Raw genomic sequence first — 115,343 nt, 5'->3', positions numbered from 1 at the left:
CGGAGCTGCTATGGTAACATGGTGGATGGCGTTTAACGGAATTAATATTATGCTGCCAGCGATTGGTGGTGCCGTTGTTGGACTTATTTTAGTTGTAATTTCTGCATTTAAACCACATCTTTCTCCTTATCTGGCTCCCGGATATGCCTTGTTTGAGGGACTATTTATTGGTGGTATATCTGCTATTTTTGAAGCAATGTATCCTGGAATTGTGATTAACGCTGTTGGTGCAACTTTGGTTACTTTTTTAGTTTGCTTAGGTTTATATAAATTTAGAATCGTAAAAGTAACAGAACAATTCAAGTCAGTAGTGGTTGCCGCTACATTAGCAATAGCAACTTATTATTTAATTTCATGGCTGGTATCTATGTTTACAAGCTTTACTCCTGTACATCATGGAAATTCTATGATGAGTATTGGAATTAGTGTTTTTGTTATTATTATTGCTGCTTTGAACTTATTTTTAGACTTTGATCAAATTGAAAAAGGAGTACAGCAAAGAATGCCAAAATTTATGGAATGGTACGGTGCAATGGGTTTAATGGTAACATTAGTTTGGTTATACATTGAATTTTTAAGATTATTATCAAAATTATCCAGTAAAGACTAATCTCTTTTTTAATCATAAAATCTAAGGCCTTTTTGAAAATTCAAAAAGGCCTTTTTTATTGCAAAATATTAGTTCTCCACATCTTTTTTTAATTGAAATTATGTTGTGAATTAACTTTTCACAATACTATTATCAATAAAGTTTTTAACGCCAAAAAGCAAAACTCCATTCTTGTTTATCAAAATTTAAGTCAAAATTGAGACAAAAAACTCATTGCAGTTATACTATTTAAAACAAATTAACAGTCTTTTTCTTTACTTTATTCCTTTTCTTTTATTACTCTAAAATCTCCTATTTATAATTAAAATAATTTGATTATAAAATTTAACCCGTACTTAAAAGTGTAGTAAAAATAATACTTAAGCAATATTTTTCATATTATGTAATAAATTACAATTAATGCAATTTATTACATAATACATAATTTAACATAATATTTTTTATTATATATGTTTTTTTATGATAAAAATATTTTGAATATCGAAATTTTATTTATTTTTGTGTAATCGATTACAATAAAACCACTTTTTGTAATTAGTAAATAACCACAAATTATTCTTTACTAACCTTAAACCAACTATTATGAAAAAAAACTTACTAATTTTGATTTTTTTGCTATCTATGCAATCATGGGCGCAACAAATTACCGAATCTACAGGATGGCTCGAATCTGTATTTGTAAAATGGCAACCTGTAAGCAATTCTCAATCGTATAATGTATACTATACAGGCGAAGGAATTACTGATCGAAAAATTGACAATCAGCTTATTCGCAGTTATGGATCTTATTTCCGTGCGGACATTCCCGGATTAAAAGCAGGTTCTTACACCGTAAAAATAAAACCTGTAATTTCTGGAGCAGAAGGAACTGGCACAATAACAGGCTCTCTTACAGTGAAAGCACAGGATAGAACCGGCTTCGCTTTTTCAAACGGACGTGTTCCAGGTGGTTACAATGCTGATGGTACGATAAAGAGTAATGCTGTAATCCTATACATTACAGAACAAACAAAAAACACTGTATCACTAAATGTTACGGGAGCAACAACAAATCCCTGCGTAGGTTTACAAACTATTTTGGATGGATACAAGAAAGGCCAAGATTTACGCCCACTAATTGTTCGTTTGGTTGGACAAATTACAGATCTATCGTATATGCAAAGTGGCGATATAGCGATAGAAAATAATAAAAACGCATCAAGTTATATTACTCTTGAAGGTATTGGAAACGATGCAGTAGCTGACGGATGGGGAATAAGAATTAAAAACGCTTCTAATATCGAAGTTAGAAATATTGGAACTATGAACTGTAATAGCAGCGAAGGTGACAATATCGGATTACAGCAAAACAACGATTATGTTTGGGTACACAACTGCGATTTATTCTATGGAGATGCAGGAAGTGATGCTGATCAGGTAAAAGGAGACGGAGCAATGGATTGCAAAAAGTCAACTTATGTTACGTTTTCATATAATCACTTTTGGGATTCGGGAAAATCAAATCTATTAGGATTAAGCGAAGGAACAACTGCGGGATTATACATCACGTATCATCACAATTGGTACGACCATTCTGATTCTCGTCATCCTCGTGTGCGCTATTATTCAGCTCACGTTTACAACAATTATTATGACGGAAATTCAAAATACGGCGTAGGATCAACATTAGGTTCATCTGTTTTTGTTGAAAATAACTTTTTCCGTAATTGCAAATATCCAATGCTAACTTCGATGCAGGGAACTGATGTATATAACGGGGCTGAAGGAACTTTTTCAAGTGAAAATGGCGGAACAATAAAAGCATTCAACAACACGATTAGCGGGCACACACGTTTTGTAGGTTATGACGCAAGCACAAATCCGGTTGAATTTGATGCTTATATTGCTTCAACAAGAAACGAAACTATCAGCAGCAGTATAAAATCTAAACAGGGCGCTAATACTTACAACAATTTTGATACTAATTCGAGTGTTATGTATTCTTACACTCCTGATAGCCCTGAAACTGCAAAAACAAATGTAATGCAATATGCAGGGCGCGTTTCTGGCGGAGATTTAAAATGGACTTTCAATAATGCTGTAGATGATACTGCAGATGCTGTTAATACAGCTCTTAAAGCTGCCCTTGTAAATTATCAGACAACTTTAGTATTTGTTCAGGATGGCACGAATAATCCTCCTGTAAGTTCTCAAACTTTAACTTCAACTTCAAACAATAACCAAACCGTTACAAGTGGCACAGCAATAGGCTCTATTGTATTTACATGGGGAGGAGACGCAACTGATGCAACTGTAACCGGTTTACCTGCATCAGGAATAAGCTTTGTGAAAAACACAACAGCAAAAACAATCACAATTACAGGAACACCAACTGCAACTGTAACCTATTCTATTGCTACAACAGGAACAGGAACACCAGCAACGGGATCTGGAACTATAACTGTTACAGCAGCATCGACACAAACTTTAACTTCAACTGCCAATAATAATCAAACAGTTGCGAGCGGAACTGCAATAGGTTCAATCGTATTTACATGGGGAGGTAGCGCAACAGATGCAACAGTAACAGGATTACCGGCATCGGGAATTAGTTTTGTGAAAAATACAACAGCAAAAACAATCACAATTACCGGAACACCAACTGCAACATTATCTTATTCAATCGCTACAACCGGATCATCCGGCTCAGCTGCAACAGGATCTGGCACAATAACGGTAACAACAAATAATCCAGGTGGAAATGAAATACACAATTTTACAACTTCAGGAAAAACGAGTTCTTTCTACAATATAACAGGAAATCTATCTACAACAAAAGGAACAGTAACATACAACGGCTTGACATTGACACAATGCCTTAAAATTGAGTCATCTACAAGTATAACTTTCACAACAACTCAGTCAAGCACTTTGACTTTGGTATTTGTTGAAGCGGCAGCAACAATTAAAGTGGACAACGTAGATAAAACTGCTTCAGGAGGAATTGTGACTGTGACACTTGCTACAGGAAACCATACAATAACAAAAAAAGACACCTCAAATTTATTCTACATTAGTACACAATATAGCGGAAGTACTTTACGTATTGCACAAACACCAACTGCAGAAACAGAAACTGCAAAAGTTGTTTTATATCCTAATCCTGTTACTAATGTATTGTATCTTTCTAATTCAGACCAAACAGTAGAAAAAATCGAGATTTATAATATTTCGGGAACATTGGTCAATTCATCAGGGAAAAATACCGAAAGTATCGATATAAGCAAACTTATTCACGGAACTTATCTTGCAAAAATTTATACATCCAATGGTACAATTAATCAAACCATTCTAAAGAAATAATAACTAACTAAATTTTAAAAGAAAGGCTTCCAAATATGGAAGCCTTTCTTATTACTTATCATCTAATTTAATTACAAATCAAACTTTATACCTTGTGCCAATGGCAAACTTGTCGTGTAATTAATGGTATTGGTTTGACGGCGCATATAAATTTTCCAGGCATCAGAACCTGATTCACGTCCGCCTCCTGTTTCTTTTTCTCCACCAAAAGCTCCACCAATTTCAGCTCCTGAAGTTCCGATATTTACATTTGCAATACCACAATCAGAACCAACTACCGATAAAAATCTCTCAGCTTCACGCAAATTATTTGTCATAATAGCCGAAGACAATCCCTGACCTACTCCATTTTGAATTTCGATAGCATTATCTACATCACCCGAATATTTAATTAAATATAAAACCGGAGCAAATGTCTCATGCTGTACAATTGCAAATGAATTTTGAGCCTCGGCAATTGCAGGTTTTACGTAACATCCACTTTCATAACCTTCTCCTGAAAGAACTCCACCTTCAACCAGAATTTTTCCTCCTTCGGCAACAACTTTATTTAATGCAATTGCATACATTTCAACTGCATGAGTATCGATTAACGGTCCAACGTGATTGTTTTCGTCAAGCGGATTTCCTATACGTAATTGCTCATAGGCTGCAACCAAAGCATCTTTTACTTTATCATAAATACTTTCGTGAATAATCAAACGACGCGTCGATGTACAACGTTGTCCTGCCGTTCCTACAGCACCAAAAACAGCACCAATTACGGTCATTTTAATATCTGCATCCGGAGTTACAATTATAGCATTATTTCCTCCTAATTCTAAAAGCGATTTCCCTAAACGTCCGGCAACTGCCTGAGCAACAATTTTCCCCATTCGGGTTGAACCTGTAGCTGAGATTAACGGAATTCGTGTATCAGCCGTCATTAATTCTCCTATTTTGTAATCGCCATTAATTAAACATGAAATACCTTCTGGTAAATTGTTTTCCTTGATAACCTGAGCAATAATATTTTGACAAGCGATTCCGCATAAAGGTGTTTTTTCAGAAGGTTTCCAAACGCAAACATCACCCGAAATCCAAGCCAAAGCTGTATTCCAGGCCCAAACTGCAACCGGAAAATTAAATGCCGAAATAATCCCTACAACCCCCAATGAATGATATTGCTCATACATACGGTGTCCTGGTCTTTCAGAATGCATCGTTAATCCGTGTAATTGTCTTGATAAACCAACGGCAAAATCACAGATATCAATCATTTCCTGAACTTCACCGTAGCCTTCCTGCAATGATTTACCCATTTCATAAGAAACCAATTTACCAAGATCTTCTTTATTCTGACGCAATTTTTCTCCAAACTGGCGTACAATTTCTCCACGTTGTGGTGCAGGAATCAAACGAAATGTCTTGAAAGCTGCTGTTGCAGCCTGCATTACTTTTTCGTAATCTTCCTGAGTTGACATTTTTACCGAAGCAATCAATTTTCCGTCAACAGGTGAAAAACTATCTAGAACTTCTCCTGATGAAAAATTATTGATCCCTGTTGATGTTCCTTCATTTATCAATTTGATGCCCAATTTATCCAGAGCCTCATTCATTCCAAATTGCGATGCTATTGTTGTCATTGTAACTTTTTTAGTTAAAATTGTTATATTTTTATGTAAAGATATTGTTTTCGAATTGAAATACAATTTAAATGATATTTTAAAATAAACGTAAATTTAGCGTTATTTCATATGAATTTCAGGAATAAGCCTCTATTTATTCACTTTAATTAATGAAATTTGTATCCTAAAAAAATCCGGATATGACCATTTTCAACAGGCTTTTACTTTGTTTCCTTTTAATCTCATTTAATGCATTTTCTCAAAAAGAACAAAAAGCTTCTTTTCAAGTTGTTCCATTGGGAATAAAAGGCGGAATCGACGAAAAAAATCTTTCTGCATATTTATTGGCTCCAATAAATACAAAGGATTATATCTGCCTTGACGCCGGAACTGTAAATGCGGGAATCGAAAAAGCAATTGAAAACAAGGTTTTTAAAGTTTCCACAAGTGACGTTTTACGAAAATATATAAAAGGATATTTGATTTCGCATGCACATTTAGATCACGTTTCAGGTTTAATCATTAATTCTCCGGCCGATTCTTCAAAAACAGTTTACGCAACTGACAAATGCATGCAAATGATGGAAAACCATTATTTTAACGATCAAACCTGGGCAAATTTTGGAGATGCCGGCGTTGGTTTTCCTTTGAAAAAATACCATTTCCAAACTTTAAATATTGACGAAGAAACTCCTTTAACGAACACAAAAATGACGGTAAAAGCTTTTCCGTTAAGTCATGTCAATCCGTTTGAGAGCACTGCTTTTTTAATTAAAAATGGAGAAGATTATGCATTATACCTTGGTGACACAGGACCAGACGCTGTTGAAAAAAGCAATGATTTACGCGATTTATGGACTGCAATTGCGCCACTAGTAAAAAGCAAACAATTGAAGGGAATTTTTATTGAAGTTTCGTTCCCGAATGAACAGCCAGATAAATTTTTGTTCGGACATTTAACTCCCAATTATTTAATGCAGGAAATGCATGTTTTGGAAGAACTTGCAGGAAAAGATACTTTGAAAGGTTTTAAAATTATCATTACACATTTAAAACCTCCAACAAAAAACATCATTAAAATTAAAGAGCAAATCAAAAATCAAAACGATTTAGGATTGAAAATTATTTATCCTGAACAAGGGAAAAGATTTGAGTTATAAATTTGTAAGTTAATTTTTATAATTTAGCCAATAATTAAAATTTGAATGGAAATTATTTGGTCTAAAAAAGCAAAATATAACTTTGATAGTATTCAGAATTATCTTGAACACTATTGGACTCCTTTGATTGCTAAAAAGTTTATAAAAAATGTTATGCATATTACTAAAATACTGGAAAACAACCCTCAATTAGGAAAATACAGGCCCGATTTGGAATGTCGAGAAATATTGATTTCAAAACAAATTACCCTATATTACGAAGTAGAAGAAAACTTTATTACGTTAATTGCTTTTTGGAATAATCGTCAACAACCAATAGACATGTTTAATTTGTAAAATTTATATCAGTTTTTTTCTTTTCAATTCCTCTAATACTTCCCCATGGGTTATAAAATTCCCATTCTTTAGATCAAGTTTACCTTGTTCGATTTCTGCTTTTAGTTCTAATCGGAAATTTTCTACTGGAGAAAGTATTTTTGCTATAGAAAGCATCTCATCCGGAGTGAAGGTTTGGGTTTTTAGCTTTCTATAAAAAGTAGGACTTGGTATACCTGCTTTTTCAATAATATAAGCTTTTTTAAATGGAGACTTATCAATTAAATCCTCAATACTATTAACTATATTTTTATATGTGATAATTTCTTGTATCATTTATGGTTTAATTTTATTTCATTTATGATACAAATATAATATTATTCTTTCTTAAATAAAAATATTACTATAATGAATTAGCCCAGATAGAAGTGGAAATCCTTTTGTGTTAGTTGCGACGGACACAAAAGATTGGAACGAATAGCTAGATTAGCTCCTAAAAAACTATTTCTTCGCAACAAATCTAGGATCACTTTCCATTACAGTTCCGCAATTATCGCAGGTTCTTAAATCTTCAGAGTTATAGAAATGTTCAAAATGTGGCAGGAAATCTTTCTCTATATTATGCAATTCAAAAAACACTTCATATAGTTTATGATTGCAATTATCACAATGCCAAAGCAATCCATCAGTATATTCTTTTCCGGCACGTTTGCGCTCGATTACCAAACCTATTGAACCTTCGGAACGAACAGGAGAATGTGGGATTTTTGCAGGATGAAGATACATATCACCCGCATGTAATTCCATTTCTTTGCGTTCACCATCTTCCTGAATAACCACTTTTATACTTCCTTCAAGCTGATAAAAAAGCTCTTCGGTTTCGTTATAATGATAATCTTTTCGGGCATTTGGACCTGCAACAATCATTACAATATAATCACCGGAATCTACATAAAGATTTTTGTTTCCAACAGGCGGTTTAAGTAAATGACGGTTTTCGTCGATCCATTTGGTAAGGTTAAAAGGTTTTGCTATTGACATTTTCTTTTAGAATTTTATGAAAAGCTAAGATAGTGAATTTGTAGAGACGCACCGCAGTGCGTCTTATCGGTTTTTATTATAGGAACGTAGACGCACTGCGGTGCGTCTCTACAATCTCATCTCTTTTATCAAATAAATATAAACCGGAAAGTGATCGCTAAAACCAACTTCTGTCAATGTATGCCGCAACGGATATCCTTTATATTTTCCGGAAGTCTGGATAAGATAAGATCTGTTGAAAATACCGGCTTTCCAAAATTTAAAAGAATCAAAATCAGGATCAATCAATGATTTTGATATTATAATCTGATCAAAAATATCCCAGGAATCCCGAAAAGCCAACGTTCCCATTCCTTTATAAAACATTTCTTCAAAAGGATTATAAATGCCAAATTCAGGAACATCTGCCTTTTTTGCTTTTGCACCCAAAGCTTCTTTTACACTTTTATTATAAGGTCCATCATTTAAATCTCCCATCGTAATTACCTTCGCATTTGGATTTATACGCTGTAGCGAATCGATAATTTTTCTGTTTAATTTGCCCGCTTCTTCCCGAAATTTACTCGAAGTTTTTTCTCCGCCAGAGCGCGACGGCCAGTGATTGACTATAATGCTTATTTCTTCACCTTCTAAATAGCCGGTCACTAAAAGCTGATCTCTTGTAAAAACCCTATTGTTTTGATGTTTTATTTTTACTTCCTCGTTTTCAGTTTCTTCCTTTTCATCTTCTTTGATAGCCTCTTTATTTTTGAAAATATATAAAGGTATGTTTGAATAGGATGTTGGCTTAAAATATTTTTTCTGATACAATAACGCCACATCAATTCCTCGTTTATCCGGAGAATCAAAATGAATGATTCCGTAATCGAATTTAAGCAATTTGGGTTCTTTGATTAAATCTTCTAAAACACCTCTGTTTTCAATTTCAGAACCACCAATTATTGTTGGTGCGTTTGGGTTCTCCGGACTTCCAATATCTGACAAAACGATTGAAAGGTTTTTTAATTTTTGCTGATATTTTTCTTTTGTCCAATTTTGAATTCCGGTTGGCGTCCATTCGTCATCATGTGTAGTTGGATCATTTATAGTGTCAAATAGATTTTCGAAATTATAAAAAGCTACGGTGTGAATTGTGTACTTTTTAGATTGTGCAAACAAACAAGAAATTGAAAAAAAGAATACGAATAAGAACTTTACTTTAAGCTTATGTGTCATTGGTGTTGAATAAAAATCTAAAGTAAACATTTAATTATTTGTAAGAAAATTATATTTATTTTAATTTTGGTTTTGTGTTTTTTTATTGCAATTTGTCTTGTAACTTGCTGACTCAATTCCTTTATTAAAAAATGAAAAAAAATCTTTTTGCTGCTGTTTTATTTATTATTTTCAACCTTTCTCATAGTCAGCAAAAAAGTTCATTTGCAGATAGCATCAGAATAAAATATCATATTCCCGAATTGGCTTATGCCGTTGTTTCATCTGATTCAATTATAGAAATCGAAGCTTTGGGATATCAACGAATTAACACCAATTTTAAAGCAAATCTGGATGATAAATTTCGTTTAGGATCGCTTACAAAAACTATTACAAGTTATATTGCTGCTGTTTTGGTTAAAGAAGGAAAAATAAAATGGGATACAAAATTCTTTGATTTATATCCGGAACTAAAGGCAAAAAGCAATCCTGCAACTTACGATTTTACTTTACAGGATTTTATCACTTTTAGAGCCCACATCCCGACATGGTCTTACGGAAATGAAACGCCAACCCAAAAAGAAGTTACGGGAAACGATCAACAACAGCGTTATAAATTTATCGCCTGGTTTTTCAAACAAAATCCTGCTATTTCAGAAAAACAAGATGTTTATTGGTCAAACCCAAGTTATGTTGCTGCGGGATTGATGCTCGAAAAAGCAACAGGCAAAACTTACGAAACTCTGGTAAAAGAATTAGGCAAAAGTTTACATATCGATTTTGATTTTGGTCAGCCAAATTTAAAAGACATCAAACAGCCCTGGGGACATAATGAAGATTTAAAGCCCGAAGCTCCGGCATTAAATTATAAACTCAACTGGCTTTCATCGGCAGGAAATGTAAATGTTAGTTTGCCTGATTATTGTAAATTTACGCAAATGCAATTGCAGGGTTTATTGGGAAAATCAAAACATTTTACCGCAAAAGAATTTAATTATATGCATTTTGGTTTATTCGAATTTTCGTTTGGATGGGAATCTGAAATTAAAAAGAATAATGAGTTACAATATTCTTTTCACAATGGAAATCCGGGAACTTTTTTAACCAAAGTGTATATTTGCCCTGCAATAAACAAAGCTTTTATTCTGTTTGCAAATGTACAGTCTGAGGAAGCCGACAAAGGATTAATGCTGCTTTTAGAAAAATTGCAAAACCAATATGGCGGTTAATTATTTAACCAAAATCTGATTTAAAAAATAATTTATAATTTTAAGCAAAAGAAAAAACATGAAAACGAATAATTTCCGTCACTTAAAGAAACACTTTGCTTGCTGTAAATTCGTATTTCTTATTTTTGCCTTACAATCATTCACCTGTCAATCTCAACAAAACATGATCACACCACCTTATTTACAAAAAGGAGATACAGTAGCCATTTTAGCAACTGCCAGAAAGAATATAGATGACAACTTAAAGCCTACAATCGATTTATTGCATAGCTGGGGTCTGGAAGCTGTTGTCGGAACTACAATTGGACTTGATTATAATCAACTTGCAGGAACTGATGAACAGCGTGCCGCTGATTTTCAAAAACAATTAGACAATCCAAATATCAAAGCAATTTGGTGTGTTCGTGGTGGTTATGGAACGGTAAGAATGATTGATTTACTTGATTTTACCAAATTTAAACAACATCCAAAATGGATTATTGGTTTTAGCGACGTTACTGTTTTACACAACCATTTAAACACGATGGGTTATAAATCAATTCATGGTGTAATGCCCGTAACGATCCCGCGTGCGACTCCTGCTGCTATTAGCTCAATGAAATCGAGTTTGTTTGGCGAACCTCTTTCCTATTCTGTTGGGCCGGATAAAATGAACCGTTTTGGAACTGCAACCGGCGAATTAGTGGGTGGAAATCTGTCTATTTTATACAGTTTATTAGGTTCACAATCGGCAATAGACTGTAAGGATAAAATTTTATTTATTGAAGATTTAGACGAATATCTATATCATATTGATCGTATGATGATGAATTTACGCAGAAATGGCTGTATCGAAAACCTAAAAGGAATTGTAGTTGGCGCCATGACCAAAATGAAAGATAACGAAGTACCATGGGGGAAAAATGCAGTTGAAATTGTTGATGACGTTACTAAAAAATACAATATTCCGGTAATTTTTAATTTCCCGGCAGGTCATATTCAGGATAACAGAGCTTTAATTATGGGAAGCACAGTGACAATTGATGTAAACGCATCCGGAAGCACACTTAGTTTTAAGAAATAATATAACTCAAAATAGCCACGAAGTCGCAAAGACGCAAAGAAATTAACTTTGTGTCTTTGCGACTTCGTGGCTAAAAAGCAAAAATGGCAGAACACAACGAACTCGGAAAAAAAGGAGAAGAACTTGCGGTAGAATATCTTCGCGAAAATGGCTATAAAATACTCGATAGAAACTGGCTTTTTCAAAAGGCAGAAATAGATATAATCGCACAAAAAGATAATTTTTTAGCTGTAATAGAAGTCAAAACAAGATCAAGTACAGATTTTGGGTTGCCACAAGATTTTGTCAAGCAAAAAAAAATTCAATTACTGGTAAAAGCAATAAATGCCTACATAAACTATAGGGAAAAGGATTTTGAAGAAGATTTAGAAATTCGTTTTGACATAATTGCCGTACAAAAAAAGGATGAAACATTTGCAATTGAACATCTTACAGATGCTTTTTACCATTTTTAACATAATTTTTTATTGTTATATTTGTAACAAATTGTTTTTTTATTTATATTTGCAAGGTTTTATAACAACCCTATTAAACTAAACCAACCCAATTAAGTTACAAAAAAAAAAAAAGAATTATGAAAACCGTTTCATCAATTGTAGAAAATTACATCAAAACAAAGCCATTTTTACTAAATGCATTGTCGCTTGGAATTATCAACTTAACTTCTCTGTCCAGGAACATTATGACAGAACTTGAAAGTGAATTTGGTAAAGAAGTGAAACAAGGCGCCGTTGTAATGTCGCTAAAACGGCTCACAGAAGAATTAGATTTTAAATTGAACCATAAAATTAATAAGGTAATTAAGAATATTGGTGAGATTACAGTTCGTTCTGAATTAACAGATTATACCTTTGCAGCTTCAGAAACTGTATTGAACAAACAAGCAGATTTAATTTCTGATATTAATGTTTTATCTGATATTTTTTATACCTCATCCCGTGGTGTAAATGAAACTAACATCGTGGTTAGCAGCAGCGTAAATCATTTAGTTGAAAAACATTTTATGCGCGAAAAACTAATTCAGAAATTAGATAATCTGGCTTCAATAACAGTAAAATTACCAAAAGAAAACATCGTAGTTCCTGGTATTTATTATTTCATTTTCCAGCGTTTGGCTTGGGAAGGAATTATTATAAATGAGGTAATTTCAACTTCAAATGAATTCACCATTTTAGTTGGTGAAGATCAGGTTGATGTTGCTTTTAAAGTAATTAAAGATTTGAAAAACTAATTAAAATAAAAAAATAGAATCCTACAATTCTGCACTTATAAAATCCTTTTGTCTTTTAGATAAAAGGATTTTATCTTTTTAATCATATTGTAAATCGAGTTGTGTTTAAAGTTCAGCATAAGAATATTCCTTGTAAATATCAGCAATTACAGCTTTTTAACAAATTCCATCAAAAATTTTATAAACCCGTAAAATCAATTCCTATGCACCGTTGCTAGGGATTCGTTAAAATTTTATTAAAAAAACTTTAATTAAGTTTTTTTATATGCTATTTGTTGCGAATTATATTTTTATATATTTGCTAACCTGTCAACAAATAAGACCACTCATTTTGATAGTATCCTAATATAATTAGAATTAAATAAAGACTAATTAAATTAATGTTAGAAGCGAACAACAATAGCGAAAAATTATTGGTTAGTGAACTCAAAAATGGCAACGAAAAAGCATTTCGTCAACTTTTTGATTTATACTATCAGGAAATCTATGGTTATAGCATTAGCATTTTAAAATCAAAAGAAGCTGCTGAAGAAAATGTTCAGGATGTTTTTATGAAAGTCTGGCAAAATCGGGAAAACTTAAATCTGGAACAATCTTTTAAGGCCTATATTTTTACAATTGCCCGAAATCAGGCTTTTAATTTCTTAAACAAAGCAGCAAACGAAGTACTTCTTAAAGAAGAGATTTTCTATGAAAGCCAAAAATCTCATGAATATGGCGATTACTCGATTCGCGAAGAAGATTGCAAAAAACTTCGAAAAGAAGCTATGAATCAATTACCTCCTAAACGGAAACAAATTTTTAAAATGTCACGAAAGAAAGGCATGAGTTACGAAGAAATAAGTCAGGAACTCGGCATCTCTATAAATACAGTCAGGAATCAAATGAGCAAAGCATTAGAATCGATGCGAGTCTTTTTTCAGGTTCATGATGAAATTATCTAAACCAAAATACCCTTTAACCATCAAAATCACCCTTTCCGGGTGATTTTTTTTGTTTTAACCACAAAGGACGCCAGGGTTTATGCCATATTTTTGTCATTTCGAGCGAAGGGAGAAATCACACAAGAAACTCCGCAAACAAAATCACCAATCTTTGTCGATCTACTAGTGTGATCCTTCCTTCGTCAGGATGACAAAAATGGTTCGTTTCTTCAAAAACCTGAAAAAATTTTAAAAATATTTTTCATTAAAAACCTCAACAAAATCAATATTTCACAGGTTTTTTCCTTTCTTCAATATGTTAAAATTAAAAAAATTACAACGTTTGAGTAGTACTTAACTTCCTTTCAACTGTATTATATAAAACCCGAACTAAAATCAATTCGTAATGAATTCAAATTCTGAAATAAAAGACCTATTACAAAAGTTTGTTTTAAACCAATGTACGCCCGAAGAAACAAACGAGGTAATTGCATATTACAAAAAAAATAAACTTACGGATGATTTTCCTTCTGTAGAAGATATTCAAAATCTTTTGGGAGAAATGCCGAAAATGAGTCCGCAAAAGGCCGATGATATTTTCATGAACATTTTGACTTCATCAAAAGAAAATGAAACTACTATTGATATTGCTCCTAAAAAATCTCACTTCAAAAAATACATTGCAATCGCAGCTTCGGTTGTGGTTTTATTGGGAATTGGATTTTTCTACAAACAAAATATTCAGAATAAAACCATTCAGCCAAAATTCGACTTTAAAAGCACGGATATTGTTTTACAATTAGAAAATGGAAAAGTGCAGATTATTCATGAAGATAATTCTGTTCAGGTTTTAGATTCAAAAGGAAATGTTGTTGGAAATCAGTCTGGAAATAAACTGGTTTACGAAAACAATTCAGATTTGGAGAAAGTTTCTTATAACACAATTAAAATTCCGTACGGTAAAAAATTCCAGTTGCAATTGTCAGACAGAACGCTTGTTCATCTGAATTCAGGAACAACTTTAAAATATCCGGTAAAATTTATTGCGGGCGAAAACAGACAGGTTTTTCTTGACGGAGAAGCATTTTTTGATGTTGCAAAAGATAAAAAACACCCTTTCATAGTAAATGCTGACAACTTAAATGTGCGTGTTTTAGGAACCCATTTTAATGTTTCTAATTATCCCGAAGATGCTGCAACAGATGTTGTTTTGGTAGAAGGATCTGTGGGAATGTACAATAGTAATGAAGATTTTAATGCTGATAAAAATACGATTTTGAAGCCGGGTTACAAAGGAAGTTTCAATAAAGAAAACGCCTCAATTATGACCAAACCAGTAATCACAGACATTTACACTTCATGGATTAATGGCGGATTGACTTTCAGGAATATGACTTTCAAAAATATCATAACAAAATTGGAAAGACGCTATAATGTTACGATCATCAATAAAAACGAAAAACTGGCTAACGAAAAATTCAACGCAAGTTTTAAAGAAGAATCTATAGAAAATGTGATGAGTTATTTTAATGATATTCATGGCATTAATTACACCATAAAAAACAATCAGATACTAATTAAATAACCAATAACCAATGAAAAAACATGAAGAACTAAAAGTACAGGAATAAAAAAATCGGAAAGAGCTGCGAACAATTTCCGATTTACTAAGTGATTGAATATAACGAATTAACTACAATCAATTAACAAAATTATGAAAAAAAAATCTAAGAATATTGGGTTCCTATACTCTATATTCCAAAATGACCTAAAATTGAAACTAACTACACTACTTATTTTGGTCGCCATGTTTAATATTCGAGGAAATACTTATGCCCAAAAAACAAAAGTAACCCTTGAATTAAACAATTCAACAATCGAAAAGGTTATTGAGACCATAGAACAAAAAACAGATTTCAGGTTTATTTACAAATTAAATGACATTGATCTTGATCGTGTGATTTCGATTTCGGTAAAAAACCAGCCCATTGATATTGTTTTAAATAAACTTTTTAGAGGAACTTCAACCGAATTTAAAGTTCGCGACACACAAATTATACTGAAAAAACCGGAACTGAGAACCGAAACTATTCGCGATGAAAAAGAAACAGTTTCAGGAATAATTACCGATGAAAATGGTCTGCCATTGCCGGGTGCTTCTGTTATCGAAGAAGGAACTAAAAACGGAATGGTAACTGATTTTGACGGAAAATATAAACTTACCGTTGAAAGCTCTGCCTCTGTAATTGTGGTAACTTTTATTGGTTACAAAGAGAAAAAAGTTACGGCAAGCCAAAGCAATATCAACATTCAATTATTTCCGGATGCTACAAACTTACAGGAAATTGTTGTGGTTGGTTATGGAACTACAGCCAGAAAAGATGTTACTGGGGCAGTTTCTTCAATAGCTGCAAAAGACATGAATCAGGGTGCAATTGTAAATCCGTTATCGTTGATTTCAGGAAAAGCTGCGGGTGTAAATATTACGCAAATTGGTAATGAGCCGGGTTCAGGACCAAGCGTTCGTATTCGTGGTATTTCTTCTTTAATTGGAGGAAATGATCCGCTTGTTGTTGTTGACGGAATTCAGGGAAACATGGATTTACTAAATCAGGTTCCGCCAAGTGAAATTGAAAGTATCGATGTTCTAAAAGATGCTTCGGCTACAGCAGTTTACGGTTCCAGAGGTGCGCCTGGAGTTATCATTGTAACGACTAAAAAAAATAAAGCAGGAAAAACAACTATGGAATATATTGGATATACTTCTATCGATTTTATTCCGAAAAAACTAGAAATGCTGAACGCAAACCAATGGTGGGAAACTGCTCAAAGCGTTGGTGTTCCTGCATCTGCAAATCACGGTTCTGATACAGATTGGTACGGTCTTTTGACTCAAACCGGAATCACACAAACGCACACGCTTTCGTTTGGCGGAGGAACTGATAAATTCAATTACAGAGCTTCAATAACAGCAATTATGCAGGATGGCGTTGTAATTAATTCTAGTAATCAAAAATATATTGGCCGCGTTCAGGCAACGCAATTGGCACTTGATGACAAATTAAAACTGACTTTTAATTTAAATACAGGCGTAAATAATGTTACAGGAAGTATTGCTAAAATTGGTGCGGTTTCTTATCAGTCAAACTTAATTACAAATTCATTATTGGCCAGACCAACAGATCCGGTTTATAATACTGATGGATCTTATTTTACTGATTCAACCGTATTTCAATACTTAAACCCTTATGCAGCTGCACAATCGGTAAAAAATGAAAGACAGGAAGATAATTTATTTGGAAGTTTAAAAGCAGATTTAGATTTAGGCAAAGGATTCTCTGCGAACTGGTTTGGAAGCTGGAGAAAAACAAATTCAACACAGGGATATTTTTTGCCTTTATCATCTACAGAAGCTTTTGCTGTTGAACAAAAAGGTTATGCTAATATTGAAAATAAGAGACAAAATGAAAAACTAACCAATTTAAGTCTTACTTATAAAAAAACTTTCGGGGTTCATAGTTTTAACGCGTTGGCTTTATACGAATGGCAAAGCCAGACTTATCAGGGAAATTTTGCTCAGGCAAGAGGATTTATAAGCGATGAGGCGACTTACAATGCGCTTCAGTTTGGTGATTTGTCTAAAGTAAGACCATCAGATATTAGATCATATAAAAACGACAGATCTTTAGTTTCTTATTTAGGAAGATTAAATTACGCTTTATTAGACCGTTATTTACTTACAGCAAGTATCAGACGAGACGGTTCATCTGTATTTGGCACAAACAACAAATGGGGAAATTTCCCTTCAGCATCTGTGGCGTGGCAAATCAACAAAGAGTCATTTATGCTGAATCAAACTTTATTTAATGAATTAAAATTACGTGTAGGATATGGAGAAACCGGTAATCAGCAAGGTCTTTATCCGCAAACTTCATTGCCATTAGTAGATAGTGCAGGAAACACTTATTTTGGTGGAGCGCTTATTACCAATTTTGGAATTTCTCAAAACGCAAATGCCGATTTGAAATGGGAAACCAAAAAACAAACTAATATCGGACTTGATTTTTCTCTTTTAGACGGCAGATTAAGAGGTAGCGTAGATGTTTACGATTCCAGAACAGATAATTTACTATTCAATTATACGGTACCTCAGCCTCCTTTTCCATTCAAAGAAATTAAAGCAAACGTAGGAAGTATTTCAAACAAAGGTTTGGAGATTGCCCTTGGCTACGATGTGATCAGAACTGAAAACAGCACACTGACATTAGCCGGAAACGTTTCTTTCATGAAAAATGAAGTACTTAATTTAAGCGGAAGTATTAACGGTATTCCTTTAAATACTGATTATGTGGGCTGGGGAGCGGCAAACTCTTACCTAGTTCAGGGAAAACCTGTTGGCGCGTTTTATATTTTAGAGCATACCGGCGTAAACGACAATGGTGTTGAAACAGTTTCAGATCGTGACGGAAACGGTTTAATCGATCAGGGAGTAAAAAGTCCGGATCGTTATTATGCAGGTTCGGCATTGCCAACGTACACTTTTGCATTTAATCCATCTTACCGTTACAAAAACTTCGATGCTTCAATGTTAGTTAGAGGTTCCGGAGGAAATAAAATTTACAACGCGCTTAATCAAAACTTAAGTATGCTGGAAAATACAGGTAAGTCAAACATTTTAGAAAGTGCTGTCGACAAAGGAATTCATTCTTCTCCATACGGATCTGATGTATGGTTAGAAGACGGTTCATTTGTACGTTTAGAAAATCTTACGGCAGGCTATACTTTCCGCTTTACTGATAAATATATAGACAATGTTCGACTTTCTCTTACAGGAAACAATTTACTGCTAATTACAGATTATACAGGCGTTGACCCTGAATTGAACATCAGCGGAAGTGGTGATCCTAATGATAATTTTGGTGGAGACCGCGGAATTTATCCGCGTACCAGAAGTGTTGCATTTGGTTTGACTGTAAAATTTAAATAGTAAAAGAAATGAAAATTAAAAATATACTAATAGCAGGAAGCGCATGTTTCCTAACTCTTTTTAGCTGTACAGATATCAACGAAAACATATACGACAAATATCAGCCAGACAGCTTTTACGGAACTCCGGAAGGGGCAGATATTGCTCTTGCCAGCGTTTATGCAGAAATTCCGGGTGACTTTCAGCGTAATAATGTACCGGGTGTTGGTTACGCCGGAGCAGATAACGGCTGGTACGACATGAACTGTATGTCATCAGACGAGCAGGTAATTCCGCATAGAAATACCGGTGACTGGCAACAGGATTTTGCCCGTTTACACAAACACGAATGGCTGCCAACAGATTTCATTATTAACAATACGTGGAACTGGTTGTACAAATCTATTTTTAACGCCAATTTAGCCATTCAATTATTAGAAAAATCAGATGCCGAAGCTTCAAAAATTGCCGAAGCAAAAGTATTGCGTGCCTTCTTTTATTATTTATTGATTGATGATTTCGGAAATGTTCCTTTTTATACGGATAATAATATTACAGTTGATAAAATTCCGCAATCAAGCCGTAAGGAAGTTTATGATTTTATTGTAAAAGAAATTACTGAGAACGTAGACTTGCTTTCTATTACAAAAGGAGGAAATTATTACGGAAGATTTAATAGATGGGCGGGTTATACTTTATTGGCAAAAGTCTATCTGAATGCAGAAGTTTATACCGGAGAATCAAAATGGAACGAATGTTTAGCCGCTTGTAATAAAGTTAGCGAAGGCGGGTATAGTCTTCACTCTGGTGCAGCAAACGACGCTAGTCCGCTAGGAAATAAATATTACGAATTGTTTGGAGATGTACTTCCGGATGATGAAACCATTCTGCCAATTTACGCAACGCTTGATGTCGTTTCCCGTAATATTTATGCAACTCGTAGTTTGTACGGTCCACATGGTAAAAGTTTATTTGGATATGATGGCTGGAACGGGACTATTGTGCCTAAAGAATTCTTCCTGAAATATGATGCAAACGATATTCGAATCAAACAATTTTTAGTAGGAGAACAACCGGGCGGATTTAATTACACGCTTGATGTTGCTTCTTTAGACAATCCCGGAGCTGCGCCTCAGGCAGGTGTTCGTAATATTAAATTTTATCCTGCAGCACCAAGATCCGGTGGAGGAGCTTCAAATGACTTCCCAATTTTTAGATATGCCGATGTAATTTTAATGAAAGCCGAGTGCCATGTTCGTTTAGGAAACGCCGGTGCCGCAAAACCTTTTATTGACGAAATCAGACTTCGTGCAGGTTTAAACGAATTAGCCGCAAACCCAACTTTGGACGATGTTTATAACGAAAGAGGATTTGAGTTAAACTGGGAAGGTCACAGAAGACAAGACATGATTCGTTTTGATAAATTTTTATTGGCAAGCGAGTTCAGACCAGCCTCTCCGGCTTATAGAAAATTGTTCCCAATTCCAACATCTGCTTTAGATGCCAACAGAGGATTAAAACAAAACCCTGGTTACTAAAAACAAAACTATCATGAAAAAATATATAAATAAATTACTCCTGTTGGGCGGCTTGCTGTTTTTAGGCACTTCCTGCGAAACCGATGGTCAATTAACAACTTTAAAAGCGACAAGTTTTCCTTCTTCATTTGAAGTTTCATCAAGCGAAATTGTACTTACTGAAGAGACTGCAGACGATCAGGCTTTGCTTGTTTCGTGGCCGGCAGTTACTTTTCCAATTGCTGCACCCGTTACTTACGCCATACAATTTGATTTAGTAAATGATATCAGCGGAAGTCAGGCATGGCAAAAAGCAAAACGAATTGTTGTGGGCGAAGATGTTTTGAGCAAATCATTCCTTGACAGAGATTTAAACAAAATCGCAACAGATTTAGGACTTCCTATAAATGTTCCGGGACAATTAGCGGTTCGTATAGAAGCTACAATGGATCGCAAAATCTATTCAAATACGACTACAATAACGGTGACACCTTATGAAAAAAGTGTTGTTTTTGGCGAAATTTATATGCCGGGTGCTTATCAGGGTGACTGGAATGTAGACACGGCATTGGCTTTGCCGGAAATTTCAAAAGGCATTTATCAGGGATATGTAACCGTTTTACCGGATTATGGTCCTGTATTTAAATTAAATACAGGCAGAAACTGGGAACAATTTTACGGTGCAGGTGCTACAAATAATGACCTGAAAAACATGAGTACTACTGATTTTGCACTTCCGGGAGAAGGTTCTTATCAGGTAAAAGTAAATTTAAATACTTTAAAATGGAGCTCAATTGTATATTCATGGGGAGTTGTTGGTGACGGAACACCGGGAGGCTGGGGAACCAGTACACCAATGAACTACGATTACCAGACAAAAACATGGAAAATAACAGTCGATTTAATACTCGGAAACGTAAAATTCAGGCTAAATAATGACTGGACAATTAACTACGGTTCTAAAAACAATACAGATTTTGTTGCTTATCTTGATAACTCAGGAGCGCATTATATTGCTGAAGCCGGCAGTTATGAAATTACATTTAAGATAAACGATGTTGATCCGCTTGGTCTTGGATATCCTGCAGAAGCAAATTATACAATCACAAAAAAATAACAAAAAGTTAGTTTGGTTTGAGTTGTACCTGTCTTTCCTTTTGAAAGGCAGGTTACTTTAAATCATTTTTAATGCTTAAAATTCAGAAAATATGAAATTTAATATAAAAATCATCCATACACTACTGCTTACACTTGCGTTTGTTTCTTGTAGTTCATCAGATGATAACAATACAAATACAGAACCTGCCTATCCGCAATTTGGGGCTTCATTTGAAAAAATGCCAAAGAAAGAAGACGCCATCATTTATCAGGTAAATATTCGTGCTTTTAGCGAAGCCGGAACTTTAAAAGGAGTTCAGGACAGATTGACCCAAATTCAGGAATTGGGGGCAAATGTTATTTATTTAATGCCTATTTATCCTGTTGGAAAAGAAAGAGCTTCAGGAGAATTAGGTTCGCCTTATGCCGTAAAAGATTATAAAGCTGTAAATCCGGATTTTGGAACTTTGCAGGATCTTCAGACTTTGGTTGAAGAAGCGCACAAAAAAAACATGGCTGTAGTGCTGGACTGGGTGGCCAATCATACTGCATGGGATAACGCCTGGATTACACAACATCCGGACTGGTATCAAAAAAATGAAAAAGGCGAAATTATAATGCCGCCGGGAACAAATTATGCTGATGTAGCACAATTGGATTTCAATAATACCGAAATGAAAAACGCAATGATCGACGCAATGTCGTATTGGGTTTACACGGCAAATGTAGACGGTTTTAGATGCGATTATGCCGATTTTGTTCCGCAAGGTTTTTGGACAGATGCCATTACAAAACTAAGAAGCATCAAACCAAATCAAACTATTTTAATGTTGGCCGAAGGTTCTAAGGTAAGCCATTTCGTTTCTGGTTTTGACTATACATTTGGTTTCAATTTCTTTAGCACATTAGAAAAAGTTTTTAAAGAAAATAAATCTGCTACTACAATGCAGGATTCTAATGCTACAGAATATGCCAATAATTACAATTCATCAAACAGAGTTGTACGTTACACAACCAATCATGACGTAAATCTTTCAGATGGAACACCACTAGAGCTTTTTGGAGGTAAAAAAGGATCTGTGGCAGCATTTGTTGTGGCAGCATATTTAAAATCTGTTCCGATGATCTACAACGGTCAGGAAATTGGGTATGCGCAAAGACTGAATTATTTCGCGCGCACCCCTATCAATTGGTCTGTTGCAGATACAGAAATGCTTGCTGAATACAAAAAGATAATCGCCTTTAGAAATACAAGCAATGCTATTAAAAAAGGAACTTTTACAGGATATAGCAGCGATGCCGTAAGTGCTTTTACAATGGTAAACGATACTGAAAAAGTGCTGGTACTTTCTAATTTAACCAATAATGCTGTAAAATATTTGGTTCCGTCTGCTTTAAAAGCAACATGGAAAGATGCTTTCACAGGAACAACTGTAACCGTTAGTGCAGAAATAACATTAGAACCTTTTCAATATTTAGTATTGAAAAACTAAGATAAAAGCACTTTAATAAATTAGATTTGCAAAAAACTAAATAAAACATGAATTTTCAATCCCACAAATCATTGCTTCAAATTCGTTTAGGCAAAAAAATCGCGTTGTGTTTTATTGTCTGTGCCAATTCCTTATGGATTCACGCGCAGGAAATAACTTCGCCAAACAAAAATATTTCCTTAAAATTTGAATTAAAAGAAGGCGGAGTTCCGTCTTACCAATTATCATACAAACAAAAAGCAGTTATAAAGCCAAGTTCTTTGGGTTTAGAACTTCAAAATTTGCCTTCGTTTATGGATGGTTTTACCATCACAAATACAGCACAATCCTCTGTTGATGATTCTTGGAATCCTGTTTTAGGTGAAGAAAAAACAATACGCAATAACTATAACGAATTGGTTGTGACTTTGGCTCAGGCTAAAAACAATAACAGATATATTAGAATTCGTTTCCGTTTATTCAACGACGGATTAGGTTTTAGATATGAATTTCCAAAGCAAAATGATTTGAGTTATTTTGTTATAAAAGAAGAACGTTCTGAATTTAATCTGGCTGGAAATCATAAAATTTTCTGGATCCCGGGAGATTATGATACCAATGAATATGCGTATACAACTTCGAAAATTTCTGAAGTTCCTTCGTTGATGAAAAAAGCGACGATCGAAATCAATTCGCAATGGCCGATAAAAGAATTATCAGTGCAAACGCCAACTATGATGAAATCTGACGACGGTTTATATATCAATATTCACGAAGCAGGATTAATCAATTATCCGGCAATGTATCTTGAAGTTGATGCTGTAAACAACAAAATGAAAAGTCATTTGGCGCCAGATGCTGTTGGAGCAAAAGGATATATGCAAACCGATGCGCAATCGCCTTGGAGAACCATTGTGGTAAGCGATAAAGCAACTGAGATTTTAGCATCCAAATTAATTCTGAACCTCAACGAACCAACAAGCTACAAAGATGTTTCGTGGATAAAACCGGTAAAATACATCGGGATTTGGTGGGAATATTTCGTTGCCGGAAAAAGTACATGGGCTTTCGGAAAAGAAAACAACGTAAAATTAACCGATGATTTCACGAAGCTTACGCCGAATGGAAAACATGGAGCCACAACAGAACGCGCAAAAGAATACATTGATTTTGCTTCTAAAAATGGTTTTGATGCAATCCTTATTGAAGGATGGAACATTGGTTGGGAAGACTGGATTGGAAACTGGAAAGAAGAAGTTTTTGATTACGTAACCGCTTATCCTGATTTTGATGTAAAAGCTGTTCACGCCTACGCTGCTTCAAAAGGAGTGAAAATTATCATGCACCACGAAACTTCAGGATCTGCAACCAATTACGAGCGTCGTTTAGATCGTGCTTTTCAATTTATGAATGACAACGGTTATGATGCTGTAAAAACAGGTTATGTAGGGAAAATTATTCCGCGTGGCGAACACCATGACGGACAATGGATGGTCAATCATTACATTAACGTAGCCAAACGTGCCGCCGATTATAAAATTATGATTGACAGTCACGAAGCGGTTCGACCAACGGGTTTACACCGAACTTTTCCTAACTGGGTTGCTCAGGAATCTGCGCGCGGAACGGAGTTTGAATCTATGGGAGGTTTAGCACCGGATCACACTACTATTTTACCATTTACCCGTTTAATGGGTGGACCAATGGATTATACTCCGGGAATTTTCCAAACTGATTTATCTTATTACGGAACAGGAAGTTCACAGCGTGTGAATACGACTTTGGTAAAACAATTGGCGTATTATGTTACGATGTATAGTCCGTTGCAAATGGCGGCAGATATTCCGGGGAATTACGAGCGTTTTCCAGATGCATTCCAGTTCATTAAAGATGTTGCTGTAGATTGGGATAACAGTTATGTTTTGGAAGCAGAACCTGGAGATTACATCACAATTGCCCGTAAAGCCAAAGGAAAAGATGCCTGGTTTCTTGGTGGAATTACAGATGAAAATGCCAGAACTGCCAACATTACTTTTGATTATTTACCTGCCGGAAAAAAATTCATAGCCACAATTTATGCCGATGCCAAAGAAGCGAATTGGGATAAAAATCCACAAAAATATACGGTGACTAAAGTTGTTGTAACCTCAAAAACAATTTTAAAACAGTATTTAGCTCCGGGCGGAGGTGTTGCCATCAGCATCAAAGAAGGAAATGCATCAGAATTAAAGGGATTGAAAAAGTTATAAATTACTAAGTTTTTTTGCCACGAATTCACGAATTTTTCAAAATTAAGATTTTAAATAAATGCTTAATTCGTGAATTCGTGGCTAAAAATCTATGCTCTTTTATGGGCGAAAATTAAGAATTATACTACTTGAAAACTATTAACCACAAAATGTTTGTCGAATTAAAAAAACAATGCGAGTGAGAATGAATTTTAGTTAAGATGCCGACAAGCATGCAAAAACCGAAATTATGGAAACTACAATTACCACCAGATTTTTTCATTTCACGAAAACACTAATCTGTTTTCTATTATTATTTGCAAGTTCACTTTACGCTCAGGATCCTCCTCAGTACGGAACACCATTTGCAGGCGTTCCGGATACTCGTGACGTAAACATGTATCAGGTGCATATACGTCCGTTTAGTGCCAACGGAAACTTAGCCGGAGTAACCGCCCGATTAGATAATATAAAAGCACTTGGTACCAATGTTATTTATTTAATGCCCATTTACCCACACGGAACCGATTCCAAAAGTTCGCCTTCACCTTATTGTATCAAAGATTTTAAAGCCGTAGGATCAGAATATGGTTCACTTGCAGATTTAAGGACTTTGGTTGATGGCGCTCACAGCCGAGGAATGGCCGTTATTTTAGATATTGCCATCAACGGAACTTCCTGGGATAATGCATGGACCGTTTCGCATCCTGAGTATTATCTGCGAAGCGGAACAACCATCCAGCAATTAGGAAACTTTTCAGATATAGCCGCTCTGGATCTTAATAGTTCCGCTACAAGAAATGCCATAAAAGATGCCATGCGTTATTGGATTCTGGCAGCAAACGTCGACGGATACCGTTGTGATTATGCTAATAATCCTCCGCTTGATTTCTGGTCAGAAGTTATCGGAAACATCCGTGGAATTTCGTCTCATAAACTATTAATGTTAGCCGAAGGAGACAGACAAGCCAATTTTACGGCAGGTTTTGATATGAATTTTGGCGACAGATGGTTTTGGAATGCCTTAAAAGATGTTGCTGCCGGAGGTCCGGTTTCGCAGCGTTTTCAAACAATAAATGATTACGAATATGCAAATGCAACGGGTTCAAATCAAGCCGTTCGTTATACTGGAAATCATGATACATATACGAATGATAATGGTGTACAAAGGCCTTTTGTAATCTTCAACAATCATAACGGAATTGTGGCAAACTTTTTAGTTTCTGCTTATATGAAAGGCGTTCCGTTTTTAATGAGCGGTCAGGAAATTGATTACGAACCCAAAACAGATTGGCCATGGCAGGGATTCAAATTCAACTGGTCGCAAAACCCAACTGCGGCAGCCGATTTTGCTAAAATTCTAAACTTTAGAACCGCAAGCGCAGCGATCAGACGTGGAGATTTAACGATGTATGCAAACGATGATATCAGTATTTTTACTAAAACATTAGGTACTGAAAAAGTAATCGTAATGTCGAATTTAAGAAATGCTTCAAAATCGTATGTAATTCCGGCTGCATTGGCGGGAACTTATGTAAATCCGTATAACAATAATGCTTCAGTAACTTTAACTGCTGGCGCAACAAGATCGTTTGCCGCTTACGAATATTTGGTTTTAACGAATACAAATGCACCTGTTGTTGCAGTTACAGGAGTTTCTGTAAATCCAACTTCAGCAACGGTTGGTTTAGGATCTACACAACAATTAAATCCAACTATTGCTCCGGCAAATGCAACAAATCAAAACTTAACCTGGACATCGAGCAATACTGCAGTTGCCACAGTAAATGCATCCGGATTGGTTACAGCGGTTTCTGCAGGAACAACAACAATTACAGTAAAAACGGTTGATGGAAATAAAACTGCGACTTCAGCAATAACTGTTGCGGCAATTCCGGTTGCTTCTGTAAGTGTTTCGCCAACAACGGCAAGTTTATATGCCGGAAATACACAACAGCTTTCTGCTACAATTGCTCCGGCAAACGCAACAAACAAAACGTTAACGTGGAGTTCTAGTAATACAGCAATTGCAACTGTAAATTCGTCTGGATTGGTAACTGCAGTTTCTGCGGGAACAGCAACAATTACAACAACAACTCAAGACGGAAATAAAACCGCAACGGCAACTATTACCATAAATCCGAATACTAATTTTACGGTGTATTTCTATAAACCATCAAATTGGGGAACCGCAATTAAAATCTATTATTGGAGTGCTTTACCAACAGGTATTTTGGCAGATGCTTCATGGCCGGGCGTAAACATGACCAATGCCGGAAATGGCTGGTACAGCTACACATTCACGAATGTAACTTCAACTAATTTAATTTTTAATGACGGAACAAGTCAATCTGCAGATTTAAGTCGAAACAAAACAGGTTGGTACATGAATACAACCTGGTATGATTCTAATCCGGGAACAGGTGTCGCGGTAACCAGTGTAAGTTTGAGTCCAACTTCGGTATCTTTAAATGTTGGTGCAACGCAACAATTAACACCCACTGTTTTGCCATCTAATGCCACTAATAAAGCTGTAACTTATAGTTCAAGTAATACAGCTGTGGCAACTGTAAACAGTTCTGGTTTAATTACCGCTGTAGCGAATGGAACAGCAACAATCACCGTTACAACAGTTGATGGAAGTAAAACAAGTACTTGTGCTGTTACGGTTTCAACAACTCCAACAGGAGGAACTTATTACACAATAAAAAACAGGTGGACAGGTGCTTATTTATCTGATTCAGGCGCCAATGTTGGTTACGGAACAACAGTTTCTGGCAACAGTTACAAATGGCAAAAAATTGCAATAGACGCCACTTATTTTGTATTGAAGAATGTAGCAACAGGCGAACTAATTAATATTGAAGGTCAAACTGGAAGTGTTCAGTGTAATATAACGGATACAACATTTTGGAGTGCACAATGGTCAAGCGATTATATCGACGGAACATGGACAAGATTAAGAAATAGATGGCAGTCCGGAAACATTATTCATGTTGAAAACCAAACCGGATCTGCGCAATACGGAAACTCGCAAGATGGCTGGTTTAGCGCACAATGGCAACTAGAACCAACAACTGTTGGAACAGGGAAATCTGCTTTAAAAATTGATGCCGTTTCTGAATCTGAAAAAGTAGTTGCTATTTATCCAAATCCTTCTACAGATAATTTTCAGGTTTTATTACCTGAATTAGAAGCTGGAGATTCGGCTTTAATTACGGTTTCTGACATGAATGGAAGAATTGTTTTAAAAGAAAGACTTTCGGCTTCTGGGCAAATTAATCATCATTTGGCTTCTGGAATTTATATTGTAAATATTAACTCTAAAGATTTGAATGTGAATAAAAAACTGATTGTTAAGTAGGTTTTTTTATACGAATTTCTCGAAATAATATTTGCTTAAAAAGTAAGCCCGAATGAAAATTTCATTCGGGCTTACTTTTTTGTTTGCAATGAATTTCTCTAATTAGCACTAATTTTTTTATGTGTAAACTAAATTTAATTCGTGGGGATTTGTGACCCGAGCGATAGCGAACAGGCGAAGCAAATGCGTGGTAACCTTTTTTTAAAACGAATAATTTAAAGCTACTCCAAAATCATCTTTTGATGTTAATGTATTCCTATTAATAGCAGGTTTAAAAGCTAATTTTTCACTTACATTAAATTGGGATAAAGCAGCGTCAATATTAGCGTCGATTATATTTAAAATATAAAACCCAACAACAAACAAAGCCGATAAATCTCTGTTTCTCTGAAATTGCTTTTGAGCAGTTATTAATTGACTTTCACTTAATCTGGACAAATATTCAGAATCACTTGTGTTTCCTGCAAGTCTGTTTTTGTATTCGTCTCTGTAAATATTATAGTTTTTCTGACTGTCAAAATAAAAATAAGCGCTTGTTCCAATAGCGCCATAAACTAAAGGAAGTTTCCAGTACTTTTTATTATAAATCTGCCCTAAACCCGGAAAAATAGCAGAATAAAATGCTGCTTTGGCTGGACGAAGCGGATCAATGGTTTCAGATTTTAAAGTGTCAACAGCTATAATTTGTGGTTTTTCCTGGGCAAAAATTGAAGTTAATCCAAAAAATAAAAACAAAAGAATAAAGTGGTATTGCATATAAAGTTGGTTTGGAAATTTCATCCAAAGAAACCTTATTACTTCTAAGTTTTTTCTTAAGTAAAAGATAAATAAAACTTAATATTTAGAATTTAGAATATGTTTAGATTAGTTTTTTTCGCCACGAATTCACGAATCAATTTTGAAATAATTCGTGAATTCGTGGCTATCATTTTAGATACGTTTATTCCTCAAACAATTCCATCAATTCTAGAGCTCGTTTTATTGATTTTACATTCTCAAAAGTTAAGAGCAAACGTAGTCCGTTTACGGTTTGTTTTTCTTTCATTTTGCAGAGAGAACTATGCTTTTGAATAAATTGTAAAACGTTTCTGAACTTAGACGATTGATAATAATCTGATTGCTGATCTGAAACAAAATAACCAATCATTTTGCCTTGTTTCAAGACTAATTTTTCAATTCCCACTTTCGTAGCAATCCATTTTATACGGATGCTATTTAGTAGTGCTGTTGCTTGTTTTGGCAATGGGCCAAAACGATCAATTAATTTTCTTTCATATTCCTGTAATCCGGCTTCATCTTTTATGGCACCCAATTCGTTATATAAAACCAAACGTTCTGACACATTATTAATGTATTCATCTGGAAATAAAAGCTCAAAATCGGCATCGATTTGAATGTCTTTTACGTATTCTTTGGTGTCGATATTATTTTCTTCCGGATATAAATCTTTGAATTCGTTTTCTTTTAATTCTTCGATAGCTTCGTTCATGATTTTTTGGTACGTATCAAAGCCAATTTCATTGATGAAACCACTTTGTTCGCCACCTAATAAATCTCCCGCACCACGAATTTCAAGATCTTTCATGGCAATGTTGAAACCGCTTCCCAATTCACTAAATTGTTCCAAAGCCTGAATACGTTTTCTCGCATCTTCGGTCATAGAAGAATATGGCGGACAGATAAAATAGCAGAATGCTTTTTTGTTGCTTCGTCCTACTCGACCACGCATTTGATGCAAATCTGAAAGTCCAAAATTATTGGCATTATTGATAAAAATCGTGTTGGCGTTTGGTACATCCAAACCACTTTCGATAATTGTTGTTGCTACCAAAACATCAAAATCTCCGTTCATGAAAGCCAACATTAATTCCTCTAGTTTGGCTCCATCCATTTGTCCGTGACCAATTCCAACTCTGGCATTTGGTACCAAACGCTGAATCATTCCTGCCACTTCTTTAATGTTTTCGATGCGGTTATTGATGAAAAAAACTTGTCCGTTTCTTTGAATTTCATACGAAATCGCGTCACGAATAATCTCTTCATTAAAACCAACAACATTAGTTTCTATCGGATATCGATTTGGCGGAGGCGTTGTAATTACTGATAAATCGCGCGCAGCCATTAACGAAAACTGAAGTGTTCTCGGAATTGGTGTTGCTGTTAATGTCAGCGTGTCAACATTCGCAGCAATCGTTTTTAATTTGTCTTTTACGTTAACTCCAAATTTTTGTTCCTCATCGACAATCAATAAACCTAAGTCTTTAAAAACAACATTTTTGTTAACCAATTGGTGTGTTCCGATGACAATATCGAGTTTTCCTTCGGCTAAATCTTTTAAGGTTTGCGTTTTTTGTTTTGCTGTTCTAAATCGGTTTAAGTAACCAACAGAAACTGGCATGTCTTTTAATCTTTCTGTGAAAGTTCTGTAATGCTGATACGCCAAAATAGTTGTGGGAACCAAAACAGCAACTTGTTTACTGTTATCAACCGCTTTAAAAGCAGCACGAATCGCAACCTCTGTTTTACCAAAACCAACATCACCACAAACCAAACGATCCATCGGGCGATCGCTTTCCATATCGGCTTTTACTTCCTGCGTAGATTTGGTTTGATCCGGCGTATCTTCATAAATAAACGAACTTTCTAATTCGTTCTGCAAATAACTGTCTGGTGCAAATTGAAACCCTTTTTCCAATCGGCGTTTGGCATACAACTGAATCAAGTTAAATGCAATATGTTTGACGCGCGCTTTGGTTTTTTGTTTTAAAATTTTCCAGGCGTTCGATCCTAGTTTATAAATTTTTGGTGGCGTTCCGTCTTTTCCGTTGTATTTGGAGATTTTATGAAGCGAGTGAATGCTCACATACACAATATCATTATCGGCATAAACCAATTTTATGGCTTCCTGCGTTTTGCCTTCCACCTGAATTTTCTGCAGTCCGCCAAACTTTCCAATTCCGTGATCAATGTGCGTTACATAATCGCCAACCGAAAGTGCGGTTAATTCCTTCAGCGTAATATTTTGCTTTTTAGAATAGCCGTTTTTGATGTTGAATTTATGATAACGTTCAAAAATCTGGTGATCTGTATAAGCCGTTATTTGATTTTCTTCGTCAATAAAACCCTGGTAAAGAGGTAGTACAATAGTATTATACTGTTTTCTGATGTTTTCAGAATTAGCTTCATCAAGCGATTCAAAAATATCATGAAAACGTTTTGCCTGCGTTTCATTCGAACAGAACAAATAATTTTTATATCCGTTAAAATGATTTTCGCTCAAATTATTCAGCAATAAATCAAATTGTTTATTGAAGGATGGCTGAGGCTGAAAATGAAATTCGAATTTTTTTGTCGTTTTAAAAATGGGTTTTGAAGCCAATTCTACAATCGAAAAATCCAAAGCTCGTTTAATAAACGAACTCTGATTTAAAAATAATTGTTCGGGCGTTGCATGTTTTATTTCTCCTGAAAGTTTTTCAAAAGCTTCTTCTGCCCTTGCAAATTGTTTGTCTAACTGACTAAAAAGTCCGTCGGTATTTTGAATGAAAATAACTGTTTTCTCGGCAATATAATCTAAAAAGCTTTCACGGTTTTCCTGAAATATCTTGTTTTCAACATTCGGGATAATCGTAATTTTTTTATGTGTTTCGACAGACAATTGTGTTTCGACATCAAAGCTTCGGATACTGTCTACTTCGTTACCAAAAAACTCAATTCGGTACGGATGATCGTTTGAAAAAGAAAAGACGTCGACAATTCCTCCACGAACCGAAAATTCTCCTGGTTCTGTAATAAAATCAACTCTTTTAAATTCGTATTCAAATAAAACTTCGTTGATAAAATCAATCGAAATTTTATCGTTTAAAGCCACTTTCAAAGTGTTTTTATCTAATTGCTGACGCGTAACTACTTTCTCAAAAAGAGCTTCAGGATACGTAACAATGATGGCTGGTTTTTTTCTGGAATTTATTCTGTTTAAAACCTCAGCACGAAGCAAAACATTGGCATTATCTGTTTCGTCAACCTGATACGGACGACGAAATGAAGCGGGATAAAACAATACATCCTGCTCGCCAATCATTTGTTCTAAATCATTTAAATAATAAGCCGCTTCTTCTTTATTGTCTAAAACAACTAAAAAAGGCAATTCGGTTTTTTTGAAAACTCCGCGGATTATAAACGAAACAGCCGATCCTAACAATCCGCTAAGATGCATTTTTACCTGATTCTGTTCCAGTAATTGTGTGGCAATCTGCTGTGTTTTAGGCAAATTGTCATACGTAGTATATAAGGCGTTTTTACTCAACTTTTGGTGAATTTTGATCTATATTTCGTGGCGGCGGCATTATGGGTGCTGCTGTTGTGTTCGGAATGGCACGTGTTGTATCTAACATTCTCAGGAAATCCTCTTCTCCTTGTTCTTTCGGAATCTTACTTTTCTCTACAATTTTGTCAAATTGTCTTTCTAAAGAAACCATTTCCTTATTTATTTCTCCAATTAAAAAAGTAACCTTTTCATCCGGAATTTGATTTAAATGAATAAATAAATCCATCATTTTGACTTTGGTAATCAAAATAGAAATTCGGCTTTTTATTTGTGGCTGATTAAATTGCGCTGGAATATTGTTGTTTAAAGCCATCGCTTTTTTTGAAATTGCTGCTGATTTTTTTTGAAACGCACCAATTGTCTTTCTCGGTTTCTCTCCAATTTCTTTTAAAAAATCACGCCATTCAGTCCATTCTCTTTCATTTTTTTCGGAAACTTCATTGATCGGTTCATCAATAAAAACCCAAGCTTTATTAATATTATCGAAGATTTTTTCTTTCTTTTTTGCTTCTTTTTTGTTCTCAGCAAGACGTTTTTCGTTTTCATCCTGACAAGAATTCAACACAAAAATTAAAAGTAAAAAAAGAGATATTTTATATTTCATTTGGCAAAACATTAAGCTACAAAGTTACAAAGTAAATTTACAATTACGAATTCTGATTTTCATCACAAATACTAAACTTTAACTACTATTTAATAGCCACGAATTCACGAATTTTATTCATTTATTAATCAACCAAGAAAAAGAAAATTCGTGAATTCGTGGCAAATGCGCTTTAACAGGTTCAGCGAATAATCTAAAAAACAAACTTCATTATTGTTAATTTTATAATTTAATGGTATAAAAAATAAAATTATTTGCGAAAACGTTATATTTGCAAGACTAAATCTTCATAAATGAATCCAAAAATATTGATCATTGGCGCTTGCGGTCAGATTGGGACAGAGTTGACTCAAAAGCTGCGTAAGTTATACGGAACAGAAAATGTAATTGCTTCTGATATTCGAAAATTAAATACCGACGTTGTAAATTCAGGGCCTTTTGAAGTGGTCAATGCTTTAGATTTTAATCAAATTGAGCATCTTGTTGAAATACATCAAATTACTGATATCTATTTGATGGCAGCTCTTTTATCGGCTACAGCTGAAAAAAATCCGGCTTTTGCATGGGATTTAAATATGAATTCTCTTTTTCATGTTTTGAATCTGGCGAAAGCAAAAAAAATAAAAAAGATTTTCTGGCCATCAAGTATTGCCGTTTTTGGTCCTACAACTCCAAAAGAAAATACACCTCAATACACCATAATGGAACCTTCAACGGTTTACGGAATCAGCAAACAAGCGGGTGAAAGATGGTGTGAATATTACCATAATATTTATGGTGTTGATGTTCGCAGTATTCGTTATCCTGGTTTAATTAGCTGGTCTACTCCTCCGGGCGGTGGAACTACAGATTATGCGGTTGATATTTTTTATAAGGCTATCGCAGATAAAAAATACGAATGCTTTTTATCTTCCGAAACCAAAATGCCAATGATGTATATGGATGATGCGATTGAAGCGACCATCAATATCATGAAAGCTCCTGCTGAAGATATCAAAATACATTCGTCATACAATTTGGCTGCAATGAGTTTTACTCCAACTGAAATTGCTGCTGAAATTAAAAAACATATTCCTGAATTTGAGATTACTTATGAACCGGATTTCCGCCAGAAAATTGCGGACAGCTGGCCGGCAAGTATTGATGACCGTTCTGCAAGAGAAGACTGGAACTGGAAACATACCTTTGATCTTGAATCTATGACAAAAGATATGATTGAACATTTGAGTTAAGCTCCAATATTCATCAACCCTTTAAGGCGTGATAATCTGAAAGTAATTCTTTAGATTATCACGCTTTTTTTATGAAAGATATTTTAAAGATAATTATTCGATTGCATAATTTCTTATTTTTGGCTGTATCAGAATAAATTCAAATTTATCTAAAATCATCAATCAAATCACAACAAAAACGTTAATCAAATGACAAATTCTTATCATCCTATCGAACAAGGCAAAAGAACTGCTATTGTCGATATTCTTCGTGGCTGGGCTATATTAGGTGTAGTTATTGGCAATTATTGCGGTCTTCCGCACATTAGTGTGCCAAATGAAACCAATAGTGTTTTATCTGAAATATTATCTAAGTTTGATCAGTTTTTTTTCGCAGGAAAATCATGGACTTTATTAACCATTTTATTTGGCTATGGCTTTGCTATTTTAATTAATAATGTCACCGAAAAGGGTAAAAACCCTGTTACTTTTTTTAGCTGGCGAATGTTTTTGCTTTTTATACTGGCTTTTATTCATTCTGCTTTTTGGTTTGGGGACATATTAAAAGATTATGCTTTTTTAGGACTTGTACTATTGCTTTTTTATAAATGTTCGGCAAAAACATTAGGTATTATTTCTGCTGTCCTTATTCTTATTATTCCTTTTGTAATGGCTTACATCAAAAGCTTTAATTTTGAAAGAATAGACATTATTTCAAATCCTGAATATTTAAAATTGTATTATTCCGGAAACTGGCTGGAGTTTTTTAAATTTAATTTATTGGCTTCTTTTTACCAACAAATCATTGCTCCAGGCTATGCCATTACCGCCCATGTTGTAATGCTCGGCTGTATGCTTTTTGGGGTTATGCTTCAAAAATTAAACTTTTTTGACAGGTTAAACGAAATGAAAAAACTTTTGAAATATGTACTTATAAGCAGTTTAGTTATTGCCGTTATAATTGGTGTTGTTTTCTTCGTCGCTATTGAATACAAAGCGGGTTTTCTTAAATTTTTCCACCCGTATTTCTGGCTAATTTTAAGTACAATGGTTTTTATTGCAACCGGAATTACGCTGTTATTCGTTAATGGAAAACTCAAAACGATTTTCAGTTATTTTAGTGCTGGCGGCAAAATGACTTTGACCAATTATATTGCTCAAAATATTCTGGCGGCTCTTATTTTTTCCGGAATTGGTTTGGGAATCAAAGCTACAATGCCCTATTGGTTTTTCTTTGCACTGGCTATTTTTGTCTTTATTCTTCAATTATTTATAAGTAAATGGTGGTTGTCTAAATACAATTACGGACCAATTGAATGGCTTTGGAGATGTGCCAGTTATCGAAAATTATTTCCGTTTAAGAAGAAAAAACAATCGGAAATTATTTCGGAAGTAAGAACAGTCTAAAACAAGAAATGCTGAATTTATTTCGAGATTTTTTTATCTCATATTTTGATTTCACATAATGTTATAAAAATTGATTTTCTGATTATTTTCTTACATTTGAATACATTAAACCAAAAGCATTTTATACCAAAAAACCATTTTAATTTATGACAAATTCATTTCAGCCCGTTCAGGAAGATAAAAGAACCGCTATTGTTGATATTTTAAGAGGCTGGGCTTTATTGGGAGTTGCAATAGGAAATTATGTTGATTTCCGCTACATTGGATTAGAACGGTTTATCATGAAAAAAGGCATTTTTTCTGAGATTATCAGTTATTTCAATCTTTATTTTTTTTCTGCTAAATCCTGGACTTTGTTAAGCATTTTATTTGGCTACGGATTTGCAGTTCTTATTAATAATGTTGCAGAAAAAGGTAAAAATCCTGTTTCCTTTTTTTGCTGGAGAATGTTTATTTTATTTCTTTTTGCTTTTATAAATTCTGCTTTTTGGCTGGGCGATATCTTAAAAGATTATGCTTTTTTAGGGTTGTTACTTTTGTTCTTTTACAGAAGTTCTCCAAAAACAATTTTAATAACTTGCGGAATACTTCTTTTATCTGTTCCGTTTCTTAGCGCTTATATTAATTCGATAAAACAAACATTACCCGATGTACAGTCTACGGCTAAATATTTAAAACTATTTTATTCTGATAATTGGCTGGATGTATTTCAATTTAACTTACTGGGAACTTATTATCAGGAAATGATTAGTCTTCGTTATGCTGTTACGGTTCATGTTGTGATGTTTGCTCTTATGCTTTTAGGTTTTTATGCCCAAAAAATTAACTTTTTTAATCGTTTACCTGAATTTAAAAAACTATTAAAAAGAACTTTTTTAATTACGTTAATTCTGGCCATAATTGCAGGTGCTCTTTTTGAAATTGCAATTAAGCAGAAAATAATTTTCACGGTTTTTCATCCCGTTTTGTGGATCATAATAAATACGATGCTTTGTATTTCGTCTGGAATTTGTTTGTTGTATACCAACGGAAAACTGAAAACAATTTTTAGTTATTTTAGAGTAAGCGGTAAAATGACGCTGACCAATTATCTGATGCAAAATATTATTGCGTGTTTTCTTTTCTCAGGAATTGGTTTCAAAATTTACAATACACTGCCTTATTGGTTTTACTTTTTCTTGGCTGTTTTTGTTTTTACAATTCAGTTGTTTATAAGCAAATGGTGGCTTTCAAAATTCAATTATGGCCCGGTTGAATGGCTATGGAGAGTATTAAGTTACAGAAAAATGTTTCCTTTAAAAAAGAATAGACAAAATGATATTGTAACTGATATAAAACCTGTTTTATAGATTCATTACTGAATAGAAAAGCCCTTAAAAAATTAATTTTAAGGGCTTTTGTTATTTTATCAAGTAAATTATTTCACTTCAAAAACATTATTGGGAGCTTTTATATCAGCCATTAATCCGCTTGGATCAATTGTGATTTTTTTGATTGCTTCTTTGTTTTTATCGATTGCAAAACTATAGTTTGACTGTGCCCAAGCCCAATCTTCTAAAACGGTTCTTTTTTCGTTTGGATTTGGATTCGGTTTGATGAAATTCATCATTCTTAACGGAATGTAGAAGTTTTCAGAAGTTCCGTCTGTATATTCTACTTTTAAATCTATTGGCATTGGCATTCTTCCAATTCTTTCCAGAGTAACCGTTGTTTTTCCTGCATTATCAGCAACATCTTTTATGCCGTAATCAATTGTATTGGCTGTTTGAGCCCAGTCGATTAAATACCAATCTAACTCAGCTCCTGAAACTCTTTCTGCCGATCTTTTGATATCATTTGGAGTTGGGTGTTTGAATTTGAAATCATTAAAATATCTTTTTAAAGTAGCGTCAAGATTTTCTTTTCCAATTACATATTCTAATTGCGATAAAAAGATACTTCCTTTTATATAAGATGAAATACTATAAGGTCTGTTTTCATCGTAACGATCACCATGTGTTGTTTGTGGCTGCTCTTTTCCTGATTGAACCAATTGATAATAAGCAGCATAATTTCCTTTAAACGGATTTACTTCTTTTTTATCTCCTTTTAATTCATTCAAAGCGCTATCTTCAATATAGGTTGTAAAACCTTCATCCATCCATGGGTGTTTAGATTCGTTTGAAGCTAAAATATGCTGAAACCAGGAATGTCCTAATTCATGTGTTGCAGTTCCCAGAATTCCTTCCAGCGTTCCGTTTCCTAACATTAGCGTACACATTGCATATTCCATTCCGCCATCTCCACCTTGAATAAATGAATATTGTTTGTATGGATATTGTCCAACTCTGTGATTGTAATACTCCATAACTTTCACCATTAGAGGTTCTAATTGTTTCCAGTTTGCGGTTGTTTTTGGATTGTTTTTGTAGAAGAAATGCAAATCGACATCATTTGGTCCTTTTACAATATCGTGCGTATATTCTTTATCAGCCGCCCAGGTAAAATCATGAACATTTGGCGCTATAAAATGCCACGTTAATGTTTTTGCCTTTTTAGGATATGTAACCGTTACACCGGCATCTTCGTAACCGTGACCAATTTCGTTTTTATCCTGCAAATATCCTGAACCTCCAATAGTATACTCTTTATCGATTGTAATTTTTACATCAAAATTACCCCAAACACCGTGAAATTCTCTGGCAATGTATGGATCTGCGTGCCAGCCTTCGAAATCAAATTCGGCTAATTTTGGATACCATTGCGACATTGACAATTCAACTCCTTCAGAATTATTACGTCCTGAACGACGAACTTGTACGGGAACTTGTCCGTCAAAATCTAATGTAAAAGTTGATTTAGAATTTGGTAAAATTGGTTTCGCCAAAGTTACTTCCAGAATTGTTCCTGAAACTCTTGTTTGGGCCGAAACACCATCTTGTTTAAGATTGTTAATTTTTAAAAAACCGATTTCATTTGGTTTTAAAGTTTCAATTCTGCTTTGTTTTACATCTTTTCCATCAGCACCTTTTATTTTATTGACCATTCTTCCGTCCGGATCTTTTATAAAATGAAGGCGGGCATCCATTTCACTTCCTGGCTGAAATGCATTTGGAAATAAATGATAGAACACCTTTCTTAAAGTATCAGGAGAATTATTGGTATAAACCAATTCTTGTTTTCCTTTGTACTGATAGTTTTTTACATCCATCGAAACCTCCATTTTATAATCGGCATGTTGTTGCCAATACGGAGCGCTTTGTGCAAAAGCTGAGTTTAAACCAAAACTCAAAAAAGAAAGTAGAATAATTTTATGCATGATTTTTATAATAAAAAATGGAAGAGTTCGCACTCTTCCACTGGATTAGTATATTTATGGTATTATTTTTTAGACATTTTTTCAGCCATTAATAATGCATTGTAAGCATTTACCATTTTAGCTGTTTTTGATGACTCTGCTGCTGGTTTTATTTCGCTATTTTCTCCCAAAGCAACTGTTCCAGGAAGTGCAACTCCTGAATCCATTAAAATTTGTTTTACTTGTGAAGCTTTTAATTTTGGATAATATGATCTAATTAAAGCAGCAACTCCGGCAGCATTTGGTGATGCCATCGATGTTCCTTGCAAGTATTTGTATTTATTGTTTGGAACGGTTGCATAAATTTCTTCACCCGGAGCAAAAACATCTACATTTATTTTTCCGAAGTTAGAAAAATTAGCAATTACGCTTTCTCCATAAGATTTATTAATGGCTCCAATAGTAATTACATTATCTGAAAATTCTTTGATGTTATCTTCTGAATCATTTGGATAGTTAATGTTTTTTGTTTCGTCGATATTATAACCGTCATTACCAGCAGCGTGAACAATTAAAACATCTTTTTTCTTAGCATATTTTATGGCATCGTAAACCCATTGTTTGTGCGGAGAAAAGCTTTTTCCGAAACTTCCGTTGATTACTTTTGCTCCGTTATCCACCGCATAGCGAATGGCCAATGCGATATCTTTATCGTACTCATCCCCATCAGGAACGGCTCTTACGGTTAAGATTTCAACATTTGAAGCAACTCCGTCTCCGCCTAAATTATTACCGCGAATTTGCGCAATAATTCCTGCAACGTGTGTTCCGTGAAGTGCTTTTTCTTTGTCCGGACCAAAAACAATATTATTACCATAATGATTGTCTTTAATGTCTTCAGGATTATCTCCTACAACTTTTCTCCCGTCAAATTCTTTATTTAAGTTGTAATTTAACTGATCGTAAACTTGTTCTCTGTATTCTTCAAAATCAGCTTCAGGATCAAAAGTTGGCCCTGCATTTGTAAAAACCTGAGTCATGATCATTTTACTTCTTGTCACTTTTGGGTCTGTAGAAGTAATAGCGCTTAGATCTTCAACTTTGTAAGTTGTTTTATTTAACTCTTTTTTAATCGTTGCGTGAACATCTAATAAAAAATCTACCTGTTCTTTATCTTTTAATGCTTTCTCGTATTTTTCAGTATACTGAGCTAATGCATTTTTGTATTCAGCAGATCCGTCATCTTTCTTTTTGATGATACGGGTCATTTCAAGATTTTCAGCGACAGCATTTCCAAGGAAATTCCATCCGTGAACATCATCTATAAATCCGTTTTTATCATCATCGATTCCGTTACCAGCAATTTCTTTAGGATTTGTCCAGATCATTCCTTTCAAATCTTCGTGCTCAATATCAACACCAGAATCAACGATACCTACAATTACTTTTTTACCTGTTTTTCCTTGTAATAATTCGGCATAAGCCTTATCAACACTCATTCCCGGAATAGAATCTTTGATTAAATCAAGATGACTCCATCTTTTTAATTCATTTTCGGTAACCGGAGTTTTTTTAACAACCGCTAAAGGAGCTGTAATAAATTCTTTAGAAGTTGAAACTTGCGCTTGCATAGTAGCGCTGCAACCTGCTAAAACAAGTAATGCAAAAGCAGATAATTTGAGAGGTTTTATATGACTCATGTATCTATATTATAAATGTAAAGTTAAAAGATGGGTCTAAATTATACTTTTTTGTTACAAAAAACTAACTGTTAACACTGTGTTATGATTTATTTGTAGCAATTTAGATGCTTTTTTAATGTAAAAGAAAGCTTTTATTTACATTATCTCTTTTTGTTGGAATTTAAAACAAGCCATACAGCTTGTAAACTTAAATTCAATTAATCTTTTCAATTCGTTTTTACCTAATAAAACTTCAATTCTTATTTGTATACTTGTACTGCCTAAAATCAAATGCAATTTGGTAGTATAAAACTACTTATGCTGCTTTTATTTTTAAAGCAAGATCAACAATTCCGGCTTTGTCAAATTTGCAGAAAAAAATATATTTAAATCAAAAAACGATACTTTCTAATAACCCAGAACTATATGAGAAAAACTTTACTCTTAATTTTATTTCTATTCTTATCAAATTTTTCAATTTATGCGCAATATACGCTGATCCCGGATATTAATTTTGAGAAAAAATTAATCTCTTCAGGAATTGATTCTGGTGTTACTGACGGACAAGTACTTACGTCTAAAATTTCAAAATTAACAGTTTTAGATGTACATAATAGTTCTATTACTGATTTAACAGGTATTCAGGACTTTGTTAGTTTAGTAACCCTTAGCTGTGCTGAAAATAACGTTACAACATTAGATATTACGAAATTAACAGCTTTGACCTCTTTGTCAGCTTCCTCTAATAAGTTAACTACAATTGATCTTTCAAAGAATATTAACCTGAATTGGTTAGATCTTCAAAAAAATGAGTTAGTTAGTTTAGATGTCACTAGCAATACTGCCTTAAAAACCTTTTATTTTGGTACTAATAAAATTACAAGTATAGATATTTCTAAAAATGTATTGTTGACCGATGTTTACAGTTCATTTAGTCCAATAACAAGTTTAGATGTTACTAGTAATACAGCATTGAAAAGTCTAATCTGCTCGAATCCAACATTAACGGCATTAGATCTTTCTAAAAATAAGGAGTTAATTACTTTTGATTGTTCAGGTTCACGAATCAAAAGCATCGATATTTCTAATTGTCCAAAATTAACTTCATTCAAATGTAATGATGTGTCTTCTCTGACTTCTTTAAACTTAAAAAACGGCAATAATGTCAATTTTACTATTTTTGATATAAGACGAGATTATGGACTTTCATGTGTTCAGGTAGATGATCCAATATATTCTAATCGTTATTGGCTAAGTTTAAAAGAAGCTACATCTGTTTTTAGTACGAATTGTTATGGTTATACAGCAATTCCTGACTCAAAATTTGAGGATAAATTAATTGCTCAGGGAATTGATAAAGATGGAAAAAACGGAAAAGTACTGACATTTAATATTTCAAGAGTTGGATCGCTTGATATAGCATCGAGTTCTATTGCAGACTTAACGGGAATCGAAGATTTTGCTGATTTACAAGTTTTGTATTGTCCATCTAATCAACTAACAAATTTAAATCTTTCTCAAAATCTAAAATTGTTTAATATCGATGCGTCTTCAAATAAGCTAACTAATCTGGATATTAAAAATAATATTGCTTTGACGGATCTAAAAGTGGATTCGAACGAATTGACTGGACTTGATATGTCAAAAAATTTAGCATTGGTTAATTTTTCGAGTGCTTCTAATCAAATAACGCAATTAGATTTTAGCTTAAATTCTTCTTTAAAAAGTTTAAACTGTTCCAATAATAAATTGACAGATTTGAATTTAAAGAATAACAACAATACTATTTTAAAAACGATTGATTTAAGAACAAATCCATCTTTAAGCTGTATTCTGGTAGATAACAAAGCATATTCTGATGCAAATTGGGGAGCCAAGAAAGATGCTTCGGCAAATTTTAATCATTCTACTTGCGATCTTTATACTTTAATTCCAGATGTTAAATTTGAAACTAAATTAATTGCTCTTGGTATTGATTCGGGCAGTATCGACGGGAAGGTGCTTACTGCAAGTATTAATACAATAACAACTCTGGACGTATCTTCGAGTTCAATTAGTGATTTAAAGGGAATTGAAAATTTTACCTCTTTGAAAAAGTTAATCTGTTTTGAAAACAGTATAAGTATTTTAGATCTTTCTCAAAATTATGATCTGACTTATTTAGACTGTGATAAAAATGATCTGATTTTTTTAAATCTTTCTAAAAACACTTTATTAACAGATTTAATCTGCAGCAATAATAATTTAACTTCTATTGATGTTTCTCAGAATGTGAATCTTATTAATTTCGATTGTGCAAGCAATCAGTTTTTGAATATTAATGTATCTAAAAACACAAAACTGCTTAGTTTTAATTTTAATGGGAATCAATTAAAATCATTAGATATTTCTAAGAATACTGTTTTAACAACTTTAGACTGTGGAGGCAATCAATTTGCGGTATTGGATTTTTCAAAAAACACCACTCTGATCAATTTAAATTGTAACAGAAATAAACTTGAATACCTGAATTTGAAAAACGGAAAAAACAATCTTCTGATTGAACCTGATTTCAAAAACAATCCAAAACTGGCTTGTATTTTAGTAGACAATGCTTCTTATTCTGACACAAATTGGGCAGATTCAAAAGAGAGTATTGCAAGCTATAATGAAGTTACTTGCTCTGTTTTAATTCCGGATTCTTATTTTGAAGATAAATTAATTCAACTGGGCATTGATAAAGATGGTAAAAATGGTCAGATTGCCATATCAAGCGTTTTGGGTGTAACTTCTTTAAATGTGGCAAGCAGCTTAATATCTGATCTTACAGGAATTCAAAGTTTTAAAGATTTGAATATTTTAAATTGCGGCGGTAATATCTTGACAACGATCGATTTGTCAAAAAATACCAATTTAACAGAACTGAGCATTCCATCGAACAAACTGACAAATCTGGATCTTTCTAAAAACACTGCTTTAACAAAATTAACCTGTTATTCTAATTCTTTTACAAATCTTGATTTTTCGTCAAATACTGCTTTAACGACTTTATCTTGCGACAGAAATAAACTAACAAGTTTAAATGTGTCAAAAAATAAGATGCTGACTTATTTAGATTGTTCTCAAAATCAATTAGCGGCTTTAGATGTTACTCAGAATACGGCTTTAGTTAATTTAAATTGTTCTACAAATCAATTAACAAATCTCAATATTTCGAAAAACACGACATTAACATGGTTTCTTTGTAATTTGAACAAAATAGAAACTTTAGATGTTTCGGGTAATCTTGAGCTAAAACAATTATCCTGCACTGATAATAAATTAAAAAACCTGGATGCTTCTAAAAATATTGCTTTGACTATTTTTGAATGCAGTACTAACAATCTTGAATCTATAAATGTAAAAAACGGAAACAATAATAAAATAATAAGAGCTTCATTTGGATACAATCCTACCCTGAATTGTATTTTGGTTGATAATGCAGCCGTGGCTACTGCTAATTATGTTACATGGAAAAAAGATAAAGAAGCAACTTATTCTGATACTTTTTGTGATACTGCTTTTACATTGATTCCTGATTCTAATTTTGAAGATAAACTTATCGAATATGAAATTGATACTGATGGGAAAAATGGAAAAGTACTGACCAAAAGTATTGCATCAATTACTCAGTTATTTATTATTTCAAGTTCTATTTCAGATTTAACCGGTATACAAGACTTTAAAAGTCTGGAACTTTTAAACTGTGAAGATAATAAACTAACAAGTCTGGATGTGTCTAAAAACGTGTTATTAACTTCTCTTTACTGTGGAAAAAATAAATTGACAACTCTGGATGTTTCAAAAAACATTTTATTAAACGAACTAATTTGTGGAAATAATCAATTAACAAATCTGGATCTTTCTAGCAATCCGGATATGAACGCTTTGCGTTGCGATAATAATCAATTAAAAAATCTTGATTTTACTAAAAACACAAAACTTGGTACTTTATATTGTAATTCCAATCAGCTTGAAAGTCTGAATTTAAAAAATGGAAATAACATCGATTTATATGATACTAATTTTACGTCAAACCCAAAGTTAACTTGTATTCTTGTTGATAACGCCGTGTATTCGAATTATAACTGGAAAACAAGTAAAGATAATATTGCCGTTTACAGCACAACTCCTTGTCAGGCAGCTTACACATTAGTTCCTGATGTTAATTTCGAGAAAAAACTAATTGATTTAGGAATTGATACAGATGGAATAAATGGAAAAGTACTTACTTCGAGTATAAATACGGTGACAACCTTAAATGTTTCTTCTGCTTTTATTTCTGATTTAACCGGTATTCAGAGTTTTACAAATTTAGAATCTTTGAATTGCTCGTCAAATAAATTCAGTACTGTTGATCTTTCTAAAAATACAAAATTGACGTCGCTGATAATTAACAATAATTATGGTTTAAATCAATTAGATCTGACAGCAAATACCGCTTTAATTTCATTAGACTGTAATTCAAGTTACATATCTTATTTAGATCTTTCTAAAAATAAAGCATTAACCTTTATCGATTGCAGCAATAATAATTTGGTTAGTTTGAATTTAAAAAATGGTAACAATAAAAATTTAAATCTGAATTCTATATTTGTAAAGAATTCTAATTTAACTTGTATTATTGTTGATGATGAAACTTATGCTAATCAAAAGTGGTTAGACCTTAAAGACGGTACGGCCAATTATAGCTTAGACTGCATTAATTATACCTTAATTCCTGATAGTAATTTTGAACAAAAATTAATTTCATTAGGAATTGATACAGACGGACTAAACGGAAAAATTGCAACTTCAAATATTAGCAAAGTTACTTATCTTGATTTGTCTAACAGCAATATTAAAGACTTAACAGGAATTGAAAAATTTACTGCCTTAACTTATTTAGACTGTAATTTTAATCAAATAAGCAATATTAATGTCAGTCAAAATAAATTACTGACTAAGTTGTCACTACATGATAATCAATTAACAAGTTTAGACGTTAGTTCGAATAAAGACTTATATAATCTAACTTTTAGTTTAAATCAGATTAAAACTATCGATTTATCTCAAAATAAAAACCTGCACATTGTAGCTGCAGACAGAAATTTACTTAACAATATTGATGTTTCGGCAAATCCTGCTATTGAAATACTTTTTTGCGGAAGTAATAACTTAACAACAATTAATATTTCAAACCTTCCAAATTTAATAGCTTTGGAATGTTCTTTAAATAATATATCTGAACTAAATGTTTCTAAAAACAGCAAATTAGAAGATCTTTATTGCTATAATAATCAAATAAAAGCGCTGGATTTAAGAAATAATCCGGAATTGATACATTTAAGCGCTTCATCAAATCAATTGACGACATTGGATTTGTCTAATAACAAAAAACTTACACTGGCGCATGTTATTTTTAATCCGTTAATATCGTTAAATATTCAAAACGGAAATAATAAAAACTTTGCTTTACCATCAAATACTGGAAAAAAATCTGATTCCGGTTTATATACTACCTTTTTAGGTCTTACAACTCTTAGTTGTATTCAGGTTGATGATGCAGCTTATTCAAATGCAAATTGGTCGAATATTAAAGAATCAACTACAACTTATGCAAATACTTGTAAAACATTAGGCGTTGATGATACTGTTTTTACCAAAGCCACAATTTATCCAAATCCAACAAATGGAGAAGTAAATATTAGCAATATCATTTTAGAGAAAGCGAATGTTTTTAATGAATTAGGGCAATTAGTAAAAACATTTTCTTTAGATCCAAATAACACAAATAATACAATCAATTTATCTGGATTGCCAAAAGGTGTTTATTATATATACCTGATCAATGGTGATGTAGCATCTGCTAAAAAAATCATAGTAGAATAATTGAATTCTTTAAGCTAAAAAGTCCCATTTTCATTTACTTGAAAATGGGACTTTTTTTACTTTAATATCTTCTAAGCTAACATTTCTCATCTATATTTTACAGTTGATTTATCTTTAAATCAACACGTTAAGCACAATCAAAAAGATAAAAAATTATTTATTTTTTAATACGGGATCCCGTAATAAAACCCCAATTGTAATTCGTATTCTTGTATTTCCAAAACCATAAATGTAATCTATGAAAACAAAACTACTCTTGTTGCTATTATTAGCAAATTTTTCTTTTTATGCGCAGACCAATTTAGTCCCAAATGGAAACTTTGAAATTTGGTCTTCATCCTCGCAGCCAGACAATTGGTATCGTTATTTTAGTGGATTTGTTTCTCAGAGCACAACAGCTCAAAATGGTTCATCAAGTGTCAATGTAAGTATTGTTACCGGAACTTTCAATTACATTAACAGCGAATATTTTCCTGTTACGGCAAACAAAACCTATCGTGTAACTTTATACCATAAGATTTTAAGAGGAGCTTTGTCTTCTGTTGATTTGAGTTTATACCATAAACCAAGTACTTTCAAAGAAGAAATAATTAAAAAATCTGATGTTACTTTTTCTTCTACAGAGTGGAGAAAAATTGAATTTGATTATACCCCGACTGTTTCAGAAAACATTGAAGTAGATATCTACGCTAACGGCTCTGCAAATTCTGAAGTTTTAATTGACAATGTTTCTGTTGTAGATGTTGCGGATATTCCTTTGCAATATACTTTGATTCCAGATATTGAATTCGAAAAAAAATTAATCTCTTTAGGTATTGACAGCGGTGCAACAGATGGAAAAGTATTAACATCGAAAATTCAAACCGTTAAATCATTAACAGTCGATACCAGAGTAGTTTCTGATTTAACAGGAATTCAGGATTTTACAGCTCTGGAAACATTGTCTGCAACTGGAGGTAATTATTATTATCCCACTGCAGAAGCTGATGGTTTATTAAAAACATTAGATGTCTCTAAAAACACTAACCTAATATCTTTAAATTGTTCCATAAATAAATTGACCAGTTTAGATGTTTCTAATAATAAAAAACTAACAACATTAGATTGCGGAGAAAATAAAATAGCTGTAATTAACATAACTAACAACCCTAATCTGCAAAAATTATCCTTAGATAACACTTTAATCGATACAATTGATATTTCAAAACATCAGGCTTTAACAACATTCACTTGTTCAGGTACAAAAGTAACTTCTTTTGATGTTAGTAAAAATACAGGATTAAGTCTTTTAAACGTAAGCAATAACAAATTAACTACTTTAGATGTCTCTAAAAATACAAATCTATACGCCTTATATTGTGACTCTAATTCATTAACGTCAATTGATGTCTCAAAAAACCTGAATTTACTTCAGCTTAACTGTTTTATAAATCCATTGACAACTCTTGATTTGTCTAATAATATTTTATTAGATCGTGTTGATTTTTCTGATACAGAAATAGCAAATATAGATGTTACAAAAAACATCAATTTAACATCAATTTCTTGTGGAACAAAAAAGCTAACAAGCATTGATGTGTCTAAAAATTTAAAATTAAATTATTTTAATTGCAACTGGGGTCAGATTAAAACATTGGATTTATCTAAAAACACTAATTTAAATACAGTGATTTGTCAATACACTACCACATTAAGTGAAATAAACTTAAAAAACGGTAACAATACTAAAATTACAACTATAAATTTAATAGGAAACCCAAATTTGTATTGCGTACAAGTTGACGATGTAAATTATTCAACACAAAACTGGACAAAAAAAGATCTATACTTTAATTATACCTCAACAGCGTGTTCTGCGCCATCATATACACTTATTCCTGATAAAGAGTTTGAAAAAAGATTGATTGAGTTAGGTATCGATTCCGGTGAACCTGATGGAAAAGTGTTAACTCCAAGAATTGCTGCTGTAAAATCATTAAAAGTTGAGCCAACACTAGTTGCTGATTTAACTGGTATAGAAGATTTTACTGCATTAGAGGTATTAGAATGCAGAAACGGCTGTATTACAAGCAATGGCGGCGGTTGTGGAAAAATCACTAAACTGGACGTTTCTAAAAATACTGCATTAACACAATTATACTGTGAAGGTAATCAACTGACTAATTTAGATCTTAGCAAAAATACAAAGTTGAATAACTTGAACTGTTCTTCAAACAAGTTAACATCTTTAGACATTTCAAATAATACAGATTTGTATTATATAGATGTTTCTCGCAATGCCCTAACAGAATTGAATATATCTAACAATAAAAAGTTAGATCAAATTAGCTGTAAAAGTAATAAATTAAAAAATCTGGATGTTACAAACAACAAATTAGCTTTATTAGCTTGCAGCAACAATGAATTGACCAGTCTTAATCTTACTAATCAAAACAACTTAGTGCAGTTATATGTTGAAAATAATAAATTAACCGAATTAGACACAACTAATAAACCAAGTTTAGTTTACTTTAACTGCAGTGGTAATTTATTAACTAATATAAACATAACTGCATCAACAAACTTAATAGATCTAAATTGTTCAAATAATAAATTAACTAGTTTGGATGTTACAAAAAATATCAATCTGGTAATCCTTTCTTGTGGTACAAATACAATATCTGGCTTTGACATTTCTAAAAATTTAAAACTTAAGGAATTAGAATGCACATCGCTTCAATTAAATGAATTGGATGTTACGTTTTTACCTGAATTAAAAAAATTATCTGCTGGTGATAATAATTTATCTACTATTGATTTATCTAAAAATTTAAAATTAACTGAGGTTAATTTATTTCAAAATCAACTTACTGAAATAGATGTAACAAAAAATCTTTTATTATCTAATTTACTGGTTCCAAAAAATAAGCTTACAGTTTTAAACACTGTAAATAATTTAGCGTTAGAATATGTTGATTTTTACAATAATCAGTTAACTACTTTTGATATATCAAAAAACAAAAAGGTACGTTACGTAAATTGTAACAATAACAAGCTTACCAGTTTAAATTTACAAAATGGCATAAAAGAACTTTACATCAATATTGATGTTCCTAATTACAAAAACAATCCAGATTTAAAATGTATTCAGGTTACTGACGCTAAATATGCCAAAACAAACTGGTCTTATTATGCAGATCCTAACGTTAGATTTTCTGAAGATTGTGCCGGACCTCTTACTCTTCCTGCAAATAATTTTACTGTAGAGGCAAAAGGAGAAACTTGTCTTGGTGAAAATAATGGCCAAATAAATATCACTGCCAAAGAAACTTATGCTTATGAGGCAAAAATTAACGGAAAAACATTAGCGTTTACCAATAACGCTTTGAATTATTCCAATTTAACTCCAGGAAACTACACTATTGCAATTACTATTCCTAACGAATTTTTTGAACAAAACTTTAATGTAACAATTAATAAAGCTGCTTCTGCTGCAGGAAAATCAACCGTAACTTCTAAAAATGTACAAGTTGAAATTATTGAAGGAACTGCTCCTTTTACAGTATATGTTGATGGTTCAGAACAGTTTCAGACAACTGATACAAACTTTAATGTAAACTTAGAAAAAGGCGGATTAATAGAGGTTGCAACAGCAAAAGCCTGCGAAGGTACTTTTTCTAAAAAAGTAAGTGTTTTGGAAGTTGGAGGTATTTTATCAGCATATCCAAACCCAACATCCGGAAAGTTTGAAGTTGAAATTCCAACGAGCAAAAATGAAGTTAAAATAGAGTTATACAATTTTGGAGGTCAATTAGTTTCGACTAAAGTTTACAATATCGAAAACGGAAAAGCACAATTAAATCTTGAAAATCAGCCTTCAGGAATTTATGCCGCCAAAATCTATTTCGAAACTCCAGAATACATTAAAATTATAAAAAAATAAAAATGAAGAATTTTATATACTTATCAATCATTAGTTTGCTTGTTTCAGCTTGTGGTGGCGGAAGCGATGACCCTGAAACCCCTAAAAATGAAGCGCCAACTGTACCCACTTTAGTTGCTCCAACAGATAATAAATTATGTGTAGACAATACCGTTAGCTTTCAATGGAATGCTTCTTCAGATGCTAATAACGACGCTATAACGTATCGCGTTGAGGTTGCAAAAGATAATTCATTCTCACAAATTGTAAAAACAGTTGAAGTTGCAACAAATAATACATCTATTACATTAGACAAAAATACTGCTCATTATTGGAGAATAAAAGCAACTGACAGTAAAGGCTTGTCAAGCATTTTTTCATCCACTTTTAAACTTTATACTTCTGGCGAAGCTGTAGTTAATCATTTGCCTTTTGCCCCTGAATTGGTTGAACCATCAATAAATCTAGTATTAACTACAGCAACTGCCACTTTACAGTGGAAAGCTACGGATGTTGACGCTACAGATGTTCTATCTTATGATGTGTATTTTGGAACAACAAATCCTCCTACAGCAAAAGTAAGCGAGAATACAAGTTCAACCTCATACGCTGTTACGCTTGAAGCCACAAAAGAATACTTCTGGAAAGTTGTTGTAAAAGATAATAAAGGAGGAGAAACTATTGGTCAGGTTTGGAAGTTTAAAACCAACTAACCATTTACAATTATAAACTAAAAAATCCCATTTCATGAATTTGAAAATGGGATTTTTTTTATGTTTTAAATTTCTTTACAAAATATCCTCGCAAGTAAAAACTTCTTTTAATCGAACACCTTTTTCGGTATGTTCTACCGTTATGATCTGATTGTGTGCATCGTGTTCCAGAAATAAATAGTAATTATGATCTGCAGCTGCGTTCAGGAACTTCGATTTTTCGGGCATTGTCAACAAAGGTCTTGTGTCATAACCCATTACATACGGTAACGGAATATGGCCGGCTGTTGCCAATAAATCGGCACAAAAAACTATTGTTGTGTCTTTGTATTTTATATGTGGAATCATTTGCTTTTCGGTGTGACCGTCAACGTAAAATATGTCAAATCCTAATTCCTTTGAATGTCCAAAATCAGTATTTGGTCTTTCAATAAAATTCAATTGTCCACTTTCCTGCATTGGTAAAATATTCTCTGATAAAAAAGAAGCTTTTTCACGAGCATTCGGTTTTGTTGCCCATTCCCAATGGTTTTCGTTGCTCCAGTATTTGGCATTTTTAAACGCTGACTTATATCCCGTTCTGTCCGAATTCCACTGAACACTTCCTCCACAATGGTCAAAATGCAAATGTGTCATAAAAACATCCGTAATATCATCTCGGTGAAAACCATATTTTGCCAACGATTTATCTATAGAATGTGAACCCCAAAGTGAATAATAACCAAAAAACTTTTCAGATTGTTTGTCTCCCATTCCGGTATCAATCAAAATCAGGCGATTTTCGTCTTCAATAAGCAAGCATCTCGCTGCAATATCAATTAAGTTATTGGCATCGGCAGGATTCGTTTTGTTCCAAATTGTTTTTGGTACAACACCAAACATAGCACCACCATCTAATTTAAAATTTCCGGATTCTATCGGGTAAAGTTTCATAAGAGTATTTTTCTAATTGAAAAACAAAACTAGGAAATCCAATCTCCTTATGCTAAGCATTCAATCATAATATTCTCAGGCATATATAAAATTATCCACAGATTTTTACGGGTTCTGCTGATTTTCACTGTGTTTTTTTATTCTCAGAAAGGCTTATAAAGCTTAGTTAATTAAAAAGAATCTGTGTAAATCAGTAAAATATGTTTAATCTGTGGCCCAAAATCAGTTATTCAAGCGTAATCGAAGAACTTCCCATAATTTCTTGTTTATCGAAGAAGTTGACAAAATAAGTTCCTTTTTGAAAATCATAATCATAAGAATTTAAAACTCCATAAACATTTGCAGGTTTTCCCTGAAAATCTACCGCTACAATAAAACTGTAAACAAGTGCTTTATCATTGTCAAATTCAACCAATTTATTTTCGCCCAGAACTTTGTTTTTCTGATCTAAAACCTGAACATAAAAAACCCTTTTTCCTGTTTTGGCAGCAGAATTTCCGTTAACAGAAAAACTTACTTTAAGTTTATCAGTATTTTTAGCTTTGTCTGTTTCAAGCTCTTTTCCAGATTTTTTTTCACGAAGAGCTACCACCTTAAATCCATTTAGAGATAACTTTGAAGCATCTTTTAAAATTGATTCTAACTTTCTTTGTTTAGAAATTAAAGTATCATTTTCAGCTTTTTGCTTGTACATTACAACATTCTGACTCTCAATTTCAGTTAATAAATTTTTATTCTGAGATTTTAGATTTGAAATTTCTACAATCTTAGATTCTAATGAATTTTTTAAATCTGATAATTGCTTACGATAAACCTCTATTTGTAAAGTAGATGGATTTCTGGAAATTTTTAGAATTTCGATTAAGTTTTCTACCTTTATTTTTTCCAGCTCCAATTCCTGAGATAAAGCTGTTTTTTCGAGAATCGCTACATCGTAAGCTAGTTTTAAAGTATTTAAAGAATCTAAAATATTCTTTTGCGCAAGTGCCTCAAGGCTCAATCTTAAGGCTTCATCACTTCTTCTTTTTATAGGTTTCTCTACAATTTCATATGATTCTTTACTTAAAATAAAAAGCGTAGACCCTAGCCCAAAAACTAAGAAGATTGCCAAAAGAACTTTAAACCAATTGTTTTTATTCTGTTTTTTCATAATTACTCACAATTTTCTGCAAAAATATCCTATAATTAACAACCTGCAATGCGTATAAATACCCATTTTTAACATTTTATCAGAATAATTGATAAGTAAATCTTACAAAAACATCATTTTTTCTTTTTTTCACAATTTTTAAAAAACAAATGAAAATATACCTTGAGAACAAATTGATTTCACAAAATAACTATTATCTATTTTAACATTTGTTATAATAATGTGAAGCGTTATGGAAAAAGGTTTTTAAGTCGTATCTTTGCAGATAATTTAATTTCAACATTGAAATACAGCACTTTAAAATGTAATAAATTCATTACCATTTTTAAATGCAAATTAAAATGAAGGAAAAACAAATACCATAAACAATGATAAAAGTTTCTGATACAGCCAAAAAGAAAATCATCGACTTGATGAGTGATGATGGTTTTGATGCCGCTCACGATTACGTACGCGTAGGTGTGAAAAGCGGTGGATGCTCTGGTTTGTCATATGATTTAAAATTTGATAAAACGAAAGGCGACGACGATAAAATATTTGTAGACAACGACATAACAATTGCAGTTGAAAAAAAATCATTTCTATATTTAGCCGGAACAATTCTGGAATTTTCAGGAGGGTTAAACGGAAAAGGATTTGTATTTAATAACCCAAATGCAAGCAGAACTTGTGGTTGCGGTGAATCTTTTTCACTATAAATTAAAAGAATCTAAGCACAAATTTAAACGATTTGAATTTCTTTTTAAAGCGTTTTAAAAAACTAAAAAATGTCAAAATATACTGAAGACGATTTAAAAATCGAACTCGAAACCAAAGAATACGAATACGGATTTTATACCAATATTGAGTCTGAGACTTTTCCTATTGGTTTAAACGAAGATATCGTAAGAGCAATTTCTCTTAAAAAAGAAGAGCCACAATGGATGACCGACTGGCGCATCGAGGCTTTTCGTGCCTGGAAAGAAATGATCGAACCGGAATGGGCAAATGTTCATTATGAAAAACCTGACTTTCAGGCAATTTCATATTATTCTGCACCAAAACAAGTAGATCCTTCAAAAACATTAGATGATGTAGATCCTGAGCTTTTAGAAATGTACAAAAAGTTAGGTATCTCTGTCGATGAGCAAAAAATGATGAACAATGTCGCTATGGATATTGTTGTCGATTCTGTTTCTGTGGCAACTACTTTCAAGAAAACTTTGGGAGAAAAAGGAATTATTTTCTGTCCAATTTCTGAAGCAATAAAAGAACATCCGGAATTGGTTCGTAAATATTTAGGAACTGTTGTACCTCAAAAAGACAACTTCTACGCAGCATTAAACTCAGCAGTTTTCTCTGACGGAAGTTTCTGTTATATTCCAAAAGGCGTTCGTTGCCCAATGGAACTTTCAACGTATTTCAGAATTAATCAGGCAGGAACAGGACAATTCGAAAGAACTCTTGTAATCGCAGATGCGGGAAGTTACGTTTCTTACCTTGAAGGCTGTACTGCTCCAAGTCGTGACGAAAACCAATTGCACGCTGCTGTAGTTGAATTAATCGCTTTGGATGATGCAGAAATTAAATATTCTACAGTTCAAAACTGGTTCCCAGGAAACAAAGAAGGAAAAGGTGGTGTTTACAATTTCGTAACCAAAAGAGGTTTATGCGAAACAAACGCTAAAATTTCATGGACACAAGTAGAAACCGGTTCTGCTGTAACGTGGAAATATCCTTCTTGTGTATTAAAAGGAGACAATTCGGTAGGAGAATTTTATTCAATCGCCGTTACCAATAATTACCAACAAGCCGATACAGGAACTAAAATGATCCATTTAGGAAAAAACACTAAATCGACTATTATTTCTAAAGGTATTTCGGCTGGTAAATCACAAAACAGTTACCGTGGATTAGTGCAGATTAGCCCAAGAGCTGAGAATGCAAGAAACTTTTCGCAATGTGATTCTCTTTTAATGGGGAACAATTGTGGAGCCCATACTTTCCCTTATATCGAAAGTAAAAATCCATCGGCAAAAATAGAGCACGAAGCAACGACAAGTAAAATTGGAGAAGATCAGGTGTTTTACTGCAACCAAAGAGGTATCCCGACTGAAAAAGCGATTGCCTTAATTGTAAACGGTTTCAGTAAAGATGTATTGAACAAATTACCAATGGAATTTGCTGTTGAAGCTCAAAAATTATTAGAGATTTCTTTAGAAGGATCTGTTGGATAATTGCAAGATGGGAAATAAAACAGTCATCATTTTAGGTTCATCAAGAAAAAACGGAAATACAACAAAAATTGTAGACGAAATTTCTAAAGAACACGGAATAGAAGTAATTAATTTGAGTGATTTTAATATTTCCTATTACGATTACGAAAGCAAAAACAGAGAAGATGATTTTTTTCCTTTAATAAAAGGTATCATCGAAAATTATGACACTTTAATTTTTGCAACGCCAATATATTGGTATAATATGAGTGGAATTATGAAGGTTTTCTTTGATCGTTTTTCGGATTTAATTCGAATTGAAAAAGAAACCGGAAGAAAGCTTAGAGGAAAGAAAATTGGCGTGATCTCAAATTCTCACGACGATGAAATTGAGGAAAGTTTTTACATTCCGTTCAAAAAATCAGCTGATTATTTAGGCATGGAATATTTAGGACACGCGCATTTTAATGCTAATATCTTAAACCAAACAACAAAAATAGAATTGACATTTATATAAAATAAAAAAACAATGTTATCAATACAAAACCTTCACGCCTCAATTGGTGATAAAGAAATCCTAAAAGGAATTAATATAGAAGTTAAAGCTGGCGAGGTACACGCCATCATGGGACCAAACGGTTCTGGAAAAAGTACACTTTCGGCTGTAATTGCCGGAAACGAAAACTACGAAGTTACAGACGGACAAGTTTTCCTTGACGGAGAAGATCTTGCTGATCTTGCTCCAGAAGAAAGAGCACACAAAGGAGTTTTCCTTTCGTTTCAATATCCTGTAGAAATTCCTGGAGTTAGCGTTACAAACTTCATGAAAACTGCAATCAACGAAACTCGTAAAGCAAACGGCCAGGAAGAAATGCCAGCTAACGAAATGCTTAAAGTAATTCGTGAGAAATCTGAATTATTAGAAATCGATCGTAAATTTTTGTCTCGTTCATTAAACGAAGGTTTTTCAGGAGGAGAGAAAAAAAGAAACGAGATTTTTCAAATGGCAATGTTAGAACCAAAATTAGCTATCCTTGACGAAACCGATTCTGGTCTTGATATCGATGCTTTAAGAATTGTGGCTAACGGAGTTAACAAATTGAAAAGCGAGAAAAACGCAATTATAGTTATCACACACTACCAACGTTTGTTAGATTATATCGTTCCGGATTTCGTTCACGTTCTTTACAACGGAAGAATCGTAAAATCAGGAGGAAAAGAATTGGCTTACGAACTGGAAGAAAAAGGATACGACTGGATTAAAGCAGAAAACTAGTTTACAGTTACAGTTTACAGTTTACAAAACTCATAACTTATAACTCATAACTCATAACTACAGAAATGGATTTAAAAGAAAAATTAGTATCGTCTTTTATGGCTTTTGAAGAGCGTGTCGATGTACATTCAGATTTGCATGACATACGCACAAATGCCTTAAAAAACTTCGAAAATAAAGGTTTCCCAACCAAAAAAGAAGAAGCTTGGAAATATACATCGCTAAACGCCATTTTAAAAAATGACTTTACGGTTTTTCCTAAGCAGGAAAATGCAATTGAATTTAATCAGGTAAAAAAATACTTTTTACACGAAATCGACACTTATAAATTAGTGTTTATCGATGGTGTTTTCAGTTCGCATTTGTCTTCTACAACACATGACGGAATCGATGTTTGTTTGATGTCATCGGCATTGACCAAACCAAAATATAAAATGGTTATTGATACGTACTTCAACCAAATTGCAAGCAAAGATGACAGCTTGACTTCGTTAAATACTGCTTTTGCATCTGAAGGAGCTTTTATCAATATTCCGCAAAAGAAAGTAGCTGATAAACCAATTGAGATCATGTATTTCTCAACAGGAAATGAAGCTGCGTTAATGGTTCAGCCAAGAAATTTGGTTATTGTGGGTGAAAATTCACATGTTCAAATTATAGAGCGTCATCAGAGTTTAAACGAAAATCCAGTTTTAACCAATTCGGTTACAGAGATTTTTGCTCAAAAACGCGCGATTGTTGACTATTACAAAATTCAAAACGATAATAGCGAAGCTAATTTAGTTGACAACACTTATGTTTCTCAACAACAAGAAAGTCACGCTTATGTACATACTTTTTCATTTGGAGGAAATCTTACGCGTAACAACTTAAATTTTTATCATTTTGGTGAAAGATTGACAAGTACGCTTAACGGAATTTCTATCTTAAATGACAAACAGCACGTTGATCATTATACTTTGGTAAACCACGCAACGCCAAATTGCGAAAGTTTTCAGGATTATAAAGGAATATTTTCTGATCGTTCAACAGGAGTTTTCAACGGAAAAGTTTTGGTAGAAAAAGAAGCTCAAAAAACAAATGCTTTCCAAAAAAGCAATAACATTTTATTGAGTGACAAAGCAACTATCAATGCAAAACCACAATTGGAAATTTTTGCTGATGACGTAAAATGTTCTCATGGTTGTACTGTTGGACAATTAGATGAAACTGCAATGTTCTACATGCAATCTCGTGGTATTCCTAAAAAAGAAGCAAAAGCTTTATTGATGTACGCATTCTCAAATGCCGTTATCGAAAGCATTAAAATACCGGAATTAAAACAAAGAATTACTAAAATCATTGCCATGAAATTGGGTGTGAATTTAGGATTTGATTTGTAAAAGATTTTACCGCAATCCCGATAGCTATCGGGAGCAAAGAATTACGCAAAGTTCGCAAAGGTTTATTACAAAACTTTGCGAACTTTGCGCTTTTTACTTAGTCTCTTTGTGGTTAAATTTGTTTTTGATGAAAAGCTTTTAGTAAATTAAAATTATTACTAACAGGAGAATAAAAAAAATCAATTGGTTCTTCTTCAAAATTCGTTTTGAATATAATTTTTCCCATATTAATCTTGTCTATATCTTTTAAATCTATTTTTATCTCATCAAAATAAATGCTTTTTTCATCAAACTCTATCAATTTAAACTTCTTGAATCTTTGCATTAAAAAGAACATAAACAAAGAGAATATCATACAGAAAAGAAAAGCAGAAGTTTCAGTAATACATATACTATAGATCAAAAATGCTAATGAACCTATAAAAATTATTTTAGAGGCTAAACAATATAAAAAAGTAATTTCGTGATTTAACTTATATTTCATAATTATTTCTTCACACTCTCAATAACCTCTTTCAAAAAACCATTAAAATCAAAACTCTTATCACCTTCTCTAACTCCCATTCTCACAATTACCATATCTAAAGACGGAATAATCGCCACCATTTGTCCTTGGTAACCACTGCAATAAAACATATCACGCGGAACATCTGGAAATTTACCCCCAGCGTTTAGCCAGAACTGCGCTCCATATTTTCCTTCAGAAGTATTTGTTGGTGTTGCTGTGTATTTTACCCAACTTTCGTCAAGAATTTGTTCCCCGTTCCAATTTCCTTTTCTTAGATATAACAATCCAAATTTTGACCAGTCACGTGGCGTTGCCCATCCGTAAGATGAACCTACAAAAGTTCCGCTCATATCTTGTTCAACTATCATCGAATTCATTCCGATTTTGTCGATTACGGCGCTGTACCAAAAATCAAGGTATTCTTGTTGTGTTTTAAACTGGTTTCTTAAAATTCGGGATAATAAATTAGTAGTTCCAGATGAGTAATTCCAATGTGTATTTGGCTTAAACTGAGCTGGTTTGTCCATTTGTACTTTTCCCATATCTTCAGCCTGAAAAAGCATTTTTGTGGCGTCGCAAATCGTGCTGTAATTTTCTTCCCATTCTAAACCGGAATTCATGTGAAGCAAATCATTTATCGTGATAATTTTGCGATCGTCATTTTGCCATTCTGTAATTGGTGCCGATTTATAAATGTCTATTTTCCCTTGTTTTTGAAGCACTCCAAAAGCTGAACTCGTAATGCTTTTTGTCATCGACCAGCCTAAAATTTTACTGTCTTTATTAAAACCGGTATCGTATTTTTCGGCAATCAATTTATCTTTATATAAAACTACAACCGCTCGTGTACGTTTTGATTTCCCTCCTATTTTGTCGAATGCATTTTCTACAGCGCTCTTTAATTTCGAATAATCTACATTTGAAAACGTAGTGTCTTTTGGCTCATTATTCCCGTAAGGAAAAGGAAGATTATTAACTAATTTTGTGCGTTTTGGTAATAAATAAGGTTTTGAAACATCGTAATCATCATTAATCAAAGTCGCCCCCAGACCTTCTCTGTAAATTGCCTTTCTTTCTTTTAAACCATAAACATTAGAAATCGCAAACTTTCCGGCATCGTTAATTGAATTTGTCGCCAAATCAATCATGTCAATATCATTGTCGGTTTTTTCGATTAATTCTTTCGAACGATTATCAATAAAATGCCCCGAAGCAATACTTTTGGCTGAAAAGCCGGAAATTAAATCCAGTTTTGGATAAGTTGTAAATCCGAAATACAGAAATGCGAGAACTAAAACGAGAACGAGTAATTTTAGAAATTTTTTCATAAATGATGCAACTATTTTTAATGCAATATAATTAATTTATGGTCACGATTTTAGGAGTCAATTTTGAATTACATTTCATATAATTAAAAAATTAGAACTAAAATTACATAATTGCTATTTACTCCTGCAATCGATGGTACCATAAAAGGAAATTATAGTTTTAATGGAGAAACCAATTTAGTTTTAGTACTTTTGTAAATAGATTTTTTCTAAATAAGACATGCTAGATATTCAAAAAATAAGAGCTGATTTTCCAATTCTTACACAAAAAGTAAACGGAAAACCATTAGTATATTTCGACAACGGAGCAACTTCGCAAAAACCACAAATTGTGATTGATGCCGAAGTCAAATATTATCAGGAAATAAACGCCAACATTCATCGTGGCGTTCACACATTAAGTCAATTAGCTACTGACGCTTACGAGATTTCTCGTGGCAAAGTGAAAGACCATATAAATGCAAAATTTGCTCACGAAGTACTGTTTACTTCGGGAACAACATTCGGAATCAATTTAGTAGCCAACGGTTTTGCCTCTATTTTAAAACCGGGTGACGAAGTTATTGTTTCGTCTTTAGAACATCATAGTAATATTGTGCCATGGCAAATGTTATGCGAAAAAACAGGTGCCATTTTAAAAGTTATTCCGATCAATGAAAACGGAGAATTAATCATCGAAGCTTTTGATGCTTTACTTTCTGAAAAAACAAAAATTGTTACGGTAAATCATATTTCGAACGCATTAGGAATCATCAATCCTATCAAATATATTATTGATAAAGCACATGCAGTTGGCGCTGCAGTTTTAATTGATGGTGCACAGGCTGTTCCGCATTTAAAACCTGATGTTCAGGAATTAGATTGTGATTTTTATGCTTTTTCCGGACACAAAATGTGTGGCCCAACCGGAACCGGAATTTTATACGGAAAAGAAGAATGGTTAAATAAATTGCCTCCTTATCAGGGTGGCGGTGAAATGATTAAAGAAGTGACTTTCGAGAAAACAACTTACGCCGATCTTCCTCATAAATTTGAAGCCGGAACTCCAAATATTGCCGGAGGAATTGTTTTAGGAACTGCTGTAGATTATCTAAATAATATTGGTTTTGAAAATATCCAACATTACGAAAACGAACTTTTAGAGTACGCTACAAAACGTTTACTTGAAATTGAAGGTTTGAAAATCTACGGAACCGGAAAAAATAAAGCTTCGGTAGTTTCGTTTAATATTGATGGAATTCATCCATACGATATTGGTTCGATTATCGATAAATTAGGAATTGCCGTTAGAACCGGTCATCATTGTGCACAGCCTATTATGAACTTCTTCTGTATTCCGGGAACCATTCGTGCTTCATTTTCATTTTACAACACAAAGGAAGAAATTGACCAAATGGTAGAAGCCGTTAAGAAAGCACAAACCATGTTAAGCTAAAAAAACATTTTTATGAAAATAATATCTTTATTGCTCTTAGTTATTTGTATTGGAACTGGTTGTTCAAGCCAAAAAAAAGCAGATATGACATCAACCGAAATAGAATATTCAGCTGTTTCTCGAGGGTTATACAAAACAGTAGTAGTTAAAAATCAAACCGTTTCAATCACAAACACCAGAGGTGGAGAAGCTGTAGAAAGCAAAATAGATACTGCAAAGTGGAACAAAATTGTTTCCGAATTTGAAAAAATAAATTTAGATAGCATTCCAAATTTAAAAGCACCAACTGAAAAACGTTTTTACGACGGTGCTGCAATTGGAAATTTAAAAATAACCCAGAATCAGAAAACATACGAAACTAAAGGTTTTGACAATGGTTTTCCTCCAAAGGAAATTGAGAAACTGGTTAATTTGCTGACTGATTTTACGAAAGAATAATTATGACAATAAAAGAAATACAAAACGAAATAATAGATGAATTTTCGATGTTTGATGATTGGGTACAGCGTTATGAGTACATCATCGAATTAGGAAAAAGTCTTCCGTTAATCGAAGAAAAATATAAAACCGACGAGAATTTAATCAAAGGCTGTCAATCAAAAGTTTGGTTACACGGCGAAGAAAACAGTGATAAAATTGTTTTTACTGCTGATAGTGATGCCATTTTAACAAAGGGAATTATCGCAATTTTGATTCGCACTTTCTCTAATCAAAAAGCTGCTGATATAATCAATGCAGATACTGATTTTATTGATGAAATTGGTTTAAAAGAACATCTATCGGCAACTCGCGCAAATGGTTTGGTATCGATGATTAAAAACATCAAAATGTACGCTCTGGCGTTTAATGCAAAAAATAACTAAATTTCTTTTGCCACGAATTTCACGAATTAGCGCGAATTTTTAATTTGACAACAATGCTTAATTCGAGAAATTAGTGGAATTCGTGGCGAAAAATACAAACAAAATTATGGAACAAGAAATAGACACAAACGAATTAGGAGAATCAATTGTAAAAGTTTTAAAAGGCATTTATGATCCTGAGATTCCTGTTGATATTTACGAATTAGGATTAATTTACGATGTAATGGTGAATACAGATTATGAAGTAAAAATCTTAATGACGTTAACATCTCCAAACTGCCCGGTTGCCGAAAGTTTACCGAGAGAAGTGGAAGAAAAGGTAAAAACAATAGAACATATTAAAGATGTTGATGTTGAAATTACTTTTGATCCGCCTTGGAGTAAAGATTTAATGAGCGAAGAAGCAAAATTAGAATTAGGAATGCTTTAAAAAATGTTCCAAGTTTCAAGTTTCAGGGTTCACATTACGGAACCTGAAACTTGAAACCTGAAACTAACTTTTAATATGGAAGAAATTATCAATAAAGTCGCTAATAGCGCTTTGGAAGTTTTTGATCTTGAGGATTATTATCCAAAAGGACATCGTGTGCAAATCGATATTTCACAATGGCTTTTAGAAGGTTTTTTATTGAAAGAAAAAGACTTTAGAGAGCATTTAAAAAATCATGATTGGTCGCAATATCAGGATCAATACGTTGCTGTTCATTGCAGTACAGATGCTATTATTCCAGCTTGGGCTTTAATTTTAGTGGCAGTACAATTGGCTCCTTATGCCAAAAAAGTAGTTAACGGAACTATCGAAGATCTTGACGGAAGTTTATACGAAGAAATTTTACCTACAATAGATTATTCGGCATACAAAAACAAACCCGTAATTGTAAAAGGCTGTTCCAGAAAACCTGTTCCTATGCGTGCTTATATTTTGGCGACTACATATTTGCAGCCATTTGCCAGAAGTATTATGTACGGAGAAGCATGTTCTGCGGTACCTTTATACAAAGAATCTAAGAAATAACTTTCTTTTCCGCTTAATAAATCCTTAACTTTTCTACGGTTTTTAGTATATTTGTTAATATACACTTAAACTAGATACGATGAGAAAGATAACGTTATTAGCCTTCATTTTATTAAACTTTACTTTTGCTCAGGCCCAAAATACTGAAAAGGAATTAATTCAAAATACCGAAAAAGCAGTAAAAAAAATAAATGATACTATTGAAGGCGAAGGCTGGAAAACCAAAGGAACTGTATCGCTTTTATTAAATCAATCAAGTTTCAATAACTGGATAGCCGGAGGAGAAGACAGCTTCTCAGGGACGCTTGGAATCAACTACGATTTCAACTACAAAAAAGATGATTTAACCTGGGACAACAAAATTTTAGCTTCATATGGACTTCTGCAAACCAGAAATGCTGATTTCGAAAAAAAAACAGATGACCGCTTAGAAATAAATTCAATTGTTGGTAAAAAAGCCTTTGGTCAATGGTATTATTCTTATTTTCTGAATTTTAGAACGCAATTTACCACAGGATATATTTATGGTCAGGATGAAAATGGTAAAGAAATAAGAACCGAAAGCACCAAATTTATGTCTCCTGGTTATCTTACAACAGGTCCCGGTATTTACTGGACAAAAGATGCTAACTTAAAAATAAATTTTGCCCCGTTAACATCAAAATTAACCTTTGTAGACGGTGCTTACACATCCGGAATTGATCAGAAAACTGGTTTACCCTATGTAGACGGAGATTATTTTGGAGTTGATGCCAATAAAACTATGCGTTACGAATTAGGTTTCTATTCTTCCCTTTATTATAAATTGGCTATAATGACCAACGTAACTGCCGAAAACACTTTAAACTTATATTCAAATTATCTTGAAGATCCACAAAATGTAGATATTGATTACTCATTAAATATTGTCATGAAAGTAAATAAATATTTATCGGCTAATTTATCATTCCAGGCCATTTATGATGATAATGCTTTTCAGGGTTTTCAAACCAGAGAAGTATTTGGTTTAGGAATTAATTTCGGATTTTAATTTATTTGAAATTTACCGCAAAGATCGCAAAGGTTATTTTTGTTAAGACACTTTTGTTTTATAAAAAAGTTCGCAAAGCTATATGTTGATTTAGCTTTGCGAACTTTATGTTTTATGAGATCTTTAATATAAAATCTTTGCGTTCTTTGCAATAAAAAATTTTATTTATTCTTCATCTTGTTCTTGTTCTTCTTTTTCGATTGCATCTTTATAATCCGGATACAAGAACTTATTATAAGGGAATCTCGTAATATGAATCTGGCGAACAGCTTCATAAACACGTTCTCTAAATTCCTCAAAATTCTCTTTATTGGTAGCCGAAATAAACAAGGCATTATCTTCACCTAAACGATGCATCCATGTTGCTTTCCATTCGTCGAGCGTGTAATGTCTTGGGGTTTTCTCCGTCATTAAATCATCCTCATCAATGGTCAAATGTTTGTAAGCATCAATTTTATTAAAAACCATAATAACAGGTTTTTCATGAGCTTTAATATCCTGCAAAGTCTGGTTTACAGATTCGATATGATCCTCAAAATCGGGATGTGAAATATCTACAATGTGCAACAACAAATCGGCTTCGCGAACCTCATCAAGTGTACTTTTAAAAGAATCAACCAATTGCGTTGGTAATTTTCTAATAAATCCAACCGTATCTGACAATAAGAATGGTAAGTTTTTAATCACCACTTTTCGAACTGTTGTATCAAGAGTTGCAAATAATTTATTCTCAACAAACACATCGCTTTTACCAATCGCATTCATCAAAGTCGATTTCCCAACATTGGTATAACCAACCAGGGCCACACGCACCATCGCACCGCGATTACTACGCTGAACCCCCATTTGTTTATCGATTGTTTTGATTTTTTCCTTTAACAACGAAATCCTGTCACGTACAATACGTCTATCCGTTTCAATCTCAGTTTCACCGGGACCACGCATACCAATACCTCCTTTTTGACGCTCAAGGTGTGTCCATAAACCGGAAAGTCTTGGTAATAAATAGATACATTGCGCCAACTCTACCTGTGTTCTTGCATAAGAGCTTTCGGCTCTTTGTGCAAAAATATCCAGGATCAAATTGGTTCTGTCTAATATTTTACAATCAATAATTTTGGAAATATTCTTTTGTTGAGATGGCGATAATTCATCATCAAAAATTAGAGTCGATATGTCGTTTTCTTTTACAAAAAGATTGATTTCTTCAATTTTACCCGTACCCATAAAAGTCTTAGGATTCGGACGTTCCATTTTTTGCGAAAAACGTTTAATAACTTCACCACCAGCGGTAAATGTCAAAAACTCTAATTCGTCAAGATATTCGTTTAGTTTTTCTTCACTTTGATTTTGAGTAACAATACCTACAATGGCTGTTCTTTCAAAATTTATAACTTCTTTTTCTAACATAGCTTTGAATAAGGTGCAAATTTAATGATTTGTAAGCTACTAACGCTTATAGAATTCTGTTTTTAAGTTCTATTTAAGAATTTGACTTTTTATAAAAAATAAAACCATTTAGAAATTAAGATTCATAAAGAGTTTATTCTAAATGAAACTTAACTTTTAAATGGTTAAAAGTCTATTTTAAAAGTCTGTTTATTCGTAAATAAAAGTCTTTTCTGTCTTTACAATTCCGTTCTCTTCAAGTTGAGAACAAGAGATTGGAAAATTTAATTTATTGTATTTATATTTTTTGCTTACACCAACCAAAACTGTCGATGAAGGACTAAAATTTGTCTCATTATTGTATGAAATTGATTCAAAAGCAAATTCTTCTTCGTGATAAGAAATCATTGGAACAATTACTTTGTAATTATCACCAAATAAATTCTGAACGATTAAGCCATCTACAGATTTTTTGTCATCAAAAGTAAAGGTTTTAGATATTTTATCTCCAACCAAACCTCTGTGTCTTACAACATTATCATTGGTGTAAGCATACTCGATTTTACCAATAATTGCTTTATTTCTATCACGGGAAGTACGTCTTACAATAATTCCGTTTTCAACAATATATTCAATGTCTTCAAGAATATTCTGGTGATTGGTACTTTTTTTAGTGATTACTTTTATTCTTGCTCCTTCATAAGTAAAAGTTACAGTCTTTGTAATATAATCACTGCCTTCCTGATATTTTTTTACAAATTTTGTAATGTTGTTATCAGCATTATAGGTGTAATTTACAACTTCTTTCCAATCGCTTCCTACTTTGTCTTTTACTGTCATATCCAACAATCCTTTTGGGTTATAAAAGAAATGCTGCACAACATCTGAAGTAGTAATTGTTTGAATTTTACCATCTTTAAACACGACTGTTTTGTTTACAATTTCACCGTCTTTAAAGTTTTGGTAATTTGTTTTTACAATGTTAATCTGTTTTAATTGAACAGGTTTGTCCTGATCCTGACTTTGCACTAAGCATGGAAAAACCATCATTATGATGGCAATAAAATAGGTTTTCATAGTATTTGTATCAATTTGGGATGACCAAAATACAAAATTCTATCAAATTTTAACAGTTTGTAGTTTAAAAACTATACTTTTTTACCAAATCAACTAGAAATCAGTCAATTAATTTCACTATTAAAAAACTTATTCTTCCTTTTCTCCAAAAATCTTAACATCATCCACCATAAAAGCACCATTAAGCGTTTTGTCTTTACCAGAACCAATGTATTTAAAAGCAATATTAATATTACCCGAATAAGCAGATAAATCAATTCCTCCTGAGCTCATAAATTCACGAGCCGGCGATGACAACGAAGGAAATCTGGCTTCTAATTTTGTCCATTTTGCTTTGCTAATACTTGATCCGTCAAAATTGGCTGACACATAAACTTCTAAAGAGTTCAAAGGTGAATCTACTTTTAAATCATGTTGAGCACTTCTAAAAGATAAGACTGCATTTTTATAACCTTCCATATTAATTTTAGGAGAAACAAGCCATGCAATATTTTCTGCAGCAGTTGTACTCGTAGTATTAAACTCAGCATATCCGTTACCGGCATACAGCATACTTTTCCACAACTTTGATGCTTTTTCTACAATATTACTCCAACCAGCAAGAGCAAAATTGACATTGTTTTTTACCGTTTGAAAATCTTCTGAAAAGAACGGAACGCTTCTCTTTCCTGTCATTACAATATCAGTTGCGAATCTGGGCATTAACTGATAATCTGAACCAAATTTTGTCAATATACCACGAACTTTTCCACTTCCATCGGGCACAATATTACTGGCGAAATTGGCATAACTGCTAGTTCTAAAAATAAGCTGATTTCCTGTTTTATCACTTAAATTCCAGTTAGTAGCACCGCCTACATTATTCGATTCCTCAAAATAATGTCTGCCAATTGCGGCTTCTGCAAACTGAACATCTTTTAACTCTATTAATGTATTTAATCTGCTCTCATTTATTGCTTCTTCTATCGAAATTTGCTGTACTAACTGATCTTCTTCAATAACGTTACAGGAAGCATTCAGAACATTTTTATAATCATTTTGCGAAATTCTTCCAATCGTTGGGTCGCCTGCGTTACTTACATATAAACTTCCAATACGCAACGCACCATAATACGAATCTGTAAATTGATCTTTAAGTTTTATGTAAACTTTATTTCCGATGCGAAAATCTATGTAAGTGTTTGTTACATCAACGGGCGTACTAAATCCTGTTGCTGGTATTTTGTCTGTGGCTAATGTTTGAAAGGAAATTGTTTTAAAAAAATTCCCACCTTCATCACTTGATACAACGTAAGCCTCGATCACATCATCGTAACTATATACTTTAGGAGTTGATCCTGATATATTTTTAACCTTTTCAACTGTTTGATTTATTGTTATATCCGGCTGTGTGCAACCTAATTTAGGGATTTCTACCTCACTGCTACAAGAACAAAAAATGAGGAAAAATGATGCGAAAAATGAATTTAAAAATCTGTTTTTCATAAAGAATCTGTTTTTTAAGTTTTATAAATTGATGGCAAGATTGACAAAATATGTTCTTCCATATCCATAATAATATTTAGGCCCAAACGATGGTGTTCCGCTTGAAATATCCTGATTAAGAGCTCTGAAATTGGCATTTCGGGCTTGTTCAAAACCTCCTGTTTTATAAGTGCAATCAAGAACATTATTCACACTAATAAAAAGTCCGATATTTTTGCCATAAATACGCCAGGATTTACCTCCTGATATATTGAGTAATGAAATGGGGTCAAATTTTTCTTGTTTCAATAATTGTGATGCCCGCTCTTCTGTTGCTTCAGGAAAAACAAGTCCGCTTATTGAGTTTTTATAAAACCTGGCTGTTCTGGCAATTGGCGAAACATCAATATAGCTTTCTGTTAAATAGTTAATATTCGCTGCAAGCCACCAAAATTTAGGATCACGATATTCTAATCCTAATGAATAAGCTTGTTGAGGCATTCCGGATTGTTTATAATTTTTAAGATATGATTCTCCAAAATCAAAAGTTTGCCTGTCTCCTTTCGCTGCATCTGCATCATTTGTTATCGAAACATTCGGGTTACTTACATAAGTATAATTGCCGTAAGCTGCAGATAAAGTAGTTTTTAATGTTGATGAAATCTGATATTCAAAACTCAGTTCCAATCCAATGTTCTTCTTATCAAGCCTCGTCAATGTCTGACTCACAAAAGCATCTGTATTATTATAGCTTGCACCTCTGTCAAAAATCCCTTCGGCATAAAAAAAGGAAGTTTTCGCTGTGTTTTCTATTAAAGTATAATACGCTGTAATTCTTGTTTTAAGTTTAGGTGAGCGAAAAACATAATTCCCTTCAACACTACTTATGTTTTCATTTTCAATACCTGCAACAATTGAATTATTTAAACGAGAATTTGAGAATGTATTTCTAATCGAAGGGGCTCTTGTAAGATGCATTCCGTTAAAAAACAACCATTGTTTTCCCGAAATTTTATACGTTAATCCGCCTTTGAAACCAAAATTCTCAAAATTCACTTTTTCACTTTTCCCAAGAGAAGTAGTCGGATAAATTCCGTTTTGGTACAATCCTTCTCTTTGATAATCTGAAACAGAATAAGATTGTGCCAAATAGAAATCAATTTTTTTGTAGTTGAATTTAAACTGTGTAAAAGCTTCAATTGTTGTGGCTAGAAAATTATAATTATACCCATATGTATCACCTTCTTTTACCCGACGATTTGGATTCTGTAAATCTGATTGCGCTTCATTTCCAGTATAAAAAGCATCAATATCTTCAAAATATTGCCCTCCGAGTAAATCTAAAAGGTATTGAAATTGATGTGATTTTAAATTCCGAAATGTTATACCACCATCAAAAGCACTGTTTTCTGTAAGTTGAATATTCAGGTTTGTATTGGCTGCAAATGTTTTATCATCCGTTCGGTCTTCATATAAAACATAATGGCTTTGCCCAGATTCATAACCTGTAATTATTCCTTGGGAGTTTATTATTGATTTCTGATTTGCGCGATATAGTTCATCCCAATTAATTTGAGAATTCTGTAAAAATATAGTTTTGCTTTTTTCGGCATTTTCATAATCCGGAGTAAATTCTCCCGAAAACTCGCCATTATCTTTTGCGTAAAGTGAAGTATAATAACTAGGTAATTTTCTATAATAAACTGGATCAGGACTATTTGTATTTTGATAATCAATTGTACTGTTCCCTACTTTTCCAAACTGATACATTACGGCTGAGTTCAAATTTGCTTTTTCATTTATTTTATAATAATGATTAAGCATCAACAATGGTTCTTCGATCTTTTTAACTCTTGCATTGCGTTTTTCTCCATTCTGAAAACCCCAATACGAATTGTATTTTTCGTTTGTCAATTGTGTAACTTCATCAGTATTAGCTGAGTTTTTTCCGCGTGAGCCTGGTGTATAAAATCCGGTGAAGTTTAGGGAGTGTTTATTGTTTAACTTCTTTTCGACACTTATAAAAAACGATTCTGCATCAAAATTAGTTCCGTCAAAATAACCGTCATTACCAATACGTTTTCCTGCAGAAATAGCAAAAGCCCAACCATGAGAATTCATTCCCGAGGCATAAGTACCAATGGCTCGCCAATTATAACTTGTATTGCTTCCTGAAAACGAAAGTCGGCCACCTTTTCTGTATAATGAAGCCCTTGTCGAAATTTGCTGCGTTCCTAATATTCCGCCAAAAGTATAATCTGATGAAGCTGCTCCTATTGAGAATTCCTGATTTCGAAGTACATCGTTCAAACCTCCCCAATTGCTCCATTGTGGTCTGCCATCATATAATTTATTCATGGTCATTCCGTTAAGCATCATAGTTCCGTTTTCGCTATCGAGACCGCGAATCCTGAATCGGGCCTGACCCCAACTGAAAGCGGAAGCCTGCATAAAAGCATCTTTTGAAGATTGTAAAAGGCCTGAAGTCATTTCAGAAGAGCTATTATCATCAGATAAATCACTTTCTAATAAGGTGATTAATGTTCCCGGAATTTCATCAGAAAAACTTTCTTCCATTTGCAATGTTCCCAGATTAACAATTCCCAGATTTGAGCTAATTTTTAAAAGCAAATCTTTATAGCCCTGACTACGTAATAAAAGCAATTGCTGTCCTTGCAGTGCCACATGTAATTCGAATTTTCCGTTTGGTTTTGTAAGTTCTGTAATGGAAGAATTTTGAATGCTTACAACAACATTCGATAATGGATTTTGCGTTTTAGCATCAAGTACTAATCCGGAAATAACTGTTTCCTGTTGTGCAAAAACCAGACTGAAAGGCAATAAAATAAAAAAGATCAAGTACTTTTTCCTCATGAAAAACCAATTTATTTGAATAAATATTTTTTGAACGAAAATGAATTTGGTGAAAGTCCATTTTCAATTCTTCATTCAAAGAATAAAATTGATTTTTGGGATAGAGTCTGAAAATTCAAATGTAAAACAAAAAACAATAAATAAGTTATTTCTTGTTAATTATTTTTTAGTATAAATAAATTATACTTTCAAACTCGCAGTTGCAAGTTTTTTTAAGAACAATAAAATAAAACTGATTACCAGCCACTTTTGATCCCGAGGCTTCGTAATGGAATTTAAAAAATTGAATTTATTTAAAAAACTTGTAACCTTGATTTAAAAGCTGTCGTCATATGGAGTATCAATCAATTATAAAAACATAAAAATTATGGGACCACAAGTATTAATACCAGTTAGTCTTTTTGCGATGATCTTTGGGATTGTCTATCTTTTTTTCTCAACCAGAAACAGAGAGCGTATGGCGCTTATAGAAAAAGGCGTTGACGCCAGTATCTTTTTGAAGGGGGCAGGAAAAGGAGGCTCTGCCTGGAAAGTTTTTGTTGTGAATTTAGCTTTTTTATTAATAGGAAGCGGCGTTGGAATTTTCCTTGCCTTATTAATTACAACTTACACTTCATTAGATGATGATGCTGTTTATCCTTCAATCATTTTTATCATGGCCGGAGTTGGCTTATTGGGCGGATTTAAAACTGCCAAAGATTTAGATAAAGAACAATAAGATTTTTTTAAGTTAGTAGTTTGAATAACGTATCAGGAAGCAGTTTTCATGATACGTTATTTTTTTTAATCCATTTTTGAACCGATGTTTTCGTAATATTCGTCAACAGAAAGTTTAGGCTGCATTGATGCCATAACGGCCAATTGATCGCAGCGTTCGTTTTGAGGGTGATTGTTGTGACCCTTAATCCATTTAAAATCGACTTGATGTTTGCGGTACACAATTAAAAAGCGTTTCCATAAATCAGGGTTTTTTCGTCCGGAAAATTTCTTTTTCTCCCAGCCCAATACCCATTTTTTTAAAACAGAATCGACTACGTATTTAGAATCTGAAATAACCAAAACCTTCATATTTGGATTTTTCAATTTTTCTAAACCAACAATTACAGCCAAAAGCTCCATTCTGTTATTAGTGGTCAAACGAAAACCTTCGTAAAATTCTTTTTTATGTGGTGTTCCAACCAATTCCATCACAACGCCATAACCACCGTTTCCGGGATTTCCTTTTGCAGCGCCATCAGTATATATATGTACTTCGTGATCCATTTATTTAGATTGTAGATTTTTGAATTCAGATTTTAGATTTTTCAACTTATCCAAAACTGAAATTTATTTTTCCAATATAGTCTGAATAATCTCTGGAAAATACTTTTGTTCCAGTTCGTGAATCTTTTCAGCCACCGTTTCTGGTGTGTCATCTTCTGTTAGAACTACATTTTTCTGAAAAATAATGCCGCCTTCATCATAATTTTCATTTACATAATGAATAGAGATTCCGGTTTCTTTTTCCTTATTATTAATTATAGCTCTGTGTATGTGCATTCCATACATTCCCTTACCTCCATAATTAGGTAAAAGCGCCGGATGTATGTTTATAATTTTGTTTGGATATTGTTCAATTATGTTTTCGGGGAACTTGAGTAAAAAGCCAGCCAAAACTATCAGATCCGGATCGATTTTTTGTATTTTTTGTAGTACGTTTCGCTCCAAAAGTTCATTTTTTGAGAAGATTTCGACAGGAATTTGATGATTTTTTGCTCTTTCGATGACTTTTGCCGCAGCATTATTGGTAAATACAGAAACAACTTTTGCAATTTTAGTTTTTGAAAAATACTTTATAATATTTTCTGCATTAGTTCCTGATCCTGAGGCAAAAACAACAATTTTTTTCATAATATGATTTATTTTGAGAATACAAAAAACGGAATAAAAATCGAAAATAAATAGTATTAAAAGGGCTTTCTTGAAATTAATTTTATAAATTAGTATCACATTTATAAACTAAATAGTTGTTTTAAAATAAAGTTTTTTATTTTTGCCAACAAATTAAATTCTAAAATTAAAGATTATGTCAGACATTGCATCAAGAGTAAAAGCGATTATCGTAGACAAATTAGGTGTTGACGAAAACGAAGTTGTAACAGAAGCAAGCTTCACTAATGATTTAGGAGCTGACTCATTAGACACTGTTGAGCTTATTATGGAATTCGAAAAAGAATTTGATATTCAAATTCCAGACGATCAAGCAGAAAACATTGCTACTGTTGGTCAAGCTATTTCTTATATCGAGGAAGCTAAAAAATAATAATACTGCACCCGGTTTCTAAAAATACCAATTTTTGAAATTCCAAATTCCAATTGGAATTTGACTTTTGATTTTTGAAATTTCTAAGGATCGGGTGTTATTATTTTTTTAAAATTTAAATTTCGATTGATTTTCAATCAAAAAGATATATTTATATTGTAATTCCCATGGCTCTTAAGTAACAATACAATTAAGAAAGCGTGGGTTTTATTTGTTTAAAGTACAAAATACATATTTATGACGTTAAAGCGAGTTGTTGTAACAGGATTAGGTGCTCTTACTCCGATCGGGAATAATATCCAGGATTACTGGGAGGCACTTGTGAATGGAGTTAGCGGAGCCGCTCCTATCACGTATTATGATACAGAGAAGCATAAAACGAAATTTGCCTGCGAAGTAAAAAACTTCAACATTGAAGATTACATGGATCGCAAGGAATCTCGTAGATTAGATAAATTCGCTCAATATGCAGTTGCTGCAAGTGATGAAGCTATTAAAGATGCCGGACTTACTAATGATAATGTCGACAAAACAAGAGTTGGTGTTATCTGGGGAGCAGGAATTGGAGGTTTAGAAACTTTTCAGGAAGAAGTTATTTATTATGCTAAAGGAGACGGAACACCAAAATTCAATCCGTTTTTTATCCCTAAAATGATTGCCGATATTGCACCAGCACACATTTCGATGCGTAATGGTTATATGGGTCCAAATTATACTACTGTTTCTGCATGTGCATCTTCTGCAAATGCTTTAATTGATGCTTTCAACTACATTCGTTTAGGAATGTGTGATGTAATTGTATCTGGTGGTTCAGAAGCCGCTATTACTATTGCAGGTATGGGAGGTTTTAACTCTATGCATGCTTTATCAACAAGAAACGAAAGTCCGGAAACAGCTTCGAGACCTTTTGATGCAACCAGAGATGGTTTTGTGTTAGGAGAAGGGGCAGGAGCTTTGGTTCTTGAAGAATATGAACATGCTAAAGCCAGAGGCGCAAAAATTTATTGCGAAGTTGGCGGAGGCGGAATGTCATCTGATGCTTATCATTTAACAGCTCCACATCCGGAAGGAATTGGAGTTATTGCAGTAATGAAAAATACATTAAGAGATGCTGGAATGAATCCTGAAGATGTTGATCACATCAATACTCATGGAACTTCTACTCCATTAGGAGATGTTGCCGAATTAAAAGCAATCAGCGCTGTTTTTGGTGATCATGCAAAAAATATCAATATCAACTCGACAAAATCAATGACAGGACACTTACTTGGTGCTGCAGGAGCTATTGAAGCTATTGCTTCTATTTTAGCAATGCAACACAGCCTTGTTCCTCCAACGATTAACCATACCGTTGTTGATGAAAACATTGATCCTGCCTTAAACCTTACTCTTAACAAACCTCAAAAAAGAGAGGTAAATGTTGCGATGAGTAATACGTTTGGTTTTGGTGGACACAATGCTTGTGTATTGTTTAAAAAATTAGTTGACTAGTTTTGTCTATGAATATTATCAAAAAAATATTTTCAAAATCCCGTTCTCAAGAAGACGGGATTTTTTTTGACACTATTCAGAAAATACTTGGTTTTCAGCCTGTTTCCATAGATTTTTATAAGAAAGCATTTACGCATCGATCTTCAAACAAATTGGATGAGCAAGGAAATGCGATAAATTATGAAAGACTAGAATTTTTAGGTGATGCCATGTTAAGTGCCGTGATTGCTGCACATTTGTTTAACAAAGCACCAAATGGAGATGAGGGCTATTTAACCAAAATGCGTTCTAAAATTGTAAGTCGTGAGCATTTGAATGAATTAGGTAAAGACTTAAATCTGGTTAGGTTTGTAGAGAGCAAAGTACCAGTACAGCATTTTGGAGAAAATATTCATGGTAATATTTTTGAATCACTTGTTGGTGCTATCTACTTAGACCGCGGTTATGCGTTTTGCGAAAAGTTTATCCAAAAAAGAGTCATTACACCTTATGTTGACATCGCAAGACTTGAAGGAAAAGTAATTAGTTATAAAAGTTTGGTTATCGAATGGTGTCAGAAAGAAAAGAGAATCTTTCATTATGATATTTTTGAAGATAATGGTATAGACGGACAACGCTTATTTGGTGTAAAATTAAGTATAGACGATAAAGTAATTGCTAGAGCAAGAGCTACTTCAAAAAAGAAGGCTGAAGAAAAGGCATCGCAAAGAGCTTATTTTGCTTTTCAGGAAAAAATAGATAAGAAATAACCACAAAAATGCTTTAACTTTCTTAAAGCTATAACGTTTTCGTTTATAAATTAACAAAAACAACCGCGTCTTAACTATTGATGCTCCAATAGAAATAGTATATTTACACCTAGATTTTTCATGATATGGCAATTCATAGATTGGATTTAGACGAATTTGACGAAATTGATTATTATTTAATGGCAATTCATACTTCGATAGAAGATTATAGATTAGCCTATTTTATCAATAAAAAACTTCCGATCAACTTAAGTAAGAGCAAAAACGAGATCCATGCTCAAACTAAGGAAGGTGAGGCAAATTTTTCTAGGTTTTATTATTATGATTCTGAGAAAGCCGTTACATGGAATCTGATTCAGAATAAAAATGAAATCATTTCAGTGAGTACAAATGATTTCCAGAATTTGTTTTCCAATGAAACAAGTGAGGTTTCAACAACAATTCATTTACTTCCTGAATTTAAAAAGGTGGATTTTTTCCTGAAAATAGAGAATAGTGAAGAGGCTATTGATTTTTCAGAAATTCAACAACAATTAAATACCATCGAGAGCATCGCAGCTATTTATGTTGTTGATACCAATAAAATAAAATCAAAGAACAATTTAATTTTTTAAAAAAAATGCTAACAAACAAAAAAACTAAAATTGTAGCTACACTTGGGCCTGCATGTAGTACGAGAGAGATTATCAAGGATATGATCGAAGCAGGGGTTAATGTGTTTAGAATCAATTTTTCGCATGCAGATTACGAAGGAGTAAAAGACAAAATTAATATCATTAGAGGCTTAAACGACGAGTTTGGTTATACAACTGCAATCCTTGGGGATTTACAGGGACCAAAACTTAGAGTTGGTGTAATGGAAGAAGGAACTGTTGTACACGATGGTGATTTAATTACTTTTACAACTGCAGAAGATATTTTAGGAACAGCACAAAAAGTGTTCATGAAATACCAAAACTTTCCAAATGATGTGAATCCTGGAGAGCGTATTTTGCTTGATGACGGAAAACTTATTTTTGAAATTATTTCTACTGATAAAAAAACTGAAGTTGTTGCTAAAGTAATTCAGGGTGGAGAATTAAAATCTAAAAAAGGAGTTAATTTACCAAACACTAAAATCTCTTTACCGGCTTTAACTGAAAAAGATATTGCAGATGCTATTTTTGCTATTGAACAAAAAGTAGACTGGATTGCGCTTTCGTTTGTAAAAACACCTCGTGATTTACAAGATTTACAAGAATTAATTGCTAAGCATTCTGAGTACAAAATTCCAATTGTTGCAAAAATTGAAATGCCGGAAGCACTTGAAAATATAGATAAAATTATTGCTTATTGTGATGGCCTTATGGTTGCCCGTGGAGATTTAGGAGTTGAACTTCCTGCACACGAAGTTCCATTGGTACAAAAAGATTTGATTCGCAGAGCAAAAACGGCTAGAATTCCTGTTATCGTTGCTACTCAAATGATGGAGACAATGATTACAAGTTTAACTCCAACAAGAGCAGAAGTAAATGACGTTGCTAACTCAGTAATGGATGGAGCAGATGCTGTAATGTTGTCTGGAGAAACTGCTACAGGAAATTATCCTGTACAAGTAATTCAAAAAATGACTCAAATTTGTGAGGCAGTTGAAGATTCTCCACTTATTCAGGTTCCGCAAAACACACCGCAAATTAAAACAAAACGTTTTGTTACTAAAACAGTTTGTCATCAGGCAGCTTTATTGGCAAATGAAATCAAAGCAAAAGCAATTTGTACTTTAACAAATAGTGGTTATACAGCTTTCCAGATTTCAGCGTGGAGACCATCAGCACATATTTTAGTATTTACTTCAAACAAAAGAATCTTAACGCAATTGAATTTATTGTGGGGAGTAAAATCATACTTCTACGATAAAGACGAAAGTACAGATGATACTGTAACTGATGTTAACGAAATTGCAGTTCAAAAAGGATACGCTTCAAAAGGAGATTATTTAATTAACCTTGCAGCAATGCCAATTAAAGATAAAGGAATGGTTAACACCATGAGAGTTTCTGAAATAGAATAATTTTCGTTTTGAAAATAAAATAAAAGCCATCAATTTGATGGCTTTTTTGCGTTAAATACTTTTTTATTTTTTAAAATTAAAACACTATATCACAATCTGAATTTATAGATATAGTCTTCCGATTGATAAAGTGTTTTTTCTACTCTTTTTTGCTTTGTCCCCTTTTTTATTTTTACAGAATGTGAAAATGCAACTAAATAAAGCATTTATGTCGTTTCATTTTATAAAATGAAACAACCTGAACCTCTTTCGATACAATTTTTCGGTTTTTTATTAATTAATTTTGAGATACTTAAAAAAAAGTTAAGAAATTTCTTGTTCAATTTTTCGAAATAATATGTAAATAATCAATCTGTATTTCACTAGACAAGAACACATTTTTTTTTAGCATTACTTAAGAAATTATTCTCTGATTTACACATTACCATATATACAAAAAGATTATTAATAAATTTTTATTACCATGAAACAAATAAATTTTAAATGGAGATTTAAGAATGCAATGTTATTTGCATTAATATGTTTTTCAGTAGTTGAAATTCAGGCGCAGAATTCAAAAAAGCCCAATATCCTAATACTTTGGGGAGATGACATTGGAACCACTAATATAAGTGCTTACAGTGATGGTATAATGGGATATACTACACCTAATATTGATCGTCTGGCAAACGAAGGATTACGTTTTTTACATTATTATGGAGAACAAAGCTGTACTGCCGGACGTGCTGCTTTATTAACAGGACAGCATGGTCTTCGTACCGGACTTACAAAGGTAGGTTTTCCGGGAGCACCTATGGGAATGAGCCAATTAGATCCATCTATTGGCGGAATTATGAAAAACTTAGGATATGTTACAGGACAGTTTGGTAAAAATCACGTTGGTGACCGAAACGAAAGCTTACCAACAGTAAATGGTTTTGACGAATTTTTTGGAAATCTGTATCACTTAAATGCCGAAGAAGAACCGGAATTGCCGGATTACCCTAAAGATGCTGAATATTTGAAAAGATTTGGACCTAGAGGAGTATTAAAATGTACTGCAACAAATGTTGATGATGCAACCACAGATCCTCGATTTGGAAGAGTTGGAAAACAAAGAATAGAAGATACGGGCCCTCTTACTAAAAAAAGAATGGAAACTGTAGATGATGAAACATCTGCAGCAGCAATCGATTTTATTAAAAGACAAACCGCTGCCGGGAAACCATTTTTCTGTTGGTTCAATGCTACACGTATGCACCTTCGTACACACGTTAGAGCAGAACATAGAGGAAAATATACTCATGGAGACAGTGAATATATTGATGGTATGATCGAGCACGATTTAACAATTGGAGATATCTTAAAAGCATTAGATGATTTAGGAATTGCTGATAATACGATTGTAGTTTATTCTACAGATAATGGTCCTCATATGAATACATGGCCTGATGGTGCGATGACGCCTTTTCGCTCAGAAAAAAATACTAACTGGGAAGGTGCGTACCGTGTTCCATGTTTAGTACGTTGGCCGGGAGTAATTAAACCGGGACAAGTTACAACTGAATTAATGTCTCACAATGACTGGATTCCAACTTTAGCATCAATTGCAGGTGAACCAGACTTAACTAATAAACTTTTAAAGGGTTACAGTGCAAACGGAAAAAATTACAAAGTGCATTTAGATGGCTTTGATCAAAGTAATTTTTTACGTGGCAAAACGCAAAAAAGTGCCAGAGATAAATTCTTTTATACAGATGATGATGGCTTATTGGTTGGTTTGAGAGAAGGTGATTATAAATATGTTTTTGCAGAACAACGTTTGGGAGGTACAATGGGAGTTTGGGCAGAACCTTTTACTAAACTGCGCCTACAAAAAATATTCAATTTGTACCAAGATCCTTTTGAAAGAGCCGATATCACTTCGAATAGTTTTTGGGAGTGGCAGTTGAATCACGTTCAGCTAATGTATGGCGCAATACAAGATGTAGTTGTATTTGCAGAAACATTTAAAGAATATCCGCCAAGATCAATTCCGCCAAGCTTCTCAGCTTATACAATTATGGAAGAGGCTATGAAAGATATTAAAGCACAGAAATATATTGAGAAAAATGTACTTCCTAAGCTAAAAGAGGATGAAGCAGCATCAAAAAAGAAATAATAATAACTTTAAAGAAACAGGATTTTAAATAGTCCTGTTTCTTTTCACTTAAATAGTATCATCATGTATAGAAATATATATATCGTGCCCCTATTTTTATTATTGCTTGTTTCTTGTAAAAAAACTGATACTGTTACAAGTACTAATTCTAATGACAGTACAGCAGTAGTTGCAACTAGCAGCGATCCGCTACCAAGCTGGAATGACGGTACAATAAAAAAAGAAATTATAGCTTATGTTACAAAAATAACCAAGGAAGGAAGCCCTGATTTTATTCCGGTAGAAAACCGAATTGCCACTTTTGATAATGACGGAACACTTTGGGCTGAAAAACCTTATGTTCAGGAATTATTTGCTTTTTACAGAGTAAAAAAAATGGTGGAAGCAAATCCTGCTTTAGCTCAAAAACAACCCTTTAAGGCAGTGATTGAAAAAGACAAAACCTTCTTTGAGAAAGGAGGTGATAAAGCGCTTATCGAATTAGTTGCTGCAACTCATACAGGTATGACCGAAGACGAGTTTGAAGCCGCTACAAAAGAGTTTTTTACAGGTGCCAAATATCCGGGAAAAAATGTTACCCTAAAACAAATCAGATATCAACCTCAATTAGAATTATTGGATTATTTGCGTGCAAATGGCTTCAAGACTTTTATTGTAACAGGTGGAACAATCGAATTAGTAAGAGCGATTTCTGCTGATTTTTACGGAATTCCCAAAGAACAAGTTGTGGGTACTTCTTTCAAATACAAATTTGATGATGCCACAAACAGCATTGTCAGAGAGCCTGCTCTTGATCTTTTTAATGATAAAGTTGGGAAACCGGTCGGAATACAGCTTCATATTGGTCAAAGACCTGTTTTTGCTTGTGGTAACGAAGGTGGTGCCGGCGATCTTGCCATGTTAAGATATTCTCAGGGAAGCAAATATCCTTCCTTTCAAATGCTGGTAAATCATAACGATTCGATTAGAGAATATAGTTATCAGGAAAAAGATAACCTTTCCTTAAATACTGCTGCTAAATATAAATATCATGTCATCAGTATGAAAGACGATTGGAAAAAAGTATTTCCGGATAAATAATCTGATTTTAATATTGATAAGAATCTTCTAAAGAAAGAAAATCATGAAAAGCCCATTGTCTAATATTTCAAACAAATATCTATACGTTACATTTTGTCTTCTTTTAAGTTATGGTGTTTTTGCGCAAGAAGAGAAAGCAGGAGCAAGCGCTCAGGAACTGGCAGATAAATTAGCCAATCCGGTGGCGAGTTTGATAAGTGTGCCATTGCAGAATAATTTAACTTATGGAATTGGTGCGTACAATGGATCAAAATACCAAATAAATATACAGCCTGTAATTCCTTTTAAATTGAGCGATAATTTAAATTTAATTACACGCTATATTCTTCCCGTGGTAGATCAACAGGATGTTACCGGAGAAAATACACATGAGTTTGGTTTAAGCGATGCAACAGTTACAGCATTTTTTGCTCCTAAAACTAAGGGAATTATCTTGGGAGTTGGTCCTGCTTTTTTGGTACCAACGGCTACAGAAAAATTTCTGGGAACAGAAAAATTTGGAATCGGTCCAAGTGTTTTGGTCATGCATCAGGGAAAAGGACTTTCGATAGGTTTTATTGCAAATCAGATATGGTCAGTGGCAGGAAATGAAGACAGGGCCGATTTTAATCAGTTTTACACACAGATATTCTTAACTCATAGTTACAAAAGCGGCGCAAGCTTGGGTATTACGTCAGAGATTACACAAAACTGGGAAGGAAATACAACACTTATAACGATTAGCCCAAATGTTGGAGCCATTACAAAATTAGGAGGCCAAACAATGCAATTTGCTGTTATGCCCTTAATACCTATTGTAGGCCATTCAAGCATAAGACCTGATTGGGGATTGAGAGCCGTTGTGGCTTTTGTATTTCCGGGTTCGTAAAAAATTGACTTTAAGTTTTTCATCAAAAACAACACAAATGAAAAAACAAATTTTATCACTTGTATTGGTAAGCTGTTTAGCTGCATGCACTCAATCTACCAAAAAAAACGAAACTGCTATTGTTGCTGATACTAGTCAGACAACAACATTTAAGCCTGTAGATTTTGAGGAACAATTAATTTATAATCGTGCCGTTGAAGCTGTTATATGGGGAATGCCTGCGGTTAATTCTGAATTGATGCACGAAAGTCTTTTAAAAGTAAAAGGAGACTATAATCAGATTATTTACTGGTCAGGATTAATTAATTCTAAAAATCAGACACTAACACCAAATCCCGATGTCATTTATATAAATCCGTTATATGATACAAGAGAAGGTCCAGTAGTTCTGGAAATTCCTGCTGTAGATGGTGTTTCGTCTTTAACAGGCAGCTTAGATGATGGCTGGCAAACCGCTATAGAAGATATTGGTCCCGCTGGTGTAGACAAAGGCAAAGGTGGTAAATACCTCATTCTTCCTCCTAATTATAAAGATGCAGTGCCTTTTGGATATATCCCAATGCCATCTTCAACTTATACAGGTTTTGCAATACTTAGATCCAATCTTACAGATGGTAGTTCAAATGATATTAAGAGAGCAATTGAGTATGGAAAAAAAGTAAAAATATATCCTCTTTCCCAAGCTGATAATCCTCCACCAACCACATTTGTAGATTTGATTGATGCTTCATTTGGAAATACTATTCCGTATAATTTACATTTTTTTGAAGTATTAAATCAGTTTATTCAACGAGAGCCTTGGTTACAAAGAGATTTAGTAATGATCGATCAGTTAAAGACAATTGGTATAGAAAAAGGAAAGACTTTTCAGGCTGATGCAAGAAGACAGGAAATTCTGAATGCAGCAATAAAAGACGCTCATAGCTGGATTGACAAGAGGTATGAAAAAATCTTTACACCTCCTTTTTATGAAGGTACAAATTGGGCACTTCCAGCGTCGCAAGATGTGGTCAAAGCTATTATGTCAAATTATCTTGCTCCTAATATTTATCCTGTTGATGAAAGAGCAATAAGCTATTCTATGGCATATTTTAGTGCAAAAAAGCTAGGTACAGGTCAGTTTTATTTAATGACTGTAAAAGATAAAAACGATCAGTCATTTGAAGGTTCAAAATTATACAAAGTGCATTTACCTGCTAAAGTTCCTGTAAAATTATATTGGTCCATAACGGCTTATGATCGTGAAACACATGCCCTTATTTTAGATATGAAATATTCAAGCCGGGCATCTACCACCCCGGGATTAAAGAAAAATCCTGACGGTTCTGTTGATATTTATTTTGGAGTCAAAGCGCCTGAAGGAAAAGAATCAAATTGGGTTCCTACAGATCCTAAAAGAAAATTTGAATTATTAGCCCGTTTCTATGGCCCTGAAAAAGGATTTTTTGATAAAACATGGAAAATGGATGATGTTGAAGAAGTGAAATAAAACTATAAGCCATGCCTGAAAAATTCGAAAATAAAACCGAGAATTTATTTGATCCCGTTGCTTCAAAAGCAGAACGGTACTCAAAAGGCACAGCAATAAGAAAAGTTATACCACGAAACGCACATCAGGAATGGAAAGCATCTGAAAACAGAAAAAATCCGGTTGACATTCTTATTGAAACAAGTGTAGGAAGAGTCGAAAGTTTGCTGCCGATACGATATAGCCGAATGATGGAATCGCCATTTTCATTTTTTCGGGGAGCAGCAGCAATTATGGCGTCAGATTTAGCACAAACTCCCACCACAGGAATTCATTTACAACTTTGCGGAGATTGTCATTTAATGAATTTTGGAGGGTTTGCAACTCCTGAGCGAAAATTGGTCTTTGATATAAATGATTTTGATGAAACATTTCCCGGACCGTGGGAATGGGATATAAAAAGACTCGCCACAAGTTTTGCAATTGCAGGAAGATGGAGAAAATTCTCGAATAAAAACTGCAAAGAATTTGCCTGGCATGTGGCCGATAGTTACAAAAGACATATGCTGGAATACAGTAAATTATCGGCACTTCAAATTTGGTATGCCGATATTGATCTGGCAGAACTTATTGAAAGAGGAGAAGATGAAGAAATAAAAGAATTTCAACATAAGCGAATAAAAAAAGCGGCGGAATATACAGCTCATGAAAAAGAATTTGCAAAAATGACTTATCAGGATGGATATCGTGCCAGAATAAAAGATGATCCGCCTTTGATTTTTCATCCAACAGGAGAAGAAGGAAAAAGAATTATCCGTGAAGTAGAAACTGCGCACAAAAAATATATGGAGTCATTACCAGATGATAAGCAGGTTTTATTAAGCAGATATACGCTGCATGACGTTGCAATGAAGGTGGTAGGTGTAGGAAGTGTGGGAACAGTTTGTGGCATAAGTTTATTAATGTCGGCAACGGGCGAACCCATTTTTTTGCAGTTTAAAGAAGCCAGACAAAGCGTATTAGAGCCAAATCTTAAAATCGAAAATAAGTATAAGCATCAGGGCGAGCGAATTGTTATGGGGCAAAAACTAATGCAATCTGCATCGGATATGCTTTTGGGATGGACGCAGGATGATCAGAACAAGTTTTTTTATATCCGCCAGCTTCGGGACGCCAAAGTAAAACCGGTTCTCGAAATTATGAAAGCCAGAAATATGGCGGATTATGCAAAAGCATGCGGCTGGGCATTAGCAAGAGCGCATGCACGAACAGGTGATCCTTCTGTATTGTCCGGTTATATAGGAAATAGTAATGAGTTTGCCAATGCAATTGCAAAATTTTCTATTTCGTATGCAGATCAAAATGATGCCGATTATACCAAAATGCTGGAAGCAATTAAAGAGGGAAGATTACCAATTTCGACAGCAATATAATTTTATAAACAACAGAAATTATTAACAACAAGAAAACATTCGGCAACAAAAAAAGAAGTATTTTTATTACATATTGAATTAATTTGTTTAAGTTTATACTTAGAAAAAGTAATCGCTTATTTGTTGCCCAACGAATTTAAAAAAAAAGATTTATCTTTGATGTTCTGCAATTATTTGTTTTCTAGCTATTTACGCCACACTCACACCGTATAAACGCCCTTTCCTCATTCTTTCACAGTTTTGAAGCATTTTTTTTAAAATAATTAGAAGTTACACTCAATTAATCATTAATTTAAATACTATAAGATGAAAAAGAAAATCACATCTATAAGAATAATCCCAATATTATTTTTGGGCCTAATTTACAGTTGCTCACCAACCGTAAATGTTACATCAGATTATGACCACGCTGCTAATTTTAGCGAATATAAAACCTTTGCCGTTTATGATTTAAAAGCACAGGAAGGACAGGTCAATCAATTAAACGTAGACCGTGTTACAAAAGCCATTCGTTCTGAAATGATCGCCAAAGGCTTTACAGAAAGTAGCACTCCTGACTTAAAAGTAAATGCAGTTTCTATCTTAAAAAATAAACAATCTGTTACGGCAAACTCTGATTTTTATGGCTATGGCGGAATGTACCGTCCATATGGATATTGGGGCGGAGGAGCCATGATGGGTGGCGGTACCACAACATTTAATACTTACGATTATGTAGATGGCTCTCTGGTAATTGATATAGTCTCTACAAAAACACAAAAATTAGTTTGGCAGGGAATAGGTAATGCACAAATTGATAATAAACCAGACAATCCCGAAGAATTTATAGCAAGTTCTGTCAAAAAAATATTGGCAGGTTTTCCTCCTGGTTTAGCCAAAAAATAAACCTTTTAAGATTTGTTAAATAGAGATTATACTTGCTTTAAGGCAGGTATAGTCTTTAACAAATAGCCATATTGAAGCAATATTAACAATTGAAACTTAAGCATGGTTGATATAGTACTTTCACTTTTCTTTTTTATAGCGACACTGGTTGGTTTTGCTACCTCCTTTATGGTTTTGTTTTCACGAAAAAATTACTCAAAAAGTTTTTTCCTTGGACTGTTCTTGTTTAGCCTTGCTGTTGTCAGTGTTTATAATTTTTATTTATCAGCTACTATTTTTAAGCATTTCCCTGATCTTTTTATGATCACAAAATCCTTTATTTTTTTGGTGGCACCTTCTGCATTTCTTTATGTCAGAACGATTTTGTTTTCAGATAAAAAAATATTTAAGAAATACGATTGGCTGCATTTTTTACCCTTTCTGGTTTATTTTGGTTTAACCATTTTTGTATGGATTGGCAATTATATTGATTTTCATGTAGTTGACTATATTTCTGTAAAAGTACAGAATCCCTTTTCTATGTTAAGTCTCACGGTTTGGTTATTGTATGCTTTTTGCCAGACAATGATGATTTTAAATTATGATTTGAAAAAATTTAAAGAAAATCATTTCCAGCGTGTAAAAATATTAAGCTGGATAAGAGTTTATAATTTGATGATTTTGTTTTTGTTTTCTACCCTTTTTGTACATTATTTTTTGATGAATCAGGTTAATAATCTTGACTTTTCCTGTTATATATTAATTTCTGCAGTACTTGTTTTTACAGTAGGCTGGCTTTATTTCAAACCTCAGGTTTTTTACGATTTTAATAATGAAATAAGTGAAGAAACAAGTAATCAGTTTAGTCTTGTTACAGATACTTCATTGGTAATAAAAACAAAAGAAATCAAAAATAGTTTGCCATTAGTAAAAGAGTTAACTCCCGATAAAAAACAGGAATATCTCGAAAAACTGGATTATATTTTTTCTACAAAAAAGCTTTTCCTGAAAAAAGATTTTGTTATTCGTGATCTGTCTGATGAAACCGGAATCTCTGTTCATCATCTTTCTAATTTAATAAATTCTGAATTTAATCTTCATTTTCAGGACTATGTCAATTTAAAAAGAATCGAATTTTTTAAAGACAAAATAAATGATCCCGAATGGAAAGATTTATCGCTTGAAGGTATGGCTTGGGGATCCGGATTTAAATCAAGAACTACATGTTTTAGGGCTTTTATAAAACATACTGGTAAATCTCCTTCAGAATATTTTAAGATAAACAGAATTAATTCTGAGAAAACAAGTTCTTCTTTTTATTTAAAAGAATCTTAGATATAGTCTGAAAAATAAAGCAATACAGGTTTCATTAATTTTTAAAATAAACAAGATGAAAACGAATTTTAATACCCGCAGACAACCAATAAAATTTATCCTTACACTTTTTCTTTTGTTGATTTATTTTACCGGAAATGCCCAGCTTAAAGGCGGACACATTCTTGGTGCAATGGGTTTACAATCCGGAACTCAGGCACCGGCTAACACTTTAAGTGTTTATGTTCCAGGTTATCTTTATGATGCTTGCTCTTTGCGCAATGCCAATGGAGATAAATCAGTTGCAAATCCTGATATCACGATGTTTATAACAGGAGCCGGAGCATCATATATAAGCGACTTTAAAATCTTTGGCGCTAATTATGGCGCTAGTATTTTATTAGCTTTTGCATCAAACACTATTCAGGGAAATTCTCTGGATGCCAAAAACTCACTTGCCTTTACAGATATGTTTGTACAACCTGTACAATTGGGCTGGCATAACAAAAGAGCCGATTTTGTGTTTAGTTACCAAATATACCTTCCTACCGGAAAATTTACTGCAGGAGCTTCTGACAATGCGGGTCTGGGAATGTTTATGAATGAATTTTCAGCAGGAACAACTCTATTCTTCAATGATAAAAAGACCTTTCATTTTTCGGCATTGGCGGCGTATGAAATAAACGGTAAAAAGAAAGATACAGATATAAAAACCGGAGATATTTTAAGTATTGAAGGAGGTTTAGGAAAAACTTTTTATTTGATGAATGCAGAAAAAACAGCACCAAAAGGAATATTAAATGCCGGAGCAATTTATTATTTACAAGGAAAAATATCACCCGACAAAATACCGGTTGGTAATTCTGTACTTGAACCTGCAAAAGACAGAATTGCAGGCATAGGAGCCGAAGTAAACTATTTTCATATAGGTTCTAAAACTTCAGCAGGATTACGCTGGGTTTCTGAATTTGAAGCTGTAAACCGTTTTCAGGGAAACACCTTTTTCCTTACACTCGCACACGTCTTTAGCCTAGCAAAAGTAGTAGAAGAATAACGATTAGAGTTGCTGTTTTTTTGTTGAAATAGGATAATCTTAAATAACTTGAAATGAGAAATACACCTTCAGATTTTATCATTAAAAAAGAAAAAATTATTCAGAGAATGGTTTTCATGTTAATGATATGCTTTTTCTCATTTCAAACTATAAGAGGACAAAAGCATCATATTAGCGTAAAAGATTCTCTTGATGGCGCATTCGATTTAAGCGATTACATTATTTATGCACATGGTTTTATTGTGGTTCCAACAATTATAACAGAACCGGCTCTGGGCGGAATTGGAGGTGCAATTGTTCCTGTTTTTCTAAAAAAACACGCACCTGTTGTTGATGAAAACGGCAAAAAACGATTTATAAATCCCGATATTACAGGAGGAATCGGAATGTACACCGAAAACAAAAGCTGGATGGTGGGCGCCTTTCGTTCCGGTACTTTAATAAAATCGAGAATATTATACCGGGTAATGGCAGGTTATGGCGACATGAACCTCTCTTTTTATGAAAATTTACCCAATGGAAACGACAAGGAATTTAAGCTCAATTTTAAGTCTACCATATTCTACACACAATGGCTGAAACAATTTAGAAATGCAAAATGGAGCGCCGGCCCACAATATTTATTGCTAAATTCTAATATAACATTGCCGGATTTAAATCTGGATCTTCCACCCTCTTTTGTCAAGCCAAAAGACATTAATAGTTTGGTAAGTCAGTTTGGTGGAGCTATTCAGTTTGATGGACGGGACAATATTTTTACCCCCGATAAAGGAATTCGCATACAATCAGATTTCTTTTGGTCTGATGATGTCATTGGAAGTGATTATGATGCCTGGCGCGTTAATCTTTCGGCAATTGGATATTATCCTGTAACCAAAAAATTAATTGGCGGACTCCGAATTGAAGGGGAACAAGCCTTTGGGAAACCACCTTTTTATCTCTTACCGGGAATTAATTTAAGAGGAATTCCCGCTGCAAGATATCAGGGAAAAACAAGTATCGTAACCGAACTCGAATTGAGATGGGATGTATACCGAAGATGGAGCCTTATGGGTTACGGTGGTCTGGCAAGTGCTTTTGATGATTGGGATCAGGCTTTTGCTAAACCCGTCGTATACAGTTACGGAACTGGTTTCAGGTATTTACTGGCACGAAAATTTAAACTCAGAATGGGTGTTGACGTCGCAAAAGGCCCGGAAGACTGGGCATATTATATTGTTTTTGGCAGTAATTGGCTTCGATAATATTAAATTGTCAGGCAGAGCGAAGTCGAAACCCTCTTCCTCACTCTCATGACTTTTAGTTTATTTTTTCCAATAAGGTTTTATAATTTTATTGTTTTTATAGCTTAAAACCAAAAATATAATGGTTCCAATAGCACAAAAAACAATCGCCTGTATCGATCCTTCCGGGCCAAATTCTCCACCGGTAATAAATTCCGGACCTTGTATTTTAGCCACTATTAAACTATTTGTTTTTTCGTTTCCGGATGTTATAGCTCCAAAAATTCCAGATTGGGTAAAATTCCATGCAAAGTGCAATGCAATTGGCACCCATAAATTACGGCTGTAAATAAAAGCAGCACCCATTAAAAAACCAGCAGTAGTAATACATATTGCCGAAATCAAAGTGACATTAGGATTTGCTAAATGTAAGACTCCAAATAATACTGAAGAAAATGTAAGCGAAAGATAGCTTCCCAGTTTTTCTTCCATAATTCTAAATATAATGCCGCGTACCAAAACTTCTTCGATAATTGCCACTGTGAACATAAGGGCAAACGGAATCAGGATAAATGAAATGGGATTGATTTTTACAACGCTATAACTTCCGTTAAGATAAATTACTAAGATTGTAAAAGATTGCAGTATAAAACCAACCGCAAATCCAATGAAAAGATTTTTGACAAGTCCTTTTGTGGCAAATTCCGTTACAACTCTTTTATCGTATTTTTTAAAGAAAAGAATATAACTAAAGATGCAGGAGAAGGAAACAAAAAATCCTTTTAAAAGGTTTCGGTAATCTTTGTCAAGCGACGTTAAGTCCAGTAATTTTACTGCAATTTGCTGCCCAATAATTACAACTGCCATAAAAGTAAGTAAAGCGAGAATAATTTTAACTACAGGAAAATTAAATATTTTTTGTTTTCTAGAAAGAGTTTGAGTTTCCATTTTGGATGTATTTAATGATTTATGATGAAGCAAATGTAGGCCGCATCAAAACCAAAAAATAGAATGAAATTTGCCTCTCTTATAATTTTTGAAATTGTTTGGGTAGAAATCCCGTTTGGTTTTTAAATGTTCTGATAAAATGACTTTGATCTGAGAATCCGCATTCAAAAGCTATTTCCGTTAAATTACCCGGATTGGATTGTATCAGCGAAAGCGAACGATTTATTTTGATCCTGCGCATGTATTCGCCCAAAGTACAGCCAAAATATTTCGGAAAATGTTTTGATATCGTAATTGGATTTAAGTTTAAAACCTGAGCCAGATCCTGCAAGTTTGGATTTTCATTCCAACAATCATTTAGTAATTCATGTAAACTCTTTACCCAAAACGGACTTTTTTCAAACCGTTCCAAATGAGCATTAGAATTCGATAATTGTGCAAATAACATGTTGATCGTGTCGCCCGAAAAAGCATCGGAAACCAGACTTTCCTTAAAAATCTTCAGTATGATAAATTTGGTAAGTGTTGCATTTTGAACCGATTTTTCGATTGTCGATTCACTTATCTGGAGTTCTTTCAACAGCTTTTCTTCTATTTCGATGTTGATGTTTTGCGACGGAAAAAGAGTATTTTGATTCAGGTGCAATTCATCGCTGTGATAAAATAACAAGGAACCCGGGCCTACTGTTTCGCTAAAGTTTTTTCTTTTTTCGGTAGTTCCGCCCTTCAGGAAAAGTGTAATATGTGCATTGTTGTGCGAATGCCAGCCCTCATAAACCTTGTTTTGATACTCCGTTTCAACAACTGCAATTCCCTGCGTATTGTCGAATATTTTTTTGGTATTGCCTAAGTATTTCTCTTTTTGGAGTTCGTACATTTTGGGTGGATGTGGCGTTGTTAGAGCAGGCAAAATACTACTTATTTAGCAAACAAGGAATAAGTTTATTTATTGATTTTAAGCATCTGCTTTTTTTATATATTTATTCGTTGGGTGAAGCAAAAAAACAATTAAACACATAGAAACATAGGTTAAAAGGGTGTAAAAAGAATACAAAAGAAACAAGTTTCCACACATAGTCTATGTTTGTTAATGCAAGTGAAACGCCTTTTTGAGTTCAATAAATGCTATGTTTCTATGTGTTAAAAATAATTACATTCAATGAGTTATATTTTGTAAGTTAATATAGCTTAACAAAAAGATTATGAAAAAATTAACGGTTATACAACGCACAAATAATGTAATATTTAATTGATTTGTAACAAAAATAAAATGTAGTAGACTAATTAGTCAACTATTTAAATCATTGATTATGTATAAAATTACGTTGAAATCAGTTTTTGTTGCGTCGGCATTTTTTGTTGGTGTCAGCAGTTCTTTTGCACAAGACGTTTTGGTTAACTCATTAAAGTTAAATGCAAGTGATAAAAGTAAAGAGAACTTTAAATTCACAGAAGAAATTAATTTAGGAACAACTTCCGTAAAAACACAAGGTTCGTCAGGAACATGCTGGAGTTACGCTACAAACTCTTTTTTAGAGTCAGAAATGATTCGTTTAGGGAAACAGCCTGTAGAATTGTCTCAAATTTACTCTGCCAGAAACGTTTATGTTGAAAAAGGAATTAATTATGTTCGCATGCATGGCGCAGTTACTTTGGGTGACGGAGGAGCTTTGCACGATGTAACCAATATGTATAAAAAATACGGAGCCGTACCAAGAGAAGTTTACACTGGTTTAAACTACGGAACCGATAAAAATAAATTTGGCGAAATGGCCGCACTTATTGAAGGTGTTTTGACTGCTGTAGTTAAAAACCCAAATGGTGAGTTAACGCCAAACTGGCAAAAAGCATACACTGCCGTTATCGATTCTTATTTAGGAAAAGTGCCGGATAATTTTACTTATAAAGGAAAAAACTATACGCCACAATCGTTTGCTAAAGAAGTGGTAGGAATTAATCCTGATGATTACGTTGAAATGTCATCTTTTACAACAGCGCCATATTACCAAAAAACAACGATGATGGTGCCGGACAACTGGTCGTTTGATCAGGTTTACAACGTAAAAGTAAACGACATGACAGATGTTATCGACAATGCGTTGAAAAAAGGATATACCGTAGCATGGGCGACAGACGTAAGCGAGAAAAGCTTTAGCTGGAAAAATGGTGTGGCATACGTACCAACAAAAAAATTCGACGACATGACCGCTGAAGAAAAGGCAGACATGTTTAACGGACCAAAACCAGAACCGGAAATTACTCCGGAAATGCGTCAGGCTGCGTTTGACAACTACACTACTACAGACGACCACGGAATGCACATTATTGGTCTTGCAAAAGATCAAACTGGAAGAGAATATTACATCGTAAAAAATTCTTGGGGAGAAACAAACGACTACAAAGGTTTCTTGTTCGTAACCAAAAATTTCGTAAAATATAAAACTACTGCCTTAATGGTAAACAAAGGAGGAATTCCTACTGAGATTGCTAAGAAGTTGGGGGTTTAATTATCCTAAGTTTTTAGAATATAGAAAAAGCGCTGCAAGTAAAATTGCGGCGCTTTTTTTATAAATCTATTTTATGATTAAATATAAATATGTAAACTTTTTTCAGGACGAGACATTTTTTTAAGTCCGGCGGGACATTTACAGCTAAGATTGAATTTTTTAACAAGATCTCTTGCTCTTTTTAATCATTTATCTGTGGCCAAAAATTCTGCGACTTCGAGCACTAATTATCATTTATAAAATCAGTTAAGGTAGATTCTATAAAATTATAAAATGAATTGTTTAATATTTTAATTTGTTTTGATCCAATATTATTTAAATATACTTCATTACTGTTTTTCTTTATTAATATTTCATCTCCATCATTATAGAGCCATAACTCCCCAATTTTAAGATATTCATCATTTTTAAAATCAATAAATTCTAAATTGAAGGTTATGCCATCAGATTGCAATAATGAAATATTAGTAAAGTAATTTATTATTTCTTCTGTTAGATATTTTGAAAAAGATTTTTGTAATATATCTTCTTTTGAAAATTCCTTTTTCACAATATCTCCATTACCACTAAAATTTTCTTTTATAGCAGAGTATAGATTGGGATATTCTTTATTTAGATTTTTAAAATTATTCTCGAAGTATATTTTGAAATCAATTTCTTCTTTTTCACTTAATTCATTAATACTTTTTTCCCAATTTAATTTATAATTATTTTCAGAACTTACTTTAAAGTCTTGATTTATAGATTTTAAAAAATCTTTTGTATTGTTTTGCGATATTAAAGTTGCTCCATCAATCCCTTGTGCCATTTTGGGTTTTATTTTTAAAAACCATCCGGGAGATATTTCTTTTTTTACTAAAAGCTCATTTTGTGACCACCAACTTATCCAATCTTCAGAAGTAATACTATTTTCACTTAATTGAACTAATTTGTCTAAAATATTTTTATTTATCATTTTACCATGAATTTATAATTCATTAGGAACATCAACTATTCCCAAATCCCCATATTCTTTTTGATTTACCCATGTACTCATTAATGATATTACCTCCAACAATCTTAGCGTTTGGTGAAAAGTTCTCAGTTTTTTATTTCAAAAGAATTACCTAAAATAATTTGTAAATAATTAATTAGTTTTTCCTTATCATATTTTTTTAAATCCAATTTCAAGATAATTTCAGATATATCAATTTCTTTTTTTACAGGAAATATGAAATCCAATATATTATTATCTAAAACTATTTTCTCACAAGCGCCATATCCAGAATTAGATTGATCATTATATTCTATATAATAATTATTCATCCCTAATTTTTCGTCTTGTGAATCAAAAGCATTTGCTCTTTGAATTATAACATAATTTTCAATGTTTTCTTCTATCTCATTATCTCCAAATGAAATCATTTTATAACCATCATCAATATTATCTGAGATATTAATTGTTTTAATTTCTAATTCTATTTTCATGTGAAATTTTATTATTTATTTGCATCCTTTTGCTTTCCAGCTATTCATTTTACCATCTTCACCTTTCCACTTATATTCTATATGTGAACCAGTAGCATTCATTTTCCCTTTACAAGAATTACACGGAGGATACTGTCCTATAATCTCCATTCTTTGTCCAGGTTCTAATTGTATTTTTTTAATTGCCCTTGCTTCAGTATGAGTTGCTAATGTGCTTTGAGGAAAACCAAGAGCTTTCTCTTCTAAAGTCATATTTCCGCTTTGGAATACTTCAGATAATACCAAATTATTATTACTATCAAAAACATTTACTATAGCGGTGTGTGTTCCTTGCCCAGAACCAAATAGACCAAAGATATCAATCCAACTATTTGGATTGTGCACATAGGCATAAAGGTTATCACTACCCACCAATCTTATTGGATCCTGACTCAAATATAACCCAGTTTCAGGATTATAGTATCTAAATCGGTTATAGTACAATCCCGTCTCTACGTCCTCATATTGACCAAGCTGCCTAAAAGGTATAAAACTTCTATCGCCTTTTAGGTCTCTTAAATGACCATAAATATCATAATCTGTTTCCCAAACAAGATTTCCTTCTTCATTATAAACTTGTATAGGGCGACCAATATAATCATTAATGATACTAAATTTCTCTTTACCTATTATCTTAGCACTTGGAACAAAACTTCCACCCTCATAGACCCAAGTAATAAGATTCTCTATTAGTTCAGCTTTATCGTAAACCAAATTATCTTCATCGACAATTACAAGTTTTGGTCTTTGTTTTAAATCATATTTCCACTCATGTATAAGAACGTTTTCATCCCAAAAATAACGATTTATTTCTTTGTCTACAATTTTTGCGGTACGTCTTCTTAATGCATCGTATTCAAAATTTATAACTTTACCATCTGGGTTTCTCACAGTTCTCAACATGCCGTTAGCTAGCCATGAATAAGTTGTGTCTCCTTGTTGCCATTGTTCGTGTAATTCTTGTAGACGGTTTTCTTCGGCTTTGTTACCAGCTAGTTTATCAAAGAAGTTTGTTGGCTTTTCAAAAAGAAGCGGTTTGGTAATATCACGGGGACTTTTGTGTATTAAATTTCCAAGCTTATCGTATTTGTAATAATATTTTTCGTCTTTAAGCAGTTTTCCGCCTTTACCGTATTTACGGTCACTGCGGTCAGTGGTTTTGTATAAATTCCCTACCGCATCAGGGGTTTTGTACAACTCTCCTTTTAAATCAGAATAGGCTTTGGCAAGGTTTCCAAAATCATCATAATCAAAATAGGTCAAACTTTGGGTCATTTGGTTTACCGCGTTTCGAAGCTGTTGGTTGGTATCCCAATTATAAAAACGTGCGCAGGTTCGTTTGCCATCGGCAAATACTTCTTGTTCTTTTTGCTTACCACTATTATTGTAACTTGTTTTTATGTGCAGTCCACCTGTGGCAAATCTTTCTATTTCCCTGCCGAGATCGTCTCTTTTCAGGGTAGTTTCCCAAGTTTGGTGCTGTTCTTTCAGTTCATTACTTTGCGCTTCTATGCGATCGAGTTGTCCTTTTTGGTTGTAATGCGTTTTTATATCAGCGCCAAGACTGGTGCTTATATTAGTGCGTTGCCCTAAAGCATTGTAAGTTGATATAAGTGTTATACCATTTTCGTTGGAATCAAGCTGTTGTTTTTGGGTTTCTTGGACAATTCTACCGTTTGTGTCGCGTTCAAAGATTATGCTTACATTTTGGTTCACAGCCTCGATCAATAACCCGTTTTTATTGTACGTAAAGGTTTCCCATGTACCATCATGGTAGTCAGCTCTTGTAATACGTCCCAATGCATCCTGTTCATATTCGATATATTTTCCGTTACCAAGATCTATCTTAGTCACTTCGCCAGCAAGATTACGGGTATAATTTTTTTCGATTCCGTCAAAAGCATTTTCTTTTATAATATAACCTGCTTTGTTTCTGGTAAAAGTATAACTTTCGAAGTCTTCGTTTGTAATTCCTTTAAGTTGTTCCATTTTGTCATAGGAAAAACATACTTTTACTCCGTCCTGCTCTCTCGTTGCAAGGCTTCCCATTGGGGTATATGTGAATTTTATATTGTTTTTACTGTCTTTTAAAGTGGTAACTTCATCATAATTATTATAGCTGAATTCTATGATGTTACTGTCTTTCTCTAAGATCTGGTGCACCCTATCAAGAGCATCATAGCTGAAATAATCTGCCATTTGCATTGGGGTATAGATCGCACGTACGCGACCACGATGGTCATACTCCCATGTTTTTAGTTTCTTCTCGTTTTCTCTCCATTCAATAAGATTGTACTGCTCGTCGTAAATTAGTTCGAGTTTGTTGCTGGTTTTGGCTACGCTCGCCAGCAGTCCGTCGTTATTATAGGTAAAATGGGTGCTGGTTTTGTCTGGTGCAATTATGGTTTTAAGCTGTTGCGGATTTTGGGTATGGTACAAATAAATGGTCTTCTGTCCTTCAGGATCAATGGCAATCGATGGTCGGTTCTCCTCATCATAAATTATCATTTCTTCTGTGCCGTCAGGATAAACTGTACCTGTTTTATTACCTTTTTCATCGTAACTGAACCCTGTGATACGGTCTTCTTGGTCGATCTCGCGGTACAATTCCATAAACTCTGTATAGTTATAAAATGTACTGTTACCCATAGGGTCTTTTATTTTTGTCACAAGCTGGCTTGGTTCGTAATAATAAGTAGTTATTGCTAGATTTGCATCGGTAACTAAATTATAACCTTCTTCGGGATGATATTCGATCCTTCCTGCCAACCTCCTTCACCCCATGTATGAATACAGCGGTTTTGCGAATCATATTCCCAATAAAAAGTTTGTCCGTTACGATCTGTTTTTTCCACCATAAGATGGTTTTGGAATTTAATAACAGTTGGTTTACCCAAAGCATCTATAATGGCAGACATGTTTTGATGCTCATCATATTCATAAGCGATCAAAAGTTCGTCTCCTTCCGGTCCCTCCAATTCTAATTTCTGGATAAGTCCGTTTATTGTGCTTACTTTTATTTCCCTGCCGGCGGTATCGATAATTTTGTTCAGGCGATATCCTGTAAATTCAAAAATAATGCACAGTCCGTCGTGATTGGTTATTTGTGTAAGCTGGTATTTTTTACCGTCAAAAAGGGTAAAATCATAAAAAAGTTTGCCGGTGTGGTCGTAAGCCTGATATCCGTCTGGGGTTCTTTTTAATGTTGTTTTTTCTTCACGATTGTAAAATTCTTCATCGGGCATCAGGGCAGAAAATCCTACTAGTCGTCCATCGTCCATACGAAGTCCCAAAGCATCTTCATCCGGATATAACTCTACAGCCCTATCATATACACAATGAACTCCATGACCAAGCCATCCGGTATACTCTGAATCTGAGTACCAATTACGTTGCCAATTAAGGGCTATCGGGCCTGTGATATCAAAATCGCTTCCTTCGTAAATCACGGCTCCGTTTATAAGATTTATAGGTTCGAACCCAAATCGACAAAGCATTTTTTTAAGTCCGGCGGGACATTTACCGCTAAGATTGAATTTTTTAACTAGACCTCTTAGTTTTTTCAATAAGGTACTAAAGCCTATACTGGCAGCCAGTCCTGTTAGCATGCCTCCCCAGTCCGGTGGATATGGACCTCCTACCATTACTGGTTTTCCTGTTGGAATAGGAAGTGAAAAGGAAGTTGGTGCAAAAAGCGTTGGCGCAAAAGGAAGCATTTTTTTGCCTATTTTGGTTTTTCCCAGCGATAGCGATAACGGAATCCCGATATCATTACAAGTCATTAGCATATGTCCTTTCGGACTCATTCTGGTACCATCTGAATAAACAGTTTCTGATGCAAAAAAATTCATGCTTTCGTGCCCAATAATAGGCATCATAAGCCATGGCGGGGTAAAAAGCGGAATATGCTGTAATGGAATAATAATTCCTCCTGTATCTGAATTTCCGCGCTTAAAACCATTTATATGCACATTAGTTCCTAAAAACGGAATATAATCGGCCGGGTCAATAACAATACCTATGTAAGGATGAAATGGATTAAATGGAGGTAGGGTGGTAAAATGAATGTCTATGCCAAGTACAATGGTTAAATGGTTATCGGTTAGTAACATAGTTAATGGTGTTGATTCGATATTCTGCTTATATATTTTTGAAAATTTTTGGCACTAGACTACAATAATGTGGTAAATATATTACAAAATAGTATCAATAAAATTTTTTATTTAAATAAAAATGTTGTTTTTCTTGCATTTTCAATAGCAGAAATATTCTGTTGGTTAGTTCCTAAAGCGTTTTGTTTCATAACTGAGGAGAAAACTACACTTAAACGTTTTTTCAGGCAATTTAAGGCAAACATAAATCATAAGTGATTCAAAATCAGTATATTTATATGACTTTTTTACGGGTAATAATCTTATTTAATCTATTATGAAAGCTTATGTACGATATTTTATAGCAACTACGTCTGTTCTTTCTTTTCATATTTACGGACAAACAACGAATGATATTGCAATGACTTCCACAAACGGAAATGCAGCTTCAAAATCTGAAACGGCACCTAAAGAAGATCTCGTTATAGTGGGTTATTATGTAGAAGAAGTTATTAATATGACTTTCGGAAAAAGAATTACAAAATACGAAGTTTCAAAATTAGATATGGTCTACACAAACGATCTGGGACCAAATAATACCAGGACAGTAACTCCGATATACAGAAAAGCCAAAGTAAAAAAAATCAATACAGCATTAGCATTACAGTCAAAAAGTATTATTGATACCAGCGCTATAAAAATAGAACCGGTCAAAGTAGAAGTAATTGCTCCTACTGAGGAACCAAAATACATAAGTATAGATATAATTGACACCTATGCAAAAGTTTTAGACAAAGGGTACAAATCTATAATGATGCTCACAAAAGTTGCAGACAAGGCTTATTTTAATGGTGATTTGGTTATGGCAGCTAAGTACTACGAAGAACTGTTTAATATGACTTCTGATTTAGAGTCAATTTACTATTATAGATACTCGCAGGCATTAAAAGCAATTAACCAAAAAGATAAGGCTGATGAAATGATGCATATGTTTGAAAGTGAAAACATTAGTAATAATGGATTGAAGGGCACTAAACTGGTTAAAAACTAAGCTTGAATATTTCAAACTGTTGAGCATTTGGCTTTTTTACCGCAGAGTGCACAAAGATTTTTTATCTTGTAGTGTTTTCACAAAACACAAAGTTCACAAAGCTAAATCAATACAAAGCTTTGCGTCCCCAGGCAGACATATAAAACAAAAAAAAGACTATCGATTGATAGTCTTTTTTTTTAAGCTCCCCCTCTTGTCCCGATAGCTATCGGGAGAACCAACCCCGATGGCTATCGGGACTCTGATTAACAAGATCCTTTGAGTAAATATCAAAAAAAATACCACTTACAAAAAATAAGTGGTATTTAATAAGCTCCCCCTCTTGGGCTCGAACCAAGGACCCTCTGATTAACAGTCAGATGCTCTAACCAACTGAGCTAAGGAGGAATCACCTTAAAGGTAAATATGTTTGCTAAAAAAAGTTGCTCCCCCTCTTGGGCTCGAACCAAGGACCCTCTGATTAACAGTCAGATGCTCTAACCAACTGAGCTAAGGAGGAAGTTGTTGCTCTTTTTAGCGAGTGCAAATATAGTCGAATTTTTAATTTCCCAAAAATATTTTCACACTTTTTATCAAATATTTTTACTTGCCTACAATTGCCTTGTAAATATCGTTTCCGTTAGCAAACAAAAGCAGTGTGATAAGTAATACGAAACCAACCATTTGGGCGTTTTCAAGGAATTTATCACTTGGTTTACGGCCACTAATTATTTCGTATAATAAAAACATCACATGACCACCATCAAGCGCCGGAATTGGCAATAAATTCATAACTCCAAGCATAATCGACAATAAAGCCGTGATCGACCAGAACGTTTCCCAGCTCCATGAAGTCGGGAAAATGTTAAAAATCGCCGCAAAACCACCTACTTGTTTGTATGCTTTTGTTTCAGGATTAAAAATCATTTTCAATTGTTTTCCGTAACCTACTAATTGGTCTTTACCTTTTGTAAGTCCAACCGGAATAGATTCGAAAAAGCTGTATTCTTTTGTACTTATTTTATAGTAGCCTAATTTCTCCAGAGATTTAATATCCAAACCTCCAACAACAACACCTAATTTTGCGTCTTTAGAAACGTTTACAGTGATTGGAGTTTCTTTTAGGTCGCGTAATACAACCGCAGGAATAGATTTGCCTTTGTTAGCCTCTAAAATAACCTTTGCCTCATCAAAATATTTTACTTTTTGCCCATTCAGACTCACAATTAGATCTTTTGGTTTCAAAGCCGTATTTTTAGATTCTTCAGCAACTTTACCTACAACAAACGGCATTCTGATCCCTACAAGCAATCCTTTTTCATGTTTAGACAATTGATCTACAAAATCATTCGGAATATTGATTGTTTGTTGTTGTCCGTTTCTTTCAATCAAAACGTGTTTCGACATGATTACATTCATGTTCATATCGTTATCAAAATTCTCTACTTTTTTTCCATCAATAGAAATAATTTTATCACCGGTTCTAAAACCAGCTTTAATCATAGCAGGATTTTCAATATAAACACCATCTTTCAAATCAGAATTGGCTACATACGTATCGCCATAAGCAAATGCCATTCCGATATAAATAATAAAAGCCAGGATAAAGTTTACCGTAACTCCTCCCAACATGATAATCAAACGCTGCCATGCCGGTTTAGAACGAAATTCCCACGGCTGAGGTGGTAAAGCCATTTGTTCCTTGTCCATGCTTTCGTCGATCATTCCCGAAATTTTCACGTAGCCTCCAAGCGGCAGCCATCCAATTCCGTATTCAGTTTCGCCAATTTTCTTTTTTAGAAGCGAATATTTAACATCAAAAAATAAGTAAAATTTTTCAACTCTTGTTTTAAATAATTTTGCAGGAATAAAATGTCCTAATTCGTGAAGAATAATAAGTAAAGATAAACTCAATAGAAATTGAGAGAGTTTGATAACTATATCCATTTTGTATTTTTAGTTCGTAATTTAACGCACAAAAGTAACGTTTCTATTTTAATTTGATAGTGCAAGATAATACATAAGGTTTTAAATGTTTGTTAATTAATAAACATTTAGATTTCTTGTTTTACGAAGAAGCTTTAACTTTACTTTTTTAAACGCTATCGTACCTAATAGGTAGCCCAAATTCATTAAAAGTTACAACTATGGCTTCAAAATTGTTTTCTCCGCTTACTATAAAAAAAATCACTTTAAAAAACAGGATCGTTATTTCGCCAATGTGTCAATATTCCTCAGTTGACGGATTTGCAAACGATTGGCATTTGGTTCATTTAGGAAGCCGTGCCAGCGGCGGAGTTGGCTTGATTATTCAGGAAGCCACAGCGGTTTCTCCAGAGGCTAGAATTTCTCCTTCAGACTTAGGAATCTGGAAAGACGAACACATTGAGAAACTAAAAACAATCAACGAATTTATTGTTTCTCAAAATGCAATTCCCGGAATTCAGTTGGCACATGCAGGTCGAAAAGCAAGTGTTTCGGCACCGTGGATGGGCAATAAAAAGTTAGACTTCGTTCATGGAGGATGGCAAACTGTTGCGCCAAGTGCAATCGCTTATCATGAAGATGAACCTTTTCAACCGGAAGCTTTAGACAAAACGGGCATTCAAAAAGTAATTGAAGATTTTAAAGCAGCCACAAAAAGAGCTGTCGAAGCCGGATATCAGGTTATGGAAATTCATGGTGCACACGGTTATTTATTGCACCAGTTTTTATCACCATTAACCAATACAAGAACAGATGAATATGGTGGAAGTTTCGAAAACCGAATCCGTTTTACTTTAGAAATTCTGGAAGCAGTTCAATCAGAATGGCCATCAGATTTGCCTTTGTTTATTCGAATTTCAGCCACAGATTGGGCAGAAGGCGGATGGAATCCGGAAGAATCTGTAAAACTTTCGAAAATATTAAAAGAAAAAGGAGTTGATTTAATTGATGTTTCGTCTGGAGGATTGGTTTCACATCAGCAAATTCAGTTAAAGCCCGGTTATCAGGTTGAATTTGCAGAAAAAATTAAAAACGAAGCTGCTATTTTAACCGGAGCAGTTGGTTTAATTACAGAAGCAAATCAAGCAGAAGAAATTTTACAGAACAATCAGGCCGATTTAGTTCTATTCGCCAGAGAATCGCTAAGAGATCCAAATTTGCCTTTGCATTTCGCCAAAGAGCTAAACGAAGATATCCTTTGGCCAAAACAATACGCACGCGCTAAAGTTTAACTAAACATAAATATTTTTAAGTTGAACCATTAAGAGATTAAGAAAATTAAGTTCAAAGCTTAATGAAACTTAATATCTTAATGGTAGAAAAAAATTAAACTTTATTTTGATAAAAATTATATCATGCAAAAAATAAAAACAGCACTATTATCATACGGAATGTCGGGGAAAGTTTTTCACGCTCCGTTTTTAGATATTCATGAAGGATTTGAATTATTAGGTTCTTGGGAAAGAAGCAAAAAACTCATTCAGGAAGATTATCCAGCCGTAAAAAGTTATCCAACAATCGATGATTTACTGACAGATGATGTCGATTTGGTTATCGTAAATACACCCGTGGGAACACATTATGAATATGCTAAAAAAGTGCTTTTGGCCGGAAAACATGCCGTTGTCGAAAAAGCCTTTACTACAACTGTGTCTGAAGCCGAAGAATTAGCCAAAATTGCCAAAGAAAAAGGATTAAAATTAGCCGTTTTCCAAAACAGAAGATGGGACAGCGATTTTAAAACAATTCAGAAAGTAATTAATGATGGTGTTTTGGGAGATTTAGTCGAAGTAGAATTTCATTTTGACAGATATAATCCGTTATTAAGTCCGAAAGCACACAAAGAAACCGTAAATGACGGAGCAGGAATACTCAAAGATTTAGGGCCGCATTTAATCGATCAGGCAGTATGTTTGTTTGGTTCTCCAAAGTCGGTTTTTGGTGATATTCGTTACACCAGAGAAAATTCATTGGTCGATGACTGGATCGATTTGTTGCTGATTTATGAAGATTTCAGAGTCCGTTTAAAAGCCAGTTTTTTTGTTAGAGAAGCCAATCCTGCCTATACAATTCATGGTAAAAAAGGCTCATTCTTAAAACCTCGTGGTGATGTTCAGGAAGATGAATTGAAACTGGGCAAAAAACCTAATTTAAAAGACTGGGGGACAGAACCGGAAATCTTTCAGGGGCTTTTGCATACAGAAATTAACGGAGAATTAGTTCGCGACAGAATACCAACACTTCAGGGGAATTATTTTTCGTTTTTTGATGGTGTTTACGATTCAATTGCAAACAATAAAACAGAGCCTGTTACAGCACAAGATGGTGTAAAAGTAATGCAGATTATCGAAGCTGCAATTGCAAGTAATGCAGAGCGAAAAGTGATTAATTTGCCCACGGATTTGGCCGATTAAACGGATTGTCGCTGATTTTTCTTTTGAAAATTTTATTATCAATAAAAAAAATGACGCACTGCTGTATACCTCTACAAATAATATTGTCATTATATGACTAGTTTTTTGCCACAGATTAATCGGATTGAAAAGATTAAAAATCAGCGACAATCCGTTTAATCTGTAAAATCCGTGGGCAAAAAGCTCACAATTTATAAACAATAACGTTATAAATAGACGAACAACGGGAGATAAATAGTCTATAAAGAAGGTTTTTATTATTTTTATAGTGCCAAACCCAAAAACCGTAAGCTTTGATAGATTTTAATCCGTTATCACTTTTCCAGACCAAAGGGAAAATCAAGAAAGTATTTAGAGAAGCAAAAGCCTCTTATTTAAAACGAATTCGATTTGCTGTCGGAATGTTTTATTTTGGAATGGGATTGAGTTTTGCAACCTGGGCTAGCCGAATTCCGGACATCAAAACCGCCTTGCATTTAACCGAAGGTGATTTAGGATCTATACTTTTTGCGCTTCCGGTGGGGCAGTTAATTATTATGCCTTTTTCAGGAAAAATGGTCACGAAATTCGGCAGTCATCGCATTTTGGTTTTCTCCTTAATTATGTACGTTTTATGTCTGGTTAATTTAGGATTGGCAACAACGGCATTGCAATTATCATTAGGTTTATTTCTATTCGGAATCTTTGGAAACTTAGCCAATATTGCTGTAAATACACAAGGTGTTTATACCGAAGTACTTTTCAAAAAAACAATCATGTCGGCATTTCATGGCATGTGGAGTTTCGCCGGATTCACAGGTGCTTTGGTTGGTTTAGGCATGTTGGCTCTAAATCTTACACCATTACATCATTTTATAATTGTGGGCGTTGTAGTATTACTTATGGTCGCTTTTAATTTTAAATTTTTGGTCAGAGCCAAAGAAAAGATAAAAAATAAAACAGAATCTAAAAAACGATTTACGAAGCCGGATAGCGCCTTGCTTTGGCTTGGTGTAATAGGTTTTTGCAGCATGGCCAGCGAAGGTGTAATGTTCGACTGGAGCGGTGTTTATTTTAAAGATATTGTACAGGCACCGGGACCTTTGGTAGTTTTAGGATATACCTCATTTATGATTACAATGGCAAGTGGAAGATTTTTAGGCGACGGATTAATCAATAAATTTGGTCGCGAACGCGTCATGCAAATTAGCGGTGTCATGATTTCTGCCGGACTTTTTACCGCCGTTTTTCTTCCTTATATTGTTCCGTGTACGATTGCTTTTATGGCAGTTGGTTTAGGCGTTGCTACAATTGTGCCTACTGTTTATAGTATGGCAGGAAAAAACCCAACCGTTCCGCCGGGAGAAGCTTTAACCATAGTTTCGAGCGTAAGTTTCCTAGGATTCCTTATGGGGCCACCCATAATTGGTCATATCGCTCAAAATTTCGGACTGCAATTTTCCTTTGCTTTTATAGGGATTTTCGGGGTTTTGATTGCCTTTATGGTTTCTAAGATTAGGACTACTTAATCTTATAATACTATTATATAATTGAACTTTGTCTAAAATATTTCTATTTATAATTTTAACCATGAATTTGTACCGTTAATAATTTGTTCTAAATTGAAATTTATTTTCAAATGATTGTAACCTAATTACAATAACCGTCGTCCTATATAATATGAGTACTTTAGAAGATCAGTATTATATCGATAAAATTCTGCAGGGCGAAACAAATGCGTTTGCCGTGCTGGTGGACCGTTATAAAAATATGATTTTTACTTTGGCACTCAAAATGATTAAAAACAGAGAAGAAGCCGAAGAAGTTGCTCAGGATACTTTTATCAAAGCTTATAATTCTTTAGCGAAGTTTAAAGGTGATTCTAAGTTTTCGACATGGATCTACAGAGTAGCTTATAATACGTGTTTAGATCGCTTGAAGAAAAATAAAAAAGAAGACAATAATATTTCGATAGATGAATTTTCGGCACATTTAATTAAAACAATGGATAATGCTTTGAGTGCTTTAGAAGATAAAGAACGAAAGCAGACGATTCAGAATTGTTTGAATTTGCTGCCAAGGGAAGAGAATTTCCTGCTAACTTTATTTTATTTTGAAGAGCAGAGTTTAGAAGAAATCGGAAAAATCATGAATATTAATGCTAATAATGTCAAAGTAAAATTATTTAGAAGCCGACAAAAATTAGCTGTAATTTTGAAAAAGCAATTAGAACCAGAACTATTAGATTATTATGAAAGAGAGCGATAAAAATATAGAAAATCTTATTGATAAAATGATGGCTGAAAATACTTTGGAGTCACCATCTATGGACTTTACTTCAAAAATAATGGCTCAGGTTCTGGTAGCAGAAAAAAGTAAAGCTAAAAGCTACAAACCTTTAATTTCTAAAACAATCTGGATTTTAATTGGTTTTGGTTTAATTTCCTTAATTGTTTACGCATCACTTTTTTCAGGAACTCAATCTAATTTGGTAATTGATAAATCTTATACAGAAAAATTCTCTGCTGTCTTTTCAGGAATCCATCTCTCAAAAAATATTTTATATGCTGTCCTGATTGTGCCTTTTATGATTTTAATTCAGGTTGGTGTTTTGAAGAATTATTTTGATAAGAAGTATGAGTTGTAAAGTTGTTAAATCTGACTAAAAACTTTTAAAATCAATAATTGTGAATTTTATTTATCGTAATTTTGTATTGTTCATTAATTTAAAAGAAAATGATACAGAAAACCATTACTCCTAAAGATAAAATTGTGAATCTTTCTTTTGAGATTCCAAAAAATTACATTGGAAAAGTCCTGAAAGTATCTATTGATTTTGAGAATGAAACCGATCAAATTGAAAACAATTTATCTAAAGAAGATTTTGCAGAATGGATAAAAACTGCTGAAAATACTTCAACAATGTCTTTAGAAAAGTTTAATGAAAGATGGGAAGAGAAAAAACTCAAAATCCAAAACAATATACGTTAGATATATCGGAGAGGTATTTCCAAAATTTAGAAGAGATTGTTGATTATATTGCCTTCGTAAAACATCAACCCCTAAATTCAATTAAAATTGGTAATGGAATAAATAAGGTTATGAACAAAATAGTTCATGATCCACTAATTTATGCTCAATGTGAAAACTTACCGACAAAAAATAAAATCTACAGAGAAGCTGCCTACAAAACATGGCTTATTATATTTAAAATCAAAAATAATCATGTTACCATTCTTGGCGTTTTAAGTGGGAAAAGAAAAATTTCTTCTTTTAGAAAACTGAAATAAATATTGAAGATTTTTTCAATTAAATATTGCAATTTAAATCCTAAAACCTTATTTTAAGCACTCCAAAAAATATAATTTAACCAATTCATTTACAATAGTTTTAGCCCCGCAAACGATATTGTTTTTTTATGAAAATTTTGCGAACCTAAACCGTTGCAATATTGTAACTTATGAAGTATCTTTGCACCCTAATTCGAAATTCATAAAATGAATAAATTATTGATTGTTGGAACGGTTGCTTTCGACGCGATTGAAACTCCTTTCGGAAAAACAGATAAAATTTTAGGTGGTGCTGCAACGTACATTGGTTTATCGGCATCATTTTTTAACTTACAATCGGCCATTGTTTCTGTAGTTGGCGACGATTTTCCACAAGAACATTTAGACCTTTTAACTTCAAAAAATATTGATATCTCTGGTATCGAAATTGTAAAAGGCGGAAAAACCTTTTTCTGGAGCGGTTTGTATCACAACGATCTAAACTCAAGAGATACTCTTGTTACAGAATTAAACGTTTTGGCTGACTTTCAACCAAAAGTTCCTCAAAATTATAAAGATGCTGATGTTGTGATGTTAGGAAACTTACATCCTTTAGTACAAAGCAGTGTTTTGGATCAAATGGAGAAAAAACCAAAATTGGTAGTTTTAGATACTATGAATTTTTGGATGGATTGTGCTTTACCGGAATTATTAGAAGTAATTAAACGTGTAGATGTTATTACAATCAATGATGAAGAAGCAAGACAACTTTCAGGAGAATATTCATTAGTAAAAGCTGCGGCTAAAATCCAGGAAATGGGGCCAAAATATGTGGTGATCAAAAAAGGAGAACACGGCGCACTTTTATTCCACAATAGAGAAGTATTTTTTGCACCGGCATTACCATTAGAAGATGTTTTTGATCCAACAGGAGCCGGAGACACTTTCGCAGGTGGTTTTTCAGGATTTATTGCACAAAGCGAAAACATTTCGTTTGGCAACATGAAAAATGCAATAATTTACGGTTCGAATTTAGCTTCATTTTGTGTGGAGAAATTTGGAACCGAAAGGATGGAAACATTAAGCAAAGCTGAAGTAGCGATTCGATTACAGCAATTTAAATCGTTAACTCAGTTTGACATAGAAATATAATGCCCGAAAGCCTCGATAACACGGGGCTTTTTTATTACGTTAATACACACAACTTACAACAACACAAATACAAAACACAATGAGCGACGCGTTAAAACACGAATGTGGTATAGCCTTAGTTAGACTTCTGAAACCGCTTGAATATTACAAAGAAAAATACGGATCTGCTTTTTACGGAATACAAAAAATGTATCTGATGATGGAAAAGCAGCACAACCGTGGTCAGGATGGTGCAGGTTTTGCAAGCATCAAACTAGATGTTGATCCGGGACAACGATACATCAGCAGAGTTCGTTCGAATCATGCACAGCCAATTCAGGATGTTTTTGCCCAAATCAACGATCGTATCAATGAAGAGTTAGGTGCTCATCCGGAATATGCAGATGATGTTGCCGCTCAAAAAGCAAACATTCCTTATATAGGAGAATTGTTTTTAGGTCATGTTCGTTACGGAACCTTCGGAAAAAACAGCATCGAAAGTGTTCATCCATTTTTGCGTCAAAGTAACTGGATGCACCGTAATTTGATTTTGGCAGGGAACTTTAATATGACGAATGTTAAAGAACTTTTCGAAAACTTAGTGGAACTTGGTCAACATCCAAAAGAAATGGCCGATACTGTGACAGTAATGGAAAAGATTGGACATTTCTTAGATAAAGAAGTAATGCAATTATACCAAGACTGTAAAGGAGAAGGTTATTCTAAAAGAGAAGCTTCTCCGGTAATCGCAGACCGATTGGATATTGCAAAAATATTAGCACGCTCTGCAAAAAATTTAGACGGAGGTTACGCAATGGCCGGATTATTAGGTCATGGTGATGCTTTTGTTTTTAGAGATCCAGCCGGAATTCGTCCTGCTTATTTTTATCAGGATGATGAAGTGGTGGTTGTTGCTTCTGAGCGACCTGTAATTCAAACCGTATTTAATGTTCCGTTTGAAAGCGTTCAGGAAATTGAGCCGGGAAATGCTTTGATTATCAAGAAAAGCGGAAAAGTTTCCATGGAACAAATTTTGGAACCAACCGTGAAAAAAGCATGTTCTTTCGAAAGAATCTATTTCTCAAGAGGAAGTGATGCAGAAATTTATCAGGAACGTAAAAACTTAGGAAAATTAATTTTACCTGCAGTTCTTAAATCAATTGACAGTGATACAGATAATACTGTTTTCTCTTATATTCCAAATACTGCCGAAACTTCATTTTATGGTTTGGTTGAAGCAGCTCAGGATTTCTTAAATCAGAGAAAAAATAATTATATTCTGGAAAACAGAAATACGCTTACAGCTGAAACGTTGCAAGAATTATTGGCTGTAAAAATTCGTACTGAAAAAGTTGCTATTAAAGATGCTAAACTAAGAACTTTCATTACAGAAGACAGCAGCCGTGATGATTTGGTAGCACACGTTTATGATGTAACATACGGCGTTATCAAACCAACAGATAATTTGGTTATTATTGATGATAGTATCGTACGTGGTACAACATTAAAAATGAGTATCATTAAAATGATGGATCGTTTAAAACCAAAACGTATTGTAATCGTTTCATCGGCACCACAAATTCGTTACCCTGATTGCTACGGAATTGACATGGCGAAACTAGAAGGTCTTGTTGCTTTTAGAGCAGCTCTTGCTTTATTGAAAGAAAGAAATCTATACCATATAGTTGATGAAGTTTATACAAAATGTAAAGCTCAGGAAAATTATCTTGATGCAGATGTTGTAAATTATGTAACCGCAATTTATGACCAATTTACTCCTGAAGAAATTTCAGATAAAATTGCAGAAATGTTAAGCTCTCCGGAAATTAATGCTGAAGTAAAAATTATATTCCAAAAGGTGGAAGATTTACATATTGCCTGTCCTAAAAATCTTGGAGACTGGTATTTCACAGGAGACTATCCAACTCCTGGTGGAAACCGTGTTGTAAACAGAGCATTCATGAATTTTTATGAAGGTAAAGACGCACGAGCGTATTAAAAAAATACTAACAAAAGGTTAAATTGTGCACTTTATCGGTTTTTTTTGCCGTTCATCCCATATGTTTGGCAAAATCGCACATCTAAGATACTTTTGGGATACCATAACATTAGTAGGTTAAGTTTATGGTAGATTTGGGGCAAAAAGGGTGGAAGAAATTCCACCTTTTTTATTGGAATAAACTCAAACACACTCCAATAAGTTTGGTCAAAGTAAGAAATTACGTATTTCATCGGGTTTATTTGCACTTCGTCTAGAATATTTGTGAAATCGATATAGCTATTATATATTTACTATACCATAACATTAGTAGGTTAAGTATATGGTAGATTTGGGGCAAAAAGGGTGAAAGAAATTTCACCTTTTTTATTGGAATAAACTCAGCAAGCGATCAAAGGTAAGAAAATACGCATTTCATCGATTATATTTGCACTTCATCTAAAATAGTTGGTATTACAATTTAACTATTCTATTTTTATAATACCATTACATTAGTAGGTTAAGTATATGGTAGATTTGGGGCAAAAAGGGTGGAAGAAATTCCACCTTTTTTATTTTACAATTATAGAGAATAGAACAAAGAAAATAGAATAAAGATTGTTGAACATTTTAACTATCTGACAAAAAAAAGACGGACAGCTATCAAGCCATCCGTCTTTTTTCTTTACTCTTTATTCTATTATCTTGCTTGAGACTATTTCTCTAAAGCATATCTTCTTGCAACTTCTGTCCAGTTAATTACATTAAAAAAAGCTTCGATGTAATCTGGTCTTCTGTTTTGATAATTTAAATAATAAGCATGCTCCCAAACATCCATTCCTAAAATTGGAGTTCCACCACAACCAACTTCCGGCATTAATGGATTGTCCTGATTTGGAGTTCCGCAAACATCTAATTTTCCACCTTTTTGTACACATAACCAAGCCCATCCTGAACCAAATTGTGTTGCACCAGCTTTAGCAAATTTTGCTTTAAACTCTTCAAAAGTTCCAAAAGAAGATTCAATAGCAGCCAACAAATCACCTGTTGGTAATCCGCCACCGTTTGGAGTCATTACAGTCCAGAATAAATTGTGGTTGTAAAAACCTCCACCATTGTTACGAACTGCTGCGTTTGATTTATCTAGGTTGATTAAGATGTTTTCGATAGTTTTTCCTTCCAAATCTGTACCAGCGATTGCAGCGTTAAGATTTGTTGTGTATGCATTATGATGTTTTGAATGGTGAATTTCCATTGTACGTGCATCAATATGTGGTTCTAATGCATCATATGCATAAGGTAATTGTGGTAATTCAAAAGCCATGATATTTGATTTTATGGTTTATAATAATTTATCCCAAATTTAAACATTTAACTTTGGAATAGAAAATACTATTTCGTTATAATTCAATTTAATTAATCGATTATTTGGTTTTTTAATACCTAAATAGTTGGAAATCTTTATTTTCCATTAAAAGTTGTCATGGTATTTTCTAAACCCGCAGTTCCGAAAGATTTTATAATTTCTGAAGCAACTTCCAAACGTTCGGGTAATTTTGCTTTTTCTTCTTCATCCCAATCTCCTAAAACATAATCGATTTGCTGTCCCTTTTTAAACTGATCACTAATACCAAATCTAAAACGGGTATATTGTTGTGTGTTTAAAACAAGGTTGATGTTTTTAAGTCCGTTATGCCCCCCGTCACTACCTTTTGGCTTGATTCGGATGGTTCCAAAAGATAAATTTAAATCGTCTGTAATCACCAAAATATTTTCTAGCGGAATGTTTTCTTTATCCATCCAATATTTTACGGCTTTTCCGCTTAAATTCATGTAAGTGTTTGGTTTAAGCAGAAAAAAAGATCTTCCTTTAAATTTGTATTCGGCCAAAGCTCCCAATTTTACGGTTTCGAAAGAAAGACTTTCTTTTTTGGCTAAAAAATCAAGGACTTTAAATCCTATATTATGTCTTGTATTTACGTATTCGGCACCAATATTACCAAGTCCTACGATTAAATATTTTTTACTCACGCTTTTTATATTGTTTTTTTGGTGTTCGTGAACCTCCGGTTTCATATTGTCTGTGTTCTCTTCTTTTTGTGTTGATGAAAACAGTTTTGTTATCCATTTTATCATGATGCAAAAATAAACTTAATTAGGGAATGTGCCAATTGGTTAATTAGATAATTATTCTTAACCGCAAAGCGCGCGAAGAATGGAACGCGGATGACGCGGATTAAGCAGATTTCCGCAGATTTTTATTTATAAACTTTGTCAGACTGAGCGGAGTCGAGGTTCCGCAAAGTATTTCAATTTAGATTGTCGAGTTTCTTGCGAGACTTCGACTCCGCTCAGTTTGACAATACTGTAGACTTTTATAACTTAGAACCTTAGTATCTTAGCAACTTAGAATCTTATAAAAACTAAATCTCTGGCTAGCCCTGACAGCAGCGGCATCCTTTTTCTGGCTTCTTTAGCCAGGAAAAAGATATAGCGGATGGCAGGAACGTTGGGCCTTGAAAAACTTTGAATGTTCTGCTCCTGAAAAATTTGAAAATTAGATATTTAGAAAATGTGTCAATTAGATAATTATACCTAACCACAAAATTCGCTAAGAATTCCATCTTAGAATCTCAGTAACCTAGAATCTTATCAAAAAAAAAGCACCAATCTTTCGATTGATGCTTTTTGTATTGATTTGAAAAAAATTATTTTTTCTTTCCTTTTGCAGGAGCTTTTGCAGCTTTTGCAGCTTCTTGAGCAGCTTTCATAGCAGCACGAGAAATTCTTACCTGAGCTACAACTGTATTGTCAGGGTGCATCACTTTGTATTCTGGGCTACCAACTTTAGTAACGTACAATTTGTTACCCATTTCAAGTGGAGTAATGTCAGCTTCAACAAAATCAGGAAGATCTTTAGGTAAAGCTTTAACTTTTAATTTACGAGTGTTCAAACGTAAAACACCACCTGCAAGAACACCTTTAGATGTACCAACGATTTTTACAGGAACTTCCATAGTGATTTCTTTATCATCAAATAATTGAAAGAAGTCAATATGTAAAATTTTATCAGATACCGGGTGAACCTGAATGTCTTGCAAAATTGCATTGAATGATTTTCCTTTTCCAAGCTCAATCACAACTGTGTGTGCGTTTGGAGTGTAAACCAAGTTTTTGAATGCCGCAGCGTCCGCTGAGAAATGTACTGCCTGATTTCCTCCGTATAACACGCAAGGAACCGCTCCAGCATTACGTAAGGCTTTAGTTGACACTTTGCCCACGCTTTCTCTTTCTGATCCTTTAATTGTAATCGATTTCATTGTAAAAAAATATAGTTATTAATAAATATTCTAATTTGCTATAAGCTTTAAGCAATATGCTTTAGGCTTTTTGTAATAGTGAAATAGCTTACGGCTTAAAGCCTAAAGCATATTGCTTCTTACATTATAAATTTTCCACTGATGGAATTGTTGTGGTGCACCATGTGCATAACTTCAGCAAAAAGAGGTGCACAACTCACTACTCTAATTTTGTTTGATTCTTTCTTTAACGGGATAGAATCGGTAACTATTAATTCGCTTAATTTCGAATTTTCAATTTTTTCGTAAGCGCCGCCTGATAAAATAGCGTGTGTACAAATTGCTCTAACGCTTAATGCTCCTTTTTCGATCATTAAATCTGCCGCTTTTGCTAATGTTCCACCAGTATCGATCATGTCGTCTACTAATATTACGTTACGACCTTTTACTTCACCTATTAGCTCCATAGTGTCGATAACGTTGGCTGCTTTTCTTTGTTTATAACAGATTACTACATCTGATTCTAAAAACTTAGAGTAAGCATATGCTCTTTTTGAACCTCCCATATCTGGAGATGCAATTGTTAGATTTTCTAAATTTAAACTCTGCACATATGGCAAAAAGATGGTTGATGCAAATAAATGATCTACCGGCTTTTCAAAGAATCCCTGAATTTGATCTGCGTGCAAATCCATTGTCATGATTCTTGTTGCTCCTGCAGCGGTTAGTAAATTAGCTACTAACTTTGCTCCAATCGGAACTCTTGGTTTGTCTTTTCTATCCTGTCTTGCCCAACCAAAATAAGGCATAACAGCTGTAATATGTCTTGCTGATGCGCGTTTTGCAGCATCAATCATTAGTAATAATTCCATCAAATTATCAGCAGATGGAAAAGTTGAGCACACGATAAAAACGCGTAATCCTCTGATTGACTCTTCGTAAGATGGCTGAAATTCTCCATCACTATACGTTGACATCGTTACTTTGCCTAGTGGAATTCCGTATTGTTCGGCAATTTTCTCTGCAAGATAAACACTTTTTGAACAAGCAAAAATTTTAGCTTCTGGTTCTAGGTGCGACATTATAATTTGTTGTTTTGTAGTTAGTTGTGTGTGCGTCGTTTTAACGAGGTGCAAATTTAGAAAATTTATTGGAGACTGAAAGGAAAAATTTAAGTATTTTTAGTAGAACATTTAATTTAATTTTTTACATTTGCACCGTGTTAAAGGAATAAGCACAGTTATGACATCATAATCACTTATTCTATTGCGTTAAAATAACTGATTTATTAGTTGTTTTTTCGTCTGCTAAGCCCGGATGGCGGAATTGGTAGACGCGCTGGTCTCAAACACCTGTGGGAAACCGTGCCGGTTCGACTCCGGCTCCGGGTACAAAAACCTCTTCTTTCGAAGAGGTTTTTTTGGTTTTAGGAAGAATCTTATCTTGCTTACAGATTAATACAAACTTTTCGCAATACATATAGCCAATGGTTTCAACCGTGGGACACAATATATATATTCAAACCGTATCCCACGGTTGAAACCGCGGGCTATGTTTTACAACAATATTCATTTAAATGGCTTCACAACTCGCCTCATGTAAAACAGGAAAATTGCAAGAATTAGCGATAAAACACAATTGATTTGCCTTTGTATGAAGTTCAATTGCTAAATCAATTTTATCTTGATTCGAAATTTTTACTTTTGGATTTAACAGAACCTCAACAAAACGCCCGCTCCCATCTGGATTAACTTCGAGTGTTGCTTCGGCATTATCTGAATATTCCAAAATTTCTATTCCGTTTTGAGAACATACATATAAATAGGACATCATGTGGCAGGAAACCAAACTGCTCAATAATAAATCTTCTGGATTGTAT

At 33.6% G+C, this 115,343-nt stretch carries 90 protein-coding genes and 3 tRNA genes (2 of these 93 only partly in view); 60 read left to right on the top strand and 33 right to left on the bottom strand.

Features of this window, described 5'->3' with window-relative positions; genetic code table 11:
- Both BUE22_RS08565 and BUE22_RS08560 read left to right on the top strand, forming a co-directional pair.
- Window positions 1-610, top strand: partial view of a Bax inhibitor-1/YccA family protein gene (locus BUE22_RS08565; RefSeq protein ID WP_042563247.1) — the 3' portion only. It extends 164 nt beyond the left edge of the window; only the last 610 of its 774 coding nucleotides appear in the window; its start codon lies off the left edge, out of view; its stop codon occupies window positions 608-610.
- A 582-nt stretch (window positions 611-1,192) separates the two neighbouring features.
- A complete protein-coding gene (locus BUE22_RS08560) occupies window positions 1,193-3,952 on the top strand; it encodes a pectate lyase family protein (RefSeq protein ID WP_073394587.1) in 2,760 nt (919 codons plus the stop codon).
- Window positions 3,953-4,023: 71 nt separating this feature from the next.
- Here the strand turns inward: BUE22_RS08560 and amaB are convergent, their stop codons facing one another.
- A complete protein-coding gene (gene amaB, locus BUE22_RS08555) occupies window positions 4,024-5,577 on the bottom strand; it encodes an L-piperidine-6-carboxylate dehydrogenase (RefSeq protein WP_073395021.1) in 1,554 nt (517 codons plus the stop codon).
- Between the two features lie 182 nt (window positions 5,578-5,759).
- On the opposite strand from amaB, the gene BUE22_RS08550 reads away from it, so the two are divergent.
- Complete coding sequence (locus tag BUE22_RS08550; RefSeq protein WP_073394586.1) at window positions 5,760-6,719, top strand: MBL fold metallo-hydrolase; 960 nt, start codon at window positions 5,760-5,762, stop codon at window positions 6,717-6,719.
- A gap of 45 nt (window positions 6,720-6,764) precedes the next feature.
- Window positions 6,765-7,055 carry a type II toxin-antitoxin system RelE/ParE family toxin gene (locus tag BUE22_RS08545; protein WP_042563244.1) on the top strand — a complete coding sequence of 97 codons (291 nt, stop codon included), beginning with the start codon at window positions 6,765-6,767 and terminating at the stop codon, window positions 7,053-7,055.
- A 3-nt stretch (window positions 7,056-7,058) separates the two neighbouring features.
- On the opposite strand, the gene BUE22_RS08540 is transcribed toward BUE22_RS08545, so the two are convergent.
- From BUE22_RS08540 to BUE22_RS08530, 3 genes are all read right to left on the bottom strand, one after another.
- Window positions 7,059-7,370 (bottom strand): hypothetical protein, encoded by a 312-nt coding sequence (locus BUE22_RS08540; protein WP_073394585.1) that lies wholly within the window; start codon window positions 7,368-7,370, stop codon window positions 7,059-7,061.
- Window positions 7,371-7,535: 165 nt separating this feature from the next.
- Window positions 7,536-8,075: a 3-hydroxyanthranilate 3,4-dioxygenase gene (locus BUE22_RS08535; RefSeq protein WP_073394584.1), complete on the bottom strand. Its 540-nt coding sequence runs from the start codon at window positions 8,073-8,075 to the stop codon at window positions 7,536-7,538.
- A gap of 108 nt (window positions 8,076-8,183) precedes the next feature.
- Window positions 8,184-9,290 carry an endonuclease/exonuclease/phosphatase family protein gene (locus tag BUE22_RS08530; protein ID WP_073395020.1) on the bottom strand — a complete coding sequence of 369 codons (1,107 nt, stop codon included), beginning with the start codon at window positions 9,288-9,290 and terminating at the stop codon, window positions 8,184-8,186.
- A 131-nt stretch (window positions 9,291-9,421) separates the two neighbouring features.
- On the opposite strand from BUE22_RS08530, the gene BUE22_RS08525 reads away from it, so the two are divergent.
- The 12 genes from BUE22_RS08525 (at window position 9,422) to BUE22_RS08470 (ending at window position 28,360) form a co-directional block, all read left to right on the top strand.
- Complete coding sequence (locus BUE22_RS08525) at window positions 9,422-10,498, top strand: serine hydrolase domain-containing protein (protein ID WP_073394583.1); 1,077 nt, start codon at window positions 9,422-9,424, stop codon at window positions 10,496-10,498.
- Window positions 10,499-10,661: 163 nt separating this feature from the next.
- Complete coding sequence (locus tag BUE22_RS08520) at window positions 10,662-11,561, top strand: S66 peptidase family protein (protein ID WP_084540238.1); 900 nt, start codon at window positions 10,662-10,664, stop codon at window positions 11,559-11,561.
- Window positions 11,562-11,644: 83 nt separating this feature from the next.
- A complete protein-coding gene (locus BUE22_RS08515) occupies window positions 11,645-12,016 on the top strand; it encodes a YraN family protein (protein ID WP_073394581.1) in 372 nt (123 codons plus the stop codon).
- A 119-nt stretch (window positions 12,017-12,135) separates the two neighbouring features.
- Window positions 12,136-12,792, top strand: coding sequence for an aspartate kinase (locus BUE22_RS08510; protein ID WP_042564741.1), 657 nt, complete (start codon window positions 12,136-12,138; stop codon window positions 12,790-12,792).
- A 380-nt stretch (window positions 12,793-13,172) separates the two neighbouring features.
- Window positions 13,173-13,736 (top strand): RNA polymerase sigma factor, encoded by a 564-nt coding sequence (locus tag BUE22_RS08505; protein ID WP_073394580.1) that lies wholly within the window; start codon window positions 13,173-13,175, stop codon window positions 13,734-13,736.
- Window positions 13,737-14,121: 385 nt separating this feature from the next.
- The gene (locus tag BUE22_RS08500; RefSeq protein WP_073394579.1) at window positions 14,122-15,300 is read left to right on the top strand and encodes a FecR family protein; all 1,179 of its coding nucleotides are present in this window, start codon (window positions 14,122-14,124) and stop codon (window positions 15,298-15,300) included.
- Between the two features lie 189 nt (window positions 15,301-15,489).
- Window positions 15,490-18,702: a TonB-dependent receptor gene (locus BUE22_RS08495; protein ID WP_243396776.1), complete on the top strand. Its 3,213-nt coding sequence runs from the start codon at window positions 15,490-15,492 to the stop codon at window positions 18,700-18,702.
- 8 nt (window positions 18,703-18,710) lie between these two features.
- Window positions 18,711-20,219, top strand: coding sequence for a RagB/SusD family nutrient uptake outer membrane protein (locus BUE22_RS08490; RefSeq protein ID WP_073394577.1), 1,509 nt, complete (start codon window positions 18,711-18,713; stop codon window positions 20,217-20,219).
- Window positions 20,220-20,232: 13 nt separating this feature from the next.
- The gene (locus BUE22_RS08485) at window positions 20,233-21,315 is read left to right on the top strand and encodes a SusE domain-containing protein (protein ID WP_073394576.1); all 1,083 of its coding nucleotides are present in this window, start codon (window positions 20,233-20,235) and stop codon (window positions 21,313-21,315) included.
- 91 nt (window positions 21,316-21,406) lie between these two features.
- Entirely contained in the window at window positions 21,407-22,789 is a 1,383-nt protein-coding gene (locus BUE22_RS08480) for an alpha-amylase family glycosyl hydrolase (RefSeq protein WP_073394575.1), read from the top strand.
- Window positions 22,790-22,836: 47 nt separating this feature from the next.
- Entirely contained in the window at window positions 22,837-25,017 is a 2,181-nt protein-coding gene (locus tag BUE22_RS08475; RefSeq protein WP_073394574.1) for a glycoside hydrolase family 97 protein, read from the top strand.
- Window positions 25,018-25,246: 229 nt separating this feature from the next.
- The gene (locus BUE22_RS08470; protein WP_073394573.1) at window positions 25,247-28,360 is read left to right on the top strand and encodes an Ig-like domain-containing protein; all 3,114 of its coding nucleotides are present in this window, start codon (window positions 25,247-25,249) and stop codon (window positions 28,358-28,360) included.
- A gap of 201 nt (window positions 28,361-28,561) precedes the next feature.
- On the opposite strand, the gene BUE22_RS08465 is transcribed toward BUE22_RS08470, so the two are convergent.
- The 3 genes from BUE22_RS08465 to BUE22_RS08455 form a co-directional block, all read right to left on the bottom strand.
- Window positions 28,562-29,116: a DUF5683 domain-containing protein gene (locus BUE22_RS08465; RefSeq protein ID WP_073394572.1), complete on the bottom strand. Its 555-nt coding sequence runs from the start codon at window positions 29,114-29,116 to the stop codon at window positions 28,562-28,564.
- Between the two features lie 184 nt (window positions 29,117-29,300).
- Complete coding sequence (gene mfd / locus BUE22_RS08460; RefSeq protein WP_073394571.1) at window positions 29,301-32,666, bottom strand: transcription-repair coupling factor; 3,366 nt, start codon at window positions 32,664-32,666, stop codon at window positions 29,301-29,303.
- On the bottom strand, window positions 32,659-33,291 hold the full coding sequence (locus BUE22_RS08455) for a hypothetical protein (protein WP_073394570.1): 633 nt from the start codon (window positions 33,289-33,291) through the stop codon (window positions 32,659-32,661). The genes mfd and BUE22_RS08455 overlap by 8 nt, the downstream gene beginning before the upstream one ends.
- Window positions 33,292-33,584: 293 nt before the next feature.
- Here BUE22_RS08455 and BUE22_RS08450 point away from each other — a divergent pair, with 293 nt between their 5' ends.
- The 3 genes from BUE22_RS08450 to BUE22_RS08440 all read left to right on the top strand — a co-directional run bounded on the left by BUE22_RS08450 (window position 33,585) and on the right by BUE22_RS08440 (window position 37,258).
- The gene (locus BUE22_RS08450) at window positions 33,585-34,523 is read left to right on the top strand and encodes an L-threonine 3-dehydrogenase (RefSeq protein ID WP_073394569.1); all 939 of its coding nucleotides are present in this window, start codon (window positions 33,585-33,587) and stop codon (window positions 34,521-34,523) included.
- A 189-nt stretch (window positions 34,524-34,712) separates the two neighbouring features.
- On the top strand, window positions 34,713-35,909 hold the full coding sequence (locus BUE22_RS08445) for a DUF418 domain-containing protein (RefSeq protein ID WP_073394568.1): 1,197 nt from the start codon (window positions 34,713-34,715) through the stop codon (window positions 35,907-35,909).
- A 146-nt stretch (window positions 35,910-36,055) separates the two neighbouring features.
- Window positions 36,056-37,258, top strand: coding sequence for a DUF418 domain-containing protein (locus BUE22_RS08440; protein ID WP_073394567.1), 1,203 nt, complete (start codon window positions 36,056-36,058; stop codon window positions 37,256-37,258).
- Between the two features lie 68 nt (window positions 37,259-37,326).
- Here the strand turns inward: BUE22_RS08440 and BUE22_RS08435 are convergent, their stop codons facing one another.
- Complete coding sequence (locus tag BUE22_RS08435; RefSeq protein ID WP_073394566.1) at window positions 37,327-39,207, bottom strand: M1 family metallopeptidase; 1,881 nt, start codon at window positions 39,205-39,207, stop codon at window positions 37,327-37,329.
- 62 nt (window positions 39,208-39,269) lie between these two features.
- Entirely contained in the window at window positions 39,270-40,886 is a 1,617-nt protein-coding gene (locus BUE22_RS08430) for a S8 family peptidase (protein WP_073394565.1), read from the bottom strand.
- A 408-nt stretch (window positions 40,887-41,294) separates the two neighbouring features.
- On the opposite strand from BUE22_RS08430, the gene BUE22_RS08425 reads away from it, so the two are divergent.
- The 3 genes from BUE22_RS08425 (at window position 41,295) to BUE22_RS08415 (ending at window position 51,371) form a co-directional block, all read left to right on the top strand.
- Window positions 41,295-46,757 carry a leucine-rich repeat domain-containing protein gene (locus BUE22_RS08425; protein WP_073394564.1) on the top strand — a complete coding sequence of 1,821 codons (5,463 nt, stop codon included), beginning with the start codon at window positions 41,295-41,297 and terminating at the stop codon, window positions 46,755-46,757.
- A 238-nt stretch (window positions 46,758-46,995) separates the two neighbouring features.
- Window positions 46,996-50,679, top strand: coding sequence for a T9SS type A sorting domain-containing protein (locus tag BUE22_RS08420; protein ID WP_073394563.1), 3,684 nt, complete (start codon window positions 46,996-46,998; stop codon window positions 50,677-50,679).
- 2 nt (window positions 50,680-50,681) lie between these two features.
- Window positions 50,682-51,371: a fibronectin type III domain-containing protein gene (locus BUE22_RS08415; RefSeq protein WP_073394562.1), complete on the top strand. Its 690-nt coding sequence runs from the start codon at window positions 50,682-50,684 to the stop codon at window positions 51,369-51,371.
- A gap of 75 nt (window positions 51,372-51,446) precedes the next feature.
- Here BUE22_RS08415 and BUE22_RS08410 read toward each other — a convergent pair whose 3' ends face one another.
- On the bottom strand, window positions 51,447-52,304 hold the full coding sequence (locus BUE22_RS08410; RefSeq protein ID WP_073394561.1) for an MBL fold metallo-hydrolase: 858 nt from the start codon (window positions 52,302-52,304) through the stop codon (window positions 51,447-51,449).
- A 226-nt stretch (window positions 52,305-52,530) separates the two neighbouring features.
- Window positions 52,531-53,454 (bottom strand): hypothetical protein, encoded by a 924-nt coding sequence (locus tag BUE22_RS08405; protein ID WP_073394560.1) that lies wholly within the window; start codon window positions 53,452-53,454, stop codon window positions 52,531-52,533.
- A 368-nt stretch (window positions 53,455-53,822) separates the two neighbouring features.
- Here BUE22_RS08405 and BUE22_RS08400 point away from each other — a divergent pair, with 368 nt between their 5' ends.
- From BUE22_RS08400 to sufD, 5 genes are all read left to right on the top strand, one after another.
- Window positions 53,823-54,152 (top strand): HesB/IscA family protein, encoded by a 330-nt coding sequence (locus BUE22_RS08400; protein ID WP_035686721.1) that lies wholly within the window; start codon window positions 53,823-53,825, stop codon window positions 54,150-54,152.
- A 69-nt stretch (window positions 54,153-54,221) separates the two neighbouring features.
- Window positions 54,222-55,670, top strand: coding sequence for a Fe-S cluster assembly protein SufB (gene sufB, locus BUE22_RS08395; RefSeq protein ID WP_042564754.1), 1,449 nt, complete (start codon window positions 54,222-54,224; stop codon window positions 55,668-55,670).
- 7 nt (window positions 55,671-55,677) lie between these two features.
- Window positions 55,678-56,166: a flavodoxin family protein gene (locus tag BUE22_RS08390; protein ID WP_042564755.1), complete on the top strand. Its 489-nt coding sequence runs from the start codon at window positions 55,678-55,680 to the stop codon at window positions 56,164-56,166.
- A gap of 12 nt (window positions 56,167-56,178) precedes the next feature.
- Window positions 56,179-56,925 carry a Fe-S cluster assembly ATPase SufC gene (sufC, locus tag BUE22_RS08385; protein WP_042564756.1) on the top strand — a complete coding sequence of 249 codons (747 nt, stop codon included), beginning with the start codon at window positions 56,179-56,181 and terminating at the stop codon, window positions 56,923-56,925.
- 65 nt (window positions 56,926-56,990) lie between these two features.
- Entirely contained in the window at window positions 56,991-58,307 is a 1,317-nt protein-coding gene (gene sufD, locus BUE22_RS08380; RefSeq protein ID WP_042564757.1) for a Fe-S cluster assembly protein SufD, read from the top strand.
- A gap of 112 nt (window positions 58,308-58,419) precedes the next feature.
- Here the strand turns inward: sufD and BUE22_RS23840 are convergent, their stop codons facing one another.
- Both BUE22_RS23840 and BUE22_RS08370 read right to left on the bottom strand, forming a co-directional pair.
- Entirely contained in the window at window positions 58,420-58,791 is a 372-nt protein-coding gene (locus BUE22_RS23840) for a hypothetical protein (RefSeq protein ID WP_073394559.1), read from the bottom strand.
- A 2-nt stretch (window positions 58,792-58,793) separates the two neighbouring features.
- The gene (locus BUE22_RS08370) at window positions 58,794-60,143 is read right to left on the bottom strand and encodes a serine hydrolase domain-containing protein (protein WP_073394558.1); all 1,350 of its coding nucleotides are present in this window, start codon (window positions 60,141-60,143) and stop codon (window positions 58,794-58,796) included.
- Window positions 60,144-60,363: 220 nt separating this feature from the next.
- On the opposite strand from BUE22_RS08370, the gene BUE22_RS08365 reads away from it, so the two are divergent.
- The 6 genes from BUE22_RS08365 to BUE22_RS08340 all read left to right on the top strand — a co-directional run bounded on the left by BUE22_RS08365 (window position 60,364) and on the right by BUE22_RS08340 (window position 64,486).
- Window positions 60,364-61,578: an aminotransferase class V-fold PLP-dependent enzyme gene (locus BUE22_RS08365; RefSeq protein WP_073394557.1), complete on the top strand. Its 1,215-nt coding sequence runs from the start codon at window positions 60,364-60,366 to the stop codon at window positions 61,576-61,578.
- 12 nt (window positions 61,579-61,590) lie between these two features.
- Complete coding sequence (locus BUE22_RS08360) at window positions 61,591-62,016, top strand: hypothetical protein (protein WP_042564761.1); 426 nt, start codon at window positions 61,591-61,593, stop codon at window positions 62,014-62,016.
- 2 nt (window positions 62,017-62,018) lie between these two features.
- A complete protein-coding gene (locus BUE22_RS08355; RefSeq protein WP_042564762.1) occupies window positions 62,019-62,441 on the top strand; it encodes a SufE family protein in 423 nt (140 codons plus the stop codon).
- A gap of 106 nt (window positions 62,442-62,547) precedes the next feature.
- Complete coding sequence (locus BUE22_RS08350) at window positions 62,548-62,871, top strand: SUF system Fe-S cluster assembly protein (RefSeq protein WP_053472865.1); 324 nt, start codon at window positions 62,548-62,550, stop codon at window positions 62,869-62,871.
- 75 nt (window positions 62,872-62,946) lie between these two features.
- Entirely contained in the window at window positions 62,947-63,456 is a 510-nt protein-coding gene (locus tag BUE22_RS08345; RefSeq protein WP_042564764.1) for a DUF2480 family protein, read from the top strand.
- A gap of 79 nt (window positions 63,457-63,535) precedes the next feature.
- Window positions 63,536-64,486, top strand: a complete 951-nt coding sequence (locus BUE22_RS08340) for a DUF3078 domain-containing protein (RefSeq protein WP_073394556.1) — start codon at window positions 63,536-63,538, stop codon at window positions 64,484-64,486.
- 165 nt (window positions 64,487-64,651) lie between these two features.
- On the opposite strand, the gene hflX is transcribed toward BUE22_RS08340, so the two are convergent.
- The 4 genes from hflX to BUE22_RS08320 all read right to left on the bottom strand — a co-directional run bounded on the left by hflX (window position 64,652) and on the right by BUE22_RS08320 (window position 71,290).
- A complete protein-coding gene (hflX, locus tag BUE22_RS08335) occupies window positions 64,652-65,896 on the bottom strand; it encodes a GTPase HflX (RefSeq protein WP_073394555.1) in 1,245 nt (414 codons plus the stop codon).
- 189 nt (window positions 65,897-66,085) lie between these two features.
- A complete protein-coding gene (locus tag BUE22_RS08330) occupies window positions 66,086-66,952 on the bottom strand; it encodes a hypothetical protein (RefSeq protein WP_073394554.1) in 867 nt (288 codons plus the stop codon).
- A 129-nt stretch (window positions 66,953-67,081) separates the two neighbouring features.
- A complete protein-coding gene (locus BUE22_RS08325) occupies window positions 67,082-68,437 on the bottom strand; it encodes a DUF5689 domain-containing protein (protein WP_073394553.1) in 1,356 nt (451 codons plus the stop codon).
- A 21-nt stretch (window positions 68,438-68,458) separates the two neighbouring features.
- Window positions 68,459-71,290, bottom strand: a complete 2,832-nt coding sequence (locus BUE22_RS08320) for a peptidase associated domain and porin domain-containing protein (RefSeq protein WP_073394552.1) — start codon at window positions 71,288-71,290, stop codon at window positions 68,459-68,461.
- 367 nt (window positions 71,291-71,657) lie between these two features.
- On the opposite strand from BUE22_RS08320, the gene BUE22_RS08315 reads away from it, so the two are divergent.
- On the top strand, window positions 71,658-72,008 hold the full coding sequence (locus BUE22_RS08315; RefSeq protein WP_042564770.1) for a DUF6249 domain-containing protein: 351 nt from the start codon (window positions 71,658-71,660) through the stop codon (window positions 72,006-72,008).
- A 65-nt stretch (window positions 72,009-72,073) separates the two neighbouring features.
- On the opposite strand, the gene rnhA is transcribed toward BUE22_RS08315, so the two are convergent.
- Complete coding sequence (gene rnhA, locus BUE22_RS08310; RefSeq protein WP_073394551.1) at window positions 72,074-72,553, bottom strand: ribonuclease HI; 480 nt, start codon at window positions 72,551-72,553, stop codon at window positions 72,074-72,076.
- A gap of 63 nt (window positions 72,554-72,616) precedes the next feature.
- Window positions 72,617-73,180, bottom strand: a complete 564-nt coding sequence (gene purN / locus BUE22_RS08305; RefSeq protein WP_042564772.1) for a phosphoribosylglycinamide formyltransferase — start codon at window positions 73,178-73,180, stop codon at window positions 72,617-72,619.
- Window positions 73,181-73,355: 175 nt separating this feature from the next.
- Between purN and BUE22_RS08300 the strand changes: the two genes are divergently transcribed.
- The 14 genes from BUE22_RS08300 (at window position 73,356) to BUE22_RS08235 (ending at window position 89,347) form a co-directional block, all read left to right on the top strand.
- On the top strand, window positions 73,356-73,592 hold the full coding sequence (locus tag BUE22_RS08300; RefSeq protein WP_007137004.1) for an acyl carrier protein: 237 nt from the start codon (window positions 73,356-73,358) through the stop codon (window positions 73,590-73,592).
- Window positions 73,593-73,829: 237 nt separating this feature from the next.
- Window positions 73,830-75,083, top strand: a complete 1,254-nt coding sequence (gene fabF / locus BUE22_RS08295) for a beta-ketoacyl-ACP synthase II (RefSeq protein ID WP_042564773.1) — start codon at window positions 73,830-73,832, stop codon at window positions 75,081-75,083.
- Window positions 75,084-75,091: 8 nt separating this feature from the next.
- Window positions 75,092-75,832 (top strand): ribonuclease III, encoded by a 741-nt coding sequence (gene rnc / locus BUE22_RS08290; RefSeq protein ID WP_073394550.1) that lies wholly within the window; start codon window positions 75,092-75,094, stop codon window positions 75,830-75,832.
- Between the two features lie 125 nt (window positions 75,833-75,957).
- Window positions 75,958-76,446, top strand: coding sequence for an IPExxxVDY family protein (locus BUE22_RS08285; protein ID WP_042564775.1), 489 nt, complete (start codon window positions 75,958-75,960; stop codon window positions 76,444-76,446).
- A gap of 5 nt (window positions 76,447-76,451) precedes the next feature.
- Window positions 76,452-77,882, top strand: coding sequence for a pyruvate kinase (gene pyk, locus BUE22_RS08280; protein WP_073394549.1), 1,431 nt, complete (start codon window positions 76,452-76,454; stop codon window positions 77,880-77,882).
- 463 nt (window positions 77,883-78,345) lie between these two features.
- The gene (locus BUE22_RS08275; RefSeq protein ID WP_073394548.1) at window positions 78,346-80,022 is read left to right on the top strand and encodes an arylsulfatase; all 1,677 of its coding nucleotides are present in this window, start codon (window positions 78,346-78,348) and stop codon (window positions 80,020-80,022) included.
- Window positions 80,023-80,085: 63 nt separating this feature from the next.
- Window positions 80,086-81,102, top strand: a complete 1,017-nt coding sequence (locus BUE22_RS08270; protein WP_084540237.1) for an HAD family hydrolase — start codon at window positions 80,086-80,088, stop codon at window positions 81,100-81,102.
- A gap of 43 nt (window positions 81,103-81,145) precedes the next feature.
- Complete coding sequence (locus BUE22_RS08265) at window positions 81,146-81,970, top strand: hypothetical protein (RefSeq protein WP_073394547.1); 825 nt, start codon at window positions 81,146-81,148, stop codon at window positions 81,968-81,970.
- Between the two features lie 37 nt (window positions 81,971-82,007).
- Entirely contained in the window at window positions 82,008-83,459 is a 1,452-nt protein-coding gene (locus tag BUE22_RS08260; protein WP_084540244.1) for a DUF1254 domain-containing protein, read from the top strand.
- A gap of 11 nt (window positions 83,460-83,470) precedes the next feature.
- The gene (locus BUE22_RS08255) at window positions 83,471-84,871 is read left to right on the top strand and encodes a DUF2252 domain-containing protein (RefSeq protein ID WP_073394546.1); all 1,401 of its coding nucleotides are present in this window, start codon (window positions 83,471-83,473) and stop codon (window positions 84,869-84,871) included.
- A 306-nt stretch (window positions 84,872-85,177) separates the two neighbouring features.
- On the top strand, window positions 85,178-85,756 hold the full coding sequence (locus BUE22_RS08250; RefSeq protein ID WP_073394545.1) for a DUF4136 domain-containing protein: 579 nt from the start codon (window positions 85,178-85,180) through the stop codon (window positions 85,754-85,756).
- A 300-nt stretch (window positions 85,757-86,056) separates the two neighbouring features.
- Entirely contained in the window at window positions 86,057-87,070 is a 1,014-nt protein-coding gene (locus tag BUE22_RS08245) for a helix-turn-helix domain-containing protein (RefSeq protein ID WP_244152483.1), read from the top strand.
- Window positions 87,071-87,125: 55 nt separating this feature from the next.
- The gene (locus BUE22_RS08240; RefSeq protein ID WP_073394543.1) at window positions 87,126-88,103 is read left to right on the top strand and encodes a SphA family protein; all 978 of its coding nucleotides are present in this window, start codon (window positions 87,126-87,128) and stop codon (window positions 88,101-88,103) included.
- 53 nt (window positions 88,104-88,156) lie between these two features.
- Window positions 88,157-89,347 carry a BamA/TamA family outer membrane protein gene (locus BUE22_RS08235; protein ID WP_073394542.1) on the top strand — a complete coding sequence of 397 codons (1,191 nt, stop codon included), beginning with the start codon at window positions 88,157-88,159 and terminating at the stop codon, window positions 89,345-89,347.
- Between the two features lie 60 nt (window positions 89,348-89,407).
- On the opposite strand, the gene BUE22_RS08230 is transcribed toward BUE22_RS08235, so the two are convergent.
- Window positions 89,408-90,274: a CPBP family intramembrane glutamic endopeptidase gene (locus BUE22_RS08230; protein ID WP_073394541.1), complete on the bottom strand. Its 867-nt coding sequence runs from the start codon at window positions 90,272-90,274 to the stop codon at window positions 89,408-89,410.
- A 79-nt stretch (window positions 90,275-90,353) separates the two neighbouring features.
- On the bottom strand, window positions 90,354-91,151 hold the full coding sequence (locus tag BUE22_RS08225) for an AraC family transcriptional regulator (protein ID WP_073394540.1): 798 nt from the start codon (window positions 91,149-91,151) through the stop codon (window positions 90,354-90,356).
- Between the two features lie 433 nt (window positions 91,152-91,584).
- Here BUE22_RS08225 and BUE22_RS08220 point away from each other — a divergent pair, with 433 nt between their 5' ends.
- Window positions 91,585-92,781 (top strand): C1 family peptidase, encoded by a 1,197-nt coding sequence (locus BUE22_RS08220; protein ID WP_073394539.1) that lies wholly within the window; start codon window positions 91,585-91,587, stop codon window positions 92,779-92,781.
- Window positions 92,782-93,004: 223 nt separating this feature from the next.
- Here BUE22_RS08220 and BUE22_RS08215 read toward each other — a convergent pair whose 3' ends face one another.
- The 4 genes from BUE22_RS08215 to BUE22_RS23890 form a co-directional block, all read right to left on the bottom strand.
- The gene (locus BUE22_RS08215) at window positions 93,005-93,736 is read right to left on the bottom strand and encodes a hypothetical protein (RefSeq protein ID WP_073394538.1); all 732 of its coding nucleotides are present in this window, start codon (window positions 93,734-93,736) and stop codon (window positions 93,005-93,007) included.
- A gap of 125 nt (window positions 93,737-93,861) precedes the next feature.
- Complete coding sequence (locus tag BUE22_RS08210) at window positions 93,862-94,248, bottom strand: Imm10 family immunity protein (protein ID WP_073394537.1); 387 nt, start codon at window positions 94,246-94,248, stop codon at window positions 93,862-93,864.
- A 15-nt stretch (window positions 94,249-94,263) separates the two neighbouring features.
- Window positions 94,264-97,056, bottom strand: coding sequence for an RHS repeat-associated core domain-containing protein (locus tag BUE22_RS08205; RefSeq protein ID WP_124020490.1), 2,793 nt, complete (start codon window positions 97,054-97,056; stop codon window positions 94,264-94,266).
- On the bottom strand, window positions 97,011-98,399 hold the full coding sequence (locus BUE22_RS23890; RefSeq protein ID WP_124020489.1) for a DUF6531 domain-containing protein: 1,389 nt from the start codon (window positions 98,397-98,399) through the stop codon (window positions 97,011-97,013). The genes BUE22_RS08205 and BUE22_RS23890 overlap by 46 nt, the downstream gene beginning before the upstream one ends.
- 316 nt (window positions 98,400-98,715) lie before the next feature.
- Between BUE22_RS23890 and BUE22_RS08200 the strand changes: the two genes are divergently transcribed.
- A complete protein-coding gene (locus BUE22_RS08200; protein ID WP_073394536.1) occupies window positions 98,716-99,429 on the top strand; it encodes a hypothetical protein in 714 nt (237 codons plus the stop codon).
- 313 nt (window positions 99,430-99,742) lie between these two features.
- Here BUE22_RS08200 and BUE22_RS08195 read toward each other — a convergent pair.
- From BUE22_RS08195 to rseP, 3 genes are all read right to left on the bottom strand, one after another.
- Window positions 99,743-99,816: transfer RNA gene (locus BUE22_RS08195), tRNA-Asn, on the bottom strand.
- Between the two features lie 38 nt (window positions 99,817-99,854).
- Window positions 99,855-99,928, bottom strand: a tRNA-Asn gene (locus BUE22_RS08190).
- Between the two features lie 83 nt (window positions 99,929-100,011).
- A complete protein-coding gene (rseP, locus tag BUE22_RS08185; RefSeq protein WP_073394535.1) occupies window positions 100,012-101,355 on the bottom strand; it encodes an RIP metalloprotease RseP in 1,344 nt (447 codons plus the stop codon).
- Between the two features lie 200 nt (window positions 101,356-101,555).
- Here rseP and namA point away from each other — a divergent pair, with 200 nt between their 5' ends.
- From namA to BUE22_RS08140, 9 genes are all read left to right on the top strand, one after another.
- Window positions 101,556-102,626: an NADPH dehydrogenase NamA gene (gene namA / locus BUE22_RS08180; RefSeq protein WP_073394534.1), complete on the top strand. Its 1,071-nt coding sequence runs from the start codon at window positions 101,556-101,558 to the stop codon at window positions 102,624-102,626.
- Between the two features lie 123 nt (window positions 102,627-102,749).
- On the top strand, window positions 102,750-103,808 hold the full coding sequence (locus BUE22_RS08175; RefSeq protein WP_073394533.1) for a Gfo/Idh/MocA family oxidoreductase: 1,059 nt from the start codon (window positions 102,750-102,752) through the stop codon (window positions 103,806-103,808).
- Between the two features lie 293 nt (window positions 103,809-104,101).
- Entirely contained in the window at window positions 104,102-105,316 is a 1,215-nt protein-coding gene (locus BUE22_RS08170) for an MFS transporter (RefSeq protein WP_082036948.1), read from the top strand.
- Window positions 105,317-105,467: 151 nt separating this feature from the next.
- Window positions 105,468-106,055 (top strand): RNA polymerase sigma factor, encoded by a 588-nt coding sequence (locus BUE22_RS08165; protein WP_073394532.1) that lies wholly within the window; start codon window positions 105,468-105,470, stop codon window positions 106,053-106,055.
- A complete protein-coding gene (locus BUE22_RS08160) occupies window positions 106,039-106,434 on the top strand; it encodes a hypothetical protein (protein ID WP_073394531.1) in 396 nt (131 codons plus the stop codon). The genes BUE22_RS08165 and BUE22_RS08160 overlap by 17 nt, the downstream gene beginning before the upstream one ends.
- Window positions 106,435-106,523: 89 nt before the next feature.
- On the top strand, window positions 106,524-106,778 hold the full coding sequence (locus tag BUE22_RS08155) for a hypothetical protein (protein WP_073394530.1): 255 nt from the start codon (window positions 106,524-106,526) through the stop codon (window positions 106,776-106,778).
- Window positions 106,736-107,077, top strand: a complete 342-nt coding sequence (locus BUE22_RS08150; protein WP_073394529.1) for a type II toxin-antitoxin system RelE/ParE family toxin — start codon at window positions 106,736-106,738, stop codon at window positions 107,075-107,077. The genes BUE22_RS08155 and BUE22_RS08150 overlap by 43 nt, the downstream gene beginning before the upstream one ends.
- Before the next feature lie 207 nt (window positions 107,078-107,284).
- Window positions 107,285-108,208: a PfkB family carbohydrate kinase gene (locus tag BUE22_RS08145; protein WP_073394528.1), complete on the top strand. Its 924-nt coding sequence runs from the start codon at window positions 107,285-107,287 to the stop codon at window positions 108,206-108,208.
- A gap of 79 nt (window positions 108,209-108,287) precedes the next feature.
- Window positions 108,288-110,186: an amidophosphoribosyltransferase gene (locus BUE22_RS08140; RefSeq protein ID WP_073394527.1), complete on the top strand. Its 1,899-nt coding sequence runs from the start codon at window positions 108,288-108,290 to the stop codon at window positions 110,184-110,186.
- 694 nt (window positions 110,187-110,880) lie between these two features.
- On the opposite strand, the gene BUE22_RS08135 is transcribed toward BUE22_RS08140, so the two are convergent.
- The 4 genes from BUE22_RS08135 to BUE22_RS08120 all read right to left on the bottom strand — a co-directional run bounded on the left by BUE22_RS08135 (window position 110,881) and on the right by BUE22_RS08120 (window position 114,546).
- Entirely contained in the window at window positions 110,881-111,489 is a 609-nt protein-coding gene (locus tag BUE22_RS08135; RefSeq protein WP_042564798.1) for a superoxide dismutase, read from the bottom strand.
- A gap of 137 nt (window positions 111,490-111,626) precedes the next feature.
- Entirely contained in the window at window positions 111,627-112,301 is a 675-nt protein-coding gene (gene pth, locus BUE22_RS08130; protein ID WP_073394526.1) for an aminoacyl-tRNA hydrolase, read from the bottom strand.
- 572 nt (window positions 112,302-112,873) lie between these two features.
- On the bottom strand, window positions 112,874-113,485 hold the full coding sequence (locus BUE22_RS08125) for a 50S ribosomal protein L25/general stress protein Ctc (protein ID WP_047774772.1): 612 nt from the start codon (window positions 113,483-113,485) through the stop codon (window positions 112,874-112,876).
- A gap of 119 nt (window positions 113,486-113,604) precedes the next feature.
- Window positions 113,605-114,546 (bottom strand): ribose-phosphate pyrophosphokinase, encoded by a 942-nt coding sequence (locus BUE22_RS08120; protein WP_042564801.1) that lies wholly within the window; start codon window positions 114,544-114,546, stop codon window positions 113,605-113,607.
- Between the two features lie 229 nt (window positions 114,547-114,775).
- Here BUE22_RS08120 and BUE22_RS08115 point away from each other — a divergent pair.
- Window positions 114,776-114,855: transfer RNA gene (locus BUE22_RS08115), tRNA-Leu, on the top strand.
- A 181-nt stretch (window positions 114,856-115,036) separates the two neighbouring features.
- Here the strand turns inward: BUE22_RS08115 and BUE22_RS08110 are convergent.
- Window positions 115,037-115,343, bottom strand: partial view of an OsmC family protein gene (locus tag BUE22_RS08110; protein ID WP_073394525.1) — the 3' portion only. The gene runs 158 nt beyond the window's last position; the window shows 307 of its 465 coding nt (coding positions 159-465); the start codon falls outside the window, past its right edge — the gene reads right to left on this strand; it ends in the stop codon at window positions 115,037-115,039.

The organism is Flavobacterium pectinovorum (genome assembly GCF_900142715.1).
In the GTDB taxonomy this organism is placed as follows: Bacteria; Bacteroidota; Bacteroidia; order Flavobacteriales; family Flavobacteriaceae; genus Flavobacterium; species Flavobacterium pectinovorum.
This window is presented reverse-complemented; position numbering and strand designations above follow the sequence as displayed.

Coding starts and splice junctions, on each gene's coding strand:
- BUE22_RS08560 (WP_073394587.1), top strand. CDS start 1,193: ATGAAAAAAAACTTACTAATTTTGATTTTTTTGCTATCTATGCAATCA.
- amaB (WP_073395021.1), bottom strand. CDS start 5,577: ATGACAACAATAGCATCGCAATTTGGAATGAATGAGGCTCTGGATAAA.
- BUE22_RS08550 (WP_073394586.1), top strand. CDS start 5,760: ATGACCATTTTCAACAGGCTTTTACTTTGTTTCCTTTTAATCTCATTT.
- BUE22_RS08545 (WP_042563244.1), top strand. CDS start 6,765: ATGGAAATTATTTGGTCTAAAAAAGCAAAATATAACTTTGATAGTATT.
- BUE22_RS08540 (WP_073394585.1), bottom strand. CDS start 7,370: ATGATACAAGAAATTATCACATATAAAAATATAGTTAATAGTATTGAG.
- BUE22_RS08535 (WP_073394584.1), bottom strand. CDS start 8,075: ATGTCAATAGCAAAACCTTTTAACCTTACCAAATGGATCGACGAAAAC.
- BUE22_RS08530 (WP_073395020.1), bottom strand. CDS start 9,290: ATGACACATAAGCTTAAAGTAAAGTTCTTATTCGTATTCTTTTTTTCA.
- BUE22_RS08525 (WP_073394583.1), top strand. CDS start 9,422: ATGAAAAAAAATCTTTTTGCTGCTGTTTTATTTATTATTTTCAACCTT.
- BUE22_RS08520 (WP_084540238.1), top strand. CDS start 10,662: ATGATCACACCACCTTATTTACAAAAAGGAGATACAGTAGCCATTTTA.
- BUE22_RS08515 (WP_073394581.1), top strand. CDS start 11,645: ATGGCAGAACACAACGAACTCGGAAAAAAAGGAGAAGAACTTGCGGTA.
- BUE22_RS08510 (WP_042564741.1), top strand. CDS start 12,136: ATGAAAACCGTTTCATCAATTGTAGAAAATTACATCAAAACAAAGCCA.
- BUE22_RS08505 (WP_073394580.1), top strand. CDS start 13,173: ATGTTAGAAGCGAACAACAATAGCGAAAAATTATTGGTTAGTGAACTC.
- BUE22_RS08500 (WP_073394579.1), top strand. CDS start 14,122: ATGAATTCAAATTCTGAAATAAAAGACCTATTACAAAAGTTTGTTTTA.
- BUE22_RS08490 (WP_073394577.1), top strand. CDS start 18,711: ATGAAAATTAAAAATATACTAATAGCAGGAAGCGCATGTTTCCTAACT.
- BUE22_RS08485 (WP_073394576.1), top strand. CDS start 20,233: ATGAAAAAATATATAAATAAATTACTCCTGTTGGGCGGCTTGCTGTTT.
- BUE22_RS08480 (WP_073394575.1), top strand. CDS start 21,407: ATGAAATTTAATATAAAAATCATCCATACACTACTGCTTACACTTGCG.
- BUE22_RS08475 (WP_073394574.1), top strand. CDS start 22,837: ATGAATTTTCAATCCCACAAATCATTGCTTCAAATTCGTTTAGGCAAA.
- BUE22_RS08470 (WP_073394573.1), top strand. CDS start 25,247: ATGGAAACTACAATTACCACCAGATTTTTTCATTTCACGAAAACACTA.
- BUE22_RS08465 (WP_073394572.1), bottom strand. CDS start 29,116: ATGCAATACCACTTTATTCTTTTGTTTTTATTTTTTGGATTAACTTCA.
- BUE22_RS08455 (WP_073394570.1), bottom strand. CDS start 33,291: ATGAAATATAAAATATCTCTTTTTTTACTTTTAATTTTTGTGTTGAAT.
- BUE22_RS08450 (WP_073394569.1), top strand. CDS start 33,585: ATGAATCCAAAAATATTGATCATTGGCGCTTGCGGTCAGATTGGGACA.
- BUE22_RS08445 (WP_073394568.1), top strand. CDS start 34,713: ATGACAAATTCTTATCATCCTATCGAACAAGGCAAAAGAACTGCTATT.
- BUE22_RS08440 (WP_073394567.1), top strand. CDS start 36,056: ATGACAAATTCATTTCAGCCCGTTCAGGAAGATAAAAGAACCGCTATT.
- BUE22_RS08435 (WP_073394566.1), bottom strand. CDS start 39,207: ATGCATAAAATTATTCTACTTTCTTTTTTGAGTTTTGGTTTAAACTCA.
- BUE22_RS08430 (WP_073394565.1), bottom strand. CDS start 40,886: ATGAGTCATATAAAACCTCTCAAATTATCTGCTTTTGCATTACTTGTT.
- BUE22_RS08425 (WP_073394564.1), top strand. CDS start 41,295: ATGAGAAAAACTTTACTCTTAATTTTATTTCTATTCTTATCAAATTTT.
- BUE22_RS08420 (WP_073394563.1), top strand. CDS start 46,996: ATGAAAACAAAACTACTCTTGTTGCTATTATTAGCAAATTTTTCTTTT.
- BUE22_RS08415 (WP_073394562.1), top strand. CDS start 50,682: ATGAAGAATTTTATATACTTATCAATCATTAGTTTGCTTGTTTCAGCT.
- BUE22_RS08410 (WP_073394561.1), bottom strand. CDS start 52,304: ATGAAACTTTACCCGATAGAATCCGGAAATTTTAAATTAGATGGTGGT.
- BUE22_RS08405 (WP_073394560.1), bottom strand. CDS start 53,454: ATGAAAAAACAGAATAAAAACAATTGGTTTAAAGTTCTTTTGGCAATC.
- BUE22_RS08400 (WP_035686721.1), top strand. CDS start 53,823: ATGATAAAAGTTTCTGATACAGCCAAAAAGAAAATCATCGACTTGATG.
- sufB (WP_042564754.1), top strand. CDS start 54,222: ATGTCAAAATATACTGAAGACGATTTAAAAATCGAACTCGAAACCAAA.
- BUE22_RS08390 (WP_042564755.1), top strand. CDS start 55,678: ATGGGAAATAAAACAGTCATCATTTTAGGTTCATCAAGAAAAAACGGA.
- sufC (WP_042564756.1), top strand. CDS start 56,179: ATGTTATCAATACAAAACCTTCACGCCTCAATTGGTGATAAAGAAATC.
- sufD (WP_042564757.1), top strand. CDS start 56,991: ATGGATTTAAAAGAAAAATTAGTATCGTCTTTTATGGCTTTTGAAGAG.
- BUE22_RS23840 (WP_073394559.1), bottom strand. CDS start 58,791: ATGAAATATAAGTTAAATCACGAAATTACTTTTTTATATTGTTTAGCC.
- BUE22_RS08370 (WP_073394558.1), bottom strand. CDS start 60,143: ATGAAAAAATTTCTAAAATTACTCGTTCTCGTTTTAGTTCTCGCATTT.
- BUE22_RS08365 (WP_073394557.1), top strand. CDS start 60,364: ATGCTAGATATTCAAAAAATAAGAGCTGATTTTCCAATTCTTACACAA.
- BUE22_RS08360 (WP_042564761.1), top strand. CDS start 61,591: ATGAAAATAATATCTTTATTGCTCTTAGTTATTTGTATTGGAACTGGT.
- BUE22_RS08355 (WP_042564762.1), top strand. CDS start 62,019: ATGACAATAAAAGAAATACAAAACGAAATAATAGATGAATTTTCGATG.
- BUE22_RS08350 (WP_053472865.1), top strand. CDS start 62,548: ATGGAACAAGAAATAGACACAAACGAATTAGGAGAATCAATTGTAAAA.
- BUE22_RS08345 (WP_042564764.1), top strand. CDS start 62,947: ATGGAAGAAATTATCAATAAAGTCGCTAATAGCGCTTTGGAAGTTTTT.
- BUE22_RS08340 (WP_073394556.1), top strand. CDS start 63,536: ATGAGAAAGATAACGTTATTAGCCTTCATTTTATTAAACTTTACTTTT.
- hflX (WP_073394555.1), bottom strand. CDS start 65,896: ATGTTAGAAAAAGAAGTTATAAATTTTGAAAGAACAGCCATTGTAGGT.
- BUE22_RS08330 (WP_073394554.1), bottom strand. CDS start 66,952: ATGAAAACCTATTTTATTGCCATCATAATGATGGTTTTTCCATGCTTA.
- BUE22_RS08325 (WP_073394553.1), bottom strand. CDS start 68,437: ATGAAAAACAGATTTTTAAATTCATTTTTCGCATCATTTTTCCTCATT.
- BUE22_RS08320 (WP_073394552.1), bottom strand. CDS start 71,290: ATGAGGAAAAAGTACTTGATCTTTTTTATTTTATTGCCTTTCAGTCTG.
- BUE22_RS08315 (WP_042564770.1), top strand. CDS start 71,658: ATGGGACCACAAGTATTAATACCAGTTAGTCTTTTTGCGATGATCTTT.
- rnhA (WP_073394551.1), bottom strand. CDS start 72,553: ATGGATCACGAAGTACATATATATACTGATGGCGCTGCAAAAGGAAAT.
- purN (WP_042564772.1), bottom strand. CDS start 73,180: ATGAAAAAAATTGTTGTTTTTGCCTCAGGATCAGGAACTAATGCAGAA.
- BUE22_RS08300 (WP_007137004.1), top strand. CDS start 73,356: ATGTCAGACATTGCATCAAGAGTAAAAGCGATTATCGTAGACAAATTA.
- fabF (WP_042564773.1), top strand. CDS start 73,830: ATGACGTTAAAGCGAGTTGTTGTAACAGGATTAGGTGCTCTTACTCCG.
- rnc (WP_073394550.1), top strand. CDS start 75,092: ATGAATATTATCAAAAAAATATTTTCAAAATCCCGTTCTCAAGAAGAC.
- BUE22_RS08285 (WP_042564775.1), top strand. CDS start 75,958: ATGGCAATTCATAGATTGGATTTAGACGAATTTGACGAAATTGATTAT.
- pyk (WP_073394549.1), top strand. CDS start 76,452: ATGCTAACAAACAAAAAAACTAAAATTGTAGCTACACTTGGGCCTGCA.
- BUE22_RS08275 (WP_073394548.1), top strand. CDS start 78,346: ATGAAACAAATAAATTTTAAATGGAGATTTAAGAATGCAATGTTATTT.
- BUE22_RS08270 (WP_084540237.1), top strand. CDS start 80,086: ATGTATAGAAATATATATATCGTGCCCCTATTTTTATTATTGCTTGTT.
- BUE22_RS08265 (WP_073394547.1), top strand. CDS start 81,146: ATGAAAAGCCCATTGTCTAATATTTCAAACAAATATCTATACGTTACA.
- BUE22_RS08260 (WP_084540244.1), top strand. CDS start 82,008: ATGAAAAAACAAATTTTATCACTTGTATTGGTAAGCTGTTTAGCTGCA.
- BUE22_RS08255 (WP_073394546.1), top strand. CDS start 83,471: ATGCCTGAAAAATTCGAAAATAAAACCGAGAATTTATTTGATCCCGTT.
- BUE22_RS08250 (WP_073394545.1), top strand. CDS start 85,178: ATGAAAAAGAAAATCACATCTATAAGAATAATCCCAATATTATTTTTG.
- BUE22_RS08245 (WP_244152483.1), top strand. CDS start 86,057: ATGATCACAAAATCCTTTATTTTTTTGGTGGCACCTTCTGCATTTCTT.
- BUE22_RS08240 (WP_073394543.1), top strand. CDS start 87,126: ATGAAAACGAATTTTAATACCCGCAGACAACCAATAAAATTTATCCTT.
- BUE22_RS08235 (WP_073394542.1), top strand. CDS start 88,157: ATGAGAAATACACCTTCAGATTTTATCATTAAAAAAGAAAAAATTATT.
- BUE22_RS08230 (WP_073394541.1), bottom strand. CDS start 90,274: ATGGAAACTCAAACTCTTTCTAGAAAACAAAAAATATTTAATTTTCCT.
- BUE22_RS08225 (WP_073394540.1), bottom strand. CDS start 91,151: ATGTACGAACTCCAAAAAGAGAAATACTTAGGCAATACCAAAAAAATA.
- BUE22_RS08220 (WP_073394539.1), top strand. CDS start 91,585: ATGTATAAAATTACGTTGAAATCAGTTTTTGTTGCGTCGGCATTTTTT.
- BUE22_RS08215 (WP_073394538.1), bottom strand. CDS start 93,736: ATGATAAATAAAAATATTTTAGACAAATTAGTTCAATTAAGTGAAAAT.
- BUE22_RS08210 (WP_073394537.1), bottom strand. CDS start 94,248: ATGAAAATAGAATTAGAAATTAAAACAATTAATATCTCAGATAATATT.
- BUE22_RS23890 (WP_124020489.1), bottom strand. CDS start 98,399: ATGTTACTAACCGATAACCATTTAACCATTGTACTTGGCATAGACATT.
- BUE22_RS08200 (WP_073394536.1), top strand. CDS start 98,716: ATGAAAGCTTATGTACGATATTTTATAGCAACTACGTCTGTTCTTTCT.
- rseP (WP_073394535.1), bottom strand. CDS start 101,355: ATGGATATAGTTATCAAACTCTCTCAATTTCTATTGAGTTTATCTTTA.
- namA (WP_073394534.1), top strand. CDS start 101,556: ATGGCTTCAAAATTGTTTTCTCCGCTTACTATAAAAAAAATCACTTTA.
- BUE22_RS08175 (WP_073394533.1), top strand. CDS start 102,750: ATGCAAAAAATAAAAACAGCACTATTATCATACGGAATGTCGGGGAAA.
- BUE22_RS08165 (WP_073394532.1), top strand. CDS start 105,468: ATGAGTACTTTAGAAGATCAGTATTATATCGATAAAATTCTGCAGGGC.
- BUE22_RS08160 (WP_073394531.1), top strand. CDS start 106,039: ATGAAAGAGAGCGATAAAAATATAGAAAATCTTATTGATAAAATGATG.
- BUE22_RS08155 (WP_073394530.1), top strand. CDS start 106,524: ATGATACAGAAAACCATTACTCCTAAAGATAAAATTGTGAATCTTTCT.
- BUE22_RS08150 (WP_073394529.1), top strand. CDS start 106,736: ATGGGAAGAGAAAAAACTCAAAATCCAAAACAATATACGTTAGATATA.
- BUE22_RS08145 (WP_073394528.1), top strand. CDS start 107,285: ATGAATAAATTATTGATTGTTGGAACGGTTGCTTTCGACGCGATTGAA.
- BUE22_RS08140 (WP_073394527.1), top strand. CDS start 108,288: ATGAGCGACGCGTTAAAACACGAATGTGGTATAGCCTTAGTTAGACTT.
- BUE22_RS08135 (WP_042564798.1), bottom strand. CDS start 111,489: ATGGCTTTTGAATTACCACAATTACCTTATGCATATGATGCATTAGAA.
- pth (WP_073394526.1), bottom strand. CDS start 112,301: ATGATAAAATGGATAACAAAACTGTTTTCATCAACACAAAAAGAAGAG.
- BUE22_RS08125 (WP_047774772.1), bottom strand. CDS start 113,485: ATGAAATCGATTACAATTAAAGGATCAGAAAGAGAAAGCGTGGGCAAA.
- BUE22_RS08120 (WP_042564801.1), bottom strand. CDS start 114,546: ATGTCGCACCTAGAACCAGAAGCTAAAATTTTTGCTTGTTCAAAAAGT.